General features: G+C 36.6%; 120 protein-coding genes, 1 tRNA gene, 1 riboswitch and 1 other annotated feature (1 of these 123 only partly in view). Of the genes, 81 read left to right on the forward strand and 40 right to left on the reverse strand.

Features of this window, described 5'->3' with window-relative positions; translation table 11 throughout:
• Positions 1 to 574 precede the first annotated feature (574 nt).
• The 7 genes from BMX40_RS20665 (at position 575) to BMX40_RS08190 (ending at position 7,044) form a co-directional block, all read left to right on the forward strand.
• Complete coding sequence (locus BMX40_RS20665) at positions 575 to 1,747, forward strand: hypothetical protein (protein ID WP_244513431.1); 1,173 nt, start codon at positions 575 to 577, stop codon at positions 1,745 to 1,747.
• The gene (locus BMX40_RS08165) at positions 1,747 to 2,349 is read left to right on the forward strand and encodes a P-loop NTPase family protein (RefSeq protein ID WP_090868697.1); all 603 of its coding nucleotides are present in this window, start codon (positions 1,747 to 1,749) and stop codon (positions 2,347 to 2,349) included. The genes BMX40_RS20665 and BMX40_RS08165 overlap by 1 nt, the downstream gene beginning before the upstream one ends.
• Positions 2,350 to 2,373: 24 nt before the next feature.
• Positions 2,374 to 2,769 (forward strand): hypothetical protein, encoded by a 396-nt coding sequence (locus BMX40_RS08170; RefSeq protein WP_090868699.1) that lies wholly within the window; start codon positions 2,374 to 2,376, stop codon positions 2,767 to 2,769.
• Positions 2,770 to 2,942: 173 nt separating this feature from the next.
• Positions 2,943 to 4,916, forward strand: coding sequence for an ABC transporter permease (locus BMX40_RS08175; RefSeq protein ID WP_090868701.1), 1,974 nt, complete (start codon positions 2,943 to 2,945; stop codon positions 4,914 to 4,916).
• A gap of 1 nt (position 4,917) precedes the next feature.
• Complete coding sequence (locus BMX40_RS08180; RefSeq protein WP_090868703.1) at positions 4,918 to 5,784, forward strand: ATP-binding cassette domain-containing protein; 867 nt, start codon at positions 4,918 to 4,920, stop codon at positions 5,782 to 5,784.
• Entirely contained in the window at positions 5,777 to 6,403 is a 627-nt protein-coding gene (locus tag BMX40_RS08185) for a hypothetical protein (RefSeq protein ID WP_090868705.1), read from the forward strand. Before BMX40_RS08180 ends, BMX40_RS08185 begins: the two co-directional genes overlap by 8 nt.
• Before the next feature lie 344 nt (positions 6,404 to 6,747).
• A complete protein-coding gene (locus BMX40_RS08190; RefSeq protein ID WP_170840715.1) occupies positions 6,748 to 7,044 on the forward strand; it encodes a hypothetical protein in 297 nt (98 codons plus the stop codon).
• Between the two features lie 475 nt (positions 7,045 to 7,519).
• On the opposite strand, the gene BMX40_RS20975 is transcribed toward BMX40_RS08190, so the two are convergent.
• A complete protein-coding gene (locus BMX40_RS20975) occupies positions 7,520 to 7,645 on the reverse strand; it encodes a putative holin-like toxin (protein ID WP_483143696.1) in 126 nt (41 codons plus the stop codon).
• 386 nt (positions 7,646 to 8,031) lie between these two features.
• Entirely contained in the window at positions 8,032 to 8,637 is a 606-nt protein-coding gene (locus BMX40_RS08195; RefSeq protein ID WP_244513432.1) for a nuclease-related domain-containing protein, read from the reverse strand.
• 177 nt (positions 8,638 to 8,814) lie between these two features.
• Here BMX40_RS08195 and BMX40_RS08200 point away from each other — a divergent pair, with 177 nt between their 5' ends.
• The 3 genes from BMX40_RS08200 (at position 8,815) to BMX40_RS08210 (ending at position 11,362) form a co-directional block, all read left to right on the forward strand.
• Positions 8,815 to 9,108: a hypothetical protein gene (locus BMX40_RS08200; RefSeq protein WP_090868709.1), complete on the forward strand. Its 294-nt coding sequence runs from the start codon at positions 8,815 to 8,817 to the stop codon at positions 9,106 to 9,108.
• Between the two features lie 222 nt (positions 9,109 to 9,330).
• On the forward strand, positions 9,331 to 10,557 hold the full coding sequence (locus BMX40_RS08205; RefSeq protein ID WP_090868711.1) for a putative glycoside hydrolase: 1,227 nt from the start codon (positions 9,331 to 9,333) through the stop codon (positions 10,555 to 10,557).
• Positions 10,558 to 10,765: 208 nt separating this feature from the next.
• Entirely contained in the window at positions 10,766 to 11,362 is a 597-nt protein-coding gene (locus BMX40_RS08210) for a GNAT family N-acetyltransferase (protein WP_090868713.1), read from the forward strand.
• A gap of 67 nt (positions 11,363 to 11,429) precedes the next feature.
• On the opposite strand, the gene BMX40_RS08215 is transcribed toward BMX40_RS08210, so the two are convergent.
• Complete coding sequence (locus BMX40_RS08215) at positions 11,430 to 12,797, reverse strand: ammonium transporter (protein ID WP_244513434.1); 1,368 nt, start codon at positions 12,795 to 12,797, stop codon at positions 11,430 to 11,432.
• A gap of 28 nt (positions 12,798 to 12,825) precedes the next feature.
• Positions 12,826 to 13,167, reverse strand: a complete 342-nt coding sequence (locus BMX40_RS08220) for a P-II family nitrogen regulator (protein WP_090868715.1) — start codon at positions 13,165 to 13,167, stop codon at positions 12,826 to 12,828.
• A gap of 469 nt (positions 13,168 to 13,636) precedes the next feature.
• Between BMX40_RS08220 and spxA the strand changes: the two genes are divergently transcribed.
• The 4 genes from spxA to pepF all read left to right on the forward strand — a co-directional run bounded on the left by spxA (position 13,637) and on the right by pepF (position 18,210).
• A complete protein-coding gene (gene spxA / locus BMX40_RS08225) occupies positions 13,637 to 14,032 on the forward strand; it encodes a transcriptional regulator SpxA (RefSeq protein ID WP_090868716.1) in 396 nt (131 codons plus the stop codon).
• 281 nt (positions 14,033 to 14,313) lie between these two features.
• Positions 14,314 to 15,003: an adaptor protein MecA gene (gene mecA / locus BMX40_RS08230; protein ID WP_090868718.1), complete on the forward strand. Its 690-nt coding sequence runs from the start codon at positions 14,314 to 14,316 to the stop codon at positions 15,001 to 15,003.
• A 110-nt stretch (positions 15,004 to 15,113) separates the two neighbouring features.
• Positions 15,114 to 16,283, forward strand: coding sequence for a competence protein CoiA (locus BMX40_RS08235; RefSeq protein WP_090868720.1), 1,170 nt, complete (start codon positions 15,114 to 15,116; stop codon positions 16,281 to 16,283).
• A gap of 118 nt (positions 16,284 to 16,401) precedes the next feature.
• Positions 16,402 to 18,210, forward strand: a complete 1,809-nt coding sequence (gene pepF / locus BMX40_RS08240; RefSeq protein ID WP_090868722.1) for an oligoendopeptidase F — start codon at positions 16,402 to 16,404, stop codon at positions 18,208 to 18,210.
• Between the two features lie 598 nt (positions 18,211 to 18,808).
• Here pepF and BMX40_RS08250 read toward each other — a convergent pair.
• The 3 genes from BMX40_RS08250 to BMX40_RS08260 all read right to left on the reverse strand — a co-directional run bounded on the left by BMX40_RS08250 (position 18,809) and on the right by BMX40_RS08260 (position 20,862).
• On the reverse strand, positions 18,809 to 19,696 hold the full coding sequence (locus BMX40_RS08250; RefSeq protein WP_090868724.1) for a ClpXP adapter SpxH family protein: 888 nt from the start codon (positions 19,694 to 19,696) through the stop codon (positions 18,809 to 18,811).
• Between the two features lie 70 nt (positions 19,697 to 19,766).
• Positions 19,767 to 20,147: a globin domain-containing protein gene (locus BMX40_RS08255; protein ID WP_090868726.1), complete on the reverse strand. Its 381-nt coding sequence runs from the start codon at positions 20,145 to 20,147 to the stop codon at positions 19,767 to 19,769.
• Positions 20,148 to 20,292: 145 nt separating this feature from the next.
• Entirely contained in the window at positions 20,293 to 20,862 is a 570-nt protein-coding gene (locus BMX40_RS08260; RefSeq protein ID WP_342028675.1) for a CYTH domain-containing protein, read from the reverse strand.
• A gap of 141 nt (positions 20,863 to 21,003) precedes the next feature.
• On the opposite strand from BMX40_RS08260, the gene yjbM reads away from it, so the two are divergent.
• From yjbM to BMX40_RS08275, 3 genes are read left to right on the forward strand one after another with little or no spacing between them, the layout of a single operon-like run.
• Positions 21,004 to 21,612: a GTP diphosphokinase gene (yjbM, locus tag BMX40_RS08265; RefSeq protein WP_090868728.1), complete on the forward strand. Its 609-nt coding sequence runs from the start codon at positions 21,004 to 21,006 to the stop codon at positions 21,610 to 21,612.
• Positions 21,613 to 21,657: 45 nt separating this feature from the next.
• Positions 21,658 to 22,467: an NAD kinase gene (locus BMX40_RS08270; protein WP_090868730.1), complete on the forward strand. Its 810-nt coding sequence runs from the start codon at positions 21,658 to 21,660 to the stop codon at positions 22,465 to 22,467.
• Positions 22,468 to 22,491: 24 nt separating this feature from the next.
• Positions 22,492 to 23,370, forward strand: a complete 879-nt coding sequence (locus tag BMX40_RS08275; RefSeq protein WP_090868732.1) for an RluA family pseudouridine synthase — start codon at positions 22,492 to 22,494, stop codon at positions 23,368 to 23,370.
• Positions 23,371 to 23,373: 3 nt separating this feature from the next.
• Here the strand turns inward: BMX40_RS08275 and prpE are convergent, their stop codons facing one another.
• A complete protein-coding gene (gene prpE, locus BMX40_RS08280) occupies positions 23,374 to 24,114 on the reverse strand; it encodes a bis(5'-nucleosyl)-tetraphosphatase PrpE (protein WP_090868733.1) in 741 nt (246 codons plus the stop codon).
• A 170-nt stretch (positions 24,115 to 24,284) separates the two neighbouring features.
• Here prpE and mgtE point away from each other — a divergent pair, with 170 nt between their 5' ends.
• The gene (gene mgtE / locus BMX40_RS08285; RefSeq protein ID WP_090868735.1) at positions 24,285 to 25,643 is read left to right on the forward strand and encodes a magnesium transporter; all 1,359 of its coding nucleotides are present in this window, start codon (positions 24,285 to 24,287) and stop codon (positions 25,641 to 25,643) included.
• Between the two features lie 202 nt (positions 25,644 to 25,845).
• Here mgtE and BMX40_RS08290 read toward each other — a convergent pair whose 3' ends face one another.
• Positions 25,846 to 26,253, reverse strand: a complete 408-nt coding sequence (locus BMX40_RS08290; RefSeq protein WP_090868737.1) for a hypothetical protein — start codon at positions 26,251 to 26,253, stop codon at positions 25,846 to 25,848.
• Entirely contained in the window at positions 26,237 to 26,473 is a 237-nt protein-coding gene (locus BMX40_RS08295) for a helix-turn-helix transcriptional regulator (protein WP_090868739.1), read from the reverse strand. Before BMX40_RS08295 ends, BMX40_RS08290 begins: the two co-directional genes overlap by 17 nt.
• 222 nt (positions 26,474 to 26,695) lie before the next feature.
• Between BMX40_RS08295 and BMX40_RS08300 the strand changes: the two genes are divergently transcribed.
• Positions 26,696 to 27,202, forward strand: coding sequence for a CotO family spore coat protein (locus BMX40_RS08300; RefSeq protein ID WP_090868741.1), 507 nt, complete (start codon positions 26,696 to 26,698; stop codon positions 27,200 to 27,202).
• A gap of 63 nt (positions 27,203 to 27,265) precedes the next feature.
• On the opposite strand, the gene BMX40_RS08305 is transcribed toward BMX40_RS08300, so the two are convergent.
• Entirely contained in the window at positions 27,266 to 27,748 is a 483-nt protein-coding gene (locus BMX40_RS08305) for a CotY/CotZ family spore coat protein (RefSeq protein ID WP_090868743.1), read from the reverse strand.
• A 242-nt stretch (positions 27,749 to 27,990) separates the two neighbouring features.
• Here BMX40_RS08305 and BMX40_RS08310 point away from each other — a divergent pair, with 242 nt between their 5' ends.
• The 3 genes from BMX40_RS08310 to BMX40_RS08320 all read left to right on the forward strand — a co-directional run bounded on the left by BMX40_RS08310 (position 27,991) and on the right by BMX40_RS08320 (position 28,829).
• Positions 27,991 to 28,215 carry a hypothetical protein gene (locus BMX40_RS08310; RefSeq protein ID WP_090868744.1) on the forward strand — a complete coding sequence of 75 codons (225 nt, stop codon included), beginning with the start codon at positions 27,991 to 27,993 and terminating at the stop codon, positions 28,213 to 28,215.
• Positions 28,216 to 28,290: 75 nt separating this feature from the next.
• Positions 28,291 to 28,500, forward strand: a complete 210-nt coding sequence (locus BMX40_RS08315) for a hypothetical protein (protein ID WP_090868745.1) — start codon at positions 28,291 to 28,293, stop codon at positions 28,498 to 28,500.
• Positions 28,501 to 28,598: 98 nt separating this feature from the next.
• Positions 28,599 to 28,829 carry a hypothetical protein gene (locus tag BMX40_RS08320; protein WP_090868747.1) on the forward strand — a complete coding sequence of 77 codons (231 nt, stop codon included), beginning with the start codon at positions 28,599 to 28,601 and terminating at the stop codon, positions 28,827 to 28,829.
• A gap of 32 nt (positions 28,830 to 28,861) precedes the next feature.
• On the opposite strand, the gene BMX40_RS08325 is transcribed toward BMX40_RS08320, so the two are convergent.
• The 6 genes from BMX40_RS08325 to BMX40_RS08350 all read right to left on the reverse strand — a co-directional run bounded on the left by BMX40_RS08325 (position 28,862) and on the right by BMX40_RS08350 (position 35,812).
• The gene (locus BMX40_RS08325; RefSeq protein WP_090868749.1) at positions 28,862 to 29,557 is read right to left on the reverse strand and encodes a DUF421 domain-containing protein; all 696 of its coding nucleotides are present in this window, start codon (positions 29,555 to 29,557) and stop codon (positions 28,862 to 28,864) included.
• Between the two features lie 782 nt (positions 29,558 to 30,339).
• A complete protein-coding gene (locus BMX40_RS08330) occupies positions 30,340 to 30,765 on the reverse strand; it encodes a GNAT family N-acetyltransferase (RefSeq protein ID WP_090868751.1) in 426 nt (141 codons plus the stop codon).
• Positions 30,762 to 31,280, reverse strand: coding sequence for a YjcG family protein (locus tag BMX40_RS08335; protein WP_090868754.1), 519 nt, complete (start codon positions 31,278 to 31,280; stop codon positions 30,762 to 30,764). Before BMX40_RS08335 ends, BMX40_RS08330 begins: the two co-directional genes overlap by 4 nt.
• A gap of 155 nt (positions 31,281 to 31,435) precedes the next feature.
• The gene (locus tag BMX40_RS08340) at positions 31,436 to 32,161 is read right to left on the reverse strand and encodes an alpha/beta hydrolase (protein WP_090868756.1); all 726 of its coding nucleotides are present in this window, start codon (positions 32,159 to 32,161) and stop codon (positions 31,436 to 31,438) included.
• 101 nt (positions 32,162 to 32,262) lie between these two features.
• Positions 32,263 to 34,092 carry an ABC transporter ATP-binding protein gene (locus tag BMX40_RS08345; RefSeq protein WP_090868758.1) on the reverse strand — a complete coding sequence of 610 codons (1,830 nt, stop codon included), beginning with the start codon at positions 34,090 to 34,092 and terminating at the stop codon, positions 32,263 to 32,265.
• Complete coding sequence (locus BMX40_RS08350; RefSeq protein ID WP_090868760.1) at positions 34,082 to 35,812, reverse strand: ABC transporter ATP-binding protein; 1,731 nt, start codon at positions 35,810 to 35,812, stop codon at positions 34,082 to 34,084. The genes BMX40_RS08345 and BMX40_RS08350 overlap by 11 nt, the downstream gene beginning before the upstream one ends.
• Before the next feature lie 261 nt (positions 35,813 to 36,073).
• Here BMX40_RS08350 and BMX40_RS08355 point away from each other — a divergent pair, with 261 nt between their 5' ends.
• The 4 genes from BMX40_RS08355 to BMX40_RS08370 all read left to right on the forward strand — a co-directional run bounded on the left by BMX40_RS08355 (position 36,074) and on the right by BMX40_RS08370 (position 40,033).
• Positions 36,074 to 36,700 (forward strand): hypothetical protein, encoded by a 627-nt coding sequence (locus tag BMX40_RS08355; protein ID WP_090868761.1) that lies wholly within the window; start codon positions 36,074 to 36,076, stop codon positions 36,698 to 36,700.
• 88 nt (positions 36,701 to 36,788) lie between these two features.
• A tRNA-Val gene (locus BMX40_RS08360) sits at positions 36,789 to 36,861 on the forward strand.
• Positions 36,862 to 37,156: 295 nt separating this feature from the next.
• A complete protein-coding gene (locus BMX40_RS08365; protein WP_090868763.1) occupies positions 37,157 to 37,570 on the forward strand; it encodes a hypothetical protein in 414 nt (137 codons plus the stop codon).
• Between the two features lie 675 nt (positions 37,571 to 38,245).
• On the forward strand, positions 38,246 to 40,033 hold the full coding sequence (locus tag BMX40_RS08370; RefSeq protein ID WP_090868764.1) for a methyl-accepting chemotaxis protein: 1,788 nt from the start codon (positions 38,246 to 38,248) through the stop codon (positions 40,031 to 40,033).
• Between the two features lie 89 nt (positions 40,034 to 40,122).
• Here the strand turns inward: BMX40_RS08370 and BMX40_RS08375 are convergent, their stop codons facing one another.
• Complete coding sequence (locus tag BMX40_RS08375; protein ID WP_090868766.1) at positions 40,123 to 40,554, reverse strand: cell wall hydrolase; 432 nt, start codon at positions 40,552 to 40,554, stop codon at positions 40,123 to 40,125.
• 203 nt (positions 40,555 to 40,757) lie between these two features.
• Here BMX40_RS08375 and BMX40_RS08380 point away from each other — a divergent pair, with 203 nt between their 5' ends.
• Positions 40,758 to 41,204 carry an OsmC family protein gene (locus tag BMX40_RS08380; protein WP_090868768.1) on the forward strand — a complete coding sequence of 149 codons (447 nt, stop codon included), beginning with the start codon at positions 40,758 to 40,760 and terminating at the stop codon, positions 41,202 to 41,204.
• Positions 41,205 to 41,237: 33 nt separating this feature from the next.
• Complete coding sequence (locus BMX40_RS08385; RefSeq protein ID WP_425287848.1) at positions 41,238 to 41,648, forward strand: GNAT family N-acetyltransferase; 411 nt, start codon at positions 41,238 to 41,240, stop codon at positions 41,646 to 41,648.
• 86 nt (positions 41,649 to 41,734) lie between these two features.
• Here the strand turns inward: BMX40_RS08385 and BMX40_RS08390 are convergent, their stop codons facing one another.
• Positions 41,735 to 42,574, reverse strand: a complete 840-nt coding sequence (locus BMX40_RS08390) for an STAS domain-containing protein (protein WP_170840716.1) — start codon at positions 42,572 to 42,574, stop codon at positions 41,735 to 41,737.
• Between the two features lie 150 nt (positions 42,575 to 42,724).
• On the reverse strand, positions 42,725 to 43,276 hold the full coding sequence (locus BMX40_RS08395) for a hypothetical protein (protein ID WP_090868772.1): 552 nt from the start codon (positions 43,274 to 43,276) through the stop codon (positions 42,725 to 42,727).
• A gap of 95 nt (positions 43,277 to 43,371) precedes the next feature.
• Here BMX40_RS08395 and BMX40_RS08400 point away from each other — a divergent pair, with 95 nt between their 5' ends.
• The 5 genes from BMX40_RS08400 (at position 43,372) to BMX40_RS08420 (ending at position 50,398) form a co-directional block, all read left to right on the forward strand.
• Positions 43,372 to 44,286 (forward strand): phosphatidate cytidylyltransferase, encoded by a 915-nt coding sequence (locus tag BMX40_RS08400; protein WP_090868774.1) that lies wholly within the window; start codon positions 43,372 to 43,374, stop codon positions 44,284 to 44,286.
• 350 nt (positions 44,287 to 44,636) lie between these two features.
• Positions 44,637 to 45,476: a carboxylating nicotinate-nucleotide diphosphorylase gene (gene nadC / locus BMX40_RS08405; protein WP_090868776.1), complete on the forward strand. Its 840-nt coding sequence runs from the start codon at positions 44,637 to 44,639 to the stop codon at positions 45,474 to 45,476.
• Between the two features lie 3 nt (positions 45,477 to 45,479).
• Complete coding sequence (locus tag BMX40_RS08410; protein ID WP_170840717.1) at positions 45,480 to 46,514, forward strand: TAXI family TRAP transporter solute-binding subunit; 1,035 nt, start codon at positions 45,480 to 45,482, stop codon at positions 46,512 to 46,514.
• A 40-nt stretch (positions 46,515 to 46,554) separates the two neighbouring features.
• Entirely contained in the window at positions 46,555 to 48,492 is a 1,938-nt protein-coding gene (locus BMX40_RS08415) for a TRAP transporter permease (protein WP_090868780.1), read from the forward strand.
• 436 nt (positions 48,493 to 48,928) lie between these two features.
• Positions 48,929 to 50,398: a protein adenylyltransferase SelO gene (locus BMX40_RS08420; protein ID WP_090868782.1), complete on the forward strand. Its 1,470-nt coding sequence runs from the start codon at positions 48,929 to 48,931 to the stop codon at positions 50,396 to 50,398.
• A gap of 105 nt (positions 50,399 to 50,503) precedes the next feature.
• Here the strand turns inward: BMX40_RS08420 and BMX40_RS08425 are convergent, their stop codons facing one another.
• Positions 50,504 to 51,634, reverse strand: coding sequence for a CAP domain-containing protein (locus BMX40_RS08425; RefSeq protein ID WP_090868784.1), 1,131 nt, complete (start codon positions 51,632 to 51,634; stop codon positions 50,504 to 50,506).
• A 421-nt stretch (positions 51,635 to 52,055) separates the two neighbouring features.
• Between BMX40_RS08425 and BMX40_RS08430 the strand changes: the two genes are divergently transcribed.
• The 3 genes from BMX40_RS08430 to proC all read left to right on the forward strand — a co-directional run bounded on the left by BMX40_RS08430 (position 52,056) and on the right by proC (position 54,005).
• Positions 52,056 to 52,799 (forward strand): ZIP family metal transporter, encoded by a 744-nt coding sequence (locus BMX40_RS08430; RefSeq protein ID WP_090868786.1) that lies wholly within the window; start codon positions 52,056 to 52,058, stop codon positions 52,797 to 52,799.
• A gap of 87 nt (positions 52,800 to 52,886) precedes the next feature.
• Entirely contained in the window at positions 52,887 to 53,027 is a 141-nt protein-coding gene (locus BMX40_RS08435; protein ID WP_087971477.1) for a YpzI family protein, read from the forward strand.
• 174 nt (positions 53,028 to 53,201) lie between these two features.
• Complete coding sequence (proC, locus tag BMX40_RS08440) at positions 53,202 to 54,005, forward strand: pyrroline-5-carboxylate reductase (RefSeq protein WP_090868788.1); 804 nt, start codon at positions 53,202 to 53,204, stop codon at positions 54,003 to 54,005.
• A gap of 90 nt (positions 54,006 to 54,095) precedes the next feature.
• Here the strand turns inward: proC and BMX40_RS08445 are convergent, their stop codons facing one another.
• The gene (locus BMX40_RS08445; RefSeq protein WP_170840718.1) at positions 54,096 to 55,265 is read right to left on the reverse strand and encodes a diguanylate cyclase domain-containing protein; all 1,170 of its coding nucleotides are present in this window, start codon (positions 55,263 to 55,265) and stop codon (positions 54,096 to 54,098) included.
• Positions 55,266 to 55,314: 49 nt separating this feature from the next.
• On the reverse strand, positions 55,315 to 56,160 hold the full coding sequence (locus tag BMX40_RS08450; RefSeq protein ID WP_170840719.1) for a glycine betaine ABC transporter substrate-binding protein: 846 nt from the start codon (positions 56,158 to 56,160) through the stop codon (positions 55,315 to 55,317).
• 376 nt (positions 56,161 to 56,536) lie between these two features.
• On the opposite strand from BMX40_RS08450, the gene BMX40_RS08455 reads away from it, so the two are divergent.
• A complete protein-coding gene (locus BMX40_RS08455; protein WP_090868795.1) occupies positions 56,537 to 57,835 on the forward strand; it encodes a DUF2254 domain-containing protein in 1,299 nt (432 codons plus the stop codon).
• Positions 57,836 to 57,865: 30 nt separating this feature from the next.
• On the opposite strand, the gene BMX40_RS08460 is transcribed toward BMX40_RS08455, so the two are convergent.
• The gene (locus tag BMX40_RS08460; protein ID WP_090869007.1) at positions 57,866 to 58,330 is read right to left on the reverse strand and encodes a divergent PAP2 family protein; all 465 of its coding nucleotides are present in this window, start codon (positions 58,328 to 58,330) and stop codon (positions 57,866 to 57,868) included.
• A 310-nt stretch (positions 58,331 to 58,640) separates the two neighbouring features.
• Here BMX40_RS08460 and BMX40_RS08465 point away from each other — a divergent pair, with 310 nt between their 5' ends.
• The 11 genes from BMX40_RS08465 (at position 58,641) to BMX40_RS08510 (ending at position 68,274) form a co-directional block, all read left to right on the forward strand.
• A complete protein-coding gene (locus BMX40_RS08465; RefSeq protein WP_170840720.1) occupies positions 58,641 to 58,802 on the forward strand; it encodes an aspartyl-phosphate phosphatase Spo0E family protein in 162 nt (53 codons plus the stop codon).
• Positions 58,803 to 58,858: 56 nt separating this feature from the next.
• Positions 58,859 to 59,665: a GTP-sensing pleiotropic transcriptional regulator CodY gene (gene codY / locus BMX40_RS08470; protein ID WP_090868799.1), complete on the forward strand. Its 807-nt coding sequence runs from the start codon at positions 58,859 to 58,861 to the stop codon at positions 59,663 to 59,665.
• Between the two features lie 386 nt (positions 59,666 to 60,051).
• Positions 60,052 to 61,323: a methyl-accepting chemotaxis protein gene (locus BMX40_RS08475; protein WP_090868801.1), complete on the forward strand. Its 1,272-nt coding sequence runs from the start codon at positions 60,052 to 60,054 to the stop codon at positions 61,321 to 61,323.
• A 275-nt stretch (positions 61,324 to 61,598) separates the two neighbouring features.
• Positions 61,599 to 61,763, forward strand: a complete 165-nt coding sequence (locus BMX40_RS20200) for a hypothetical protein (protein ID WP_170840721.1) — start codon at positions 61,599 to 61,601, stop codon at positions 61,761 to 61,763.
• A gap of 337 nt (positions 61,764 to 62,100) precedes the next feature.
• Positions 62,101 to 63,387, forward strand: a complete 1,287-nt coding sequence (locus BMX40_RS08480) for an APC family permease (protein ID WP_090868803.1) — start codon at positions 62,101 to 62,103, stop codon at positions 63,385 to 63,387.
• Positions 63,371 to 63,946 carry a bifunctional transcriptional activator/DNA repair enzyme AdaA gene (locus BMX40_RS08485; protein ID WP_090868805.1) on the forward strand — a complete coding sequence of 192 codons (576 nt, stop codon included), beginning with the start codon at positions 63,371 to 63,373 and terminating at the stop codon, positions 63,944 to 63,946. Before BMX40_RS08480 ends, BMX40_RS08485 begins: the two co-directional genes overlap by 17 nt.
• 59 nt (positions 63,947 to 64,005) lie before the next feature.
• Positions 64,006 to 64,521: a methylated-DNA--[protein]-cysteine S-methyltransferase gene (locus tag BMX40_RS08490; protein ID WP_090868807.1), complete on the forward strand. Its 516-nt coding sequence runs from the start codon at positions 64,006 to 64,008 to the stop codon at positions 64,519 to 64,521.
• A 474-nt stretch (positions 64,522 to 64,995) separates the two neighbouring features.
• Entirely contained in the window at positions 64,996 to 65,769 is a 774-nt protein-coding gene (locus BMX40_RS08495; protein ID WP_244513437.1) for a YkgJ family cysteine cluster protein, read from the forward strand.
• 136 nt (positions 65,770 to 65,905) lie between these two features.
• Positions 65,906 to 66,730 carry a DUF6612 family protein gene (locus BMX40_RS08500; RefSeq protein ID WP_090868811.1) on the forward strand — a complete coding sequence of 275 codons (825 nt, stop codon included), beginning with the start codon at positions 65,906 to 65,908 and terminating at the stop codon, positions 66,728 to 66,730.
• Between the two features lie 158 nt (positions 66,731 to 66,888).
• Positions 66,889 to 67,551, forward strand: a complete 663-nt coding sequence (locus BMX40_RS08505; protein ID WP_090868813.1) for a ribonuclease H family protein — start codon at positions 66,889 to 66,891, stop codon at positions 67,549 to 67,551.
• Positions 67,552 to 67,716: 165 nt separating this feature from the next.
• On the forward strand, positions 67,717 to 68,274 hold the full coding sequence (locus tag BMX40_RS08510; RefSeq protein WP_090868815.1) for a hypothetical protein: 558 nt from the start codon (positions 67,717 to 67,719) through the stop codon (positions 68,272 to 68,274).
• Between the two features lie 61 nt (positions 68,275 to 68,335).
• On the opposite strand, the gene BMX40_RS08515 is transcribed toward BMX40_RS08510, so the two are convergent.
• A complete protein-coding gene (locus BMX40_RS08515; protein ID WP_170840722.1) occupies positions 68,336 to 68,704 on the reverse strand; it encodes an SLAP domain-containing protein in 369 nt (122 codons plus the stop codon).
• 149 nt (positions 68,705 to 68,853) lie between these two features.
• Here BMX40_RS08515 and BMX40_RS08520 point away from each other — a divergent pair, with 149 nt between their 5' ends.
• From BMX40_RS08520 to BMX40_RS08530, 3 genes are read left to right on the forward strand one after another with little or no spacing between them, the layout of a single operon-like run.
• Positions 68,854 to 70,380: a spore germination protein gene (locus BMX40_RS08520; RefSeq protein ID WP_090868820.1), complete on the forward strand. Its 1,527-nt coding sequence runs from the start codon at positions 68,854 to 68,856 to the stop codon at positions 70,378 to 70,380.
• A complete protein-coding gene (locus BMX40_RS08525; protein ID WP_090868822.1) occupies positions 70,377 to 71,498 on the forward strand; it encodes a GerAB/ArcD/ProY family transporter in 1,122 nt (373 codons plus the stop codon). The genes BMX40_RS08520 and BMX40_RS08525 overlap by 4 nt, the downstream gene beginning before the upstream one ends.
• Entirely contained in the window at positions 71,485 to 72,672 is a 1,188-nt protein-coding gene (locus BMX40_RS08530) for a Ger(x)C family spore germination protein (protein ID WP_090868824.1), read from the forward strand. Before BMX40_RS08525 ends, BMX40_RS08530 begins: the two co-directional genes overlap by 14 nt.
• 195 nt (positions 72,673 to 72,867) lie before the next feature.
• Here BMX40_RS08530 and BMX40_RS08535 read toward each other — a convergent pair whose 3' ends face one another.
• A complete protein-coding gene (locus tag BMX40_RS08535) occupies positions 72,868 to 73,878 on the reverse strand; it encodes a DUF3231 family protein (RefSeq protein ID WP_090868826.1) in 1,011 nt (336 codons plus the stop codon).
• Between the two features lie 247 nt (positions 73,879 to 74,125).
• Here BMX40_RS08535 and BMX40_RS08540 point away from each other — a divergent pair, with 247 nt between their 5' ends.
• Positions 74,126 to 74,380 (forward strand): transcriptional regulator SplA domain-containing protein, encoded by a 255-nt coding sequence (locus tag BMX40_RS08540; RefSeq protein ID WP_090868828.1) that lies wholly within the window; start codon positions 74,126 to 74,128, stop codon positions 74,378 to 74,380.
• Positions 74,373 to 75,401, forward strand: a complete 1,029-nt coding sequence (gene splB, locus BMX40_RS08545; protein ID WP_090868830.1) for a spore photoproduct lyase — start codon at positions 74,373 to 74,375, stop codon at positions 75,399 to 75,401. The genes BMX40_RS08540 and splB overlap by 8 nt, the downstream gene beginning before the upstream one ends.
• Before the next feature lie 230 nt (positions 75,402 to 75,631).
• Here splB and BMX40_RS08550 read toward each other — a convergent pair whose 3' ends face one another.
• Both BMX40_RS08550 and BMX40_RS08555 read right to left on the reverse strand, forming a co-directional pair.
• Entirely contained in the window at positions 75,632 to 76,015 is a 384-nt protein-coding gene (locus BMX40_RS08550) for a TIGR02328 family protein (protein WP_090868832.1), read from the reverse strand.
• 11 nt (positions 76,016 to 76,026) lie between these two features.
• Complete coding sequence (locus BMX40_RS08555) at positions 76,027 to 76,812, reverse strand: nucleotidyltransferase domain-containing protein (RefSeq protein ID WP_090868834.1); 786 nt, start codon at positions 76,810 to 76,812, stop codon at positions 76,027 to 76,029.
• Positions 76,813 to 76,967: 155 nt separating this feature from the next.
• On the opposite strand from BMX40_RS08555, the gene BMX40_RS08560 reads away from it, so the two are divergent.
• The 4 genes from BMX40_RS08560 (at position 76,968) to BMX40_RS08575 (ending at position 80,612) form a co-directional block, all read left to right on the forward strand.
• Positions 76,968 to 77,207, forward strand: a complete 240-nt coding sequence (locus BMX40_RS08560) for a DUF378 domain-containing protein (protein WP_090868836.1) — start codon at positions 76,968 to 76,970, stop codon at positions 77,205 to 77,207.
• Between the two features lie 212 nt (positions 77,208 to 77,419).
• Positions 77,420 to 77,845: an OsmC family protein gene (locus BMX40_RS08565; RefSeq protein WP_090868840.1), complete on the forward strand. Its 426-nt coding sequence runs from the start codon at positions 77,420 to 77,422 to the stop codon at positions 77,843 to 77,845.
• A 113-nt stretch (positions 77,846 to 77,958) separates the two neighbouring features.
• Positions 77,959 to 78,282 carry a DUF4870 domain-containing protein gene (locus BMX40_RS08570; RefSeq protein ID WP_090868842.1) on the forward strand — a complete coding sequence of 108 codons (324 nt, stop codon included), beginning with the start codon at positions 77,959 to 77,961 and terminating at the stop codon, positions 78,280 to 78,282.
• A 287-nt stretch (positions 78,283 to 78,569) separates the two neighbouring features.
• Positions 78,570 to 80,612 carry a PAS domain S-box protein gene (locus BMX40_RS08575; RefSeq protein ID WP_211753618.1) on the forward strand — a complete coding sequence of 681 codons (2,043 nt, stop codon included), beginning with the start codon at positions 78,570 to 78,572 and terminating at the stop codon, positions 80,610 to 80,612.
• A 53-nt stretch (positions 80,613 to 80,665) separates the two neighbouring features.
• Here BMX40_RS08575 and BMX40_RS08580 read toward each other — a convergent pair whose 3' ends face one another.
• Both BMX40_RS08580 and BMX40_RS08585 read right to left on the reverse strand, forming a co-directional pair.
• On the reverse strand, positions 80,666 to 82,000 hold the full coding sequence (locus BMX40_RS08580; RefSeq protein ID WP_090868846.1) for a DUF5667 domain-containing protein: 1,335 nt from the start codon (positions 81,998 to 82,000) through the stop codon (positions 80,666 to 80,668).
• Between the two features lie 83 nt (positions 82,001 to 82,083).
• A riboswitch (cyclic di-GMP riboswitch) is annotated at positions 82,084 to 82,168 on the reverse strand.
• Positions 82,169 to 82,305: 137 nt separating this feature from the next.
• A complete protein-coding gene (locus BMX40_RS08585) occupies positions 82,306 to 82,896 on the reverse strand; it encodes a cell wall hydrolase (protein WP_090868847.1) in 591 nt (196 codons plus the stop codon).
• A 430-nt stretch (positions 82,897 to 83,326) separates the two neighbouring features.
• Here BMX40_RS08585 and BMX40_RS08590 point away from each other — a divergent pair, with 430 nt between their 5' ends.
• Genes BMX40_RS08590 through narI form a run of 7 tightly spaced genes read left to right on the forward strand, consistent with a single transcriptional unit; the run spans position 83,327 to position 90,903 of the window.
• Positions 83,327 to 83,755 carry a hemerythrin domain-containing protein gene (locus tag BMX40_RS08590; protein WP_244513440.1) on the forward strand — a complete coding sequence of 143 codons (429 nt, stop codon included), beginning with the start codon at positions 83,327 to 83,329 and terminating at the stop codon, positions 83,753 to 83,755.
• A gap of 35 nt (positions 83,756 to 83,790) precedes the next feature.
• Positions 83,791 to 84,105: a hypothetical protein gene (locus BMX40_RS08595; RefSeq protein WP_090868849.1), complete on the forward strand. Its 315-nt coding sequence runs from the start codon at positions 83,791 to 83,793 to the stop codon at positions 84,103 to 84,105.
• A gap of 21 nt (positions 84,106 to 84,126) precedes the next feature.
• Positions 84,127 to 84,387, forward strand: a complete 261-nt coding sequence (locus BMX40_RS08600; protein WP_090868851.1) for a hypothetical protein — start codon at positions 84,127 to 84,129, stop codon at positions 84,385 to 84,387.
• Between the two features lies 1 nt (position 84,388).
• Positions 84,389 to 88,069: a nitrate reductase subunit alpha gene (locus BMX40_RS08605; protein WP_425287849.1), complete on the forward strand. Its 3,681-nt coding sequence runs from the start codon at positions 84,389 to 84,391 to the stop codon at positions 88,067 to 88,069.
• Positions 88,059 to 89,579, forward strand: a complete 1,521-nt coding sequence (gene narH, locus BMX40_RS08610; protein ID WP_090868853.1) for a nitrate reductase subunit beta — start codon at positions 88,059 to 88,061, stop codon at positions 89,577 to 89,579. The genes BMX40_RS08605 and narH overlap by 11 nt, the downstream gene beginning before the upstream one ends.
• Positions 89,566 to 90,168 (forward strand): nitrate reductase molybdenum cofactor assembly chaperone, encoded by a 603-nt coding sequence (gene narJ, locus BMX40_RS08615; RefSeq protein WP_090868855.1) that lies wholly within the window; start codon positions 89,566 to 89,568, stop codon positions 90,166 to 90,168. Before narH ends, narJ begins: the two co-directional genes overlap by 14 nt.
• 39 nt (positions 90,169 to 90,207) lie before the next feature.
• Positions 90,208 to 90,903 carry a respiratory nitrate reductase subunit gamma gene (gene narI, locus BMX40_RS08620; protein ID WP_090868857.1) on the forward strand — a complete coding sequence of 232 codons (696 nt, stop codon included), beginning with the start codon at positions 90,208 to 90,210 and terminating at the stop codon, positions 90,901 to 90,903.
• A 215-nt stretch (positions 90,904 to 91,118) separates the two neighbouring features.
• Here the strand turns inward: narI and BMX40_RS08625 are convergent, their stop codons facing one another.
• From BMX40_RS08625 to BMX40_RS08640, 4 genes are all read right to left on the reverse strand, one after another.
• Entirely contained in the window at positions 91,119 to 92,567 is a 1,449-nt protein-coding gene (locus tag BMX40_RS08625) for a nitrate/nitrite transporter (protein WP_425287851.1), read from the reverse strand.
• A 95-nt stretch (positions 92,568 to 92,662) separates the two neighbouring features.
• Positions 92,663 to 94,048, reverse strand: a complete 1,386-nt coding sequence (locus tag BMX40_RS08630) for a class II fumarate hydratase (protein ID WP_170840723.1) — start codon at positions 94,046 to 94,048, stop codon at positions 92,663 to 92,665.
• 131 nt (positions 94,049 to 94,179) lie between these two features.
• A complete protein-coding gene (locus BMX40_RS08635; protein WP_090868861.1) occupies positions 94,180 to 94,395 on the reverse strand; it encodes a hypothetical protein in 216 nt (71 codons plus the stop codon).
• A 73-nt stretch (positions 94,396 to 94,468) separates the two neighbouring features.
• Positions 94,469 to 94,732, reverse strand: a complete 264-nt coding sequence (locus BMX40_RS08640) for an atypical membrane-integrating protein (Mistic protein) (RefSeq protein ID WP_170840724.1) — start codon at positions 94,730 to 94,732, stop codon at positions 94,469 to 94,471.
• Positions 94,733 to 95,024: 292 nt separating this feature from the next.
• On the opposite strand from BMX40_RS08640, the gene BMX40_RS08645 reads away from it, so the two are divergent.
• Positions 95,025 to 95,606: a DUF6438 domain-containing protein gene (locus BMX40_RS08645; protein WP_090868865.1), complete on the forward strand. Its 582-nt coding sequence runs from the start codon at positions 95,025 to 95,027 to the stop codon at positions 95,604 to 95,606.
• Positions 95,607 to 95,680: 74 nt separating this feature from the next.
• Here BMX40_RS08645 and BMX40_RS08650 read toward each other — a convergent pair whose 3' ends face one another.
• From BMX40_RS08650 to BMX40_RS08660, 3 genes are all read right to left on the reverse strand, one after another.
• On the reverse strand, positions 95,681 to 95,932 hold the full coding sequence (locus tag BMX40_RS08650) for a hypothetical protein (RefSeq protein ID WP_090868867.1): 252 nt from the start codon (positions 95,930 to 95,932) through the stop codon (positions 95,681 to 95,683).
• 104 nt (positions 95,933 to 96,036) lie between these two features.
• A complete protein-coding gene (locus BMX40_RS08655; RefSeq protein ID WP_244513441.1) occupies positions 96,037 to 97,011 on the reverse strand; it encodes a potassium channel family protein in 975 nt (324 codons plus the stop codon).
• 291 nt (positions 97,012 to 97,302) lie between these two features.
• Positions 97,303 to 97,485 (reverse strand): hypothetical protein, encoded by a 183-nt coding sequence (locus BMX40_RS08660; RefSeq protein ID WP_090868872.1) that lies wholly within the window; start codon positions 97,483 to 97,485, stop codon positions 97,303 to 97,305.
• Between the two features lie 313 nt (positions 97,486 to 97,798).
• On the opposite strand from BMX40_RS08660, the gene BMX40_RS08665 reads away from it, so the two are divergent.
• The 9 genes from BMX40_RS08665 (at position 97,799) to BMX40_RS08705 (ending at position 107,604) form a co-directional block, all read left to right on the forward strand.
• Entirely contained in the window at positions 97,799 to 98,341 is a 543-nt protein-coding gene (locus BMX40_RS08665) for a GNAT family N-acetyltransferase (protein ID WP_090868874.1), read from the forward strand.
• A 114-nt stretch (positions 98,342 to 98,455) separates the two neighbouring features.
• The gene (locus BMX40_RS08670; RefSeq protein WP_090868876.1) at positions 98,456 to 98,857 is read left to right on the forward strand and encodes a MarR family winged helix-turn-helix transcriptional regulator; all 402 of its coding nucleotides are present in this window, start codon (positions 98,456 to 98,458) and stop codon (positions 98,855 to 98,857) included.
• An 18-nt stretch (positions 98,858 to 98,875) separates the two neighbouring features.
• Positions 98,876 to 100,060 (forward strand): MFS transporter, encoded by a 1,185-nt coding sequence (locus BMX40_RS08675; RefSeq protein ID WP_090868878.1) that lies wholly within the window; start codon positions 98,876 to 98,878, stop codon positions 100,058 to 100,060.
• 136 nt (positions 100,061 to 100,196) lie between these two features.
• The gene (locus tag BMX40_RS08680) at positions 100,197 to 101,207 is read left to right on the forward strand and encodes a LacI family DNA-binding transcriptional regulator (protein ID WP_090868882.1); all 1,011 of its coding nucleotides are present in this window, start codon (positions 100,197 to 100,199) and stop codon (positions 101,205 to 101,207) included.
• A gap of 105 nt (positions 101,208 to 101,312) precedes the next feature.
• The gene (locus tag BMX40_RS08685; protein ID WP_244513442.1) at positions 101,313 to 102,542 is read left to right on the forward strand and encodes an ABC transporter substrate-binding protein; all 1,230 of its coding nucleotides are present in this window, start codon (positions 101,313 to 101,315) and stop codon (positions 102,540 to 102,542) included.
• 60 nt (positions 102,543 to 102,602) lie between these two features.
• A complete protein-coding gene (locus BMX40_RS08690) occupies positions 102,603 to 103,463 on the forward strand; it encodes a carbohydrate ABC transporter permease (RefSeq protein WP_170840725.1) in 861 nt (286 codons plus the stop codon).
• Positions 103,464 to 103,465: 2 nt separating this feature from the next.
• Positions 103,466 to 104,287 (forward strand): carbohydrate ABC transporter permease, encoded by an 822-nt coding sequence (locus BMX40_RS08695; protein WP_170840726.1) that lies wholly within the window; start codon positions 103,466 to 103,468, stop codon positions 104,285 to 104,287.
• A 31-nt stretch (positions 104,288 to 104,318) separates the two neighbouring features.
• On the forward strand, positions 104,319 to 106,004 hold the full coding sequence (locus tag BMX40_RS08700; RefSeq protein WP_090868886.1) for a glycoside hydrolase family 13 protein: 1,686 nt from the start codon (positions 104,319 to 104,321) through the stop codon (positions 106,002 to 106,004).
• Between the two features lie 99 nt (positions 106,005 to 106,103).
• Positions 106,104 to 106,352: a binding site (T-box leader), on the forward strand.
• Positions 106,353 to 106,380: 28 nt separating this feature from the next.
• Complete coding sequence (locus BMX40_RS08705) at positions 106,381 to 107,604, forward strand: MFS transporter (RefSeq protein ID WP_244513444.1); 1,224 nt, start codon at positions 106,381 to 106,383, stop codon at positions 107,602 to 107,604.
• Between the two features lie 541 nt (positions 107,605 to 108,145).
• Here BMX40_RS08705 and BMX40_RS08710 read toward each other — a convergent pair.
• Positions 108,146 to 108,901, reverse strand: a complete 756-nt coding sequence (locus BMX40_RS08710) for a class I SAM-dependent methyltransferase (protein WP_090868891.1) — start codon at positions 108,899 to 108,901, stop codon at positions 108,146 to 108,148.
• A 177-nt stretch (positions 108,902 to 109,078) separates the two neighbouring features.
• Here BMX40_RS08710 and trhA point away from each other — a divergent pair, with 177 nt between their 5' ends.
• The 7 genes from trhA to BMX40_RS08745 all read left to right on the forward strand — a co-directional run bounded on the left by trhA (position 109,079) and on the right by BMX40_RS08745 (position 113,732).
• A complete protein-coding gene (gene trhA / locus BMX40_RS08715; RefSeq protein WP_090868893.1) occupies positions 109,079 to 109,720 on the forward strand; it encodes a PAQR family membrane homeostasis protein TrhA in 642 nt (213 codons plus the stop codon).
• A 52-nt stretch (positions 109,721 to 109,772) separates the two neighbouring features.
• Complete coding sequence (locus BMX40_RS08720; RefSeq protein ID WP_090868895.1) at positions 109,773 to 110,246, forward strand: DinB family protein; 474 nt, start codon at positions 109,773 to 109,775, stop codon at positions 110,244 to 110,246.
• Between the two features lie 175 nt (positions 110,247 to 110,421).
• Complete coding sequence (locus BMX40_RS08725) at positions 110,422 to 110,730, forward strand: hypothetical protein (protein WP_244513446.1); 309 nt, start codon at positions 110,422 to 110,424, stop codon at positions 110,728 to 110,730.
• A gap of 231 nt (positions 110,731 to 110,961) precedes the next feature.
• Positions 110,962 to 111,159, forward strand: a complete 198-nt coding sequence (locus BMX40_RS20910; protein WP_425287850.1) for a hypothetical protein — start codon at positions 110,962 to 110,964, stop codon at positions 111,157 to 111,159.
• A gap of 220 nt (positions 111,160 to 111,379) precedes the next feature.
• Complete coding sequence (locus tag BMX40_RS08735) at positions 111,380 to 112,405, forward strand: Gfo/Idh/MocA family protein (protein WP_244513448.1); 1,026 nt, start codon at positions 111,380 to 111,382, stop codon at positions 112,403 to 112,405.
• A 27-nt stretch (positions 112,406 to 112,432) separates the two neighbouring features.
• Complete coding sequence (locus BMX40_RS08740) at positions 112,433 to 113,032, forward strand: DedA family protein (protein ID WP_090868896.1); 600 nt, start codon at positions 112,433 to 112,435, stop codon at positions 113,030 to 113,032.
• Positions 113,033 to 113,171: 139 nt separating this feature from the next.
• Positions 113,172 to 113,732 (forward strand): hypothetical protein, encoded by a 561-nt coding sequence (locus BMX40_RS08745; protein WP_090868898.1) that lies wholly within the window; start codon positions 113,172 to 113,174, stop codon positions 113,730 to 113,732.
• 30 nt (positions 113,733 to 113,762) lie between these two features.
• Here the strand turns inward: BMX40_RS08745 and BMX40_RS08750 are convergent, their stop codons facing one another.
• Together BMX40_RS08750 and BMX40_RS08755 are read right to left on the reverse strand one after the other, a co-directional pair.
• Positions 113,763 to 114,113, reverse strand: coding sequence for a hypothetical protein (locus tag BMX40_RS08750; protein WP_090868900.1), 351 nt, complete (start codon positions 114,111 to 114,113; stop codon positions 113,763 to 113,765).
• A 107-nt stretch (positions 114,114 to 114,220) separates the two neighbouring features.
• On the reverse strand, positions 114,221 to 115,343 hold the 3' portion of the coding sequence (locus BMX40_RS08755; RefSeq protein WP_090868902.1) for an ABC-F family ATP-binding cassette domain-containing protein. The gene runs 434 nt beyond the window's last position; only the last 1,123 of its 1,557 coding nucleotides appear in the window; its start codon lies beyond the right edge, outside the window; the stop codon is at positions 114,221 to 114,223.

The following is a 115,343-nucleotide window of genomic DNA, read 5'->3' on the forward strand; positions in this document are numbered from 1 at the left end:
TATAGAGTTTACATTATATACCAAATATCTTTTGCCTATTGGATTTTTTGTTTGGTTCTTGTTTAGTTCTCGTTTGAATATTTTGTTGTTAAGATCAATACCACACGAATGGCTTGTATTAAATAAATTAGTTCACAGGCCTATGGCAATTCAGCTAAGACATGTAAGCACTGCTTTCCTTTGTTTTTTAGCAATACAAATAATCCTAGGCATAGTAATAGCAACTGTGAATATGATGATTTTTTCATCAGGTTTTGATAATTTTATATTAACTTTTAAATTGTATATTATTTATTTTATGTTTCCGTTATTATGGTCATGGATTGCTGGGGGGGCTATTAGTTGTGCTCAAATACTATTTCCCCCAAAAAAAGCTATCTTGTTCTCTTTTATTCTATTAACATGGATTACACTATTATTTTGTCTAGAGTATCGACAAAACTCTTTTAATATATTCATAGATAATCGCTGGCCATATATTGATCCTATTCATAGTTTGGCATATTTAGAGCATAATCTACTATTCAAGTTAATATTTCTCACATGCTCAATCTTAGTTGTTTTTATTTTTATAATGATAAAGCATAAAATTATTGTTTCATTAATAAGTATTGCTTTTTTATTCTTCATAACTTACGGAGTATATAGTGCTGAATATAATTTGCAAATAGATAAAAAGTTATTAGCTAATGATTATCAACTATACCAACAAGTAGAGGATACAGTTAAAAACAACACTGAGATGACAGATAATTGGAGAATTACAGGTGTTGACCTGGAAGCGGAAAGTGAATATCCTATTCGAATTAGGCTTTCTATTGATAAAGGGTCAGATTTGGTACGCTTTTCTATTAACGAACAATTTTCTATCTCCCATGTGTTAAGTCAAAACAAAAATTTAGAATTCGAGCAATATAGAAATGTTGTAGAAATTGCAACAAATGGAGTTCAGTCATTAACAATCTACTACGAAGAGACATTAGGTACCAGTTTTTTTCCTATAACATCAAATGTTATTTATTTGCCTGCTGAATCAAATTGGTATCCACAGTATAAAAATTTGAAACAGTATACTGTAGACTCTATAGGAAATTTTCATAGTAATGTGGAAACCAACAGTTGTAAACGTAATGAAATTGTATTTGGACAAAGTAATTATAGTTGGCAAGGGAATAATCCAAATTGTCTATCCATTATTAAAGGCCCATATGAACGATTGGAAATACACGATACAGATCTAGTAATTTATCAACCATTTACAACTAAAAGAAGTAATTATGTGGAATTAAAGGAACACCTACTAGTAGTTCAGAACGAACTATGTCAACTATTTTATTCTAGTAAAGATAAGTTAAATTGCTCAGTCGATCCACATTCTATTGTTATTACTCCAAAAAGTATTGGAACCGATGCCTTTTCCCTATACGATAGTACAACCCATAACGGGCAATATACATTTTATGTTAATCCTTTTTTAGATGTGAACGATAGACCTGTTACTACTCATCTGATGGAATTATCAACCTTCCTAATTCCATACAGACTATTAGAAGATGAAAAACTAAGTATACTAGTAAGCCAATATTTAAATGAAAAATTGGATATTGAAACTACTGGTTATATAAATTGGGTTAGGGATAGTTCTTCGATAACATCAGAAGAATGGGATGATTTTTCAGGATTATCGATTGGAGATAAAGAAAAGATTCTAAAACATATGTTTTCTGAACCAAGGAGTGGAGGATAATGCTAAGAATAAGAGGCGTTTCTATTAAATCAAATAAACAACTAATCTTGCATAATTGCAGTTGTGATATTTCTTCTCAATCCATTATTGTTGCCCAAAATGATATTAACACTAAAATACTTTCATTATCCTTAGCAGGTCTCCAACCAGTGGTAGAAGGGGAAGTTTTTATTGATGAAAATAGTCTTGCTGTAGAACAGAAAAAAAGTAAAGATATCTTTTTCGTGATAACAGAGAACTTCCATAAGTTATGGAAAAACTACCGATTGAAGGATATCTATAAAGTAATAAAGTCAAAAAAGCAATCAACCCAATTATGTAAGAAATATAACATATCTCTGGAGGATACGATAAATTCTCTTTCAAAATTTCAGCAACTTGTATACTTAATTTCAATAGGAGAATCTTTAAATAGAACAATATATATATTCGATCAACCTACTAAACACTTAGATTATGAGGAATTAGAACTATTTCAAAAATTCTTAAAAGAGGATTTTAAGAATATGAATTACATTATATTTACAAATAGGTTTGGAGAACTATCTAGCGGTCAATCAGTTTATCAAATTGAATCTAAAAAGTTAATAGTCAAAAGTTAATAGTACTGAAAGGAGGTGAAATAAATGTTGATAAGTAAAAGATCAAGATTAAGACCAAAGTTTGCTGCTGTTGTTCTAACATTAATTTTGATGATTTCTGCTGGTGCAGTTAGCGCAGCTCAGTCAACTGCATACTTAAGTGGGTCTAGCAATAATGCTAATACAGCAACTCTAACAGCAACCAGCGGTGCAACTGGTAATATTTATGTTACAAATAGTGGCGCGAATACTACTACAAGAGGGACTGCAAAAAGATCTATCAGCTGGTGGCCTGATAGTACGGTTGCGTCTACAAGTTGGTTGAATCCTAGAACATCTCAAAGAGTATATTTCTCACAAACATCAGGACATAAATATTACGGTCAGATTGTTGGACAAACATTGTCGGCAAGAGGTGCTGTAACTTTAACAGTATATTAAAGATTACACCACACAAAAGACATTTCAGGAAGGTAAAGTTTTATTATACCTTCCTAACTTATTATTATTATAAGCATTTATATATATTTAATACAAGTTTGGATGTAGATTTTTGTAAAAAAACAAATATGTTAAACAGCAATTAGTTTTCTCTTGAGAAATGGGTGATGTACATGAGATGGAATTCACTACTTGTCTTTTATTTGAAACAAATAGGCAAGAGTAAATTATATATGGGTGCTAGTTTTTTGGTTTTTTTATTGTTGATTACTAGATTGATTATATTTTTTGCTAACGAATTCAATCCAGAAGCATACGGTCAGCTCCCGGGCGAAATAGCAATGATTGTACAAATGATTTCCCTTTTTTACATCATTTTTTTCTTTCGGTTACAATCGAATGAACTTCTTTATGGCATACAAGCGTTCTTTGTTGATGGATATCGTATTATGGTAGAAAAAATAAGTTCGATGTTTGTAGCTCATACAATCATTCAAGGAATGATGTTAGCAGTTACATATCTAATTTTTGCAGTCACTTACTTTGCTGTAGGAATAGAAATATCTTACATCTACTTATCTCTGTTTCGATTTCTTTTACTCTATATGTTTTTTCCATTTGTTCTTAGCATGATGTATGGAATAGTTGTAGCAATGCTCTTTGGTAAAAATAAAATTAGCTTCTTTCTTATTTTATTGATTTGGATTGTAACTGGTAGTATGGTATCTGAATTATTCGTTGATTTCTTTAGTTCTATCCAAGCTAATGAATGGCGCAGCCTTTTATTCATTGGATTGAATAGTGTACAGCATGTTTATCAATCCTATATCGGATTTGATATGCATTGGGGAAATGAGCTTAAACTTCTTACATGGTTCCTTGTAATTACAGGAGCAATATTAATCCTGTCTTTACGTTGGACATTAATTGTGAGAGAGAGAAATTGGGTTCTCATGATAGTTTTTTTTATTGCGTTTGTTACCATAGCTACAGCAAATGGATCTATAGAGCTAAGTACAAAGGCTTTTAGTAGAGCAGATCAGACAATCGAAGTGGAGTATTATAAAGATTTAGATAATCCTAAAACAGACCTCCGTTATGAAATAGAAGCATATACCATTTCGATGAATGATCACAATGTAACTGTTCAAATAGATTTCTCTAAAATGAATACAAAAAATCCAACTTTTCAGTTATATCATGCTTACCCAATAAAATGGATCAAAGAGGAAGACGAACTTGTGGACTTTAAAAGAAGCGGAGATATCCTTAAGGTGAATTTATTGGGGTACACTGATTCCCTTACTTTTCAGTATGAGATAATCGATACTCAGCTAATTCCATATACCAATAGCAACATCGCTTTACTCGCAGATAAAGCTTGGTACCCCAAAAAAAGAGCGTCACATATGTATGAAGAAAATGAACTTATAGATTGGATTGAGTTGACTGAAGATTTTATACCGGAAGAAAACTATGTATTCACATTACAGGTAAGAGAACCATTATTTACTAATCTTCCTAAAAAAGGTGAGGTATACCATGGAAACACACAAGCTGTAACACTAATATATGGACAAGGAAATCAGCTTACGTATGATGATTATCTAATTACATATCCAGCTGATTGGCCAAAGATGGAAGAGAGAGTACCAGAAGTGTTGTTTCAATTAGATAAGACAATAACTGGAATAAAACGGATTGCACCTACGACCGTTGATACACTACCTTCAAATATTGTTTTTTCTAACTTCGGATTATCATCTTTTATGATTAAAGACCACCTTGTTTACAATACAGGATATCTTGAAGCAGTAAATTCGGAAATTTCCATGAAGGATTTACATAATAATTTGATACGTTTTATTGTGCCCCAAAAGGGTTCTAATTTACTTTTTGATGAATGGGTAACGATGTCAGGCGAGTATATTCGGGATATAACTAATGGGGGTACAAACATGTTTGGATTAAGTCCGAACTTTGGTTTTCTTTCTGAGGCAGAACATAATGTTGTCCTTACCATTTATAATAAATATAATCAATTAAATCTTGAGCAAAAGCAACAATTTTTACGTGAATGGTATAGAAATATGAACGAAGATTGGACATGGGATCAGGTATTAGAATTAGTGGAGAGGGGGAGATAGATTGGAAGTGACAATACAAGGTTTATCCAAAGTAATCAAAAAACATCAAATATTATTCAATTTGAACCTTTCAATTTCTGGCATATATGGCTTGATTGGTCCTAATGGTGCTGGGAAAACAACATTGATGAAAATATTAGCAGGTCTAACTAACTTTAACGTTGGAAGTGTATACTTGGGCGATAAATTGATAAGCACCTCCAGCTATGTTAAGAGAACATCTCAAATTGGATATCTGCCTCAAGATTTTATGATTTACCCAGGGCTAAAAATGTATGAAGTACTAGAACACATCGCAATGTTACAAGGTAACCGTTCTGGATTCTCCTACAAAGAGGAGATTTTTAAAGTTGTGGAACAAGTGAATTTATCTGACCATCTATATAAGGAAATGAGAGAATTATCAGGAGGGATGCGCAGGCGAGTTGGTATTGCACAACTCTTACTTCGAAAGCCTGCTATACTGCTTTTTGATGAACCAACTGCAGGATTAGATATTGAGGAACGTATAAGATTTCGTAACCTTTTAAAACGGCTAGGGAAGTATCATACAGTGATTATTTCTTCCCATTTGGTAGAAGATATCGAATTTCTTTGCACCAAGATAGGTATTATTAGGAACGGTAAGGTATTATTTGAGGGAAAACCAGATGAATTGAAGAAGAAAGCTTTACATAGCATTTATGAAATGGATGTTTCCCTCCAAGAGTTAGATGATATTATTGCGACAAAAGAGGTTATACAAATACAAGAGGAATCATCAAAAATAGTGGTTAGAATATTATCCGATAAGCCAATAGGGAAACCGGCTAATCCGAGATTAATTGATGGGTACCTTGCGCTTTTAAAAGAGGTTGGTAATGAGTAAATTGATTCATTTATTCCTATTTGATATCAAATTGTTGCGTTATTTATATAGTTTGCCATTTGTGGTCCATATATTATGTATGATACTTATCATAAACTTTGGGTCAAGCTCGGACTCCCCATTTACATCTTATACAATCGTACAGGGTATTGCTGTGCCAATAGCTGGTTGGCATCTGGTGTTTTTATATGCCAGCTTATATGATAATGGTGCAAAAGAAGCTTTAATAAATTATTATCGTAAGGTAATCATTATCGATATAGTACGTTACATGCTTTTGCATGCGATATTTATCTTATTATTAATTTTCTTGACCATAAAGATTAATGGCGTTGAATTTTTTAATAGTGTCCTTAGTATCCATCTTCTTATCCTATTTGTATTTTATCAAATTGTTGGTATTGCTATTTTAAGTGCAACAAGAAGTTTAGAGATTTCACTAGGGATTATTGCGACCTACACCTTTATGGAGGTAGTTACACAGGGAACGTTTATGCCATGGCCACATCTGTTCATATTTGAAGAACCAGTCATAAACATATGGTTGATTCTAACGTTTATTTCATTAGGAGTAGGAATTTTAGTATCCATCTATCAAATATGGAGAGAATTTAAGTAAGGTGTAAGGTTATATTGCGGCTTTTAAAAATGTATTTTCTACCAACCTTTGGACTAAAAGGTATTGATTTTGATGTTGTAACAATTAATATTTTTTATTGATTTAACAAGTGTTATACGGTTTATAATCTGTTTTGTTAATATATTAACAATAAAATTTGGTTGTATTTACCCGATTTTGATAGTTAATTCTATAATAATATACTCTATATTATCTATTTTAATTTCCATGTTTGTGGTTTGGTGACACACACGCCGCGGTGCCACCTATTTATTCTGCAATTGGTGCAGAATCTCTTTAATCGTTAATTAGCTCGAAAGTCCAATTCCAATATACCTTGATGCTTGTTTTCACCAACCACAAGCTCTCTAAAAATCAGTGGGTTATTGTACTACGCCTTTGTCATTGCTAATGATACTTTAGTTTTTATTATTATATATAGGTTTGTTTTAAACAATCCAACAGGAAACTTAGATTCTGAAACGGGGAGAAAAATTATTGGTTTATTAGAGGGAATTAATGCAAATGATGGAGTTACAGTAGTGTTGATTACACATGATGAAGCCATTGCAGAAAGGACAAATCAACAGATTCAATTGTTAGATGGGAAGGTTAGGGAAGAAACATTAAGTGAAGTGTAACAATTTAAATCCTACTAAAGATGTAGTTGTTTAAGATGCCATTAAATATCTTAGGTGTGTAAGGTGAATGTGCTTTTACTTATAGACTACAAAATATCGAGAAATATCATTTTTTGTCATAATAATTTTAGGAATTAAAGTTTATAAATTAATCGCAGGCTAACTGGTTGCAAGATTTCCGCTTCAAGACTTCGTTGGAAATCTAAGAATTGTAAGTTGGGGAGGGCCTTGTATCACATTTTTGAGGTGCTAACGACCTATCGTGGAAAGAGCGAAACCCCATTGAATGAAGTTCAACTTTATTTACACTCCAGAATAAAATTTATAAATTGACAGTATAATTTAATAATTTTTTACTATAATTAGAATAAGGTACCGAGTAGCAGGGACTACCCAACAACTAACTGCATAAAGAGCAGTTGACTAGCTTAATAAGTTTTGGCATAGAAGTAATCGCTAACCAGTGAATGAGCGATTACTTCTTTTTATTGATGTAGACGACAAAATTTATAAGTAATGTTAGTGTTGCTATTAGTGATAAACTAAATTGCGCTACTAAACTTAATGCTTCAAATACCGTTATAGAACCACATCCCTTCATAAGAACAGAGCTAGCCACCGCTCACTTCACTACACCTATTTAGTTGTTAAAATTATTTTGCCATTTCAATAAATTAATAAAAGCTCAAGCAGAACAAACGATCTTTTTTGTTTCTGCTTTTAACTCTCTTTTCATTCACTAAAAGCTTAATAATAGTAATTATAAATAAATGGAGCGCTGGCACTGTTAAAAATGGTTTCATCGTGTTGATGAAGGACAGAAATAAGAGCCGGAACCACAGAAACTTCCTTCATTATAAAGATGAAGACAGTTGCATGTCCGCATTTTTGACCGATACAATTCCTTTTTCCCATTTCTACGGAAAAAGAGTGGCATTTTGGACAGATGACTCCTTTTCTTAGTTGATCATAATTGTAAGAAGGTTTTTATGAATAAGGAGAGTCTGTTATATGCAATGATACTAACTTGTCTGCTAGATGTTGATTATTTTTTGTCATTTTTGAAGATGTGGTATTAAGTTTGGCCATATAACGATTGATTTGAGTGGGAAAGATGAAAGGAATATTTAGAGGTGCCTGGTACAACATGAATTGGGGATTGATGAATACAACAGAAGCTTCGATAGGGAGCTTGTACCCGAGGTTGAGGAGTATTTGACGTAATAAGGATTCACTTCTGCTCAGTTGGTTAAGCGGATTAAGTATTTCTGTTTCTGGCTTTTTATAAAGCTTATCTGAATGGTAAAAATAATCACCTTCATAGTTCTTTACTTCGAAAAAGTAGATCTTTTCTGCAGTAATAATTAGGGAGTCAATTTGAAAGGTTGTATGGTTTGTTTCTAATAATAAGTCATTTAAAATGAAACAATCACACTGGAATTTACTTGCTAATTTATCAAATTGTATCTCTCCTTCATATCCCTTTTTTAAATTGAAATAGTGCTGCTTATCTTTACCTGATAAGTTCATTCTGTTATACAAAACTTCAAGAATTATTAATTCATTCGACTTTGTCCGAGCTTTATAAGCCATACTTCACATCCTTTATTCGAAATATTAACTCTACTATAGTCGAATTTTTTAAAAGATTAAAAATAGGTAAGATTAATGAAATGAACGATTAACTGTTAATTTCATTAAACTTGAACAATATACTAAGAGAAAGTAAACTAAAATTATCAATAATGTTCCAAAAGAAGAGGTGTGCCAATGGGTTTACATGTTAAGGAAGAAGCAGCAAATTGGTTTATAGAAGAAATGGATTTGGAGCAAGGAGATTTTGTACAGTTTTTTCTTAAGATATACGGTGGAATTCCAACAATCTATCCAAATTATTTTCTAGGAATGTCCTATGGTAAACATGGAGATATTCATGTGAAGGATGAAGTGGAAGGAATAACTTTTTACTTAAATGAAGAAGATTCCTGGATTCTAGAGGAATATGATTTAGAAGTTGTAAAATTCGAAGAAGAAGAAGTTGAATTTAAGTTTAATGAGCGTTAATAAGGAGACCGTCTGTGATGATAATTACGGGCGGTTTTTCACTTGAATAACGGCACACATCATTCTATCAATCTAACAAAATAACTAAAAAAACGACAAATTCTATCATTTTCCATTTAACTATTCTCATCTGTGCTTTATAATAGATTAAAAGAGCTTGCTGAAGGTTTGTCTAGTAACTTTTGGTATCTTATAATTCTGAGAATAGGAGATTGATAAAGTATGAAATCCAAAAAAGTAAAAATAATATCCTTCGTTAGTTTTCTCCTAATTGTTCTAACTCTCCCCTTTGTAATCCCATCCAAAAGTAGCGGGGAAGAAGAGGTTGTTGGTAAAGAGCACATCGAGCGACAAACTAGTATTCAGCCGATTGACGCTGATCAAAAACATAATCGATTTGTGTTTGATTCGGGGTATGACTTTGAATATCCAGATGCTGTAAGAGGAATTTATGTTACTGGACATTCTGCTGGTGGCAGCCGTTTTGGATCGTTATTGGACTTAGTAGAAACGACAGACTTAAATGCGATGGTAGTCGATATTAAAGATGATCATGGGTATTTAACTTTTGAACCAGAAGAAGGTTCGCCTTATGAAGAAATTGGTCAAAAATACATTCATAATCCAAAAGAAATGATGCAAGAGCTAGAAGAAAAAGAAGTGTATCCAATCGCGCGTGTTGTCGTGTTTAAAGATACAGCACTTGCGAAAAAGAGACCAGACTTATCGTTTACAGATGATGGAGAAGTATGGATTAATGGTCGTGGGGAAGCATTTGTCAGTCCCTTTCAAAAGGAAGTATGGGAATATAATGTAGAGATAGCTAAGATGGCAGCGGAAATGGGATTCCAAGAAATTCAATTTGATTATGTTCGTTTCCCAGAAGGGTTTGAGCGTAGAGATGATGAATTGGGATATTCATTAGGTGATTATGAGAATTCGGACTTAGATAACATAAAGCGCCGTGTTGAGGCAGTTACGGATTTTGTGGAATATGCAAAAAAAGAGTTAGAAGTATATGATGTTGATGTCTCTGTCGACATTTTTGGGTATGCTGCAACGTTAGAAGAAACACCGGGCATTGGTCAAAATTTCTCAAAAATATCTTCAAATGTTGACGTAATCTCATCGATGATCTATCCAAGTCACTGGACGAATAATTATTTTGGGATACCAATTCCAGATAAAGAACCTTATCGTTTAGTAGATGAATATGCTCAAGTTGAAAATGAAGTACTTGGTGCGTTAGATAACCCACCGGTTTCCCGTCCGTGGATTCAAGATTTTGAAGCCCCTTGGATATATAGTGGTACAGGGATATCTACTCAACAATATGGTAAAAAAGAGGTTGAAGCACAAATTAGAGCGCTTCAAGATAATGGAATAAATGAATACTTAATTTGGAATGCGGGTAATTCATATAGCGATAATGTTGATTATACGCCATAATTGCTGAAAAAAGCGGAACTTATTCTATGAGTTCCGTTTTTTTACGGTATCCTAAGAATACGTTTACAATACATATAAAAAGGCAATTTAACAAAAAATACGCAATGACTTATAATAAGACAGGATGATCAAAAATGAAAGCACCTAGAAACGAGGTTTGATTCAGCTCGACTGGTGCTCGCTGGATTAATAACAAAGGAGTAGATCAATGAAAAACTGGTATGAAAAATTAAATGAATATTTTCCAGTAGAAGAAATGAAATCACAAGAACACATGGAACTCCTACTAAAGGAAAAAGGTGACGTATATCATAAAGACGAAAGTCCGATGCATGTAATGATGTACGCTGAGTTCGACACGTTTATTTTTATTGATTATGTTTGGGTTTCTTCAAAAGCAAGAGGACAAGGTATAGGTCACAAACTAATTGAAAAGCTTAAAGAAAGAAAAAAACCAATCATTCTTGAAGTAGAGCCTGTTGATTATGAGGATTCCGACACGGAAAAAAGATTACATTTTTACAAAAGAGAAGGTTTTACCCACGCGCAATCCATCGGTTATAACCGCCGCTCATTAGCTACAAATGAAGAAAATCCAATGGAAATATTATATTGGTCACCGAATGATGAATCAGAAGAAATGATTTATGAACAGATGAAAAAGTTATATGAGAATATTCACACGTATAAAGATGAAGAATTATATGGTCAGTCTTATCAACCGGTTGATGAGGTTTTAACGTATGATGAAGAACGTGAATCCGATAATATATTAGAAAATTTAGGTGCAACCAAAAATATGTAAGCTATAAAAAACGAAGCCCTAGTGGCTTCGTTTTTGTTTACATATAAATGGGCGCTTTCGTTTTTGTTCACTCTGTTTTGATATGTTTATCAGTTGAGAGGTTGTTTAATCGATCTGCTAGTGCGAGCCCTGCGGTTGGTTCAGCATCATCATTTGTTAATACAGAATCTTTAAATTCATATGCGTTCGAGCCGTGTTCAGCAAAGTCTAAGCCAGCGATTTCTTCTTCTTCCGAGACGCGAATAGGAGAAATGAGGTTGAGTACATACGTAAAACCTCCAACGGTTACTGCTACCCATGCAATAACACCGACTACTCCAATCGCTTGTATTCCAAGTTGTGCCGGACCATACCCATAAAATAATCCTGTATTTGTTGAAAAGAAACCGATTGCGATTGTACCCCAAATACCGCAGATTCCATGTACCGCAATCGCACCAACAGGGTCGTCAATTTTACACTTTGCATCTAGAAATCGAATTCCTTCAACAAGTAATACACCGGAAGTAAGCCCTACAATTATAGATCCGCCAAGTGAAATTTCCGCACACCCTGCTGTAATACCGACTAGACCAGCTAATACACCGTTTAATGATAGAGAGGCATCCACTCGTTTGAAGCGTAACTTTGTATAGGCGGCTGATGATACAAGTGCCGCTGAAGTAGATAACAAGGTTGTTCCGATTACCATAGGTACTAATTCAGGGTCAGCTGCTAAGGAGCTTCCACCATTAAAACCAAACCATCCTAACCAAAGGATGAAAACGCCAAGGGCACCAAGAGGGATATTATGTCCTGGTATGACATTTACTTTTCCACCTTTGTATTTACCTAAGCGAGGGCCTAGAATAAGTACAACCATTAATGCACCAACTGCACCTGTTAAATGGACGACTGTGGATCCTGCAAAATCACTAAACCCAAGGGAAGTTAACCAGCCATCCCCTTGCCATATCCAATGGCCGACAACAGGATAAATGACAGCAGTCATTACTGCGACGATAGCGATATAACTTCCGAGCTTGATTCGTTCGGCGACGGCGCCTGACATAATGGTTGCACACGTTGCAACAAACATTGCCTGGAAGACAAAGAATCCGATATCTCCTACACCGCTTAACAAGAACCCATCAACACCAATGAATGATGCTCCGGTTGAGCCAAACATTAGGCCATAACCAACGACATAAAATAGTATTGCGGCAACACTAATTGTTATAAAATTTTTCATCAAAATGTTCAAGGAGTTTTTGGAACGGGTAAAGCCAGATTCAACCATAGCAAAACCTGCATGCATAAAGAAGACTAAAAATGCGCCTAGCATAACCCAAACTAAATTTACGGATAATTCAAGTGACTCAACGGTTGGAGCTGCATAAGTTGGGGACGCAATTAAAAATATCATGGTAAATAAAGCAAGACTTTTCTTTAACAAGATAATTCCTCCTCATTATTTTAAACTACTACTGTACTGCTTCCTTGCCACGTTCTTTTGTACGGATACGAATGATTTCTTCTATAGGGTAGATGAATATTTTTCCATCTCCTATATTTCCGGTGTAACAGTTTTCGATGACTTGATCTATAATTTGATCTACTTGGTGATCATCTACAACCATTTCAACTTTTAATTTCGGAAGTAATTGAATTTGAAAAGTATTTCCCCGAAATAATCCTTTTTGTCCTTTCTGTTTACCTGTTCCAGCTGCCTCCGTGATGGTCAGTCCACCAATACCAATAGAGGAAAGTGCATCTCGAAGGACTTGAAATTTCTCTGGGCGAATAATGGCTTCAATTTTTTTCATTTAATCATCCCTTTCCTTTGTGTTAGGTTACCTTACATAATAAGTAATATTAATTATCATAAAATTAAAACATTAAAAAATCAAGTGTTTCTATAGAGTTTTTTAATTATTAATTTCGACAATTCATAACCATGTTACTTTTCTTAACATGGTTATTGTTTATTTTTCAATTTTTTAAAGTGAGCTTCTTAGACTAGGAAGGATGAAGACTTCAGGTGGGAGGAACGGGAGTGGGGAACTTTTTTTCAAATATAAGGTTTAATTGAAAACGATTTAGGGTATGTTACAATTAAATGAAAACATTTTGTGAACATCTTGAAAATAACCAACTTTTCTTGAAAACCCTCTACCTTTTGCTTGACAATTATAGTATACTTATACATATAGGTTATTTAAACTTATTTTAATTTAATAAGTTATTAAATGTTTATGAAATGATGATAAACATTAGATTGAGGAGTGAAGTTTCATGGTAACACTTTATACCTCACCAAGTTGTACATCTTGCAGGAAAGCAAAAGCATGGTTGGAAGAGCATGATATTCCATTCAAAGAGCGAAATATATTCTCCGATCCACTAACACTGGATGAAATAAAGGAAATATTGCGTATGACTGAAGATGGAACGGATGAGATCATATCTACACGCTCAAAGGTGTTTCAAAAGTTAGACGTCAACATTGATCAATTACCTTTAAAGGAATTATTTGATTTAATCCAGCATAACCCTGGATTGTTGAGAAGACCAATTATTCTTGATGAAAAGCGTCTGCAAGTCGGGTATAACGAAGATGAGATTCGTCGATTTTTACCGAGAACGGTTCGTACATTTCAATTACGGGAAGCCCAACGTTTGGTTAACTAATGATTTGTACCAAGTAGCAACATAATTAAAAGAGAAAAGCGTAGATCACTTATGTAGAGGTCTACGCTTTTATTTGTCAAAATGTACAATCATTAATGGTGACAAATATGCAGAATTACGTTAAAATTAATCTTTAAATAGTTGATTATAGGCATATTAATTTTCAAATATCGATATGCTATCATACTATTATAGTAAGAAAAGAATCACAACGTGATTATAGGATAGATGAAGAAATTCCTCTTCACCCTAATGATAAATGAAGGGAGAGTAGTAAAGGTATGGAGATAGAGAGAATAAATGAGAATACGGTGAAATTTTATATCTCGTATGGTGATATTGAAGATCGTGGTTTCCAACGGGAAGAAATTTGGTATAATCGTGAACGTAGCGAGCAGTTGTTTTGGCAAATGATGGATGAATTAAATTATAAAGAAGATTTCCATGTTGAAGGTCCATTATGGATTCAAGTGCAGGCATTAGAAAAAGGTCTAGAAATTATTGTCACGAAAGCGCAACTATCCAAAAATGGAGATAACCTCGAATTACCAATTGAAGATGGAAATACAATTGATATACCAGTTGATGAAAAAGTGGAAAACTTGTTAGAAGAGAAATTCGGTAAAAGCATCGATGATGAATTAGAAAAAGATGAAGAAGATGATTCAAACTTATGGATCATTGTAAGCTTCCGAGATTTCGAAGATGTTATTCAGCTTAGCCACTCGTTTAACGAGGAAACAGAAAGCATTGAAGAAGCATTGTACTCATTGAATAATAAGTATTACTTGTTCATGGAATTCTCGAATGAAGACCCTGATGAAAAACAACAAGAGGATACGATAAGTAGAGTGTTGGAGTTCGCGGATGACTCTGATGTAACCATCCACTATCTCCAAGAATACGGAAAGCAAATTTTTGCATCAAATACGTTCTCACAAGTTCGTGAATACTTTCCACAGAAAGCCTAGATACCTTTTAAATGGAAGGTATCTTTTTTTTGCAAATTTCTCTCATTATTCCAGATGGATGCAGGAAAAATTTTACGAAAGTCGAATAAATAGGGTGGAGGTGATATACGTTGCTACAAGCAAAATCAAAAAAAGGAGTAGTGACAACACTGGCTACGTTACCGAAAAGTAAAATTGAGGAGCTAAGAAGTCGACCGTTTTACTGTCCATCATGCAACCAACCGGTTATTATTAAAGCTGGTACACAGATTATTCCGCATTTTGCCCATCGCCAAAATACAATTTGTCCTGCTAACGAGCAAGGGGAAAGTGCTGCTCACGAAAAAGGTAAATTATTATTATTTAACTGGTTGAAAAGTCAAGGCTATACCGTTTTATTGGAAGCATATTTGTCAGAAATTAATCAACGGCCAGATTTATTGATTATACGACACAACAAGAAAATTGCAATTGAGTACCAATGTGCACGCGTACCATTAGAACAAATCCAAAAAAGAAATCAAGGATATCGAAAGTTAGGTATTATCCCAATATGGATTCTAGGGGCGAATCACTTTCAACGTATAGGTGGTAATTTAGTGAAAATGAATCTATTTACCCTTCAATTCTTACATCAATTTACATCCCCCGAAGAGCTTACCCTTTATTATTTTGACCCCACTAATAACTACTTCATTATGGTTCAAGACCTTTATGTAATCACCACAAAAAAAGCGATTGCTAAATTGAACGTGAAAAATCTTAATGACATCCGTTTTCCTCATTTGTTTCAGTATCATAAGTTAAAAACAAGAGACATCCTCAAACAATGGCAAAAAGAGAAATACACCTATCGTATGAAAAGGCAAAAGCATTTAACTGGTCGGAAATTAGTTTGGCAACATTGGTTATACAATAAAGGAAAAACAATTGACCAATTACCCTCTGCTATCTTTCTTCCTATATCCACTCAATACGTAATGAAGACCCCTACATGGGATTGGCAAAGTAGAATTGCATTGGATATCATTGATCCGATTGCAATTGGAGAGCAATTTTCTATGCAAGATTGCATGTTCCTGTTGAAAAACCACTTTCATTCCAAAAGCCAATTCACATTGATCCATGCTTTTAAGAACCCCGTTAAACAGTACCTGAAATTTCTCTGTTATTTAAATATCATTCAGCAGACTTCCAAGCTACAATACAAAAAGGTGAACCATTTCCGTTTTTATCAGCAATTAGAAGAAGCAATAACTGGGGATAAACAATTAATTGATACATTATTGTCAAGATTATGAGCAAAATAGAAGCATGAAGGAGAAGTATTTCGTTATACTAAATAATGTAGGGTCTTAATGAATTATCTTTGTTCGTGTAGAATGAAGATAGTATAGAAAGAAAAAGGAGGAGTTACACTTGGCTAAGGCTACAAAAGAGCTACCAAAAAGAAGTGAAGTACCAGTAGAAAAAACGTGGAGATTAGAAGATATTTTTGAAACCGATGAGGCATGGGAAAAAGAATTACAAAGCCTGAAAAATGATATTCCAAAAGTGTCACAATTTCAAGGGAAATTAGCGGAATCTGCAGATACTTTATATGAAATGTTAAAATTACAAGATGAAATATCAGAACGTTTAGGAAAATTATATACATATTCCCGTATGCGTTATGATCAAGATACAACGAATTCATTTTATCAAGCATTAAATTCAAAAGCAGAGAATGTATTAACGTTGGCATCTAGTTCGATGAGTTTTCTTGTACCAGAGATTTTAGCAATTGATGAAGGAAAACTGAAACGTTTCTTAGATGAAAAAGAAGAGCTGAAATTATATGAACATACACTAAATGAAATTACAAGACAGCGTGATCATGTCTTAAGTGAACGTGAAGAGGAATTGTTAGCAGAAGCTTCTGAGCCAATGTCAACAGCTTCTAAGACATTTAGTATGTTAAATAATGCAGATTTAACATTTCCATCTGTGAAAAATGAAGATGGGGAGGAAGTTGATCTAACACACGGACGTTATATTGGGTTCTTAGAATCGAAGGATCGTAGTGTACGTGAAGAAGCATTCAAAGCAATGTATTCCAAATACGGAGAGTTCAAGAATACATTTGCTTCCACATTAAGTGGTGTCGTAAAAACACATAACTTTAATGCGAAGGTACGTAATTATGACTCAGCTAGACAGTCCGCATTAGATAATAATAATATTCCTGAACAAGTTTATGATAATTTAGTAGAAGCAGTAAATGAGAAGCTGCCACTTCTTCATCGTTATGCTAAATTACGTAAAAAAGTATTAGGTGTAGATGAGTTACACATGTATGATATGTATACGCCATTGGTGCAGGATGTGGATATGAAGATTCCATATGAAAAAGCACAAGAATATACATTAGAAGCTTTGAAACCATTAGGTGATGAGTATGTAAACATCGTGAAGGAAGGCTTTGAAAATCGTTGGATTGATGTAGAAGAAAACAAAGGAAAGCGCAGTGGGGCATACTCCTCTGGTGCATATGGAACCAATCCATATATTCTAATGAACTGGCAAGACAACGTAAATAACTTATTTACATTGGTTCATGAATTAGGCCACTCGGTTCATAGCTACCATACAAGAAAAAATCAACCGCATCGTTATGGTAATTATTCAATTTTCGTGGCGGAGGTTGCATCAACAAGTAATGAAGCCATTTTAAATGATTACTTACTAAAAAATATTGATGATGAAAAGAAAAAATTATATATCTTAAACCACTTCTTGGAAGGCTTCCGTGGAACGGTATTCCGTCAAACCATGTTTGCTGAATTTGAACATGAGATCCATAAACGTGCTCAAGATGGAGAAGCATTAACGGCAGACACATTAACAGAAATTTACTATAACCTAAACAAGAAATACTTTGGGGATGATGTTGTTTCTGATGAAGAAATCGGTCTTGAGTGGGCTCGTATTCCTCACTTTTACATGAATTATTATGTATATCAGTATGCAACAGGATATTCTGCAGCAACTGCACTAGCAAGTAAAATTTTGGATGGGGAAGAAGGAGCAGTTGATCGTTACCTTGAATTCCTGAAAGCTGGTAGCAGCGACTATCCAATTGAAGTATTGAAAAAAGCTGGAGTAGATATGACATCCAAGCAGCCTATTTTAGATGCACTTGCTGTATTCGAAGAAAAACTTGAAGAAATGGAAAAATTACTAGGTTAAGTGAAGAAACCCACCAACTATCTACCGTTGGTGGGTTTTCTATTCAGAAATAGTTTTGTACTTAGTACCGCTTGTAAAAGTCATCTCATTCTTCCTCGATATACGTCCTTGTGTGTGAATGAGAAGATTGTAAAATAGATGGAAAAGAAGAGAAGAGGTAACGTGAAGTAGAGTGGGATAAGCTGCATTAATCCGAAAATATTTAAGAAAAAAGCAAAAATCGTTAACACAAGGAATAAATAAGGTAGAATTTCTTTCAATACAATCTCCCCCTATCTAGAATTAAATTCTCTCAAACGAGTAGTATAACTCCACTGAAAGCTATATCCGTATGCTACTAATACAATATGTATCAAAAATTGAAATTAGAAGTGACGATTTTGTGAATCTATGAACAAAATTATTGCGAAATATGGAGAAGCTTGTTATATTATAAATGTGAGATGACTCACAAACAAAACCCCTTTGTTTGATCATGAAACTTTCTCCCATCCCCCTTTGTTTTTATACAAAGAAGTGAGAAAATAAAAAGATATACGCTGCCCCGTATATCTTTTTTTTTACATATTATTTACTTGTTAAAGTCTCCATACCAATCCTAATCTAATCTCTTCCAAAACGTTCCATACTTAGCTGGTATTTTTTCTACTTCCTGCCTTAATTGGAGCTTTTTCATTTCGCGTTCTGCTTTATTTAACGACCAATTGTAAACCACGGCGATTTCTTTACTTCCCACTACATCATAATCGGCAATAAACGATTCTAATGGTGGTTGCTCCGAAGGGATTGGGTTACTTTGCAACATTTCACTGAGAACGCGGACATAAATGTCATACGGATAGAGGCCAGAAATTTTAATGCCTTGGTCCTCTGTGTTTTGGTTGAAAAAAACAATAGTCGGTGTATAATCGACTTCCATTTCTTTTGTCAATTTAAGGTCACATTGCAAGGCTTTCTTTGCAGAAGCGGAGTGGAGATCATTTTTGAATTCATTTAAATCAAGACCTGCATCCTGCGCACATTGCAATAGTACTTGTTCCTTGGAAACATCTTGTTTATATAGAAAAACACTCTCCTGGATTTTGCGTAAAAATACTCTTCCAGCACGTTTGCCTTGAAGCTCTGCTGCTTTAATCGCTAAAAAGGCTGCTTTCGGAGAGTTGATTGGATTCTCAATCCACAGATCACCATCACAGCTCATACCTGTTCGTTTCGCTGTTTTTTCCCATATATCTTTTAATTTCTTTGGTTGATCAAATTTATCTTTTGTGAGCGGATTTAAATAGCCGCCTACAATCGGATAGATGGTAAAAAAACGTCCAAACTCGATAGAGAGTTTTTTTAGATTAGGCTCTAATGACCAGCATTCAGGGCATAACGGATCTATGAAAACGTATATCTCAATCGGTTTATTAACAACGTAGCTATATTTAGGCGATGTGTTTGTCTGATTGGAGCTCTCTAGCTCTGCGTAATTCCAGCTCACATCGATTCTCCTTTCAAAAGAGGTAAGAAAGTATTATTTTGTGTCAACTCGTTCTACGATAAGGGTATTCCTAATCTGGTGTGTTCATCATATGATGTGCGGTCATCGTTAATCTTTCAAATATAGCTGTACGATATGGTTCTTCGATTTTTGCTTCATCTAGTGCTGCATCCATGCAAGCTATCCATGCGTCTCTTCTATCGGGTGTAATCTCAAATGGCAAGTGCCGACGACGTAGCATTGGATGGCCAAATTCTTCAGAATATAATTTAGGTCCACCAAAGAATTGCGTAAGAAATAAACTCTGTTTTCTAGCTGTTTCTGTTAAGTCTTCTGGAAAAATAGGAGTTAGTTTTGGATGATTTCCAACTCGACTGTAAAAAGCGGTTACTAATCGTTCGACGGTTTCAAAACCACCGATCGCTTCATATATTGTTCCGTGCTCTGACATATCTGTTCTCCTTCAAAAACGGGATGGGATAAACCCAAAATAATATTTTCTATTAAATAAATATTTTTGTAATTATTTGTGTATACATTGTAGCAACGAAACTATTTTTGAGCAAATTATCTGATTTAAACTAACAAAATATTCATTATAATTTCAATGTTTCAAAAAAACGTTGAATCTTATTTGGTGTTTCCCGCTTTGGAATTTTAAATTCTCTTAATAATGACTGAAAAGCAGTTGAGCCATTGGTTTCATCTTTAGCCTCTAATTCTAATTCATAGTCTTCATGGTTATTATAAGTACAATAATCAAGAACATACAGAAGATCATCTTTTTTGTACTCGTATCGTTCCGTTGTTAATTGTCCATAGTAGATTAGCTTGCTCGGTTCAATGTTTAAGTTATTCAGTTGTTTCGCCGTATACTTTTTAGGGATGCAATTGCCGCTAATCCATGCTTTTGCTTCTTCATTCGTTAAAATATCATGTGTTTCAAGTAAACCCTGTGGATGGGGTTCTTTTAACGTCAAACGGTAAGCTCCGTCTTTTTTCCGAATTCGAAGGGCAGATTTCTGTTTTCTTAAGGCAAAATCTTTTGTTTCGAAGTAAAAGTTCGTTTGAATCTTTCCTTTGTTGGGAAAAGGAAAGTGATTTAGAAGCTTATGGTATTCTGCTCTTGTAAGTATATTTTTAAATTCAATTTCGATTTCTTGCATGATAGAATCCCCTTTATCGGAAATAATAAATATTTTAATATTGATTATGGCGAATGAAAGACATTTATGCAAAGAATATCCATTCGGAATATGGTAAAATAAGGACGTTGAATGTATTGAAATTCAGGTGGTGTTTAGACAATGAATTGGGAAGCAATACTTGCACCTTATTCACAAGTAGTAGAAGAGTTAAAAGTAAAATTAAAAGGAATGCGAGCACAATATGAATATGAGTCGCGCCATTCTCCGATCGAATTTGTAACAGCGAGAGTGAAACCAGTATCAAGCATCATGGAGAAAGCGGAAAAGAAAGGTATTCCACTGGATGAGATAGAACAGAATTTGCAGGATATTGCTGGAGTAAGAGTTGTTTGTCAGTTCGTTGATGATATATATACAGTGGTTGAAATGATTCGTTCCCGTAATGATTTAACGATTGTTGAAGAAAAAGATTATATTGCTAGGGAAAAAAGAAGTGGATATCGCTCCTATCATATGATTATTGAATATCCAGTTGAAACAATTCGAGGAATGAAAATAGTCTTAGCAGAAGTGCAGATAAGAACGTTAGCAATGAATTTCTGGGCAATTAATGAGCATTCGCTTAACTACAAATACGAAGGCGCTATTCCAGATGATATCAAAATACGATTACAGCGTGCTGCAGAGGCTGCCTTTAAATTGGATGAAGAAATGTCTAAAATAAAAAGTGAAGTTCGAGAAGCACAACGAGTATTTCATCGTAAATAGCTATATTAATTACATATTTATTCTCGTCTAAGGGGGACGATTAAATTGAAATTCAAAATCGTATCAAAAGGTGATGACCGCTCTGAGAAAATTAAGGCAACCATGAGAAATTATTTAACCGAATTTGACTTGGAATATTGTCGAGAGGAACCAGACCTAGTCATATCGGTTGGGGGAGATGGAACATTCTTAGAAGCATTTCATCGCTATAATCATCGCTTAGAGAAAACAGCATTTATTGGTGTTCATACAGGACATTTGGGGTTTTACGCGGATTGGGTTCCAGAAGAACTCGAAAAATTAATTATTGAAATCGCTAAAACACCTTATCAAGTTGTAGAATATCCATTATTAGAAGTGATTATCCGGCCACAATCAGGTGGTAATGAAGACCGTTTTCTGGCATTAAATGAGGCAACTATAAAAACCCCAGATGGATCGGTAGTATTCGACGTCGACATTAAAGGAGAACATTTTGAGACATTCCGTGGTGATGGACTGTGTATTTCTACGCCATCTGGAAGTACGGCATATAATAAAGCACTTGGAGGAGGGATTATCCACCCGACATTAGAAGCCATACAGCTAACTGAAATGGCATCTATTAATAACCGAGTTTTCCGTACAATTGGATCTCCATTGATATTGCCGAAGCATCATACGTGTTTATTAAAACCGATTGTAGATCGTAGTTTTTTGATTACAATTGATCATTTTACGAAAAACTATGCCAATGTTAAATCGATTCAGTGTCGTGTGGCAAAAGAAAAAATCCGATTTGCACGATTCCGACCATTCCCGTTCTGGAATCGGGTACGAGATTCATTTGTTAGCGACAACGATCATTCAAAATAAGTTGTTGTATAAAGGGGAAGGGCTATGGAGTGGACGATCTCATCCGAATTTGATGGAGTCTTGATTCGCGATTTTTTACTGAGAGAACAAGAATTTTCAAGAAGAATAGTAAAAGCAATTATTCATGATGGTGGAAGTATTCGTGTTAACGGACATACGAAAACGGTGCGATTTCCATTAAGGAAAGGAGACCGGCTACGTATTGATTTTCCACCAGAAACTATTGGCACGAATTTACATCCAGAACCACTTCCCTTGAATATCCGATATGAAGATGAGGCAGTAATTGTCCTGGAAAAGGAAGCAGGAATGGCTACAATGCCTTCTATTAACCATAAAACCCGAACACTTGCTAATGGTATCATTGCGCATTACCAAAAAAATAATGTCCCTTACACCGTTCATGTTGTGACAAGGCTTGACCGAGATACATCAGGACTATTATTAGTTGCCAAGCATCGGTATAGCCATTCGATTTTATCGACTCAACAAAAAGCAGGATTGATTAAAAGGCGTTATGTTGCAGTCGTGGAAGGAAAAATGCACCCTAAATCTGGAGTGATAGATGCTCCCATTGGAAGGAAAGCAGGCTCCATTATTGAACGAACCGTTGTAGAAAATGGTCAGCGAGCGGTGACACATTATTCTGAGCTTCAAAGCAATTATTCCCACTCATTACTCGATATCGAATTAGAAACGGGAAGGACGCATCAAATACGCGTTCATTTTTCTCATATTGGTCATCCGTTAGCAGGGGATGATTTATACGGAGGATGTAAAGATCGAATACAACGGCAAGCCCTGCATTGCCATCGATTAACTTTCCTGCATCCAATTACAAAAGAAAAGATGACGTTCTCCTCATCCATTCCAAAGGATATGCGCAACATAATCAAGAATTAATTCTTAGGAAAACGAACGGAATTTTTCTTCTAAATAGGGCTGTGTTGATGGTACAGATACAGTGGATTCTTCGGGTAAACGAAATGCTGTAAGAGCGTTGCCGAATACACAGCCTGTATCAATATTGATGGTTTTATTAATTATCCGTGGTGATTTGACTGGGGTATGCCCATAGACAATCCAATGGTCCCCATTATAATGCTGTGCCCAGTCGCGGCGAATTGGTTTTCCATTTTCATCGAACTTTCCTGTAATATCCCCGTACAATACAAATGTTTCAACTTTTTTATCAGATCTCCCAATATAAGATTCCTTTATTCCCGCATGTGCAACGATAACGTTTGCATCTGGCAGGGTGATATAAAGATCGGCATTTTCATATAAATTCATGAATTGATTTCGAACCGATTCCTGCAACTGCTTATCCAACGCCTTATATTCAGCGACAGTTGTTTCTAACCCGTGCTTTTGCTGCACTTTATTCCCAAGAAAGAATCGATAGAGCTTATTGCAATGATTTCCAGGTACATATTTTGCTATTTTCTGATTGACCACCATTTCGTATACGAGCTGGATTGTTTGGATCGAAGCAGGTCCTCGGTCGGTAATATCCCCAACAAATATAGGGATTCTACCATCTTGGTGAACAAAGACCTCTCCCTGACGATGATAGCCTAATTCCATAAAAAGATTACATAATTCATCATAGCACCCGTGAACATCACCAATTATATCTACTTTCATTATTGAACACTCCTTTATACCAGGTGCCAGGCACCTATCAATAGATAGTTTACTCGATTTAGGTACTTTTAGTAATGCTGATGTGTATAATTATTTTTAGGATTATGTTATAAAGAGAAGGGTATTTGTATTGATATAATGTTTCTGTTTTACATAGAGGGGGATGACTTATGGATAATGATAACATACAAGATACACTCGTAAAGAAACTCCAGTTCGCTCTTAGAAATGAAAATATGGATGAATTTCGAGAGGCATTTTTAGAGTTGCATCCTTATGATCAAGCAGATTTTTTTATTGAGATTGATTCGGAAGATCGATTAAAGATATATGCGTATTTGTCACCAAAAGAAATCTCAGACCTTATGGAGCACATTGACTTGGATAATACGGAACCACTTTTTACAGAAATGGACCCAACTTTTGCTGCCATGGTTTTTGCAGAAATGGCAACAGATGATGCTGTAGATATCTTGAATGAATTGGAAAAGGATAAGGTTGCTAGCTTCTTGACTATCATGGAAAAAAACGCATCGGATGAAATTAAGCAGCTTCTTCATTATGAAGAGAAAACGGCCGGTAGTATTATGACAACGGAGTTTGTTTCGGTTTACAAAACGCAAACCGTTAAACAAACAATGGAGCAATTAAAAAAGGAAGGGCCAGACGCCGAAACCATCTATTATATGTACGTTGTGGATGAGGACAAGCGATTAGTAGGTGTTGTTTCATTAAGAGATTTAATCATTTCAGATGAGATTACCTTAATTGAAGAAATCATGAGCGAGAAAATCGTTTATGTATCGGTTGCAGATGACCAGGAGGATATTGCAAAAACAATCCGTGACTATGACTTCCTTGCTGTTCCAGTTGTGGACTTTCAAAAGCATTTATTAGGGATTATTACTGTTGATGACATTTTAGATGTAATTGATGAGGAAGCAAGTGATGACTACTCCAAACTAGCTGGTATCTCTGATGTTGATCGTCCAGAAGATGGAGCAATTGCAGCGGCTAAAAAAAGGCTTCCATGGCTTATTGTGCTTTCATTTTTAGGAATGCTAACAGCTAGTTTAATCGGACAGTTTGAGGCTACGTTAAATGAGCAAGCAATATTAGCTATATTCATTCCTTTAATAGCCGGCATGGCAGGAAACACGGGAACACAGGCGCTCGCTGTAGCGGTAAGGGGCTTAGCAACAGGTGAATATGGTAGTGATGGGAAATTGAAATTAATTTTACGGGAGGCCAGTACTGGAATGATTACCGGTACGGTGTGTGGAATTGTCATTACAATTATTATTTCCTTGTGGCAGCAGAATTTTTACTTAGGATTATTAGTAGGATTGACAATTATGGCTGCGCTAGTGGTTGCTACACTTGCGGGGTCACTTGTACCGCTAATTATGGACAGAATAAAAATAGACCCAGCAGTTGCTTCAGGCCCTTTTATCACAACGATAAATGATATTATTTCAATATTAATTTATTTTGCAATTGCAACTGCCTTTATGGGGGTACTTCTTTAACGAAAGTGTATACTTGTAAGAAGAAGTTTCTAGAAATTAGTTGACTTTATATACGTGTACTCCTTCGAACAGTTAGCCGGCTGACAGTTGAGCCCATCATGTTTTTGAATTAGGGCTCAACCATGCCTATTGTAACGAACACTATGCTTTAGTTTTAGGATATGTATAATGTTGGTGTTTGGTAGAAATACCTTTATCAACATCAGAGACGTTTTACAACAACTGCACCAATCCCGATTAACATGTACAAAATCATCATGTAGACAATTAGCATTCCTACTTCAATCGTTTGAATACCAATCGCATATAAAACAAGTAAGATCGCACCACTTCCAATTAGGATGAAATAGAGAACAATTAATAAATACCTTTTAATTAGTAACAGACTTCTTTCGTCCACTTCTGGTACATTCCCATTTCGTTTTTTTCGCCATGTTGAATACAGAGAAAAAATGACAAATCCACCTACTGACCCTACGATTACTGCAAGAGCTAGTTCAAAGTTGTATTCTCCTTCTTCTTTACCAATAAAATATACACCTAATAATCCCCCAACAATAATCATCCCGATTACAAATAAATAAATCATTATTTCATAGCGTTTTTTCATGCTTATTCCTCCTTGTCACTTCTTCTTCCAAATAAAATATCTCCTCAATTGGTACATCAAAATAGGCAATCAGCTTTAACGCAAGTTCTAAACTTGGGTTATATTTATTTTTTTCAATGGCGTTTATTGTCTGTCTTGTAATTTGTAGGTCTTCGGCCATTTTTACTTGGGTAATCCCTCGTTTCTGTCTAATTTCTTTTATATGGTTAATCACTCTCAAGCTTATTCACCTCTTTAATAAGTAAAGATATCTTTACAATTAGTTTAAGGCAATCAGACAGATATGTAAAGATATATTTACATATATTGCGTTCAATTTTAGATTAATTCCCGTTTAAGGATAAGACAAGATGAAGGTGTTATTGTTTTCTAAAATTACACGTTTCTTTTTATGGGTTCATATAATGAGTTGAATAACTGTATATGAAGGGGAGAGTGCCTAATGGGAAAAAAGAAATATGCTAGTGACCCATTAATGTATATTCATCAGCCAAGGATGAAGCGATCGGGAGCGCAAATGCAGCATCAATATACAACAGCTAAAAAGAAGGAAGAAAGACCTTCCGATAAACAGGATATAAAAGATCAGTCCATCCCGAAACGGCCAGTTCGGATTAAGAGATCACAACAAGTTCAAGAGCCACAATCAAAAGTAGAGGAGCGAAATGAACCAAAGAGTGAAATTGAAAATGAAACAGAAGAAGAGTCCGCTGAGAAAGAAGAGCGACCAAAAAAATTTAAGGATATGACATTGAGACAGAAAATATCTTATTTTGCTGAGACACCAAAGCATATACCAAAAATGAAATGCGAAATTAAAACAAATGAACGTTCCTATCGTGGGGTTGTCTTGAGTTTTGAGGACGATACGATAAGGATGGTAGCTGGAAGAAGAAATGTTACGATTTCATTTGAAGATGTCATAGAAGTTAGGATGTTAGGTCTTTAAACAAAGAACACCATTGGAAGTGAACTTCCAATGGTGTTCGTTAATTATTACTCAATTACTCAATTAGTCAATTACAGATATTGCTGGCAAGCATGTTACATGGCAGAAGCAATCTAGATCAACTGTGATGCAGATTCCAGTGTTATCTAAATTACTCAAGTCTTGGTCACATGGATCTTTCAAGTGATCACAGTGAGTTGGGTCATTTGTAGATCTTAGTAGTTCTAGTACTGCACAGCAATCATCGTCTACATCTTTTACTCGGAATACAAAGCTTGATACACATTCGCCGATTTCACCTAGTGTGCTTCCGCGATAAGCTCCGAAACCTTTGAATGGTTTACAACCATCTTTACAGTATAAGATTACTGGTACAGTATCCAAGCCATTACCTGGATCTGTTTCTCCTAATAAATCATTGATTGATTGTTCACAACTAGTATCACAGCAATTCTCCACAACATCACTTTGAGCATCTAAAATCTCGCGCAAGATATCGCATACGCAATTACCAGTTGCACCTTCTTTTTTACATCCACAACCCATGAATTATTACTCCTTTCTTTATCTTTATTGACTCATTTGTCCCTAATAGAATATGTGGAAATGGCGTTATGGTGTGGGCAGGCGTTGAGATTGACTAAAATTTACGATTTAGGTACTTCTCCTCCATTTCTATCTGGAAAACTTTATAAATTCGAGATGAATAAGGGCACCTGTCTATACCGGATGTCAATTCGGGCATAGACTAATATCGACTAAATTTCTATAGGGAGAGTGACCATTAAATGTCTGATAATAAAAGAGTAATTCGTGTAAAAGACCTTGTGATCAAAGCAGACAATGTTTATTTCGAACCACCTAGACGTCGTGACCCGTTCTTTGGTGGTATGGTTCGTGATCGTAGAGAAGATACAGATGAATCCAGCAGTCTTAAATTCGAATCAAGTAGTGAACTAGTTGACGATGAACGTGAAGATAAAGATGAAAGAAGGCCTTTTTCCTGGATTTAATGAATGGAATTATGTGAATGAAGTGTGCAGCTTTTTTAGCTGCATTCTTTTTTTATCGGAGAGAGGGAGTGTATTATGGCAAATGAACCAGATTCTTATTGGATAAAGCAGCTTGATGCAATCATAAAACATTTAGATAAAAACGAAAAATGGTTGGAATACCCGGACGAGAAGATTCAAGAATTTGAAAAAGATTTTGATGAATGGAATAGTCCTATTTTAGAAGATGTCGAGAAGTTGGAAAAATGGCTAGAGGATCTTGACAAAAAAATGGAAGATTTTTAGGTTTGACTTTTCAGAAAATAGGGTAAACTAATGATAAGGACAGACATAAAATGATAATAGTATACGAATGATATAAAAAATGGGAGGAGTTGGTTCAAGTGGGCTATATTTTACCTATCCAACACCATGAGTATCATGACTACCAAAAACGTATTATAAAGGAAAAGCGTAATCCGTATGTTATTGAGAAACCATTTAAAACAATTTTAGAGTCTCAGTATGAGGAGTTGAAAAAGGACAACTACAGCTCACAGGCTTCAACAAAAGAAAGCAGAATAATATATGCAGATCTGACCGGTACAGGTGAAAATGTAAATGTAAAAGTATAAATAATAAAAACGAGGTTCATTTACCTCGTTTTTTATTTTTCCTTCTTATTGACATAAGGGAGAATTAGCAATTTTTTCCCTTTTGTATATTCGGCATAAAAGATATCCTGAACTCGTGTATAGCCTTGTTTTACGATCTCATCTAATAACCATTCTTCCGTAAGCTTGCTTTCCTCAAGGTTATCATATAAAATCTCGCCATCATTGATTAAAGTGGTTGATAATAATACTTCCTGCGGTGCTAAGTTCATATCTTTCCGTGTAAGTGTTTGGTAATCAGACTTTCGTAATACCGAAACCGTACCATCTGTCTCTAAGATCGCAAACTGTACCTCTTCAACTGTAAATACCTCTTTTTGACGTAGTAAATGCTGAAGTTGATTCACGTCAAGTCTGTTTTTTTTCATAACATCCCGGATTAACTGTCCATTATGTATAACAATGGCTGGTTTTCCTTCTAAAAAACCCCGTGTTCCTTTATATTTCTGCGTAATGATTTCAAGAACTAAAAGTAAGCCACCCCATAAAATGATCACAAAACCTATATCAAGTACGCCTGCTTTTTTATCGAACAATGCATTTCCTACTAATTCTCCTAATATTAATGCTGAAATAAAATCAAAAGGAGTGATCTGGGAAATGGATGTTTTTCCAAGTACTTTTGTTAGTGCAAATAGGGCTACAAACCCAAATAACGTTTCGTATAACATTGGCAAATAATGATTCATACAAAAGTCCCCCTATCTTTATATCTCGTTCTTCTTAATATGTCCGAGAAAGATAAAGACATGCAAAAATTGAATGGGAAGAGGAAAATATGGAGTGATAGTTGAAAAGTTGGGGGCGATGGTTGAAAAGTTGGTGCCGAACGTTGATAAGTAGAGGTCGACCGTTGATAACTCGGAGTAAAGGTTGATAAGTTGGGGAAGAACGTCGATAATTCGGATAAAGGTTGAAAAGTTGAGGTCGAACGTTGATAAATCGGAATAAAGGTTGAAAAGTTGAGGTCGAACGTTGATAAATCGGAATAAAGGTTGATAAGTTGGGGAAGAACGTTGATAAATCGGAATAAAGGTTGATAAGTTGGGGAAGAACGTAGATAACTCGGAGTAAACGTCGATAAGAGTAGTCCGAACGTTGATAAATCAGAATGAACGTCGATAAGTGCGCCTAAACGTTGATAACATGAATGAAGGTTGATAACTCGAGTCCAAACGTCGATAACACGCGTCCGAACGTTGAAAAATCGGAATAAAGGTCGATAATTCGCGTCTGAACGTTGATAAGCCGGAATAAACGTCGATAATTCGCGTCTGAACGTTGATAAGCCGGAATAAACGTCGATAACACGCGATCGAACGTTGATAAGCCGGAATAAACGTCGAAAACCCGCAGTCGAACGTCGATAACATGTAACCAAAGAGACGATAACTCGTAACTCAGTGAAGAGACAGATGATCTTACACAGTAAAAAAGATCGCTAAAACAAGCGATCTTTCCTTCATACATCTTATTTTAATTCTTTAACCATTGTAACATGTGGGATGCCTGCGTCCATGAACTCACCAGATATGGTTTTATATCCAAGACGTTTATAAAAATCCTCGGCATGGGTTTGGGCGTTCAATTTTGATTTGGAATAACCTTTATCTGCGATTACTGCTTCCATCGCTTCTATAATTTGTTTTCCGTTTGATTTACCTCGCTGGTCTTTAACGACACATATCCGTTCTAATTTGCCGTACTCATCTACAAAACGGAGCCGGCTTGCTGCAATTGGTTCTTCATCTTCGTATCCGATAAAATGAATGGCTTCTGCATCATGTTCGTCCAGTTCTTCTTCCGGTGGTACGTTTTGTTCCTCAACAAATACTTCGGTTCTAACTTGAAATGCATGCTTTTTTTCTTGATTGGTTTCTACTACTTTTATATTCACAGTGATTCCTTCCCAAATACAAACGAGTCGTGCACTGTCCAAGATCCATTATCCAACTGGTAAAGAAGCTGGAATCGATCAATGGTGTCTTCGATCTGGAAGTCCTTCATTTTTAAGCTCCCAAATACATCAGAGTATTCGTCGTCAAGTAGTTTTTGACCGATGGTAATGTGTGGAACAAAATTGTACTGTTTATTGTCTGGAAACTTACCGGAATGCATTTTTTCATACAATTCATTTAATGTATCATGTGGCTCTACTTTCAAATAAATTGTATTTGTAACTGGTACGAATGAGCTTACTTTATTAATTTGAATAGTAAATGGTTCTGTTTCGTTCGCGATGTATTTTAATTCCGTTACTAACTCATCAATCATATCATCATCAGCTTCAAATGCTTCTTTAATTGTGATATGTGGTGGTATTAGTGCATAATGTGGATCATAGCGTTTGCGATAAGAATTGGCTTCATCTTGTACTTTCTTTGATGGGAAAATCGCAATACCATATTTCATCATAAAACCTCCTATTCCATTTATTAGTAGATAGACTCCTGCATAATGATTCTCCGAATGCAGGTTTCTAAGATGCGAAAATTTAGTCTTCTTTTTATTATAACAAAAATTACCTTATAGAAAGAAGATATATATCGAGAAAAATTTAAAAAACGCTAATTAAACATCGTTGTTAACACAGTTTGCATATCTTTTTGCCAATATTTCCAGGTGTGTTCACCATCCGGAATTTCTTTGTAATAATAGGTGGAGCCTTTTTGCTCGATTAATTCCTTTAGTTTACGATTCGGTGTAACGAAATCTACATCCGGGTCAACGGTTGTTTTCACATTGGTCTCGTTTGTACCAATTGTATGGTAGATATCAATCCCTTGAAGGTTCTGAGCATTTTCTACAATTTCAAGTACCTTCTCATCAACAAGAGGGGATTGCATCACTACTTTGCCAAACGTGTTCGGATATTTACTTGCAACCACAATGGCAAGCGTGCCTGCTAGAGAATCACCCATTAAAGCGCGTGATCCCCCCATGTGGTAGGTTGGTAACTGCTCATCTAAATACGGAACAACCTCATGGACTAAAAATTTCACATAAGCGTCATGTTGCTCGCCGTCTGGATGATACTTTTTAAGCCGATCCTGACGATCTTGATAATGGATCCCAACAAATATTGTATTTTCAATTTCGTATTCGTCGTGAAGCCGATCACTCAGTGTGGCTACGCGACCTAATTGAAAGTAATCATTACCATCCTGCATGATGCAAATATGGTATTTATACAATGGTGTAAATGACTCCGGTTGATATATTTTTAGCGTCATTTTTTCTCGTAAGTAACTACTATCAATTTCATGCTCAATCATTTTTCCTTTACGTCCCAAGGTAAACCCTCACTTTCAAAATCTCTCTGATCATAGTGTATCATTTTACGGAACCCGTAACTAGCAGGATGAACTTCAGTTGATTAGGATAAAGTGAGTAATTAACTACCTACTTCTTGTAATTGGCCTTTGTAAAGGTCAAAGTAGTTCCTTCGTAGTTCAAGTAGTTCCTCGTGGCTACCTTGTTCCATAATTTCCCCATGCTCGAGCATAATGATTTTGTCTGCTTCCTGAATCGTATTTAAACGGTGGGCTATAATGAAGCTTGTTCTTCCTTTCATTAGTTTTTTCAATGCTTCTTGAATCTTCATTTCTGTGATTGTGTCGATATTACTTGTTGCTTCATCCAGTACAAGGATAGAGGGTTCGGCAATAAACGCACGTGCAATGGTCAATAGTTGCTTTTGCCCTTGGCTAATTCCACTACCTTCTTGATCAAGTACGGTATCATATCCGTCGGGTAATTGTTTGATAAAATCATGTGCATTGGCTTTTTTCGCAGCGTTAACTACTTCTTCATCCGATGCATCCAATCTACCATAACGAATGTTTTCACGAATTGTATCATGGAATAAGAAGGAATCCTGTAAAACAAAAGCCATATGGGAGCGAAGGCTAGAGCGTTTTATGTCTTTTAATTCTATCCCGTCTAACGTAATATTCCCGCCATCATAATTGTAAAAACGTGAGATTAAATTGATAATGGTTGTTTTCCCGGCACCAGTGTGTCCAACAAAAGCAATCGATTCACCAGGCGCTGCTTCAAAGCTAATATCATTTATGATTGTTTCATCTTCATAACCAAACGTCACATGGGTAAATTTAAAATGTCCTTCTGTTTCTGGTAGTTTAACAGCTGCACGTTCATCTTCTTCCTCTTTCTCTTCATCGATAACGTTAAATACACGTTCTGCACCAGCTACAGCTGCTAGGAGAACATTGAATTGGTTGGATAATTCATTTAACGGTCTCGTGAATTGTCTTGCGTACTCGGTGAAGATCACGATAACACCAACCGTTACCAAACCAGTTCCATTTACAACTAATATACCTCCAACTAGAGCAATCAAACCAAAGCTTAGGAAGTTTAGCATATTCATGACTTTTGGGATAAATCCAGCAATCGTTAATGCCCAAAAACCAGATCGATTTAATTTCTTGTTCTTTTCTTCAAATTCCGAAATGACACGTTCTTCTTGAGAGAACGTTTTGACGACATGTTGACCAGAAACAATTTCTTCTACATATCCATTTAATTCTCCTAAATCATTTTGCTGTAATTTATAAAGGGGGCCGGTTCGTCTAGTGATCCAACGTGTCGCAAAAAACATTACCGGAACAATCGTCATCGTAACTAGTGTTAAAACTGGACTTAGATAGATCATGACAATTAATGTACCTAGTAAAGTAAGTACACTAGTAAAGATCTGAATGACAGATTGGTTTAATGTGTTGTTAATATTATCAATGTCATTTGTAATCCGGCTCATTAATTCCCCGTGCTGGCGCTTGTCAAAATAAGAGATTGGTAAGCGATGAAACTGGTGGAATAGATCGGAACGCAAGTCATATACCGTGTTTTGTGCAATCCCAACCATCCAAAAATTCTGCATAAAAATCGACAGGGAATGAAAGAGGTATACAAATAATAAACCGATAACGAGATTACCTAGTCCAGAAACCTCTTGCTTAACAATATAATCATCAATTGCCATTCCAACCATAAAAGGTCCCAAGAGACTAAGACCAGAGCTCAGGATTACCATTAATACAACGAGCCAAAGCTTCCCTTTCTCTCGTGCAAGATAGGACCAAATTCGCTTTAATGTCCCAACTGTATTTTTGGCACGTTTCTGCTTTATTTCATCTGAGATATTTTCGATCGGTATTTTCTTATATTGAAAAGGCTCTTTCAGCTGCTTAATCGACATAAGGATGCTCCTTTCCAAATTGCGATTCAACAATCTTGCGGTACAGTTGTGATTCTTGAACAAGCTCATCATGGGTTCCGATTGCTAAAATTCCTCCGTTATCCATTAACATAATCCGATCTGCCCGCATTGCTGTTGATATTTTTTGGGTGATAATCAGCATTGTATTGACGTCATCCTCAATGGCTTCAAGGAGACGTGCTTCTGTTGCTAAGTCAAGTGCGCTTGTACTGTCATCTAACATCAAAATTTTAGGTTTGCGAATTAATGCACGCGCGATGGAAATCCGTTGTTTTTGTCCACCAGATAGGTTAACTCCTTTTTGGCCAACTTTTGTATGATACTGATCAGGTAGCTCCATAATCGTATCGTGAATTTGTGCATCCCGTGCAGCTTGAAGGATTTCTTCATTGGTTGCATTGTCTTTTCCCCAAGCAATATTATCAATAATTGGACCACTGAAAAGTAGCGGGCTTTGTGGAACATAGCCAATACTCCTTCGTAAGGTATCCAATGTAAAGGAAGATATTGGTTTATCATCAAGGAAAACTTCTCCTTTTGTCGTATCGTATAAACGCGGGATCAATTGGAAAAGTGACGTTTTTCCAGCTCCGGTAGCGCCAATTATTGCCAGCTTTTCTCCTCCATTTACTGTAAAAGAGATATTGTTAAGAACAGGCTCTTCCGCAGTGGGGTAGGTGAAGGATATATTACGAAATTCGATTTTTCCTTCCAAAACCTTTTGCTGTTTCTCTGCATCATCTTGATCAGCTAAATCTACCTCTTCGTCAAGCACAGCACTTAAACGGTCGGCAGAAGCTTTCGTACGTGAGAATGCCATGATAATGAAGGAGAACATGGAAATAGCCATTGCTACTCGCATTGCATAGTTAACAATAGCAACAACATCCCCAACCTCTGCTGTTCCAGCGATCGATTGGGCATTTCCAAACCAAATAATGGCAATAATACTAACGTTCATAATGAAGAGTAGTACTGGCATTGATGCTTCTACAAACCGGAATGTCTTTCTTGTATTTGTCTTTAGTCGTGTATTTGCTGTTGTAAAACGATCTTCCTCATAATCACGACGAAAGAATGCTTTGATTAATCGCATACCTGCAAGGTTTTCCTGCATCACACGGTTTACGTTATCAACACTTCGTTGTACACGGTCGAACATCTTTGTTGCCTTTTTTAGCACCCATACAAGGAAGCCAATCAATAGTGGCACCGTAATAACAAAAATAACCGCTAATCTTGGATTGACAACGAATGCCATAATGACTCCCCCTAAAACAAGAAGGGGTGCTTTTACCATAATTCGCAATCCCATGAAAATGGTATTTTGAACTTGGCGAACATCATTTGTAAAGCGAGTCATCAAACCTGATGTAGGGTATTTATTTAAATTGGCGAATGAAAATTCCTGTACTTTACGGAATAATCTGTCCCGCATATCGTATGCAAATCCCCAGCTCACATGAGAAGCGAAAAAAGAGTTAATAATCCCTGAAATAAAGGAGAAAAATGCAAGACCAATCATAATGCTTCCCCATGTAACAATGTTGTTTAAGTCTTTTGTTAAAACTCCATTATCAATCATTTTTCCAAGAAAAAATGGGAGGAGCAGCTCTACTGCCAGCTCAACAAGCATAAGACTTAAGGCAACAAAAGCAGGTAGTTTGAAATTCTTAAGAGATGAAAAAACTGTTTTCACTAGTAAACCCCCGTTGTCAAAATTCTTTGTCTAGATAAATTATTTAAAATAATTTTCTCTTTATTATAAGGTAAAAGTAGGATTTTTTCCAAGAATTTATTTCGAGTATAGAAATAAAATGGAAGGTACAATTTAACGTATTAGTCCCACCTTCTTATAAATGGAGATGGCATTAGATATGCATAAATGGGTATGAATAGGTGTCAACTGATTGGTTAAACTATTCCTCCTGTATTTAACTAATAGGGAGGAGCTAGTTAAATGGGTAAGGCAAAGAAACCTTTTTATAAAAGATGGTGGGTATGGTTGATTGCAATCGTGCTACTATGGATCATTTTTGCTGGTGCAGATGAAACGGAAGAAGAAGATGTAGAAACAGCTGATCAAGAGATGGTGGAAGATGGGGAGGGGCAAGATGTTGAGGATGACAAATCTGTGAAGGAAGATGAGGAAAAAGAGGAAGACTCGATAAATGAAGAGGATGGAGCAAGCGCTGTACCAAATATGAATAATATTATGGATAAAAGTGAACAGGAAGTAGAAGGAGTGTTAGGAGAAGCGAATAGTAGAGAGGAAACAGAATTCCGGTTATCAGGTACTGAAGATAGAGTTCCTGCTATAACTTCTACCTACCAAGATGGTACTGTGGAAGTGATGTTTGTCGAAGGTACTGCACAGAGGGTAACCTATACTCCACCACAATCAATTGACTATAATGAGAATGAGATTGATCAATTATTAACCGATTTACACATTGATGCAACAATTACGTTTGAGAATGACTTTGTAACAAGAGGAGAATCAGAAAACGCTCATGAAGTATCAATTAATAATAATGATGGTAATATCGGTTTTGTTTATATAGTAGTTGATGAAAAGTATCAATAAATAGAAGGGCAGTTTTCATACTGCTCTCTTTTAATATTGACAGAAAATGCTAGACTTCTTATACTTAAGAAAGTAAAGTAAATAATTTGATTCCGTAGCTCAGCTGGGAGAGCGCCACCTTGACAGGGTGGAGGTCGTTGGTTCGAGCCCAATCGGAATCATCTTAACAATAAACGCTTAATCCTTGATTTATCAATGGTTAGGCGTTTTGTTTTATTAGTAAGATGAATCATAAATTATAGGGTCTTGATTAAAAATCACAATGAAACGTGATTTTATTATATACGACAGAATTATAAAATATCAAAAAGTAGTAACAGTAAAAACTTCTATTATCAGTTGAAAGTAGTGTATGCCCATATGTTTTTCTATTTAAAATATTATGAATAAAGATTTTAATTTTACTAGAAAGAATTTCATGCTTGCTTATTTTGTATATCTAGATTGAGATAAATTATGAAAAATATATTTATTATCTTAGGTTTGATAGTTAGTTTGCTTTTGGGAGGATGTACATCAAACACAGAACCTATTTTAAAAGGTACTTACCAGAGTGATATACAAGGATCTGAATATGTTGTTCAAATGTCTTTTCAACCAGAGGATAACAGCTATGTTGAATACATTGAAAATAGGGAAGTGGATAAGGGAACCTACGAAAAAGAAAATGATGTATATATAATAAATAGTGAAAACCAGCAAAATTTTCAAATAAGATTAGGTAAAGAAGACACATTTGAAATAATTGATAGAATTAATAATGGAGAACCAATAAAACTAATAAAAATAAATGATACTCCAATATATATTTCAACGGAATTTAATGATGTCGAAAATTATAAAGCTTTATTAAATAAAAAAAGAAAGTAATTTAGTCATTGCTTGGAATGTCATTGGAAGAAGTCTCTTCTAGTTCAACACAAATCAATCAATCATATGAGAATTTAAATCAATTTCAGACGGATCCGTTGAGATGTTTGAAGAGTTAATGGGAATTAGTGATGATCAATTAAACACGATGCAATTACTTGTTCAGTAAGCTAAAAGTCTAGCAGAAGTAAAAGGCGAAGCAGATCAATTGCTTTTATCAAACCAAGATGTTGAATAGATTCATTCACGGAAAAAAATGAACAATGAGAAAATGTGGCTGTGTAATCAATCAGTGGTTTTCTTAAACAAGCGTTTACCCTTTGAGAAGGGGGGAGCGCTTTTTTTTAGTAATTTGTATCCTCGTGAATATGTAAGTGAATTTTAAGTAATATTTAGAACTACGTTTTTTTAAAGTCATTCTTCACCTCAATATCTAACACAACACCGAGCCTAACTTTCATGATTGAAATAACAGGGATAAAAAAATGAATCAACCGCAAATATATTAAATATTTAAAATATGGAGAACAATGTTGAATTTTGCGAACAAACATTATACAATAGATGAAAATATAAATAGGAAATTAGACCCAATTAACTAATGAAAGGGTTTAAATTTCTGGATATCTAAAGTTTAGGGGATTGAAAGAAACTAGTCATAAGGGGGAAATTAAGATGAAATGGAAACACACAATCAAATTTAAGTTAAGTATCATGATGGCAGTGCTATTAATAATTCCACCAGTAATCGTTGGATATTTTTCCTATCAGAAATCAGAAGCATTGGAATATGCCGTCATTCAAAAGGATGATATGGAAGAACTTTCAAGTGATTTTGAAGCCATCTTCAATGATTATGAACGCGCCTTGGAAGATATTAGTGAGTTGCCAGAAATGCAATATGATACATATAATTTTGAGAACCAAACAGAACAGAGTATAACAAATATGCCTAATGTAAATGATCCGGTTAAGACCGAATTTTACGCAGATTACTTAAGTGAAGTTTCAGAAGAATATGAATATACATTGAATTTATACTTTGCAACAAATGAGGGTGAATTTTATTTATCGAATATTCCTCCTGAAGAGGTAAATTTAAATGAGTATAATCCTACAGAAACAGATTGGTATAGTCAAGCTAGCGAAAATAGTGGGCAAATTATTTGGACAGATCCATACTTAGATACTGGAACAGGAAAATCAACGATTACTTTAGCGAAAACAATGGAGAATAGTAATGGAGAAACAGTAGGAGTCATTGGTCTTGATTTTGATATGCATAAACTAGCGGTTCTGCTGAGACAAGATGTATGGCAAACATCGCTAATTACCGTATTGATATTTGTATTAATTGGTTCTACTGCGATTTATGTTTTTGTGAAGCGGTTTAGCGGTAATTTATCACTCATACAAAATAGACTTGGAAAAATTGCAAATGGCGAATTAAATAACGAAAAAGTAATTGTAAAGAGTAAAGATGAAATTTATGAGCTTGCTAGTACAATGAATGTGATGCAGGATAACTTGAAAGAGACGGTTCAAAAAGTAGAAACGGCCTCCAAACACGTTACGGAGCAAAGTGAAGCACTAACGAGATCGGCAGAAGAAGTAAAGGCAGGTTCGGAACAAGTTGCTACCACGATGCAAGAATTGGCGTCTGGTTCAGAGTCGCAAGCAGACAGTACTAGTGAGCTGTCGTCAACCATGCAGTCCTTCAGTAAAGAAGTAGAAAACGCGAATGAAATCGGATCAAGCATCCATGAATCTTCCAGTAAAGTCTTAAGTATTACAAATGAGGGTAGCCAATTAATGAATTCCTCGAAGGAACAAATGGAGAAAATAGACCATATTGTTCAAGATGCCGTTGAAAAAGTACAGGGACTTGACGTGCAATCGCAAGAAATATCGAAATTGGTATCTGTAATCAAGGACATTGCGGAACAAACGAACCTTCTCGCATTGAATGCTGCAATTGAAGCAGCAAGAGCTGGTGAACATGGAAAAGGCTTCGCAGTAGTTGCTGATGAAGTAAGAAAGTTAGCAGAGCAAGTATCAGACTCTGTTACGGATATTACAGACATCGTAACAAATATCCAAACGGAATCAAGCGTCGTAACAGAATCGCTACAAGGTGGATATAAAGAAGTGGAACAAGGAACTAGTCAAATAGAAGCTACAGGAGAGAAGTTCGAGGGGATTAATGGTGCTGTAACAGACATGGTTGACAAGGTTAAGTTAGTATCAGAAAATCTAGCTAGTATAGCAGTAGGAAGCCAACAAATGAATCGGTCTATTGAGGATATTGCAGCCATTTCTGAAGAATCTGCTGCAGGTGTAGAACAAACATCTGCCTCTTCGCAACAAACAAGTGCTTCCATGGAAGAAATGGTGGATCGATCGAAGGAGCTTGCAGGTCTTGCTGATGAATTGAATGTATTAGTAGGGCAGTTTAAACTATAACAGCAACGAAAGATTAATTATATGCCTGAATTCCAGTTTCGATGGGATTCAGGCATTTGTTTGTCATCTTAGTAAGATTGAAGCAATTGTTAAAAGGTCTGAAAAACGCTAGGACATTCGGATTCCGTTGGATTATAAAAACAATGACTTTTAAATCTTCCCGAGTTCCATTGTCCAAACCACTGAGCAGGACAAGCACCTTCTGGCCTGAAAAACCAAAGGGAATAACTTGCAGGATGAAACCTTTCTCCGTTAATAACCTTTCGAGCAAGATTGATATCCAGTTCACGTGCTCGTTGATAAAAATATCCTTTCGTAGTTGCTTCAAATCCCCCTGGGGTTTGGTACACCATTCTGTTTATTGTATTAATATCTTTAAAATCCAAACAACGAGCTCTTGTACGGTTTACCCCAACATTTCCAACCATTAACATACCTAGCTTGCCATCACCTTCAGCTTCTGCTCGCATTAATCGTGCTAGTAGCTTTACATCTTGTTCGTTCGCTTTTATAACAGCCATGTAAATCCTCCTAAAATGCTATTGGTTTATCTTATTCGTGAGAACCACTAAATGAAATTGTCCACAAAATCTATGGGGAATAATTTAGTATACAGGGAATAAGGGGAGGTCATAGATTATTTCACAGCAATTCGAATACATTTACATTCAATTCTAATAGATATAAAATCTCTTTGTACCAAGTACAGAGAGGAGACTATCTTTTGTCACAATTATCTACTTTAAGTGTTAGCGGTAATTTAAAATCGGGATTGAAAAATGAAGTAAATGTTAGAGACTTATCACCTTTTTTTGTTGATGAACCAGAAAGGCTTGGAGGAACAAATGCTGGTCCGAACCCATTGGAATATTTTTTAGGTGCATTATCAGCATGTACATCAATTATGGTTGCTTATGTAGCCAAGGAGCAAAACTTTTCTTATCAAGGATTAGATTATGTAACAGATGGAACCATTGATCCAAGGGGGTTTAAAGGTGAAGAAGGAATTCAAACTTATTTCCAAACAGTAAAGCTAGAGGTTGTTATCGAGACGGAGGAGAGTGAAGGTGCGTTAGAATTATTAAAAGAAACGGTAGAAAAAAGATGTCCATTATATAATCTATTGAGAGACGCGGGCGTTGAAGTTAATAGTACCTGGTCTAGGAAATAATGAAGCGTTTGGTATGAGTGAAGGAGGAGCCTAATGTCTATCCAAATTAAACGTATAGAAAAAGAGTTAGTATGGGAAATTCGACATCAAGTAATGTGGCCAGATAAAGCGTTTAACTATATAAAATTGGCGGAAGATGATTTGGGTATCCATTTTGGTTTGTTTACAAAGGGGAGACTCGTTTCCGTTGTCTCGCTATTCATAGCTGAAGAAGAATGTCAATTTCGAAAATTTGCTACTTTACAAGATGAACAGGGAAATGGATACGGAACAACATTACTGGAATTTGCTATAAAAGAAGCGAAGAAACATGGAATAGCTAGAATTTGGTGCAATGCCAGAGAAAACAAAACCGATTTTTATAAAAAATTTGGTCTACAAGAAACAAACAACCGATTTGAAAAAGGTGGAAAATCCTACCTCATAATGGAAAAACGAATATAAAGTGGTGCCAAAGTGGTGCCAGGCACCTGTCGGATGTTATTCAGGTGCCTGGCACCGGTTTAAGCAGACCGTAACTTTTAATGCTATTACTTTGACAACGAATCTAATGCTTGTTTTAATGTGCTGAATGTCTGAACGTCCTTACCGCTAATTTGTAACTCCGCAAATGTGTGTGCCACCTCTGGTCGAATACCTGAGAGGGCAGGTGTAATACCTAGCATGCTTAGAAGGTTTATGACTTGTATAATTTGTTGAGCTACGAATATATCTATGGCAGGTATACCAGATAAGTCAATATATAAGTATTGTACTTTGGCATCTACTACCTTCATGGGAATAGATTCATAGATTTCTTTCATTCGATAGGTATCTATATTTCCGACTAATGGTAAAATAGCTACACGATTTGAAATAGGGATGATTGGAGTGCTTAATTCACCGATTAGTACCTGTTGACTCGATAAACGTTCCCTAGTAATCGCATAATACCTCCTAGAAAACTTGGTGTTTAACTCATGAAACGCAGAATTGAACGTAGCATACCACCGAGTCACATCTTGTTTGGAAATGTGATGATTATGATCTTTGATAAATTCCATCACAAATTCCATAAATGTGTCTTGTGCAACATTAATGGCATGAATAACTTCAAATATTGGTGTATCGGAATTCACTCTACTTTCTGCAACAATGCTTGCCCATTGCTCTACATGGTTATGAAAAACTTCCTTATCGTCTAGCAGAGCACATATCACCGTTTTATTAGTGAGGGTGTTCTGTGATCTTAACATACTTTCGATCGACATAACTGTATCAGCAGAATAAATAGATCCCGATGCTGCTATTCGTTTATTTAACCATGCTTCCGTAATCTTCGGAGTCTTTTCTGTTAAGAAATCATATAATAACTTATCTAAATTATTCATCTTCATCCTCATTTTCTACATGAATTCGGTTGATTAATTAATCAATATCTTAGCATATAATTGGAAGCAATTGGAGTAGATTGTACTTGGGAAAGTAATATTTAATACTATCCTTTTATCCCAAAATGCTTCTTGAAATAACCTTTGTCATTAAAGTTGTTTTTTAATAGGTTCAAAGTTAAATAATTTTCCCTCGTAAATTAATTGTAGGCGTTCATTTTTCCGGAAATCATCCGGTGTAACCATAACAGGGAGTTTATCCCATAAGTGGATCCCTGAACGTCGAAGAATCTCAGCAACAAATTGAGAGCAAAAATAGGAATTGCTGAATTCAACAGGCTCCTTCAACGATACCCCAATAACACCGAGGATATTATATAAAAATTTATCATCATTACGTATAAAAACATCTATGATTCGTTTCATTTTTTCAACTTCCCGTTCGGTTACTTCCAGTTTATAAATAACGCAGGTCGTATCTTTAAATTTACTATAGGTTCCAGTATGGATGTCCTCTTTCACAAAACCACCGTGAAGGGGATTTTTCGGATTCTTTCGTCCGAAACTGTACATTTCTTTTAGTTCTGGATCAAATGAAAGGGAGGCGTGATTATATGGTGCTTTCGTATATTTCTTAATTAAATTGGTAAATAAAGTGCCAGTATCGGACAGCATTATGTAGACATAGCGCTCACCACTCATCCCTATCCCTCCTCTAAATATCTTCTACACCTTTTCATTATACAATATATCCTATAAAATGAATGAGTCATCAAACAAAAGAATGGGTGTGACCTATGACGCAAACAATTTGGACGTTATCAATTATCTTATTCACGTTATTACTTGCGACAATAGTGTTTTACGTAGCCAAAAGGATACAACCAGATAAAGATTTTTCAAGGATTCACCTTCGTGTGAAAACATGGTGGGGAATGTTTGCCGTTTTTTGTTTTGCAACATTATTTAACCCCGTTGTTTCCTTACTCTCTATTATGATACTATGTTTCTTTTCATTACGGGAATATTTTTCGATGATGAAAACGAGAAAATCAGATCGGCGCTTATTCCTATGGTCTTATTTAATGATCCCAATTCAATTTTATTGGATATATATAGGATGGTACGGGATGTTTATTGTATTTATTCCTGTTTATGTATTCTTATTTTTACCGTTACCACGGATCATTGGGAAGGGGACACTGGGCTTTCTTCGGTCGGTTAGTTTTACGCAATGGGGCTTAATGTTAATGGTGTTTGGACTAAGTCATTTAGCTTATTATCAAATAGCTACCCCAGAATATGGAGCGAACTTACTGCTATTTTTAATGGTCTTAACGCAGGTAAATGATGTCATACAATACTTAATATCAATATACATAGGAAAAAGAAAGGTTACACCATCTGCTAATCCGAATATAACGTGGGAAGGTTTTATTGGTTCGTTCCTAATAACAACCTGTATCTCTTATATTCTTTATCCACATTTAACACCTTTCGATTTAACATTTGGAATTCTATCGGGTGTTATTATTAGTGTTGCAGGGTATTGTGGAGGTTTAACAATTTCGGTTTTAAAGCGAGATTTGTTAATTGGTGACCGTGAGAAATATGAGTTGCTCAAGGATCGCTATTTGAACAAAGTAGATAGCTTAACCTATACTTCTCCAGTATTTTTTCATATCATTCGTTACTTTTTTGATTTTATGTGATTAGATCCGTTCCCTTTTGAGGGGCGGATTTTTTTGTGATCTAAGAAAGTCTACTCATAGGAAAAGTAAAGGTGCTGTAAATGGTAACTCATGTTGTATTCATGACTGTGGAGAACTTTTTTAAACGTTTTATTCAATCGGAACTTCACTAGAAATCTCCGTTAATATCCTTTTATCGTTACATAAACCATAAAAAGTTCTTGCCATAATGCATCACTTATGTAAATATATGTGTAAAGACATATGTATATATTTATTGGTTGTGGGATGTATATTATGCAAATAAGAGTAACGCAGGTGCTTTATGTGAATTAATTCACAATATTAATTAATAGATAAGGAGTCATGTTATGAACAAATTAAAGTTACGAACGATGCTTGAATCATTTTTAGTAGAGGATATTGGAGACGAAGATCTGACGAGTCAATCTATTTTTCCTAAAGATAAAGTGGGGACAGGAGTATTTATTTCGAAAGAGGATGGTATAATTTCCGGCATCCAATTGGTAAAAGAAGTTTACCATTTACTCGATGAAACAATTGATGTTGAGTTTCAAGTGACAGATGGAGAACACATAGTTTCTGGACAAACGCTTGCAAAGGTAGAAGGACCGATTACTCATTTACTGACGGGGGAGCGGTTAATCTTAAATTGCTTGCAACGGATGAGTGGAATTGCAACCTTAACACATAAAAGCATCAAAGCTTTAAATGACCCTTCCATTCAAATTTGTGATACAAGGAAAACTGTCCCGGGGATGCGGATGCTAGATAAGTATGCCGTTGTAACTGGCGGTGGTAAGAACCACCGTCGTGGTTTATTTGATGGAGTTATGATAAAAGATAATCACATTGCGTATTGTGGTTCGATCACACAAGCGATTCATCAGGTTCGAGAAAAGGTGGGCCATATGGTGAAAATAGAGGTAGAGACAGAGACTCGTAAAGAAGTAATGGAAGCGATAGATGCAAAAGCAGACGTTATTATGTTTGATAATCGTAGTCCAGAAGAAGTGAGAGAATTTGCTAAGCTTGTACCAAAAGAGATCCGAACAGAAGCCTCAGGTGGTATCAATCTAAAGAACCTACCATCCTACTCTGGAACTGGAGTTGACTTTATATCGTTAGGTTTTTTAACACATTCTGTAAATGCGTTAGATATAAGTCTGCAGGTTGATGAGGGGGAGTAAATGATGAGACTAGCAGATTATAATACATATATTATTTTATTTTGTGTAGTAATCGGGTTAGGTATGTTGGCGGGGTGTGTAAGTCTTGATAGTAGTGAATCAGAATCTAGTACACTAGCATCTGAGCAGAACAATCCAATATCATCGACAATTATAGGAGGTAGAACTGGTGGGGCATGGTCTGTGTTTACAGAGGGTGTAGCCGAATCAATTCGAAGAGAAAATGAGGATGCCGTTATTACAGTAGAGCCAGGTGGTATTGTAGAAAATCCACCTACTGTTGGTACAAATAAAATTCCTTATGGCTTATCTTATTCCATGACGGCTTATGCTGCTTATATAGGGCAGGAACCCTATGATAAAGCCTATAAGGATATTCGGGCAGTAAGTGTCGTTATTCCTGCAAATTATTATCAATTTGTCGTCAGAGATACATTTGAATATGATTCATTGGATGACGTTATTGAAAAACAAATACCCATCCGTATTGCTGTTGATCAAAAAGGATCTGCTGGTGAGATAATTACCCGGAGTATACTTCGCTCATATGGGATTACCTATGATGACATTATCTCGTGGGGAGGATCGGTGGACCATTTAGGTGGTTCGAAATCGTTTGAATTGATGGCTGATAAGCGGATCGACATAGCGGGAGATGCAGTTTCCGTTCCTTCTAATGACATATTAGAAGCATCAACGAAAATGAAACTAAAAATGCTTTCCTTGAGTAAGGAGACGATCGATTTTGTTTCAGAGGACTTAGGGTTAGTACCTGGTACGATTGAGGCAGGGGGATATGACTTTTTAGAAAAAAATGTTGCTACGGTTAATACACCGGCTCTTTTATTAGTAAATAAAGAGGTTTCAGACCGAGAAGTTTATCAGGTTACGAAGGCTATTTATAATAATCTTGAATATTTACGGACAGTGCATAAGGAGTTTAACAATTTAAAGGGGGAAAATATTATTGATGTCGGAGAGGTTCCTCTCCACCCTGGTGCAGAAAAGTTTTACAGAGAGAAAGGATTGATAAAGTAAAATGGTTATCTTTTCACCGTAGAAGGAGGGGGGAGAGAATGTGCGTTATTTAACTAAATTTTCTGGTTGTTTTCATGCTGGGTATAGACGTGACCTACCTAGACGGTCGCATTATCTATTTTCCGTGCTAGGGATTGGTTTATGTTTATTTCAAGTTTGGTCTGTTATGTGGGGGAAAATTGATCCAATGAATCAAATGGCGATTCATTTATCTTTTATTTTGTCCTTAACTTTTGTGCTATATGGATATTCAACTAAAACGACTTCATCTATCCCATCAAAGGTTGATATCGTTTTCGTCTTATTATCATTAGGTTTAGGCTTCTACTTTACGATTCATGCAGAGCGCTTGGCCGTTCGTATCCCAATAATGGATTCGCTTTCAGGTGTGGATGTAGTTTTTGGTTTGATTTTTGTTTGTTTAAGTATGGAAGCTGCACGTCGTACAATCGGTGTTCCGATAATTATTATCGTTCTCATTGGTATTGGATATGCTCTCTTTGGACATCATTTGAATGGTTTATTCTACCATCGTGAAATGAGCCCAATAGAAATTTTGGATGAGTTAGCCTATAGCTTTAATGGACTGTGGGGTTCTCCAATATCTGTAGCAGCTTCGTTTGTGTTTATGTTTTTACTATTTGGTTCGTTTTTACAAAAGGCAGGAGCTGGTGAGTTCTTTTTTAAACTATCGACAGCGCTTGCTGGAAGATCAAAGGGGGGAGCTGCTAAAGTTACGATTTTAGCTAGTGCGTTGTTTGGATCTATTTCAGGAAGTCCAACAGCTAACGTTGTAACAACAGGTGCTTTTACCATTCCTGTAAGTAAAAAGAGTGGGTATAAAGCATCCTTTGCTGCAGCTATAGAGGCAGCTGCTTCAACTGGTGGAAGTATCTTGCCGCCGATTATGGGTTCCTCTGCCTTTTTAATGGCGGCAGTTACGCAACTTTCGTATGGCTCGATCGTTGTAGCAGCAATTATCCCTTCGATCCTCTATTATATTTCGTTATTAACAATGGTTCATTTTGAGGCGTTGCGATTGGATTTACCACAACCAGATAAAAAGGATCTCCCTTGCTTTTGGGATGTGTTAAAGGAAGGTTGGTACTATTTTATTCCATTAATTCTCTTGATCTTCTTCTTAATACAAGGATATAGCCCAACACGCACGGCCTTTTTTGCAATATTATCAGTTGTTATCGTCAGTTGGTTTCGGAAACGTTCGCGCATGGGGATTAAAGAAATTGGTGCTGCAATGGTAAGTGGTGCCAAGTCCTCTGTTCCTGTAACAACAGCATGTGCTGCTGCGGGCTTAGTTATTGCTGGAATTATGTCCACTGGGCTCGGAGGAAAATTAACAAGTATTGTGCTCGGTATCACTCAAGGGATGTTCGTTCCAACTTTATTATTAGTAATGGTTATTTGTGTTGTTTTAGGGATGGGGATGCCCGTAGCTGCAGCCTATATTCTGACTGCCATGTTAGCTGCACCAGCTCTAATAGAGTTAGGCGTATCAACCATGTCTGCCCACCTATTTATCGTCTATTTTTCGATTTTTTCTGCAATTACTCCACCAGTTGCTGTAGCTGCATTTGCAGCTGCTGGAATAGCAGGAGCAAAACCGAACCGAGTCGGCTTGGATGCAGTGCGAATCGGTGTGGTCGGTTTTGTTGTTCCATTTCTATTTGTATTTGAGCCTTCATTACTTTTGATAGGTCCTACGAGTACCGTAATTGGTACTATTTTTACGGCAGTATTCGGTGTTGTTTCATTGGCTGCTGGATTAATCGGATGGTTGTTGAAAAGGGCTGTGTTTGTTGAACGGGTTATTCTAATTGTGTGCGGAATATTGGCAATGTATCCAGGGGCGATTACGGATGGGCTTGGGATTGTTGGTTTTCTACTAGTTGCTATATATCAGAGAAATCCGAGTTGGATAATGTTTCCATTAGCATTTACAAAAAAACATTCTCAATAGTAGTCGTGAATGATTGAAGTATATAATTTTGACAAATAATAGGGCTATCAAGTACAGTCTCTCTTGCTAAGTGGGAGACTGTTTTTTTACATTTAACGCAATAACTCCTTTAATCGTTGCTACTTCAATCTATTAAAAACCAAAAACAATAAATTGGGGTAGTGTTTTAAAGTAAACTATACTAGAGTAGGTATTAGAAATACATAATGGGAAAATAAATAATGAATTAGCTAAGACTTATTTACTTAGACAATGCAAAAAGCAGCATTAGCTATTGGTAAGATGTTAGAAATACAGCAAGGGAGTAAAAAATGTTTTAATGAAGGCTGATAACGATATCTTCAAACTCACAAAAGAAACGGTATCGCATAATAAATGAATCGAAGTAGAAAATAAACTAAATTTAAAAATATACAAAAATGAAAGGTTAGATATCATGAATCATGAAAATAGGGACATAGGTTGGAACTTTGATAACAGTTTTTCAACGTTGCCAGAACTTTTACATGCTAGGCAAGATCCAACACCTGTCCGTTCTCCAAAGTTACGTATATTAAATAAATCGTTAGCAAATTCCTTGGATCTTGATGTGCATGCACTTCAAGGGGATGAAGGAATATCGGTATTGGCAGGGAACAAGATTCCGAATAGCTCTATTCCAATTTCTCAAGCATATGCCGGTCATCAGTTTGGTAATTTTACGATGTTAGGAGATGGAAGAGCAGTCTTATTAGGTGAACAAATTACTTCCTCTCAAAAGCGGTATGACATTCAGTTAAAGGGCTCTGGAAGAACACCCTACTCTCGAGGTGGGGATGGTCGGGCAACATTTGGTCCAATGTTGAGGGAATATATTATAAGTGAAGCGATGCACGGCCTTGGAATTCCTACTACACGTAGCTTGGCTGTAGTAACTACAGGAGAAGCTGTAAAGAGGGAAACGGAGCTTCTAGGTGCCATATTGACGCGTGTTGCTGCCAGTCACTTACGAGTTGGTACGTTTGAATATGCTGCCAATTGGGGAACAACGAAAGAACTTCAAGAGCTGGCAGACTACGCGATAGAGCGACATTTTCCGAATATAGAAGCAAATGAAGATCGGTATCTTTCATTCCTTCATGAAGTCATTAAACAGCAAGCAGAATTAATAGCGAAATGGCAGCTAGTTGGTTTTATCCATGGAGTAATGAATACAGATAATATGACAATTAGTGGAGAAACGATTGATTATGGTCCGTGTGCTTTTATGGACACATACGACCCAGCGACGGTGTTTAGTTCCATTGATAGGGAAGGGCGGTACGCATATGGAAATCAGCCAGCTATTGGTCAATGGAACTTGGCTCGATTTGCTGAAACGCTAGTCCCATTAATTCATGAAAATCAAGATCGAGCTATCGAACTAGCCAAGGAGGAATTATCGACTTACGCCCGACTATTTCAAACATACTGGCTAGACGGTATGCGATCAAAGCTAGGACTATTTCATAAGGAAGAAAACGATGAAGCGCTCGTGAAAGATCTGTTAATGTTAATGAAGAAATATCAGGCAGATTATACGAATACGTTTCGTGGATTAACATTCGATAAGGATGAAGCCCCTGAATTGTATGCTAGTAGTGAGTTTCAAGCGTGGCGTAAACAGTGGCATGATCGATTAGAAAAACAATCCAAATCAAAAACAGAAGTACAAGAGCTTATGCGGAAAAATAACCCTGCTGTAATTCCTCGCAACCACCGGGTTGAAGAAGCGCTTGATGCAGCGGTTAACAATGAGGATCTTGATCGGATGGAGAAACTATTAGAAGTACTGAAGGATCCTTATTCCTATACCTCGGATCAAGAAATATATGCGCAACTACCAGAACCATCCGATCGTGTGTATCAAACATTTTGTGGCACGTGATAAATTATCAGAATTTCTTAACTTAAATGCCCCCTGCCAAGTTGGTAGAGGGCATTTTAAATAAGTGTAAGCTAGAAAGAATGGTAGAGGTGGCTAATTCTCCTTCTATTTTGTTCGAAAGTTCTCCGTATAATATGGTTTGTTTTCTTCATTAAATGATACCCCAACTGCTAAGAATTGGAAGTCTGGATTTAATATATTTTCCCGATGACCAATCGAATTCATTAAGCCTTCATGGGCAAAAATACTACTTGATTGTCCGGATGCTAGATTTTCTCCAGCAGTACGAAAGGCAATTTCATCTTCTTTCAATCGATCAAAAGGAGACAACCCCTCCAAATTCGTATGGCTGAAATAGTTGTTGTCAGCCATATCTGTACTATGATTCCTGGCAGTAGCTCGGACTGCTTCATCCCATTCTAATACAGGCAGGCCATGTTTAACTCTTGTAGCATTTGTTAAATCGAATAGTTGGTATTCCAACCCTTCTCGTAATTGCTTGCTAGCCTCTGAGAAATATCCGGTCTTTTGTTGTTCCAGATCTTTACTTACTATTTGAATAGCAGTCACCGTATCGTTTTCATGTTTATCATAGAAAATCGTTACATAATTATTATCCTGAAGAAATAGATGATATTCGTCATTATGATTCGTTTGATAGGTGACGAAACCTTTTTGTATTCCTTGAAGTGGTTCACCTAAATTGTTTAAAACATCGGATTTTGTTCGGTCAAAATGAATATCGAAAGTAGAAGATAATAAGTCTTGGTTGGTGTATAAACCAACAACTTTATCATTTTGATCATATGCAACCATAAAAAAGTTTTGATAATTTTCATGATACGTATTCCAATGGACACCATATTCATTGAAAGATGATCGTTTTGGCTCACCTGCCTGTTGTTCCACGTCTGATTGAGTATCACCGATTTCAATATTATGAATGGAGAAGGATTGTTCAGATGGTGCATGTAACTCGGGTTTTTCTGGGGCAGAATCTCCTTTTTGATCCAGTTCATTTTGATTGTTAGAAAACCGATCAAATAGGAGTTGGATTTCTGTATTGATCGACTCTATTGTATGAATAATTGCTGGATTGTTTTTAATTTGGACTACATCGGTTCGTACTTCCTCGATGACGCCCTGTACACCTGAGCGTTCGTACGCATCACTATAAAAATGCCAAAGTATACCAACAATGATGACCAAAAAGATAATATTTCGTAGTTTTTGCAAAATCCACACTCCCGTCCATGTGTTTCATCCCTAAATAACTGATAGGCCGACATAAACGTGAGGTTGTCTCGTATTGTCGGCACTAGCACGTCCTGTGCGTCCTAAGACCTCCCTTTCAAACCTTCAAGGTAAAACTAAGTAGGTTAGTAGAGGGATTAACTGAAAGTGAAATGTCCGATTCGTTGATCTAACAAACAGGAGGGATGAAGAAAACCTCGCTGATTGAAGAATTTACTCTATTTCCAGTTTAGACAATTTTCGCTTTTATCATAACTATTATAGGACGGGACCATGGGATATGAAAGTGATTTCCTTGTTTAACTTGAAAAAAACATCTTCATCATTAGGTCGTGAAGTATATCTTATTAGGATTTAGAAAAAAATGATTAGTAATGTTTACTTTGATTAAGGGGGACTTATTTTGTGGTATGCGATTATGTGGGGAACGATTGCTGCGTCAGCGACAATGTTAGGTGCATTAATTGTTCTAAAGTTCTCCATTCCTAAACGGGTGATTGCATTTATTATGGCGCTAGGTACAGGTGCATTGATAGGTGCAACAACATTTGAATTATTAGAAGATGCCGTAAAAATGAGTGGGTTTCTAGAGATTGCGTTTGGCTTTCTTGGTGGGGCACTCATTTTTACCATTTTAGATGTCATTATTTCTCGGCGTGGCGGTCAAAAACGAAAACATTCAGACCGAGGTGAATCGGATTCTGGAAGTAGTTCGAAGGGGTCTGGGTTAGGAATTTTCATTGGTACAATAATGGACACCCTTCCAGAATCTGCAATGATTGGAATGAGCCTCATTGGAGGTGGGTCGGTTAGTTTTGCACTAGTTATTTCGATATTTATTAGTAATTTGCCAGAAGGTATTTCCAGTACAGTTGGGCTACAACAGAATGGGTACTCTAAGAAAAAGATACTATTTTTATGGGCTCTTGTTGTGTTTTTTTCCGCACTAAGCTCCTGGGGAGGGGCATTGTTGGATTCGGCCCCTGATAGTATCAAAGCAATCATGAGTGCATTTGCTGGTGGAGCAATTATATCCATGATTGCATCAACGATGATGCCAGAGGCATTTAAGGAGGGGGGACCATTTGTAGGTTTTGTAACTGCGATTGGTTTGTTTTTATCCTTAATGTTACATCACTTGTCATAATCTTATATCTTGGATGGTTTAGTCCATATTAATCAATGAATAAAATACTAGTTTTCAACTTATCTTAACAGAGTAGGAGGTGCTGAAATGGGTAGAGATCGTCAAGAAAAGAAACTTCGAGAAAGTGGTCGTGTTGAATCTGATCGTGATGTAGGATTACGATATAAAGGATCTACAAAAATGTCTAGTCCTGAAGAAGCTAGACGTCTAAATGATGGGAAAAAATAATCCCATTCTGTGATGGAGGGCTGTCTATTGTACTGGGCAGCTTTTCTATCCTTCATACTATATTGTTTTCTAATAAGATTAACAACTTTCCTAATATACAGTTAGTTGAGTAAATCCTTGACCTATACTAGAATAGTTAGTTGGACTGACTTACATATTGAAAGGATTTTTTATATGAACAAAAAAATAGGCTTTATTGGTAGTGGACATATGGCAGAGGCGATAATAGGTGGTATTGTCCAATCAGGTTTTGCTCGTCCTGAGGATGTGCTCGCTTCCAATCGTACCATGCCAAAATTAATGGATGTAAGGGAAAACTATGGCATCCAGATTGCTGAAAACAATATAGATGTTGCACATAGCTGTGAGATCGTATTCCTCTCTGTTACTCCTGATAAATATCCTACTGTGATCGACGAAATTAAAGATGCCATCCGGGAAGATGCAATCATAATTCTTATAGCAGCTGGGGAAGGTTTAGCTGAAAATGAAGAGCGTTTCGAACGGAAGCTAAAGGTGGTAAAAGCTATGCCAAATACCCCTGTTCTAATTGGGGAAGGTATGACAAGTATTAGCTTCAACGAATTCGTAACAGAGCAAGAAAAAGAAGAAGTCCAGGCATTGTTTGAAAGCTTCGGCAAAGTGGAGTGCATTGATGAAAAACTAATGGATACGGCAAGTGCTGTGGCAGGCTCCTCTCCTGCTTTTATCTATATGTATATTGAAGCACTAGCTGACGCTGCTGTGTTATATGGAATGCCAAGAGAGACAGCATATACGTTGGCTGCTCAAACAGTATATGGGGCGTCAAAAATGGTGTTAGAGACTGGTACACACCCTGCTCAATTAAAGGATGAAGTCTGTTCACCTGGTGGATCTACGATTCAATCGGTAGCTCGTTTGGAGGAGAGTGGATTCCGCTCAGCTATTATAAATGCTGTTAAAGCGAATGTGGAAAAATTAAGTAAGAATGATTAGAAATAGAAAAGCCTAAATCGATGAAATGTCGTTTTAGGCTTTTTGATAGAAATTCTTCTATACTGAGGGACACGATTACGGTGCTGAATCTTAATGTCGTTTTTTATATCTAGTCTTCCCATTTCTAAGGCTGTTCTTTTTCTTATACATTCTAGTTTCGGCCAATGTAAAGGTGCGATTAATATCTTGATGCAATTGAGTTTTTACCGCAAAACCAATTGAGATGCTTGGTGTTTCTGGTTCAAAATTTGATTGTTTACATTTATTGTTTATGTCTGTAATCATCGATTTGGCTGCTGTGGAGTCTGTATATGGCAAAATGATTCCAAATTCATCTCCACCCCAACGAGATACGATCCCCTTTTTCCCGACTACTTCTTTTAGGATAGAGGCTATTTCGATTAATAATCCATCTCCAACATGATGACCTAGCGTATCATTCAGTTCTTTCAGTCGATTAGCATCACATATAATGATCGTGATTGGAATTTGTTTTTCTTTATCTAAGCGACGTAGTTCCGAATCAAAGTATCTACGATTATAAATTCCAGTTAATGAATCATGGTAACTGAGGTAGGTAATCTCATCTTCTTTTTCTCGTATTTTCATGAAGTTATTTTTCCAATGTTTAATAGATACTAGCCAGGACAGGATTAATAAGATAAGGAGAACAAACACACTGGATAAGAGGTATGAAGTTAGCTTCTCTTCAAAAGCAATTTGATTACTAATATAGTCATTCGTAAAGTGGGTTAATTCTTCGGTAGCCTCTGTTAAGGCAATCTGATTTTTTGTATATTCCCAACCTGATACTAGTTTTACGGCATCTTCAACTTCACCACGGCTTATTAGGTTGAAGGCTTTTTGTTCTAATGCATTTATTTCTTCTAAATAGGTGTTTATTTCCTCGGTTTTCTGTGAGGCTTCTTCGAGATTTATGAGTTTCGATATACGGCCTAGAACAGCTTTTACTTCTGGCTTGGTCTGATTGTATGATTCCTGCCATGCAAGGTCACCTGTCGCTGCTGCCATTTGTACTGCCATTTCTAGTTCCTTCGTACTTAATAATAATTCACCCGAAGCTTTCTCGATCGCCAAGCCATTTTCTTCAAAGCTTTCTAATGTGCGACTTGAATGACTTAATCCCCAAACAAGAAGGATGATAAGCGAAATTGTAGTAACGACCGATACGATAAACCACTTATTGGATAGGTTTTTTCTAACCATCGTAGTAGTCGTATTTTTTATTCGATCATTCATGGTGCACATCCACTCCTTGTTTATTTATTCTTGGCTTGCTGGAACTAGATTAATTGAACCATTGATCAACTGTATCTTGATTTTCTTGAATCCAACGCTGGGCAGCTTCTTCAGGTGTTAAACCATCTTCCTCTTGCCAATACATTACTTGTTCCATGTCACTTGGTTCCCAGTAGAAATTATCGAGAAAGCGATAAACATCTGGTTTATCCTCCTGTAAATTGTCACGTACCATGGTACTTATGTATTCTTCACTACCATAAATGTTTTTTGGGTCTTGTAGATATTTTAGGTCCCATTTGGCAAATTTCCAATGCGGTGTCCATCCTGTTACAACAATCCAACGATTGTCGTTTATCGCGTTTTTCAACGTTTTCGTCATGGTAGAATCACTACCGGTAATTAGGTTGAACTGATCAAGGTTATAACCACTTAGTACATCTTCTGTTTTTTCCATGATCCCTGATCCTGGATCAATTCCAATAATTTTCCCATCAAACTCATTGGCATATTCTTCAAGTTCTTCAATGGAATCAATTGGAACATAGTCGGGTACAGCAAGTCCCATTACGGCTCCTTCTAGGTTAGGTCCTAGATTTTCGATATGTTCTTTATGTTCATTATAGTAGTTCTCATGTAGGGAAGGCATCCATGCTGCCACCATACCATCTTGATCTCCAGTAGCGATCGATTCCCACATCGCGATTGTAGATACTGGAAGGATCTCGGTTTCGTAGCCTAATCTTTCCTCGATAGCAGCTTTTACAACGTATGTACTAGCTATCTCGGAGGCCCACTCCACGTAAACGAGTTTGACTGTATCTTCTTCTTTATCGTCTTTTGGTTCGTTGTTTTCACTATTACTGCTCATTGCTGAACAAGCAATTAAATTCATTATAAGTAAAATACTTATTACTAGTAAAAAGCTTCTAGATAATGAAGTATTATTCAATAATTTTTTTAGGTAACAAATAAAAAACATCTCCCTAGTTCAACTTTCATGCGACTAAAGTCACGAGTAGACTTTAACAGTATAGTAAAATAGAAATCGAATCGTCAAATGATGAGGTGGTATGTAATATGGAGCATTTGCTCTCATAACAGGGGAAATGATTGTAAGACAAGCTCATAAAGCAATTATTTCGGAAATTTTAGTGTAATTGAAGATTGTCAAAAAAAGTACGCGACTTGTGACTCGAGTGAATAACGATTGCTTTCCAAACCAATACTCATAATATTGTAACCATTTGAGTTTGTTAGGGGGCATTTACTTGTTTAAGGGGTTTAAAGTTTGGATTAAAATGAGGGATAGCTTTTGGTTCGTTCCTACAGTTTATAGCGTTGTATCATTGGTACTGGTTGTCCTTTTACATCAAGTGGACGAGTGGCTGCTTCGATATCAAAAGGAAGAATTACCAAACCTGTTAATTATAGATGATAATATTGCGAGGGGGTTATATACATCGTTAGTTACTGCGATCTTGACAATGACTACAATTAGCTTCTCGGTAATTATGGTCGTCTTAACTACGTATTCTTCACAATTTTCGCAAAGGACATTACAAGACTTTATGCAAAGTCGGATTACGCACCACATTTTAGGTGTTTTTTGTTTTGGGTTTATATTTGCGCTAGTAAATTTAATCGTATTGGGAGCTCATGATACAGTGAGTGGACCGGTATTGATGGTTATCATAGCTGTCGTTTCCTTAGGGTTTTTTATTTATTTTATTCATCATGCTTCCCGGTGGCTACAAGTTAGTCGATTGGTTGATTTTATTCATGTAGATAGTACACGGGTTATAGAAAATCTGAAACAGAAAAAGAAATATGGAGAGCATGAGGCGTGGGATGATAAAGAGATTGAGGAAATTAAAACTGTCGTTTATGATGTACATGCTACAGCATCTGGGTATATACAGAAAATTGATTGGTTGTTTTTAGTGAATTGGGCCAAGAAGAATGGTTGCATTATTGAAATTCCATATCATATAGGCGCGTATGTTACGAAACATTTACCAATGCTGAAAATTTATCAGTTGAAATCACAAGAACAATGTGAGGGGCTGGATAGCATCCACGAGTGTATTATTATTGGCAACGAAAGAACAGATCTAGAGGATATCGAATTTAATATACAGAAGTTAGTTGAAATAGCGATTAAAGCAGTCTCACCTTCAGTAAATGACCCGGACACTGCTATTTCGTGTATTAATAGAATAGGCTCTATATTAGGTGAATTAGGTCGGGATTTCAAAGAAGTAAGATATTTAACAGACGAGAATGAACAGTTGAGAGTTATCAAACAAGCGCATTCTTATGAGGAATATTTATATAAAAGTTTCCAGCAAATTATATTTTATGGGAGAGAGGATGTTTCAGTTGGCTATAGTATTCTTGATGTCCTGTATAAAATTACATTAATTATCGAAAATTGGACGATCATTCGAAAAATATGGGCCTTTCATTATCATATTATAAACGTGTTTGATATGGAGTCGATGAATGAACTGGATCGAAAACATATGGAGGCCATCTATAGAAAGTTGAGAGAAGCATGTGGAAAGTGATGTTGAGGTGTGGGGGCTAGTCCAACATGGTTAGCCCCTGTTTTGTTCTGTTAAGTAGCTGAGTGAACCGATCGCAACTCCTAGCGCTGCTCCACCAACTACTTCGATAGGCATATGTCCAAGCATTTCTTTCAGTTCTTTCTCACGTTTTTTATAGGAAAAACCAGGGTGGTCATCAGCGAGCTTCTCTAACTGTTCGTACATATCGTTAACAGCAATGGCAGTTTGTCCAGCTTGCCACCGAATTCCCATTGCATCATACATTACAATTAAGCTGAAAATGCTACTCACACCGAAGTCAATCGATGGTACTCCCTTTTTAAGTGCGATGTAAGTAGTTAAAGATGTTACTGCAGAAGAATGAGAACTAGGCATGTCTCCAGAACCAAATGCCTTCTTCCAGTCCCATGTGCCGGTTTCTAAATAATGCAATGGCACCTTCAGAAACTGTGCAGCACCAATCCCAATCAAAGCTGTCGTTATTGCTCGATTCAACATATATTCACCTCAAACTTAAGATGATACAGAACAAAGCAATTTATACACTCCGATTAAAAAGGTGCCAGGCACCGATAATGAGAAGAAAGTACTATATAGAACGAGAAGGACTTCTTATTCACAATAGTGAATTCGTAATTTATTATAAATTTATAATACTTCTATAGTTATTGGATATATTTCATTTATGTAGGTAAAGCATGGTTACTATGTTATTAAGCTTAACTACTTCTTGATTTTTACATCATACATAAAGGAATTTTCCCATTGCAGCATGACCTATTATTATCCGAAGGAGATGTCGACTTTGCAAAAGGAAAATTTATTAAAAAAGATCAATCAAAAAAGAGAAATGATGCTAAAAACTGCCAAACTTACTGGGTTTGGGAGCAAACATACATTAGAAAGTAGTAGAGAAGTTGATCTGTTAATCATTCAATATCAACGTTTAACAGTGAGTGAAGGATAAAAATAGTAATTTTACCGGAGTGAAGAAAAACGAATAGGAAATTAGGAGGATACATTATGAATTTATTAACGAAAACGAGAAGCATGAACTCCATGTTACAAAAATCAACTGGAAAGTCTGTAAATTATAATGACATGGCGGTTACATTAACAGAAATCATTAAAGGGAATGTTTTCATTCTTAATCGTGAAGGTGAATTGCTTGGATTCGCAATTAACCAGGAAATTGACAATGAGCGGATGAGAAGCATGTTAGAAGAGAGACAATTTCCTGAAGAGTATACAAAGGGATTGTTTGAAATTCGTGAAACTACTGCAAATATTACTGTGGAAAGTAATTATACAGTTTTCCCTATTGAAAATCGTGAATTTTTCAAAGATGGGTTAACTACAATCGTACCAATTATTGGTGGTGGAGACCGTCTTGGAACATTAGTAATAGGCAGAATATCTGAGAGCTTTAACGATGATGATTTGTTACTTGCTGAATATGGTGCAACGGTTGTTGGATTAGAGATTCTACATGAAAATACAGAACAAGTTAAGGTAGAGGCAAGAACAAAAGCGATTGCTCAAATGGCAATTAGTTCCCTATCCTTTAGTGAATTAGAAGCTATTGAATACATTCTCGAGGAACTTAATGGCATAGAAGGCTTGCTTGTCGCTTCTAAAGTAGCTGATCGAGTAGGAATTACGCGTTCCGTAATTGTTAATGCACTGAGAAAACTTGAAAGTGCTGGTGTTATTGATTCTCGTTCGTTGGGGATGAAAGGTACGTATATTAAAGTCTTAAATGAACGTTTTCTTGAAGAACTTGAAGAAGTAGGAAACCCAAGTATTAGTAAGATTCGTTTAAATGGTTAGTATGATTTAAACAACAAAATCATGTGAATGTAACATTAAAAATGGCAGGAGGAGCTAAAAGACTGTTCACGTCTAATGCCCCTCCTATATTATTTTATAAAGTCACGATCAACATAAATTCCGGTGATTTTCCTTAACGTATTCAATTATTTGGAACGGAGGTGGTAAATACAATTCACTCCTTCATCTAGTTAAATACTTATCAGAATTATCAACCTCCAAGAACAAACATTACCCTCAACACGATGTTCACAAATATTCCATAAATAACCCATAATTTACAACTATCTTCTAAAAATGCAATTGATATAATAATATTATAGGAATGGCAAAATTCTACAAAAACTGACAGGTGCCAGGCACTTGTATAAACTGGAGTGTATTATATGAAAAAGGTTCGTTTTGGTTTGCAGATTAAGTTAACAGCTTTTATTGTTGTTTTATTATTTTTATTAATAACGCTTCGTACTACAGTGCTAGGCTTTGCACAGCAATACTTAGAAAATACACTGATGCTAAATGTAGTATCTGCATTGGTTAGTATTTTGCTAGGTGCATTGGGGGCTTATTTAATCATAAAATTATTGATCAAAAAACCATTAAATCAACTTACTCAGTTAGCAGAGCGACTATCTGAAAATGATTTTACGACACGTAGTAAAATAAAAACGAAGGATGAGTTTGAGCAGCTAAGTGAAACATTCAATGGTATGGCAGATCGTATCCAAGGATTGATTCAGGAAATACAGCATTCTAGTGAGCAAATGAAAACGCAATCAAATGAAGTGCAGAAGGCTTCCAAAGAAACACAAGCAGCTTCTGAACAAATCGCTTCAAATGTTGAAGAGATATCTAATGGAAGTGAAGTAATGGAAGGGGAAATAAATACAATTGTGGAAACTGCAAATGTTATTTCTGCTTCAAGCCAGCGCGTAGCTAGTAATGTTGATTACGCGAGTAAAGATGCTGGGAAAGTAACAGAATTGGTACAGTCCGGGGAAAAGGCTGTATCAACATCAATTGACAAGTCGAAGGTAGTACAGTTAAATGCAGATGAAACGATTGCAAATGTTACTAATTTAACAAAGCATTCGGATGAAATTGGGGAGATTATTCACGTTATCAGTAGTATAGCAGAACAAACGAATCTCCTAGCGTTAAATGCTGCAATAGAAGCGGCAAGAGCTGGCGAATCCGGTAAAGGGTTTGCTGTGGTTGCTGATGAAGTTAGGAAGCTTGCGACACAATCCAGTAACTCAACCGACACAATACAAAGTTTAATTGTAGCTGTACAAGATGGTATTAAACAAATTGCTGCGGATATGGGTGTAAGTAAGAATGAAATAAATGAAATGGTAATTTCGATTAATGATATGGAAGGAATTATGAAAGATATTAATCATGCAACAACGAGTATTAAGAAGCAGATCGAGCAAATTAATACTGAAATGCAAGAATTAACCGCTAAAAACGAACAAATAGTGGAGGCTACAACTAATACAGCAGGTGCAGTAGAGCAAGCGAAATCAGGTACACAAGAGGTTGCTTCATCCGCACAGCAGCAGAGTGCAACCATGGAAGAGTTAACGGGCATGTGTGATTCACTCGACTCACTCTCTAACCAACTTGATCAACTCATAAAAACATTTAAAGTGTAATGGATTGGTGCCAGGCACTTGTCGAATATCGACAAGTGCCTGGCACCTAATATATTATTGGCGATTTTTAGGGAATCTTTTTTTGCCTTTCATTTCATTTAGTTCTTCTTTGCTTTTATGTTTTTTCTTCTTGTCTTTTGCCATAATGAATCTCCTCCTTTAGGGTTTAGTTTGACGATTTGTAATAAAAAAATGTACGAATTACTTCAAATAAAATAAGATTTTTTACCCATGGACATACTAAACCAGATGGGATTTTTAAAGGAGGTTATTACATGTCAGAGCAAAATAAGAATCGCAATAAGGATAAAGGAAAGCAGCGAAACGTAATTAAATATAACACAGAGCCGGAGCGTAACCGTAAGGATGATGTAGAGTTTTCGAGCGATAGTGAATTTTTAAACATTAATGGAAAGAAAAATAAAAGAAAGCGCGATTAAGAAAGGGACAGATATCTTAGCGGAGTCCGTTTAGAGGTACACACAATTTCATTCAAAGCTAAATCGCACGGTGAGTTATATATAAATTCACCGTGCGATTTTCTTGTTATGAGAAGAGTCTTGTTGATTTAAAAAGTAAATTCACATATTGGAACTATCAGATTAGTATGAGGGGATATTGTGAATGGATATACTTAAATTAATGAATTAGGTTTGTGAAATAAGATCTTTTATAATAATTGAATTGGAGATTTTATTAATCGAATTAAACCGCAAAAAACAGGAAGAATTCCCCCCTTTTTATTAATACACTAAATGTTATATAAGGGGGGAGATCATGAACAATAAATCCATTGGGTTATATCAAGGAATTGCCTTATACATTGCAGCTATCCTAGGGTCAGGTGTCCTTTTTTTAACGGGAGTAACGGCATCAATAGCAGGTCCTGCATCCATTTTATCTTGGTTTATTGTTATTTTAATTTGCTTTCCGCTTGCTTATTCCTTTGCTAGTTTGGCACAAGAATATCCGGATGCTGGTGGAGCAGCAACCTTTGTAAGAAGTTCTTTCGGATATCATCTTGGCAATATCATTGGGTGGTTTTACTTCGTAACAGCAGCAGTCGGTCAAACAATTGTATCCTTAACCGGTGCTTTTTACGTCAGTCAGGCATTTGGATATTCACATCTTGAAACAACTGTAACTGCCATCTTTATTTTGGTAATTGCAGGTGTTTCCAATTATTACGGCGTAAATGTCAGTGGCAAAGTTGCGTTGATTTTAAGTTCTTTATTACTGATTCTTTTATTGGCAACTATATTTGTGTCAATCCCAAGAGTACAATGGGGCAATTTTTCTCCCTTTGTTCCAAATGGATGGTTTTCTGTCGGAAGTGCGGTAACGTTTATCTTTTGGTCTTTTTTCGGTTGGGAGGCGATCTGTAATCTCGCTTTGTACTTTAAAAGGCCAGAAAAAGATATCGTCAAAGGAGCTGTTGTTAGTGCAGTTGTCATTGGCTTATTATTTTTATCGTTAAGCCTGGTTACTATAGGAACGGCTACTTATGGAAGTAAAGAAAGTAACCTATCCCCTATTGGTGTTATAATGGGGGATACAGTAGGCTTGGGAGCAAAAGTCGTCACGGCATGTTTAGCGTTAATTATTTGTACAGGGACAGCGAATGCATTTGTAGCCAGTCTTACGCAATTGGGATATTCATTAAGTAGGAATGGGGCCTTTCCAAGATTTTTTTCAAGACTGCATGCAACTACTCAAATTCCAAGAAAGATGGTTATATTTGTTATCAGTTTTTCGATAACAGGTGTTTTGGTAACAAATGCTTTGTCACTAACGTTTGATGATATATTGTTTATACCGACTTCACTTGGAATTATAGTTTACGTTCTAACTATGGCAGCAGGCATTAAATTACTTAGAAAAAACACAATGTCATGGTGGGCATCACTTGTGTCCTTCGTTATGTGTTTATTCGTTATTCCTTTTTTTCAGTTATATATTGTTGTTCCTTTGATTGTGGCAGTCTTATATTCAAGTTATATGATTTTAAGTAAGAAGATTTTATCTTACAAGGAAGGATTGAAATTTCATGAGGGGCCAAAATAATTTGTCTCAAATTGTCATGTGGAATGCCACAATTTCATGTAGTTCTGCATATGATGGATTATTTTTTTATGCAGTCAAGACAACGGGTGTTTTTTGTCGACCTTCTTGTAAGTCTAGGATCCCTAAACGTGAAAATGTTTCCTTTTTTTCAAATGCAGCTGAGGCTTGTAAAATGGGATATCGCCCCTGTAAGAGATGTCGGCCAGACTTGAAATCAATAATAACTTATGACCCAATCGAATCTGTTATAGAAGATACGATGCAAGCTATCGAAAATAATTATAGTCAAAAAATGACTTTGGATGAAATGGCAGCCATGGTAGGAGTCAGTCCTTTTCATTTAAACCGGCTCTTCAAAGATAGAACTGGAAATACTCCTCGTATGTATTTGGAAAAGGTCAGGATTACGAAAGCAAAAGAACTTCTTGTAACAACCACCTTAAATAGCACGGAAATTGGTTATCAAGTTGGGTATCAAAGTATTTCCAGTTTTTATCATGCATTTAAACGGGGTACCGGGCTTTCTCCAAGTCAATTTCAGGCTCGATATCAGGATTGATTGGATTTGTTTGATTAAGCGAATAGGCTTAAATTCGACATCCGAAAGGAGATTCAAATATGTTCCTTTATGATGAGTGCCTTACAAATATCGGTTATCTGCGATTTGTATTCAAGGAAGACGGCCGACTTGTTCGCATCTCGTTAACAGAAGACTTTTGGCATGCTTTTACTGCCAAGTACAAGGTGAAAATGAGTCATGAAATTGGAAGACCTATCCGTCAACAATTTCATGAGTATCTTCATGGAGATAGAAGGCAATTCAACTTGCTGTTTGAATTGGAAGGGACTTTATTTCAAAAGGAAACGTGGCTAGCCTTACGAAATATTCCTTATGGGGAGGTACGATCCTATTCTGAAATAGCCACTTCTATCAGAAAGCCCAACGCGAATCGTGCGGTTGGATATGCTAATGCTGTCAATCCTTTGCCGATTCTCATTCCCTGCCATCGTGTAATTGGTAAAAATTGTAATTTGGCCGGCTATGCTGGTGGGAGTGGTATGAAGAAACAGTTGTTAGGGATTGAGTGTTTTGAAATATCAGGTGAACAACTGTTAACCCGTAAAATGAAGTAGAAACAGGGAAGAGAATTGCTAATGAATTGTTTGCATTGTTTCCTCGTGATTGGAAAATCACTCAAGTAGAAAATAACCGAACCTGCTTATGTTTTTTGGCAGGGATTGATAAATGAGATTACTAATGAAAAAATCATAAAGCGTTTTCAAGATGGACAGTACACTCAAGAGTTTAATACAGATACATTTTTAGGATAAAAAGAAAATGACCTTTTGCAATATAATGTGGCGTTAGTTGAAGAGGCCCCCATGCTAAAGGGACTTAGAATTTGTTAAGTCCCTTTTTGATGTGAGATATCTAATGTGAATTTTGTTTGAATTCCTTAGTGAATCGCATTTTGATTTTAAGTGAGAATTAACGTTTTGCACCTCACAACTGAACCCGTTAAGATGTTATGGTAATGATTCGGTTACCCCAATGTTCTCCTATTTACTTTTTATACGAATTAGTTGACAATAGATAATGTTATTGAAATGGAAAGGGAGAATGAACGGATGGAAACCCACCTTACTTTTGAAGAGATTCAAAATAAAATAGAACATATACAGCGGAACTATGAAATCGATGAGGATAAATTTTATCAAATTGTTGAGAAGTGGTCTGACCAAGATCTTGAAACAGAAGACAAATTGCTAGCTAGCTTCTCGGAGCTATTGGAGCAAGTAAGTTATGAGATTAATAGGATGGAAGAGACTGCAGAAATGAAAGCAACGTGCAGAATGGGGTGTGCTTTTTGTTGTTATTTTCCAATTATTATTAATGAGATGGAAGCAAAATTAATGAAAAAGGCTATTGAAAAATTCCCCACAGATCGTAAATTAGCAATCCAGTCGCACTTATCAGCTTACTATGCTACCTATGGTGAGAAAATTAAGCAGCTTACTTCAGTTGACTTTGAATCTAGTGAAGCAGTTAAATACAATTACCGGAAGAGTCTTTTACCATGTCCAATGCTCAACACGGAAACAAACCAGTGTATGGCCTATGAGATTCGACCGATACCGTGCCGGACATATATGAATTATACGGATCCTAAGGTGTGTGAAGAAAATTTGATGCCGAAAGAGACAATTAGCTTTGAATTTTTGTATGAGCAATATATGGGAGCGTTGAATGAATTCCTGCAATTTCTATATGAAGAAGAAGGTACTGCTTTTATTGAATATCCAAATGATGTCTATGCACATGATTATTTAGCGAATTGGTTTCAAGAAGACAGCAACTCTGCGGGACTAACTGAAATCTAGTAGAATTTTGCAGCTATCATTATTTCATTCGAGTTAATCCGAAATCATTTTTATAAAATTTCATAATTATGGAACCTTTTCTCGACTTTTTGCGTAAGTATTGTTGTATTGATAAAAAAAGGGGATGAATTTTTTTATGAAGAAATGGATCATATCTTTCGCACTAATGACTTTAGCAATAGGCCTTGTTGCATGTGGTAGCGAAAGCGCAGAGGAAGTTTATACAAATGCAATGGAAGCTGCGGAAGAGATGGAAAGTGCTGAATTTGTTATGGAAATGAACCAGCAGATGGGCCTACCAGAGGATGGGGAGATGTCCATTGAGAGTGAAATGGAAGGTTCTATGATTGTGGATCCAATTGCGATGCACCAAAAAGGTACTATATCCATGACGATGGAGGGAGAAGGCTTGGGAAGCATGCCTCCAATGGATATGGAAACCGAGACATACCTTGTCGGTGAGGAATTTTACATGTATGAGTCAACAATGGGGCAGTGGATGAAGCTTGACAACTCAACATTGCCTTTGGATGCTTTAATGGCTGAACAACCTGATACAAAAGAGCAGCTGGAAATGTTAGAGGAATATGTAGAAGAGCTTGAGTTTGAGGAAAAGGATCAGGAATACGTCTTTCATCTATCTGCTGATGGAGAAGGATTTAAAGAATTAACAGAAGAAATGCTTGAGGAATACATGCCAGAAGAATTAACAGCAGAATTAGGGGCAGTTAGCGAAGTCTTAGATAATATGGACATCGACAACCTTAACATTGAGATCGTCATTGACAAAGAGACGTATGAGTTAATCCAATATAATTTAGATATGTCTATGGTTATGACTATTGAGGGAGAAGAGGTAAGTATAACTCAGCAAGTGAATTCGGAGTATAAAGGCATTAACACAGTGGATACGATTGAAGTACCACAAGACGTAAAAGATTCTGCTGTTGACGGAATGTAGTACGCGGAAACCACATTTACTGCTTAGTAGATGTGGTTTTTTCTTTAAAAATTGTTTAGTTAAGGAATGGTTAAGAAAAAAGAATGCTGTTTAATCCAACTAAACTTGGTCAAAATGAAAGTATATTTGATTAAACTATACTGAAGGGTGTATTTTTCATGAATGTTCGAATGGAAATTACTTATCGTACGCCAAAAGGAACGGAAACGTTGTTTAATACAGAAGAAATGCGCGCAAAAAAGGCATTATTGCTAGCAGAGGATTTAGAGAAAACAGGTCGCCTCAAGCATATCGTTTTCATTGATAGCCAAGATAATGCATGGTCCTTGAAAGAGTTAAGAAAGCAAATGGAAGACATAAAAACGGAACCTCATGATGTAACGGTTTATTTCGATGGTGGATTTGATTTGAAAACAAAAAGATCCGGCCTTGGATGTGCGATTTACTATGAGCAAAATGGAAAGTCACTTCGTCTACGAAAAAATGCATTAGTGGATGAATTGGATACAAATAATGAATCTGAATATGCTGCTTTTCATTTAGGAGTCCAGGAGATTGAATTGTTGGGTGTTCATCACTTACCAGTAACATTTGTCGGCGACTCGCAGGTTGTAATCAATCAGTTAAGTGGGGAGTGGCCGGTATATGAAGAAGAATTAGCTAGATGGGCCGATCGAATTGAGGCCAAGCTACGGGAACTAGGAATTCACCCAGAATATCAACTTGTTTCGAGAAAGAAAAATCGAGAAGCAGATCACTTAGCTTCCCAAGCTTTACAGGAAATAGAAATATCGAGTTTAATTGAATTAAAAGAAGATTGAAAAAGGTGCCATTGCAATGTACAATGGCACCTTTCTAGTGTATAACGAAAAGAGCGCTAAACGGGCATCTATGTATGTTTTTATCATTTTTTTTAATGATGAAACTTTTTGCTATAAATCATACGTTATATATAGTGAAAGGCATAATGTGGGGGGATTTAAGAGATGGGAGTTCATTATGAAACACGTCATTTATTTATGGCAGTAGCAATTGCTATTTTGTTTCTTTCACCAGTGTTATTGTTGTTGCTACCTTCATTTGTTGCAAATAGCTTGCACAACACAGACGGTAGTTGGTTTGTGTTTGTACCTGGGGGAAGTTATGCTGTCTATGGTGTAGGGGCATTATTTTTAATTTTTGCTGCATTATTACCGTTTTTATTAAGAATTAAGAAATCGTCGCTTCTATTAGCTTTTATTTGCGCCATTTTGAGTGTTATATGTTTCCATATTGCATCTCAGGCATATACGTCTATATCAGATCAATCCATTTCATACCGTTATCTATTTACGAGTGAAGAACATCAATATTCTTGGGATGAGATCGATCGAGTTGTTTATAATCGAATTCCAAAAGAAGAAGGATTTTCAGATTATGAATTTTACTTTTCAGATGGTGCCAAGCTGCAACTAAAAGAAAATGGACAATTAGCAGAACTTAAATCAACTATATATAAACGACTAAGAAAAGAAGAAATTCGTGTGGAAGAGGTAAATCATTAAAATTTATCCTAAAAAAGGCTTCGCTATCCAAATTGGCGAAGCCTATCTTTATGTAACGAAATCACTCGACAAAAATGGACAAAACCCGAGAGGTGCCAGGCACCTCCTGAGGAAAGATGAATGTCCAGGGGGTGCTAGTTTTGGGTGGGATGGTTAGGGTTGGGTATGTGAATGAATGCTTGATGATGTTTTGTTCATCCGTTTTATATCCGATGGTTTGGTTATTTAAGGTGAAGTTTTGGTTGGTAGTATTATGTATTAGGGTAATTAGTAACAGTTCCCCCTTATGATTTACTGCTTGACTTAGTAACGTGAATTCGATTGTATCCTCAGCTTCAATACACGTATTTTTAAATACCTCTTCAATTGACTGACGGTCTTTTTCGGCAATCGTCTTTTCCCATTTAGAATGAAATTGTAATGTTTGCAATGTAACTCCTCCTTGAGCCCCATATCCCTCAATAGCGAACTTAATTGTATCGTACCTCTAAAAAACAATTATAACATTCATCAACTTGAATAAAAATACCAAGAAATGGGAATCAAAAGAATGAACAAATAACTTTTCGAGGAGATGCAATGTCCAAGCGATCACGATTTCGAACTCGTTCCCAAAAAACAAGTGAATATACAGTTGAAATTACTACTAACTTAGATGAAAACCTTCAAAGTGTCAAAAAAATGCTCGGTGATCCAGATGATTTAGTAATCCGTGAAATCCCAGTTGGGAAGACCCAAATAAAATGTGCGGTTGTGTTTATTAGCGGGCTAGTCGATCAAGATCTGGTTGAAAACAATATTATAAAACCAATCCAATACAATCGCAAAACGTTTGAAATGGGCTTACTAGAATCGGTAAATCAGGAAGTAATTCCATTATCCGATGTTCAGCAAGTAAAAGCATTAGATGATGTGTCATACGGAATTTTACAAGGCAATACTGCAGTTTACATAGATGATTTTGATCAAGTATTAGTTATAGGAACTGCAGGTGGGAAAAGTAGACAAATTGAGGAACCCCCATCTGAAAGGCTAGTACGTGGGCCTCGAGCTGGTTTTGTAGAGCAAATACAAACCAATATGTCCTTGCTTAGACAAGATTTAAAAGATCCCAATCTTCGTTTTGAGACACATGAGGTTGGCAGAAGAACAAAGCAAAAACTCGTTGTTACTTATATGGAGGGAATCGTAAACCCTGACTTAATCAAGGAAATTAATCACAGGTTAAAAACAATTGATACCGATAAATCACTGGACTCTGGTCAAGTTGAACAGTGGATTGAGGATAGTTTCTTGTCTCCATTCCCACAGCTAATGGATACCGAGCGTCCGGATCGAGTTTCATCTGCATTAATGCAAGGAAAATTTGCCATTTTGGTAGATGGTACACCTTTTGTTCTTATAGCTCCAGTTACACTTGTTGATTCCCTTCAATCTCTTGAGGACTATAATCAGCGCTGGTTAACGTCTTCCTTGTTTCGTATTTTGCGTTTTATTTCTGCTTTTATTGCTATGTTTTTACCAGCTTTATATATTGCGCTTGTTTCCTATCATCCAGATTTATTGCCTACTCAATTGGTCATTTCGATTGCAGCCTCCAGAGAAGGCGTTCCTTTTCCTGCTGTCATTGAGGCTGTTGCCATGGCAATAACGTTTGAGATCTTACATGAAGCAGGGATTCGTTTGCCGAAATTAATTGGATCTACCATTGGAATTGTTGGAGGGCTAGTAATCGGAGAGTCGGCGGTTAGTGCAGGAATTGTAAGTCCGATTATGGTTATTATTACGGCGCTTACAGCGATTGCCTCGTTTACAACACCGCAATATAGTGTGGCAATCGCATTTCGGGCTATGCGGTTTGGTTTTATGATCGCTGCTGCCATCTTTGGCCTGTATGGTATTATTTTAATTTATATTATGGTAAACATTCATTTGGTGAATTTAAAAAGTATTGGAATTCCATACTCAACGCCATTTGCACCGAGTTTTATTAAAGATTGGAAAGACTTAGTTTTTAGGGCTCCATTATTAATGCTGACTGGTCGTCCAAAGTATTTAATGACCCAAGATAAAAAATCGAGCAATAAGGGAAGGAGCAGGACATGACGGATTTCAAATACGCTGATGAACATATTGGTGACAGGGAAATAATGATTGCTGTTCCTTCTACTGTTGTGGCAGTAAGTGTTCTAACTCTACCCAGGTATTTAGCTGAATCAACAATTGCAGCCGATGCATGGGTGTCTTTACTTTTTGGTGGGGGAATAGCTATTGTATTAGTTTGGTTAGCGACTAAATTAGCGGTGAAATTTCCGCGCCAATCGTTCCTGACTTATACATCGCGTTTAGCTACCAAACCAGTAGCCTATCTATTCTCGTCCCTATATATTATTTTAGGTGTCATGCTTACTTCTTTTGAAATTAGGGCGATCTCGGAAATATCCCATCAATATTTATTTGATAAAACACCAATGGAAGTAGTAAGTTTAGCTTTTTTATTCGTTGTCACTTATGCTGTAGCCGGTTCAAGAGCGGGGTTATTTCGTCTGCATTCTCTGTTCTTTCCAATTGCATACGGAATAACCTTGTTTGTTATCTTTCTATCTTTTGCATTTCTAAATGTAGAAAATTGGATGCCAAGATTTCAAACCGATTTCGTAGGATACAGAAAAGCAATGCAAAGTAGTGCACTCTCTATATCAGGATTTGGCATGGTTGGTATGGTTCTTTTCTATATCTCTCTAATAAAAAGTCCACAAAAAACGCCAAAGAAAGTTTCTGCAAGTATGCTTTGGGTTCTCATTTTGTATGTAATCATTTTTATCACTTGTATATCTGTATTTGGGAATGTAACAACTGCTAACTTATTGTTTCCAACAATTGAATTATCAAGAGCCATCGAATTGCCCGGCGGTTTTTTTAATCGATTTGAAACATTATTTTTTGTAGTTTGGACAATGGCTATCTTTAATACAGCGACCATGACCTTTGATATAGCTGTTTTGGGATTGCAAAACTTATTTCCTAAAGTAAAGAAAATTAGATTTGTCATTCTATTGGTTCCATTCATTTACTTGATAAATGCAATTCCAAGAAATTTTACTGAGGTAACGAAACTAGGGGAGTTTATAAGTATTTATGGTTTTACCTTAACAGCAACTGTAACCGTACTTTTATTACTATTAGCAAAGGTTAGGGGCGTGAAAAAAAGTGAAAAATCGTAAACGGAGGTATCCAATAATTCCACTGTTTTGTTTACTGATTTGCTCTGGTTGTTGGGACAGTCAGGATCTAGAAAGCCGCGCATTTAATTATGTTGTAGCTATTGATTTAGCTGATAAAAGTAGAAGCGATCACTTTCAAATAACCGTTACCAATCAGTTTGTTGTACCTGCCGGTGTTGGTACGTCAACAGTTGAGAGCGCTGGACAACGCCAGGCTTTTCGCAATGTTTCCAGTTCGGGTGAAAGTCTAGTGGATATTAATCGGGAAATTTCTACGATGCTAAGCAGAACGATTTCTTCCCAACATTTAAAAGTGATTCTAATCTCATCGGAAGTCGCTAAACAACCAGAGCTATTTGGAAAAATCATGGATTTTTTTCTGCGTGATCGCGAAATGCGTCGTGGAATGAAAGTAGCTTTTGTGGAGGGGAATGCTGCACAGTTACTTCAAGTGAAACCAGAACATATAAATATTCCAGGCGAATATATGGAACAATTATTGGAAAATCACTCCAATGCCGGGACGATTGAGCCACTGAAGGTAGGCGACGTTCAGGAGGGGCTCTTGAGTGATTTGAATTTCATTGCGCCACGGTTAAAAGCTACGGAGGATATGAACATAGAATTCGATGGGATTTCCGTATACAATAGTCGGTTAAATCAGTTAACGGGCTCCCTAGACCGTGAAGAGACAAAGGGATTAAATTTTTTATTGGGCAAGGTGAAAGATGGAACAATTAAGGTGAACCTAAGGGAAAATATAGCAGTAATTGAAAACTTAGATTTAAGTCACCAAGTTAGTGCGGATGTCAAGGATGAAACGAATATTAGGTTTACGATCGATCTTTTTGTTAGTGGATCAATTGCAGAGGTATTTGGACAAGAAGATGTGACGAACGACACCATTTTGAAGGAATTGGAAACAGCCTATCAAAAGGCAGTGGAAAAGAAAGCAAAAGAAACTATTCAAATTGTTCAAGAGGAACTACAAACAGATGCGCTTCGATTAGATCGGTACCTCATGCAACACCATTATCAGTTGTGGAAGAAGATACGAAAAAATTGGGATACACGTGAGAACTACTTTTCTAATAGTGAGATCAAAGTGAATGTAGAAACGAATATTGAGCATCCAGGAACATCCAATAAAACAAAGGAAGGGGACGGAGATTAAACATGTGGCAATTCCTAGTAGAATTATGGCCGGGAAAATTATATATCTTTTGTACGTTTTTAGCCTTTGCGATTCCTTATTTAACGTATAAAACAAACCAGTTACTACATAAACATGGCGATCCCCCCTGGAAGAAGACAAATGAATAGCTGGTGCCAGGCACTTGTCGCAATGCGACAAGTGCCTGGCACCAGGTTATCTCTTATGTTTAATTAGTTCTCCGCGGTCAGAGGCGTGTGGGGGCCGTTCTAACCAACCGTTATCAATCATTAAATTCATTCCATCCTCCGCATATAAACCAACTTCTGCAGTTAATCTCGTATAGCTTGTTATTAAGTCTCTGCGTTGACTCATCGAAATTGCAGATCCGTAGTTGCCTATTCCAGATCCATTTAACAAACTAATATGGTACATCATTAATTTATCAGAAAATGGTGACTCAGTGGATTCTAATACTTCGTGATCCCATGTCATTGGTACTGGAAGGTCATAATCCCGTAAATAGTTAGCGAAGATATCTGTATGTTTATTCGCTATTTCCTTTCCACGCTGCATGAATGAACGAACTTTTTTTAATTTAGCTACTTGAGCAAAACCTAAAGAAAGTGCTTCTCCGAGTTTATTGGTTTGGACATTTGCATAAAGGTGCATTACTTCTTGACCAGTATAGGGCCGTTGTTCCCCAAACCATCCCGCAAGAAAATTCTGTTTTTCTACAAAGCTAACATCTTTTTGATAAGGAATATAGGGTGGACGTATGTCAATACCTTTTGATAATAAGAGAGACGTTGATTCATTATATAATTCAGTAGTTGAAGCGAGACAGTTTGAAAAGAATTCACGAATATCTTCTCGTATGATATTTGGGAGAATGATTCCATACATAGCCATTCCGCCTTTGGCCATATGTTTTATATAGTGTAAGAAAAGAGTGTCCAAGAATAATTGAGGGGCTTCCGTATTCACATCCTCCTCCGTAAATCCAATTGGAATAGCAATTCCTTCGTCAGCAAATATTTGTTCAATTGTATCAATATGTTCGATTGATATGTTCATTGCTTGTTGTATAATGGGCTGAATATCTTCATCTTTTACTTTTTCTAAGAAATAAGTAAAGACACAAATGGACATAGAATCAAACATATAGTTGGACCATAGACTAGAAAGCTCAGCAGAAGTTAATCGAATAGGGTGTTCTGTCTCCATTGGTAATCTCCTTTTATCGTTTATGGATATTTTCCCCAGTTCAGTTGGAGTTATTCAAAAGAGTGTTTGTCAATTCAGTGAAGGTGAATGGCTACCACACTTAATCCATTAAAAAATTCTTTTCATTAGTACTACCCTAACATTAATGCCAAAAAGTGCTAAACAGTACTACATCTGTTACAAGAGTTTACATAATTTAACTGCAGTGAGGGATAATGAAACTAATTTGAATAAAGGTAAGGTGAATATGTTGAATCAAGATTTTAGACCAGGTGAAGTAGTATATATTATTATCCGTAATCCACATGCACAGGATGTGGCTCAAGTACAACAAGCAGCAGTCGTTGAAAATCCTGAAAAACCAAATGAATTAGCATTATTTGCTCATGAAAATTACTATCCATTCTCTGAGGAATTTGCCGTGTTTAAAACAGAAGAGGAAGCAGAATCCGCCTACAAAGAAGCCTTTGGTACTGTAGAAATTGAGGAATTCTATGGTTAAACCATTTGTTCCACAGCTTGTCTATGTAGAACCACGTGCAATGGAATATCCTTTAGGGAAAGAATTAGTTGAGAAATTCGAGAATCAAGGTATCGAAATTCGGGAAACGACATCACACAATCAGATTCGTAATCTACCAGGAGAAAATCATTTCCAAAAATATCGGATAGCCAAATCAACATTAGTTGTAGGGGTTCGAAAGACGTTAAAATTTGATACGTCAAAACCTTCCGCAGAATATGCGATTCCGTTTGCAACTGGTTGTATGGGGCATTGCCATTATTGTTATTTACAGACGACAATGGGGAGTAAGCCATACATTCGAACCTACGTGAATGTAGATGAGATTTTTGATAAAGCGGAAGAATACATGAAAGAACGCGCACCAGAGCCAACTCGATTTGAAGCTTCTTGTACTTCCGATATAGTAGGTGTAGACCATTTAACACATACATTAAAAAAAGCAATAGAATATTTCGGTGAGTCTGAGCATGGGAGGCTGCGCTTTGTAACAAAGTTTGCTCATGTAGATCATCTATTAGATGCAAAGCATAATGGTAGGACAAGGTTTCGTTTTAGTATAAATGATGACTATATTATTAAATACTTCGAACCGGGAACCTCACGTTTACATGAACGAATTGAAGCTGCTGTAAAAATTGCTGAAGCAGGGTATCCGCTAGGCTTTATCGTAGCTCCTATTTATTTGCATGAAGGTTGGAAAGAAGGATACTTGGAAATGTTTGAAAAACTTGAAGCAGCTCTGCCTAGTCATGCACGAAAGGATTTAACGTTTGAGATGATCCAGCATCGCTTTACGAAGCCAGCAAAGAGAGTGATACAGGAAAATTATCCGATGACAAAGCTTGAGCTTGATGAGTCGAAGCGGAAGTGGAAATGGGGAAGGTATGGGATTGGAAAGTATGTTTATACGAGTGAGGAGCAGGAGGATATTAAAGACACATTAGGTGGCTATATGCAACGCCTTTTTCCTGAAGCAAAGCTTGAATATTTTACGTAGGAAATGCGAATTGGACAAGGGTTAGTTTTAAGTGGGTGATTCATAAATGACTTCTCCCCTTAAGGTAGACGGATGGTAAAAGGGTAAAAGTCCTGTTTACCATAAGGGGAGTTTTGGACTTTGTATAATGAAGGGGCGTTAATGGTGGAGACAATGAAGAAAATCGTAAAACGGGTCAGCGAGTGAAGGCGGCTCGAGATCACCTGAAAAATATCATAAAATCTAGTTTTCTAATTGAGCAAAATTCCTTTTGCATTGAGGTTGTCCACACATTCTCTGTAATAGGTATCATCATGTTCTGGATAGATCGGAGCTTGAATTGGGAACCGATCATCACCTAACCTCAATGTATCCTGATCATGAGGTGGACAATTTTTCCCGCGATAGCTTGGAATTTTCCACATTTGATCTACTTGATAGCCTCTTTGTTCCATTTCATTCATTACTTTTTCATGATATAGAAAAAGTCGGTAAGGCGAATAATTGAAAACATAGTTTACTGTAGCATGTGGCTTTCTCCAACCATTTCCCCGGAGCGCACAGCATTCTCGATGCTGCCCCAGAAGCTGCTGGCGTGGTAATTTGCTAAGTAATAGTTCATGCCATAAACGCATAAGGCACCTCCTTATTTGAATACTTGTTCTAAAGTGGAGCGAAAGAGTTTATCTAATTGGTCCGAATTAGAGAAGGGTTTCTTAGGTAAAGTTTTTATATACGCATTTATTTGTTGGAGCTCCTGCTGAATATACTGATGAAAATGTTCCATTTCGTTACGGTCCAATGTTTGATATCCAGCGAGCTTTGTTTTTAACATGCTTTCTATCTCATCTTTCGCTGTTCCTTCTGGCACAATCTGATGGATTAGCTCGGAATAATTGGTTGGAGGAAATGAATGATTTGTTTTTATCCAACGAGCCATTAGGATGGGACGCAACACATTGAGATAGCCTTTAACAAATCCTGATTCCATTTGTGACTTTTGAAGGTTACCTTTTGCCATATTTACATAATGTAACAAGCATGCCCTTGGACGAAAGTACGGTGGCAGCAATTCATGTATTTTATTGATTACGTCATTATTTTGGTAATATACAATTCCTGAATGTAACCATTCCAACAAGGAAGGATTGGATTTACGAAACAGACGAAGTGTTTTCGTTAGTTCCCAGCCAGCTAAATCTATACGATGCTCTGATACGATTTGTTCTATTACATCGCGCTTATGACCAATACCGATAGGATCAATGCTTAAGTAGTAGGAAGGAGGATGAACATAGATAAAACGAACATCGTAATCACTTTCATTTGATGCACCCCCCCAATTTCTACTGCCTGACTCGCAAGCATAAAGAATTTTGATACCATTTACCTTTTCCATGTTGTTTAATATGTGGAGGATTTTCTCCTTCATGATTTCACCCCTATCTTTCAACTTCTATAGAAGCTCATTTTACCATAGTTTACTACACTAACTGAGATACAGTATTTCCAAATATTTTCAGTCGGTGTATGTTTAGGGAAAGATCGGGAAAAATATTTTTAAATGTAGTAAAGGAGGTTTAGTAAATGAATGGAATCCAACGTCTTGCATTAGCACTAGTCATTATTGGAGCAATAAACTGGGGACTAATTGGGTTATTTCAATTTGATTTAGTTGCTGCCGTATTTGGAGGTGGTGAACAAAGTGCATTTTTAGCTCGGATCATCTATTCCTTAGTTGGTATTAGTGGTTTGGTTTGCCTTTCCTTATTGTTTAAAACAGACGAAGCATATTCGAAACAACGTACGACTAGACTGGATACCTAAGTGTATTGAGCGTGTTTTAGGTGGGATGTTGAATGTCTTTTCCTAAACGCGCTTATAAATATTTTTCTTATCCCTAAGATGGTTTTTTCGTCAAAAATTGATTTTCTCTTTAAAAACTCACTAAGCATGTGGTGAGTTTTTTTCTTGTCATAATTAGTAAATAAAGGGAAAATATAAATAGGATTTATAATTTGTAGGGAGTTGATGAGGGAATGAATTTAACGATTAAATGGGATGACAAAATGGCTTTTTCCAGTACAACACCTTCAGGGCATGAAATAAAAATGGATGCAGCGGAACAAGTTGGTGGAGAAAATACCGGAGCAAGACCTACAGAACTGCTGTTGAATGCTGTTGCAGGCTGTACGGGTATTGACATCATTTCAATATTGAAAAAGATGCGATTAGAACCAACTGCTTTTCAAATGGATGTGAAAGGAACACGAGCTGAAGATCATCCAAAAAAATTTACCACCATTCATATTCATTATGCTCTAGATGGTGAATTACCTGAAGATAAAGTCGTACGAGCAATTGCGCTTTCTAAAGATAAATATTGCTCCGTTTCTCATTCGTTAAGTGCTGAGATTGAGGTGACTTATTCGATTAACGGACAAGAAGGAGAAAAGAGTATTTAAAATGGGTGTTACACCCATTTTTTTATTCAAAAAATAGAATTTTGTTCTTCTTAAAGACGATAATCCTGTATAATATAATGTGGAAACATATTAAAAGTAAGGTGGTGAAAATAATGCCAAGTAGTGATGAGAGACTATTAGCCATGTTAATTTATTTAGTTAGTTTTTTTGTACCTATTTTAGGGCCCTTACTTATTTGGTTATTAAAACGAGATGAATCTGACTTTATTGATTATCATGGGAAAGAGTATTTTAACTTTTTCATTTCTTTTACAATCTATTCGATTATCAGTGGTATTTTAGTCTTGGTGTTGATCGGATTCGTACTGTTATTTGTTGTTGGTATCTTGCTGTTTATATTTACAATTATCGCACTATTTAAAGCGTATCAAGGGGAAAGATATCGAATTCCATTGGTTATTCACATGATTAAATAAGTTTGGAAAGGACTGCCTGACTGATAGGTAGTCTTTTTTAGTTTAATCGGAGTAAAGAATGCCTAAAATAATAGTAGTAGTTTGAAATTATCTCGCATGAAACGGGAAGTAATATCCCACTTCAAACCTCGAGTTAAATGCTGGTCGAACCCATAAATGTCGGATTTTGTTACAACTAACAGTGGGGAAAAGGAAAAAGGAGCTTCCCCTATTGAATGAAGTATTGCTTTGGGTTATCAGAGAGTTTTTACGAAGAAGGCAAAATAGAGAGGAGTTACTTATCTGCGATGAAAAAGTTTTTAAATAAAATTGCTACAGATATGCATGCATTTATAAGTATGTTTGACTCAATAGAAGACTTGGTGTTTTTATTACATGCAGACGGAGATTCCTTTCGTTATGAGTACGTAAATAAAACTGGATTAAAGATATTGGGGTATCCAGATAAGATTATTGGGAAAAAAATTGAAGAAGTAGTAACTCCTGCAAGAGCGAGTAAATTAATTAAAAAATATCGTGAAGCTGTTGTGACGAAAGAAACAATCTATTTTGAAGAAAAAATCCAGGGATATAATGATGCGTTCGTAATGGGAGAAACTTCTTTGAATCCTATTGTTACAGAGGATGGTATATGTGAACATATTTTAGCCATTGTAAGAGATGTTACAGACCGTAAGCAAAACGAACTTGAATTAAAATCGATTCAAAAGCGATTAGAGAAAAATCAAAAGCGAATGGAATCTTTAGTGCGACATAATCAAGATGCCGTATTTGAACTCGATAAAGAGGGAAACTTTGTCAGTATCAATGAAGCAGGAGTACAGATTATTGGATATCGTAAAGATGAAATTATTGGTACTTCTTCGTTTCAGCTAATTCATGAAAATGATTTACGGAATGTACTTGATATGTTTTCCAATGCATTAACTGGAAAGACAGGCTTTTATGAGACTTGGATTAGGCATAAAAATGGAACGCTTATTTTGGTAGATGTTAAAAACATCCCGATAACTGTAGATGGTGAAGTAGAAGGGATTTATGGAATAGCTGCTGACATTACAAAGAAACGAGAAATGGAAACAGAAATGGAACGAATAAAAAATGAGCTGCAGCTAGTTTGGGATAATACGTCAGATGGAATTTTCTTATTATCACAAGAGGGAGAACTTTTATCTACCAATCCAAGGTTTGAAAAAATGCTTGGGTACCGTAATGATGAACTAAAAAGTCATTCGGCTAGTATAATTCCAGAGGATGACATTACCGGAGACGAATCGTTTTTGGACATGCTACGGGAGAGTAACGATATCATTAACCTAGAGGTAAAGCGGTATACCAAAGGAGGAAGTGTGCTTGATGTGTTAGCTTCTTATCGACCAATCAACAAGGGAGATATTCTAGCAGTTGGTATGTATAAGGATATTACCGATCGGGTTATGATGCAAAAACAATTGGAAGAAAGTGAACAACGATATCGAAAAATAGTGGAGCTATCTCCAGAAGCGATTATCATTTTTCGAGAAGGAGTTATGGAGTACATAAATAAAACTGGAGTAGAGTTACTAGGTGTTAGGAAATCAGAGGGAGACAGGAATGAAGCTATATTCGATTATATTCATGTTGAAGACCACCAATTGTTTAAGGATTTTATTTCCAAGGTAGAATCGAGGCCAGATGAAGATCTATCCATTCAATTACGACTCATTCGGAATCACGGAGAAACGATTTATACTGAAGTGACAGCAGCCCCTGTCGATCACCATGGTAAAAAAGCAGTTCAAGCGATATTTCGGAATATCACGGATCGTGTAAAACAGGAAGAACAGTTAACATTTATGGCATTCCACGATCCACTTACGGGTTTAATGAATCGACGAGCATTCAATGAGGCGATTGAGGAAGCAATAAAAGATGCAAAACAAAAGGATCAATTGATTGCCGTGCTTTATATGGATATGGACAATTTCAAGGATATTAACGATACGTTAGGTCATGATGTTGGAGATAAACTTTTAAAGCAATTTGCGAATCGGCTAAAACAAAATGTAAGGGGAGAGGATGTGCTTTGTCGGGTAGGTGGGGATGAGTTTCTTGTCTTATTGAAAAATATCACAGATAGAGATTATATCGTTGAAATCTCAGACCGCATTTACGATGCAATGCAAGAAAAATACTTGATAAAAGGAAATGAATTACAAGTTACATCTAGCTTCGGAATAGCTCTTTATCCAGAAGATGGCTTGACTGCAAGAAGGCTCATTCATCATGCTGACGTCGCATTATACACCGCAAAAGAACAACGAAATAACTACGCATTCTTCTCCAAATAAAGGTGCCAGGCACTTGTCTATTTTTGACAAGTGCCTGGCACCTATTTTAGTAACTATTCTTCATTTTTGCCGTTATTTTTGTTGTTGTTGTTTTCAGGTTTATCTTTATTCTGCTTACCTTGATTTTTATTATTTTTTTCTTCAGCTTTTTTTGTAGCCTCTTCTTGCTTTTTAGCAGCTTTTTGGTTTATTTCTTCCTGCTTTTTATCTTGTTCACGTTGCTTCTCTTCAGCCTTTTTCTCAGCTTCTTTTTGTTTTTCAGCATCTTTTTTGCTTTGCTCTTGTTGCTTTGTCTCTTGCTGTTTTTGTTTTCCCTCAGTCTTCTTTTCCGCTGCTTTCTGTTTTGCTTTTTGTTGCTTATCCTCAGCTTTATTCTTTGCTTTTTCTTCTTTGTTTTGGCTTGTGTTCACAACTTTTTCAGTTTCCTTATTCATTTCTTCAGCATCTTCTGTTAGCTCTTCTTTTATCTCTGTTTCTTCTTCTGAATATTCTTTGTTAATTTCGGCTAGTTCTGCTTCATATTCTTCTTGATCAATTTTTCCTGCTTGCAATTGCTCTTCAATTCTTGACATCTTTTCATCGGCCATTTGAGCTTTTTCTTCCAGTTTAGCCAATTTTTTGTTGAGCTTTTTTTCCATTCTTTCCTGAGCTTTTGCTATATTTTTTTGAAGTGCTTCTTTTGCTGTAGGGTTGGTGACTTTTTCCATGGCTGCAGTTAATGCAACGATATTGGCAGAGAATTTGTTTTCTAGTTCTGTTCGAATTTGGTCCAGTTCATTGGAGTCTTCGGATTCATCCTCATTTGACTCATTTTCTGACTCGGTTGATGAATTACTTTGTTGCGTATTTTCTTCTGATTCAGAATCAGTTTCCTCTGTTGAATCAGCTCCTTCATACTTAGCAAGAGCGGCTTCTTGTTGTTCTAAAGCTATTTCAAGAGCTTCTTGTGCAAGTTTTTCTTCTCCGTTTGCAAATAAATATTCAGCTTCTTTAATACGTAATTCAGCAAATTCGGCTAGTAATTCAGCCTCCTTAACATCATCAAAGGTTAAAGCAAGTTGAACGTTTTCCTTTAACTTTTGAACGAAGTAAAAGAAATCTCCAGGTAAAAGGGAAAGCTCCTCCTCTAAATCTGTGTCAGAGTCCTGAGAAGATGTTTCAGAATCATTCTCTTGATCTTCTTGTGATCCTTCTTCTGGATTATCAGTACCATCGTTGTCTTTATTTTCTTGTGATCCTTCTTCCGAGACTGTCTCATCAGCTGATTCCTCGGTTTGCGAATCCTCTAATTCTTCATGTTCATCGGCAGAAATAGAAGTAGAGCTTAGTATTAGTGCGAAAATGGTAGTAAATATACCTACGATTAGTTTGTTACTCGTCTTTGACATAAAAAAACCTCCTAAATCAAATAGTTAATTTGAATCAGAAGAATTTTGAACCAACTCGATAGGTTTTGAGTTATTCTCCATTCTTCAGCAGTCCAGCCACCATAGTTCAAACACCGTAGGCCTGTGACTTTGCGTCTCTATTTTTCAATAGATTTGCCTTTTTCAAATGAGGAACAATTCATTTCCTTGTCCATCATTATGATTGAATCTATCATATGATAAACCCAATATAGTTGTATATAGGAAATATGTACTATGGTGCCAGGCACCTGTCAAACTTCGACAGGTGCCTGGCACCGACTTTTTTATTTTGCAAATACGTGATTTCCGATTGTTTTTGTTGTTTCTCTTGTTTTGATCCAACTGCTTTGTGCAGTTTCTGGATTGTAGAAGTACAGGGAACCATTTCCTTGGCCTTGGAATGCAATTGCTTCGTTAACTGCTTTCATGTCTTCATTTGAAAATCCATCATTTATGGCACCATTTTGAACCGGTGAAAAGGCATAGTGTCCATTTGAGCGTTCGTAGATTACTTCTTTAATTGTATTCGGGAATTCATTATGATCAACTCGGTTTAGAACTACCGTTGCCACGGCAACTTTACCAGCATAGGGCTCACCTTTTGCCTCAGCATTTACTAGTTTAGCCATCAATTCCTTTTCCGCTTGACTAACCGGTGCATGTGGAATGTTGATTGTCTCACCGGCATACAAAAGACTACCTGTACGGTTATTTTCATTTAATAGACTTAGAACGGGAACTCCGTATTCATTAGCGATTGACCAGAATGAATCGCCTTTTTGTACTTTATATGAAGCTGCATCAGCACTAACTGGTAGTGAGATTACGCTAATAGATAATGTTGTTATTAATAAAAGTTGTTTTATTTTGTTCATGTGATAACCTCCTCGTTATTTTCACGCTCAACTAAGAGATTACTAGATGTAACATAGTTTTTCAGCACCAATAAATGCCAATTAGTCTATGAATCTCTGGATACTAGAAGTAGCAAGAAGCGACAACAAAACTGGGAAAAATATCCTTATCTCATTTTTTTACAATTATTGGATTGCTTGGTACGGATAGGATGCAGTATGACATACATTTCGTAAATGTTACGTAGCGCAGCTAAAGACAAATAACTGTAATAAAAGGATAATTTGGTGCCTGGCACCTATTGGGCACCTTTCGTGGAGGAGTTGTCGAATTTTGGTGGTTGATAGGTCTGAGTTGATAACTAGGGAAGTATATTTTTGGTAATTGTGCATCATAATGGGTAATGTGTATTTTTGTACTAGTACTAGGCTTGTGTTAGGAGGTGAAGGGATGTCCATTAGGGTGTCAGGTCCAGGGTTGAAAAGTGTGGATAGTCATGCAGCGATTCACGAAGCTGCATTGAATGAAGCGAAGGAATTAAACCATATACTTGGACGCTTATTAAAGGATAATCAGAAGGAAAAAGCGTTAGAAACAGCTTATATTGCTGTTGAACATTGGGAAACTCGTACGTTAAGACATGCAGAAGCAGAGGAAAACGGATTGTATAAAGAAATGATCGAGGAAAACCCGGATTTAAAGGATGAAATAGTTGCTTTAACTCGCGATCATGATACGATGCGTTATTTAGTGAAAGAAATTAAGCATTCTTTAGAAATGGATGGATTCGATGAAGAGGTATTACAGCAGTTTCATGCTCTGGTACATGTTGATATGTACCATAATCTAGAGGAGGAAAGAATATTGCCACATCATTAATACCGGGAATAATAAACGATTGGAGGAATTTGCTGATGTCCAGTAAACATGATGCGGAAATAAAATCGTTATTGTCGATTTCACCGAAAGCATACCGATTTATCGTGAATGAATTAGAAGCGAATTATCATATCCACTCCTATGATATTCAAGCGAGTGGCATTAAGAAAAAGGATGGGATTCACATTATCTTGCGTTTTGGTGAACAGTTCACAAATAAGGAAGAGCGTTTTTTCCTAAATAAGCAAGTTGAATCATTAGGAGATGAATTACGGGAGTTTGTAGAGTCAACTGGAGAAACGTGCAAACAAGTTTTAATTGATGACTACTTTAAGACGATGGCTCCATAGCACAATAAAGGAGGAGAAAAGTTGTTTCTATTTGAAAATGAAGCAGATTTTGTCCAGGATCGAGAAGATTTATTACATGTGTTACGAATGAGATTCGGTGATATCGCTCCAGGTATCGTGGAAAAAATTTATGAGATTGATGATCTAGAAGCTTTAGAACGTTTAATATTAGTAGCTGCGAATGCACCAACATTGCGTATCTTTTTAGAAGAATTGGAAGCCGGTAACAATAGCTTTAAATTAGTAGGTGAACGATTTAATCCGATTGAAGGGGGGCAATAATGTGGTGAAGAGAAGTAATAAATTACTGGAATCCTTTAAATACCTTAAACGTGGTAAGGAAATTAATGATGGTTGGACAGAAGAAAGCCCTCGCCCGCGTGATTCGGAAGATATTTATCGCAGGAGATGGCAGCACGATAAAATTGTTCGTTCTACTCATGGAGTCAATTGTACTGGTTCTTGTAGTTGGAAGATCTACGTAAAAGATGGAATCATCACATCGGAAACGCAGCAAACAGATTATCCCTCTACTGGTGATGACTTTCCAGAATACGAACCACGTGGGTGTCCCCGAGGTGCAAGCTTTTCATGGTATACATATAGCCCAGCAAGGGTTAAGTATCCTTATATCCGAGGCGATTTATATAATTTTTGGAAAGCAGAAAGAGAGCAAGGACATCACCCGATTCAAGCTTGGGAAAACATTCAAAACGACCCTAATAAAAGAGAGCAGATCGTAAAGGCTCGTGGTAAGGGTGGATTTGTACGAGCAGATTGGAAAGAAATTTGTGAGATTATCGCAAGCTCCTTAATTTACACAATCAAAAAATATGGACCAGATCGTATCGTTGGGTTTAGCCCAATTCCTGCTATGTCAATGGTAAGCTATGCAGGGGGTGCCCGTTTTCTATCCTTGTTAGGTGGTACATTGCTTAGTTTTTATGATTGGTATGCAGACCTTCCACCAGCTTCTCCGCAGGTTTGGGGTGACCAAACAGACGTACCTGAAAGTGCTGATTGGTACAATACAAAATATTTCATTATATGGGGGACAAATCTTCCGCAAACCCGAACTCCTGATGCACATTTTATGGTAGAAGCGAGGTATAACGGTACAAAGGTTGTAGGCGTAAGCCCAGATTATGCAGAATATGAAAAGTTTGCAGATGTTTGGTTGCCAGCTCGAGCAGGAACAGATGGTGCACTTGCGATGGCGATGACCCAAGTAATCTTAACTGAATTTTATGTAAAACAACATACAGCCTATTTCACGGATTACGTGAAACGATATACGGATCTACCTTTCCTTGTTATTTTACGGGAGCATGGGGACGAATACCGAACAGATCGATTCTTACGCGCATCTGATGTAACGCAGTCTCATAAGCTTGGCGAATGGAAAACAGTTGTTTGGGATGAAACGACCAATAAGATCGAGGTACCAAATGGTAGTCAAGGATATCGTTGGGATGACGGGGACAAATGGAATCTCGAAATGAAGAATATGGATGGATCTCCGATTGATCCAAGATTAAGTTTTATTGAAGAATCGGATGACATCGTACAGGTTACGTTCCCATATTTTGCTGAAGAAGAAGGTGGAGCCGTAACTCGAGGTGTTCCGATTAAACGGATCAAAGACAATATAGGAAATGACTTAGTCATAACAACGGTATACGATTTAATGATGGCTCATGTTGGAGTGAATCGAAATCTCCCTGGTGATTATCCAACAGACTACAATGATGAAAAGCCATATACTCCAGCGTGGCAAGAAAGTATAACTGGCGTAAATCGTAACCATGTCATCAAAATAGCAAAAGAATTTGCTGATAATGCCGCCCGAACAAAAGGTAAATCAATGATTGCCATGGGAGGGGGAACAAACCACTGGTACCATAGTGATCAAATTTATCGTTCCATTCTAAACCTCATTTTGCTAACAGGATCTCAAGGAGTAAATGGGGGAGGATGGGCTCACTATGTCGGTCAGGAAAAAGTACGCCCTGTTGAGGGGTGGAATCTAGTTTCTTTTGCAAGTGACTGGGGAAATATACCGCGATTACAAAATGGTACTTCTTTTTTCTATTTCGCAACCGAGCAATTCCGTTATGAAACCGAGATTAATAAAGAGAACACAACATGGAGCGGGAAATATAATCATATGCACCCTGCAGATGTAAATGCTCTATCAGCTAGATTAGGCTGGTTACCATCATTTCCACAGTTCTCACAAAATTCGATTGATATTGTGAAGGAAAGTCATGCACAAGGAGCTGAAACCGAAAAAGAAATCATTGAAGATGTCGTACGAAAAATTAAATCAGGTGACATTGAATGGGCAATCGAAAATCCAGATGACCCACAGAATTTTCCAAGGGTGTTCTTTAATTGGCGTTCTAACCTATTAGGAGATAGTGGAAAAGGACACGAGTATTTTGCCAAACATTTAATTGGTGGAGAGCATCAAGTAATGACAAACACGGAGAGCTCGTGGCAGCCAGAACATGTAAATGTCTCAGAAGTGCCGCCAGAAGGGAAGACCGATTTATTTGTCAGCATTGATTTTCGAATGACAAGTTCAGGGTTATTCTCGGATATTGTTCTTCCAACAGCAACATGGTATGAAAAATTTGATATTAGTAGCACGGACATGCATCCATTTATCCATCCATTTAATGCTGCAATCTCCCCACCATGGGAAGCAAAAAGCGATTGGGATATTTTTCGTGAAATAGCAAAAGTATTTTCCAAACTGGCTGAAGAACATTTGCCAGCTACAGAGGAATTACTAATGCGTCCGCTTGGTCATGATTCTCCTGGTGAAATTGCACAAGTATATGGAAAAATAAAAGATTGGCGAGATGGCGAAGTGGAAGCGATTCCAGGAAAAACCATGCCCAATTTACAAGTTGTGCCTCGAGATTATCCGAATATCTATCAAAAAATGACTACTATTGGTCCGGAAATGAAGAAGGGGTATGGTGGTAAAGGTGTTTCCTTGCCTGGTGATAAAGTATTTGATGAATTAAAGGATCGTCTTGGGGTGTCAAAACGGGAAGGAATCGGAAAAGGAAATCCAGATCTGTTAACAGATAAAAAAGCAATTAATGCCATATTGCTCATGTCTGGAGCAACGAATGGAAAGCGTGCGGTTGAAGGCTGGAAGTCTATGGAGGCCAAAACCGGTCAGAAGTTAACGGAGATTGCCGAAAATCGGGAAGAAGAGGATTTCACACTTCAGTCCTTAACCGTTCAACCGAGAACATCGATTTCCACGCCGATGTGGAGTGGGATGGAAAAAGACGGCAGAAGGTACTCCCCGTTTACGGTCAATAAAGAATATAACATTCCATGGCGTACGCTAACTGGGAGACAAAGCTTTTACCTAGACCATGAAATGATGTTGGACTTTGGGGAAGGGTTACCGCTTTATTTACCACCATTAACAAAAGGTCCATTTATGAAAAATGAAAAAGGTGTAGAGGATTCTGGACAATCGTTAACGGTTCGTTACCTAACTCCACATCAAAAATGGGGAATCCATACGATGTTTACCGAATCAACTCCAATGGTTCAGCTATTTCGGGGCTGGCAAGTAGTGTGGATGAACGAAGATGACGCTAAATCAGTAGGGATCAAGGACAATGATTTCATTGAAATCTACAATAGAAATGGTGTTATTGCAGCTAGAGCAGTATTAACCTACCGAATCCCTAAAGGAATGGTTTATATGTACCACGCCCAGGACAGAACGATGGGAGTGCCAGGCACCTCGATAAACAAACAACGTGGTGGTACCCATAATAGTGTTACAAGGATTACGTTAAAACCTACTCATATGATTGGTGGGTATTCTCAGTTAAGCTATGGCTTTAATTATTATGGACCAACCGGTCATCAGCGCGATACGATGGCAATTATCAGAAAGCTGAAGGAGGTTGATTGGCTTGAGAATTAAAGCACAAGTTGCGATGGTTATGCATTTGGATAAGTGCATAGGCTGTCATACATGTTCGGTTACTTGTAAGAACACATGGACAAACCGTCCAGGAACGGAATACATGTGGTTTAATAATGTAGAAACCCGTCCTGGTCCAGGCTACCCAAAGCGATGGGAGGATACCGATCGCTATAAAGGGGGATGGGAGCTACGAGGTGGAAAACTAAAACTCCGAGCAGGAGGCCCAATTTCCAAGCTAGCTAACATCTTCTACAACCCAAATATGGCTGAGATGGAGGATTTCTATGAGCCGTGGACATATGAATACGACAATTTGATTCATCGTCCAAAAGGAGATAACCTTCCTGTTGCTCGACCAAAATCTCAAATAACTGGGAAGTATATTGATAAACCAGAATGGGGTTCTAACTGGGATGACGATCTAGCAGGCGGTAGTGAGGTTGTTCCATTAGATCCCAATGTAGAGAAAATGCAGGAACATATTAAAATGGAATACGAAAAAACGTTCATGATGTATTTGCCACGTATTTGTGAGCATTGTTTAAATCCATCTTGTGTAGCCTCATGTCCTACAGGCGCTTTGTATAAGCGTGATGAAGATGGAATTGTGCTGGTTGATCATGATGCTTGTCGTGGATGGCGTTTTTGTCAGAATGGTTGCCCTTATCACAAGGTTTACTATAACTGGAATACCCATAAAGCGGAAAAATGTAACTTTTGCTATCCAAGAACAGAGGCTGGTCTCCCAACGATTTGCTCTGAAACGTGTGTTGGGCGTATTCGTTATATTGGTGTTGTTTTATATGATGCGGATAAAGTAAAGGAAGCGGCTTCCGTAGAGGATCCGCAAGACCTATATGAAGCGCAACTTTCCTGTTTTTTAGATCCATTTGATGAAGAAGTACAGGCAAAGGCTAAAGAAGCAGGAATAACAGATGCCTGGTTAGAGGCTGCTCAAGAATCTCCAGTTTATAAAATGGCAATGAAATGGAAGATTGCTCTTCCTTTACATCCTGAATATCGTACAATGCCAATGGTTTGGTATGTACCACCATTAAGTCCAATTATGAACCATATTACGAATGAAGATGATTTGGATACAGATGGCTATATTCCAGCTGTTGACCAGATGCGAATCCCTGTTGAATATTTAGCATCTATACTTGCTGCAGATGATAAAGAGGTTGTTCGAAAAGTGTTACTTAAACTTTCGGCAATGCGCGTGTATATGCGTGGAAAAACAGTGGGAGGAATTGACGAATTCAAACAAAGTGAATTAGTCAAACAAGCGAATACAAGTCCAGAAGAAATTGAGGAAATGGCACGGTTGTTAGGTGTTGCTAAGTATGACGAAAGATATGTGATTCCAACAGGAAGAAGGGAAATGGACGATGACCTTCATTATAAGCAGGGAACATGTAGTCTAGAAGACTTAGCACCGCCAGAGGGAGTTAACCCTACATTTGGTTACCTGAAAGCGAGAGAGAAAAATTATGAATCAGGATAAACGTGTTTTGCTAATTGGTGCTTCACGATTATTAAGTTATCCTACAAATGGATTTAAAGAGGACCTTAAGGAATTGGACGAATTAATCGTTGAATCGATCGAATCCGAAGAAATTAAAACCACTTGGAAAAAAGCTTTTCTCGCATTTACCTTACTTTCACAGCAAGAAATTCAGGAGCTTTATGTAAGTACATTTGATTTACGCGTGAAATCAGGTCTGTATTTAACTGCTCATGAACTTGGAGATAGTAACAGACGAGGAGCAGCGTTAATCAGGTTGCAAAACATAATTAAAGAAGCAGGTTTTGAAAGAGAAGATAAGGAGCTCGTAGATTATATACCGATGCTTCTAGAATTTCTTGTAGTTGCTCCTGCATCTGAGGAAAAAGAGAGACTTGAATTTCGTCTCGGCGTTGCTGTTAAACGGATAATCAATCATCTTGACCTAGGTAACCCATATATGGAAATCCTCCATTTGTTAATGGATTATGTATTTCCGGAACCAACACAAGAAGCGATTGAACAATTGGAAAACAACCGAGAAGAGGCAGACTTAGAAGAACTACCTTATCCCATTATGTATCAATAGGGATAAGGTATCCAATTAAACTCAAGAGGAGGGATGTATATGGCCGAACTATTTTGGTGGGTCATATTCCCGTATATAACATTGACGATTATGATAGTAGGTTTATTGTATCGATATGCATTTAGACAGTTAACATGGGCTGCGCCGTCAACGGAATTTTTTGAAAAGAAGTGGTTACGCATTGGTTCCCCCTTATTCCATTATGGAATAATATTCGCTTTTTTTGGACATGTAATGGGGATGTTAATTCCCATAGAGTTTTATCAAGCACTTGGAATTTCTGATCATGCCTATCATTTTGGAGCCATTTACGGAGGAGGGCTTGTCGGTCTAATGGTTGTTGCAGGACTAATTATTTTACTAATTCGTAAAATAACCATCGATCCTGTTCGTATAAAAGCAAGTTTTGCTGATTTTTTCACGGTACTAGCTGTTCTTTTTGTTGCAGCTACAGGAACCTATATGACCATTATTTATAATACTACCGTGATTGAATATGAATACCGTTTAACTATTGGTCCTTGGTTTCGAAGTTTATTCCTACTTCAGCCCGACTATGTATTAATGCAAAGCGTACCGATGATATTTAAGGTTCATGTAATATCTGCTTTTGCGTTGTTTGCAGCCATACCATTTACCAAACTGATTCACATATTTAGTATCCCGGTAAAATACCCAACTAGACCACCACAACAATATCGATCGAGGTCTAACTATCGCCGCCAAGGTTTATAAGAAAACAAGAGCAGCATCCTGGTGAAATCCCTTCGGATGTTGCTCTTGTTTTCTATTTTGCATAAAACTGGCAGGTTGACATATACCCGACATCCTGTACGTAGTCAGACCCCTAATTGAAACCCAGGTTGTTAATTGGGGGCATACGGAAAGTGAATTATCAGATTTGTTAACCTAACAATCCATGGGGAATGAAGAAAACCTCCACGGAATCTTTAGGAGTTATTTCGGTTTTCCGAGATGTCATTAAATATCCCTACAAAATATTTGGTAACCCCAACATTATTTTTTAAAGGACTAATTGTTAATAGTTCCGAATAGATCTCTCCGTTTTTCCGTTTGTTTTGAATTTCGCCTTCCCAGAATCCATTCTCTTTGACTGATTGCCACATGTTATGATAAAAATCTGAGTCATGCTTTCCAGATTGTAATAGCTTTGGTGTGTTTCCAACCGCTTCTTCCTTACTATATCCCGTTATGCGAGTGAAGGCAGGATTAACATTTTTAATAATCCCATCTTTATCTGTAATCATAATTCCTTCTGCTGTGCCCTCGATAACCTTTCTCTCGATGCTTACTTGATCTTGGTAATACATGAAGATGACAATTACAAAGCTGACTAACGCGAACTCCGATAATAACATAAAAGCAATCGCATGATGTCCGGTTATATTACTGACTGCCGTTAGTAACAGTGGTGGGAAAAATCCTCCCAATCCTCCCATTGCAGAAACGATTCCATTAACGATCCCAGCTTGCTTGGAGAAATAAAGTGGAACAAGCTTAAATACGGTACCGTTTCCGATCCCAACTGCAATTCCTACAGCAAGAGAGCCAACTGTATACCAAACTATGTCTGGTGAGAATGATAGCAGTACACCTGAAAGAGCAACTCCTATAAAAACGAACATTAATATGATATAGGCATTAAATTTATCTGCCAAGAGTCCGCCGATTGGACGAAGTAAGGTGGCGATAATGATAAAAATTCCTGTCCTTATCCCAGCGTCTACTGGGTCTAATTGAAAGTTTTCCACGAGAAAGCTAGGTAGAAACATTGTAAATGCAACAAACGAACCAAACGTTATAAAATAAAACAAACAAAGAAACCAGAGCGTTGCATTTTGATATACTCCTTTAATTTGATCGGTCATTGACTTTTTGGCAAGCTGCTCTTTTCTGTCTCCCAATAGGAATGTGAGGACAGCAAATAGTATTAATAGGAATAAGAATATACGTACCGCGTTTTGCCAGCCGAAAGCCTCAGCAATTATTGGTGAGCCAAAGGTAGTAATGGCTGTACCAATGTTACCTACAGCATAAATACCATTAATAAATCCATGTTTTTCTTTTGGGTAATACTTTGGTAAGGAAGTTACACCAATTGAAAAGGTTGCCCCACCAATACCTAAAACTAAGCCACCAATTATTAAATCCAGAAATGAACTAGCTATACTAATATAAAAAACAGGAAATATGAGAATTAGGAGGCTAATAATAAACATTTTTCTAGCACCTAAACGGTCCGTATAAAAACCAATTGGAATACGGGCAAATGAACCTAGTATAACTGGAACAGCAGTAACGAGAGATGCTTGTCCGGAACTCAATGTAATGTCATCCCTGATATATGGCATTAAGGAAGAAATCAAGACCCAAACCATAAAACCTATGACGAGATTAGAGGTTTGAAGTGTTAATTGTAATCCTGGTTTATTCACGAACATCCCATCCTTCTTTGGTTATTTCACTAAGAAAGTTAAATTAATCCCTTTGGTTCCATAGCTTTTTCAATTTCTGGAGTTAGCAAACCTTTTTGTTTAAGAACTTCTTTTACCGTAATATTTTTTTCATCAGCTTCTTTTCCAATTTGAGAAGCTCGATCATACCCCATTATTGGACTCATGGCCGTAACAAGTGCAAGGCTGGAGTTCATCCAATGCTTGCATATTTCTTCATTTCCCTGTATGCCGCTGATGCATTTAGTAGTAAGTGTTGAAACGGCATTATACATGATTTCAATCGATTCCATCATTGTATGGGCAATTAAAGGCATCATTACATTGATTTCTAATTGGCTAGCTGTTCCTGCGTTGGCAATAGCAGCTTCATAACCAATAACTTGAAGGCAAACCATATGGGTCATTTCTAAAATGGCCGGGTTTACTTTTCCAGGCATAATTGTCGATCCGGGCTGGACTGATGGAAGTGTTATTTCGGCCAAACCTGTCCGAGGGCCGGAAGCGAGTAAGCGCAAATCACTCGTGATTTTTATGAGATGAATGGACAGTTCCTTCATTGTTGTCATAACACGGATTGGTGCACCGGTATTTTGCATAAACTCAAATATATTTTCTGGTTGACGAAAGGGAAGTTTTGTCATTCGATTCACTTCTTGAATGACTAGAGTCGGATAGTCAGGATGCGAGTTTACTTTTGTTCCGATCGCATTTCCACCTAAACCAATTTCATATAGTTTATCGGCCGATAATTTGAGTTGGTTGGTGACCGACCGAATTGTATTTGCATATCCTGCGAATTCCTGCCCTAACCTCATTGGAACAGCATCATGCAAATGGGTGCGACCTGTTTTTTCAATTGCCATAAATTCAATAGATTTTTTATCAAATTCCTGGTATAAATCTTCTAATGCAGGTAAAAGTTTGTCATTTATCTTTTCGATGGCAGCAATTTGCATGGATGCGTGAAAGGTATCGTTCGTTGATTGGTTTTTATTAACATGGTCATTCGGGTGAATACGTCCATATCCTAAAGACGGGTCGATTAGCTCAGTTGCTCGATTAGCGATGACTTCATTTGCGTTCATATTTTGTGAGGTTCCTGCACCTGCTTGATAAACGTCAACGACAAAATGATCATCCCATTTTCCGTGGATTACTTCCTCAGCGGCTTGCATAATGGCACTTCCAATTGATTTTGGTAATAACTCTAAATCCATGTTTGTTTTTGCAGCAGAAGCTTTCACAATACCTTGCGCTCGAATGATCGAACGTGGCATCCGTTTACTACTAATTTGAAAATTTTCCACAGCCCGTTGTGTTTGGGCACCATAATATGCGTACTTTGGAACTTTAATGGTTCCTAGTGAATCTCTTTCCATACGAAAGTTTTCGGAAAGTGTCATTTTCTCCTCCTAAATTGTGTAGATCTAATATTAGTGTTTCCTAAGTGGCTGGGAATAATCGGACAATATGGGCTGGGCTGATTTGGTGGTAGTTTGTAGAGAGTTAGAAGGCATTAAATGGGAATGAGAAATTATGTTCCAGTATCTTTTTGTAACGGACCAGCTGAGAGGATGTTATCTGTTCTAAACGTTCGGACCTTTTTTCGATAATAGCAAAATGCTACCACATGATCTTCCTTTAGTTCCACAACTCGAATAATTCGTTGCGTTATTTTTTGATTGCGATCCATATAGAAAATCATAATTTTCTTTTTGAGTTCTTTAGATTGCAAAAACCAATTATTCATCATCTGACCACCCTGGATAGAATGTATGTTCTGTTTTTTATTATATTATCATGAGTATGTATCTAAATCAATATTACGTTTCCTCTTCCTGTTCCTCTTTTTCCTCTTCGCTTTCTGCATCCTCTAAGTCAAGCCATGACAGCATTTCTCGGACTAGTGTATTTATTTTCTCGTCTACGGTTTCATCCCCGTATTTTTTCTTAGCAAACTCAATGTTCTCCATAACATCATCAGCAAATTTAATAATCGGTTCATCATCTTCTAAGTTATTAAATAAATCAAGAATGTCATCTAAAGCATTATCGAATTTTTTTCTTTCTAAGTCATTTGCTTTCATTTCCATCACCTAATTTTAGAATGCCCAAAAGTAGGTGAAAATAAAGGTATAAACTAATTTTGGATGAAAAAGTAAAAATGGGAGAATCGAAAGAAATTATCTAGCTAATGAACATGACATGGGATAAGTTGTTACTTCTGCTTTGCCGAGGTAAACCTTATCAGGTCCTGAGCTTGGATGAGGAGCAAAAAGGATTTCCAGGTGTTCCAGTCGAAATAGATATAAAGAACCAAGGTGCCAGGCACCCGTCGAAATTCGACGAGTGCCTGGCACCTTAAAAGGGGGAATGGAATTGTTTAAGAAGATTTATTTGGAACGTTCTGGTTGTTACGGGGCATGTCCTATTTATTCGGTTGAAGTTAATCGAGATGGAAGGCTTAAATGGATTGGTGAAATGTTTGTGTCCTATGTGGGTGAAACTTCTTATCAAGTTTCTAATAAGAAATTACAAAAGCTAGAAAGGTTATTGAAGGAATTCGATTATCGTAATTATAAAAAGGAGTGTGGAGGATTATTTGCAACCGACCAATCAAACTGTATTACCAGAGTAGAATTTGTAGATGGTTTTGTTAAGGAAATTGATCATTATTTAGGAGAGATGGATGAAACTCCAAACGATGCCAAATACTCGATGAAAAATCTAGAGAAATTTGAGCAAAAGCTAGAAAGCATTATGGGGGTTCGTCAATTGGTAAGACAGACACTATATTTGTATCATTTATTTGCTGTAAAAGATGGATTGGAAGCGATTGTATCCGCTCCGAATCAGAAGTCAGCAAAGCGTTTAATAGATGGGAAACAGACTTTCGAAATAAAGAAAATCGGTAAGGATACTACAGAAGCATTACATCCATATGTAGTTTTGAAAAAGTGACGTCGTTATGAATTTGGGTGGTTTGTAAGTATTATAAATGGGAGAAAGTACATGGAAGAAAATAGGAATGCGTTTTAGTACCAATTGGATAAGTACGATAGGAATGACTTGCAATTTTTAACAAATAAATCAATAAAAAAAGAATCGTTTTCCCATTTTTGAGGATGACGATTCTTGTGTTTTGTACGGTATAAATGATCTTTTTTATTTTTTGTTTTTCTAGTGCGTAAGTCTAGCTTTGCATACGGACTTCGATTGATTTCGGGAGTTAATCTACCCTCTCGAATTAATTTTCTACGCTTTTTGTGCGCCTCGGATCTTCCCATTCTATTCACTCTCCTAAAATATATTTCTTCTACAGTATACAATATCGTACAAAAAGGTGCCAGGCACCTGTCGAAAGTCGACAAGTGCCTGGCACCTCATTAATTTAGCCTTCGATTTTTTCGTATGTTTCTTTGTCGCAAATGATGTAGAGTTCAGCGTCGGTTGGAATTTTCTCTTCTAATCTTCTATTGATGTCTAAACGATCTCCATCGGCAATTAGCGTTGCCCCTTTTTCTAATAAATCATTAAATGCTTCTTTATATGTTGTCCAGTTTTTGTTTTTGACTTTAAAGAGGTCATCGCCATGCTGTCTACTAATTAGTTGCGAATATACTTTGCTCACTCCTTGATACATGGCAGACCGAACAGCTAAGCTAGAAATTGTTTCTTGAGATAAAATGAATTCATCTACATTGACGTGTGAAAAATTCGAAATGTGATCTTCGTTTAATATTTCAACTGTTGTATGTACAGCGGGTGCTAATCGCTCAACGACAATTGCAACTGTTAACGTTTTTGCATCACGTAGGGAAGGTTCTTGGATCGTGTCATCAGAAAAAATAATTACTGATTTCGCCATAGAGATATTTGCTTTTTCAAATGTCTGCTCTTCAGTTGAGTTGCCTTGGATATAATGAACACGATTATTGGAAACATCCACCGGAGATTTAGGTAAAGAGTCGATGAGTACTATTTCAACTGTTTGATTTGATTTTAAAAGCTCTGTAATTGCTGATTCTGATTTCTTTCCCCAACCAATAATAATGATATGATTCTCATTTGTGTAGTTCATTTTTCCTTCCTCCCTTTTTCTCCTAAAGATTGTAAAGACATCAATGATTTTTCCGATGATGATACCTAATAAGCCAATTCCAACTAAATACATGATGATTGAAAATAACTTTCCAGCCATTGTTATTGGTGAATAATCTCCGTAACCTACTGTCGTAAAGGTTGTCATAACAAAATAAAATGAATTCAATAGGCTCTCAAAGTTATCCGGCTCTAGAAAATAAATAATAAATGTACTTAGAATCGTAAAAAGTGCTGTGGAGATAAATAATGTTAAATTTCTCATTCGAATCAAATTTAATCCTAGTTTTAAAAAGAAATGCAATCGTATTTCCCCCAATCTCTATCCATGAATATGTAAAACCTATTTCATTTTAACATAATATTTCCACTATAATCGTTGTTTTTGAGAGAAATGTTCGGTCTGTAGTTGGAGTTTCTCAACAATAAAAGAAGAAGGGTTTTTTTTATTGTCAAAGTTCAGTCGGGCCGAAGACAATATTGAATGGAAAGGGTTAGTTAGAAAAAAGGTGCCAGGCACTTGTCGAAATCCGACAAGTGCCTGGCACCTTTTCTGTTATTTCAGTTTATCCATTTGGGGGTCTTTTTTTAATTTGACGTTGTATGGGTTTTTATTTTTGGGATCCTCTTTTGTATCTACTTGTAGTCCCATTTGTTTTCCTAATGGGTCGTTTATTATACTTTCCTGAATCCCGTCAAAGTGCTGTTCTGATTCCTTGTAATCTTGATTGTTATTCACTTTTTCACCTCCTACTCCTATGTTGCAACGGATATGGGGAGAAAATGTATACATGATTTATGTAATTTTATGAAAATAACTAATTTAGCTAGTAATTTATGCTAAAATTAATAGGATACATTAATTGGAAATGAAATTTAAATATAAGTATGGATAAAATGAGTCACTGTCGGCTTGTTATTTTCTTATGCTAGATAATCAGTTGGAAATCAATCGTATAAACTATATTGATATTGCTCCTCTTTTTAGGAGATCTTACAAACTACATATTCAATTGAACCTGTGCAAAAGTCATCAAATAGGGGGAAGCATTATGATTGAATTACAATACTTTACTCGATCTGATTTTAACCAACTTATACATTGGGTTAATTCGCCAGATCTATTACTGCAATGGGCTGGATCTAGCTTTACATGGCCATTGGATATCAATCAGTTAGAAAAATATATAAAAGATGCAAATGCTAAAAACACAAAAAGTTTGGTGTATAAAGTCGTGCTTAAAGAGACAGGCGATGCTATCGGCCATATTTCAATGACTGGAATTGATTTAAAAAATTGTTCCGCAAGAATAGGTAGAGTTTTAATCGGTGATAAAAATATTAGAGGAAACGGAATCGGTCAATTAATGATGAAAGAAATATTAGAAATTGCTTTTGCAGAGCTTGGTTTACATAGGGTTAGTCTAGGTGTATTTGAGTTTAATAGATCTGCTATTTCTTGCTATGAAAAGGTAGGCTTCAAAAAAGAAGGGGTTCTAAGAGATTACTTGAAGGTTGATGATGATGAATATTGGGACTTAAGGGAAATGAGCATATTGGAACGGGAATGGTTAGATACGTTCCGTTTGAATTAGTGAGTTTGTTAAGTGTAGTATCATTCCCATTTTAATTAAAACACAAGGAATGACAGGATTCCAAAAATATGCGATACTTACCTAGGTAAGTAATTATGTATTGGGGGTTTCAATTTGTCTGATCAGGATTTCTTTCATTTATTAAATCAGAAGGTTCGTTTCATTAACAAGCAGTTGAATGATTGTCTAAGTCAGTATGGACTATATAAATCACAATGGTCTGTACTTTTTTTATTGAATAAAGAAGGTGCCATGACTCAAACCGAGATCACCCACTATTTTCATGTAGAAGCACCAACGGTTACACGGACATTGAAAAGAATGGAAGCAAACAACTGGGTTAAGCGAGTCCAAGGAAACGATAAGCGTGAACGGCTCATCGATTTAACAGAAATGGCAAAGCAAAGATATGGAGAGATAGAAAAAGCAATTTCTGAGCAAGAACGAAAAATGGTCGCTAACCTATCCAATACAGAAAAACAAAAGCTTTATAATCTATTACAGAAGTTAGGGTGAGAGGAGAGCAATAACATCATGAATAAACAACGGCGTCCGATTTGGACAAAAAGTTTTATAAACATTTCATTAACCAACTTTATCGTTTTTGTTGCGTTTTATACATTATTAACGACTTTACCTATTTATGTGATCCAGGAACTAGATGGAACCGAGGCCCAAGCTGGCTTAGTAGTCACAAGCATGTTAATTGCTGCAATCATAATCCGTCCATTTTCCGGTAGTATATTAGATAAATTAGGGAAAGGAAAAGGACTGATATGGTCAGTTGCTGCATTTACCGTGACCATGTTGCTATATATGGGAGTAGATAGTTTTATAACCTTAATGATTACAAGATTTATTCATGGTTTATCATTTGGAGTGTTAACAACCGCAACGAGTGCAATTGCAGCTGATGTTGTTCCAGAGGAGAGAAGGGGGGAGGGGTTAGGGTACTTCGCTATGTCCATGAATATCGCTATGGTAATTGGCCCATTCCTAGGACTTACGCTTCTACAATTTTTATCATTTCACTTCTTATTTATCATTTTGAGTTTTATTATGATTGTCGGATTTATATGTTCCTTTTTCGTAAACGCTCCAGAGCATGTTCAAAATACACTTAGTAAAGTGAAGCACAAATTATCCATCCATGATTTGGTAGAAGTAAAAGCATTTCCAATTGCAATGATTAGTAGTTTAGTAGGAATAGCTTACGCCAGTATTTTATCTTACATCAGTGTTTATGCTGGGGAGATAGGTCTTTCTCATGTTGCTAGTTATTTCTTTGTGGTATTTGCACTGGTAATGATCCTTTCTCGTCCATCGCTTGGCCAGTTATTCGATCTCAAGGGGCCAAAATACGTGATTATACCTTGCTTAATCATATTTAGTCTCGGTTTATTTGTCCTTAGCAATGCAACTTCTGCTTGGATGTTCCTGCTCGCTGCGGCTATTATTGGGTTAGGTAGTGGTTCTTTATTACCAAGTTTTCAAACAATGTGCATTCAAGCTGCCGAAAGAAATCGAAGCGGACACGCAACAGCAACGTTCTTTATTTTTTGGGATATAGGCATTGCATTTGGAGCATATATTTTGGGGACCATTGTAACGCTATTTAATTTTCAAATATTGTATATGATCTGTGCCGCATTCGTAATTTTAATATTAGGATTATTCATTCTGCATCAAAGACTAACTAGAAAATTGGCTTCGCGGTAATTTAATGGCGCCAGGCACTTGTCAATATTTGACAAGTGCCTGGCACCATTTTTAATAAAAAGATTGCAAACGATTTCAGTTTGTGCTACTATAATTTACGTAAACGTTTACGCTTTCTTTCAAAGGGGCATATGAAATGACTATTACAATTAAAGACGTTGCAAAGAAAGCAAATGTTTCGATTGCAACGGTCTCTCGAATCGTAAATAATAAACCAGGCTATTCCAAGGAAACGGAAAAGAAAGTACTGGAAGTAATAGAAGAATTGGGCTATCATCCGAATGCTATTGCAAGAGGTTTGATAAGTAAGCGTAGTCATACCATCGGTGTTTTAGTACCAAAATTATCGAGTATGCTAATGTCAGAGTTTATTAGTGGAATCGAAAATATTGCACATCAATTCGGTTCAAGTGTAATCATTTGTCATACCGAATCTAATGGGAAGAAGACAATGCAATATTTAGAATTATTAAGGGAAAAACAAATCGATGGAATTATTTTCTCAAGTGAAGTTCTAACAGAAGAATACTATCAATTCATGAAGAAAATGGATGTACCAATTGTATTGCTATCGACTGTCTCTTTCGATTATCCTGTTCCATATGTAAGGGTGGATGACCAACATGCAGCATATACTGCTACGGAATACTTGATCAAAAAAGGACATCGTAACATTGGAATGATTAGTGGTACTAAAGAAGATGTAGTAGCAGGCCAACCAAGAATTGATGGTTTTACACAGGCGATGGATCGAAACAAACTGCCAGTTACAAATAACATCGTTGCTGCTCCGGGGTTTGGATATGAGGATGGGAAAGAGGCTTTTAAACAGCTTATTACACAAAATCCTGACGTCACCGCTGTATTTGCCGCAAGTGATGAACTGGCATTGGGAGTTATATCGACGGCTTATCAAATGGACATTAAAATCCCAGATGATCTATCTGTGATTGGATACGATAATGTTAGTTTAGCCGAAATGAGTATACCTCCTCTAACTTCTGTAGGACAACCACTTAGTACGATGGGGGAGAAAGCAACAGAAATGATTTTTGAAATGATAAATACAAATCAATCTGTTGAAAGTCGGATATTTCCGCATGAAATTGTAGAAAGACAAAGTGTAAAAGAATTGAAAAAAGAGTAAATCTCTTTTTTGAGTTTTACGTAAACGTTTACGTAAAATGGGTATGAATAAGCGTTGATCATTTTATAAATATTACTATTAGAACATCATAATGGAGGAATTATCATGAAATTTTCAAAAGGTTTAGCAGCAATCACATTAGGTACATCATTATTACTTGCTGGCTGTGGTGGTGACGGAGGTGCAGATGGTGAAGTAACGCTAGAGCTGTTCTCCAATAAGTCTGAAAGTGTTGATACGTATAAAGGATTAATAGCAGAATTTGAGGAACAAAATCCTGATATTAACATTAAATTAGAAGCACCACCAGAGGCGGAGACAGTTTTAAAGACACGTTTAACGAAAAATGATTTACCAGATATTATGTCTATTGGTGGAAATGCAACGTATGGTGAATTAGCACGAGAAGGAGTGTTTCATGACTTTTCGGATGATGAAGTATTAACGAATGTTCAATCATCCTATGTGGACATGCTAGGTCAATTGGTTGGACCAGAACATGATGGCGTTTATGGCCTTCCGTATGCAACCAATGCAAATCATGTCATCTATAATAAAGAAAAAGTTGAAGAATTAGGAATTGAAATTCCAACGAATTGGGACGAATTTGTTACAGCGTTAGAAGCTGCTAAAGAAGCTGGGGAAATCCCAATTTACTTCACATTACAAGAAGCGTGGACTGGAATGTCCGTTTGGAATGGTGTAGCAGGAAACTTAGTGGCAGATGACTTTGCAGAAAGAAAAAATAATGGAGAAGCATCATTTGTTGAAGAGTATGACGAAGTAGCAGATAAAATGTTAACGCTACTAGATTATGGCCATAGTGATAATTTTGGTGTAGGTTATGGTGATGGGAATAATGCTTTTGCTACTGGAAACGGTGTTTTCTATATCCAAGGTAACTGGGCAATTCCAGAGATTGTAAAAGCAAATCCCGATATTGAATTAGGCACATTTGCATTACCTTCAAATGATAATGCGGAAGAAAACGATCTCGTTTCAGGAGTAGACGTTGCATTAGCAGTAAGTGACTCAACAGATCACAAAGAAGAAGCGATGAAATTTATTGAATTCATGATTAGTCAAGAGACCGCTCAAACTTATATTGAAGAGCAAAAAGCATTTTCAGGTGTAGAAGGTGTTTTCCAAGAAGACCCGGTATTTGAAGGAATTCGTGTGAACTTTGAAGAAGGTCGATTAACGAGCTTCCCTGACCACTATTACCCAGCAGGAATGGGGACAGAGAACTTAGTTCAAGACTTCCTTATCGAAAAAAATAAAGATGCTGCTTTACAAACATTAGATTCGGAATGGGATAAAGTTCAAAACCGCTAAATTCTTTAGGGGCCTCTATTATAGAAGCCCCTATTTCATTCTAAAGGAGAGATTATCATCATGGTGAAAAAGAAGCATGCTTTTCTACTAATGGTTATTCCTGCTTTTGTTCTATTTTTCACCTTTCATACTTATCCAGCTTTGCAGGGGATATTTTATAGTTTTACCGACTATAAGGGGTATGGAAATTGGGATTTCGTAGGATTTAAAAACTATTTTAATGTCTTTCAAGATGGCCGTGCTTTAAGTGCATATGGCTTTACTTTTCAGTTTGCTATTGTAGCCACGATTCTTGTTAACATTATTAGTGTCTTAATTGCAATTGGACTAAATTCTAACATAAAGTTACGTAAGACACTTCGAGCAACATACTTTTTACCGTATATTTTAAGTGTTCTTATCGTTGGTTATATTTTCAAATTTATGTTTACCCATCTGCTTCCACAAATCGGACAGGCGTTAAATATTGAATTTCTATCAACCAATATTTTGGGAAATCCAGATTTGGCATGGCTAGGTATTGTATTAGTAGCAGTATGGCAATCAGCGGCATTTAATACATTATTATACTTGGCTGGGCTTTCTACGATTGATGATCAAGTGTATGAGGCTGCGAGTATTGATGGAGCAAAGCCGTGGGCAAGATTTTGGAAAATTACCTTCCCGTTAATTGCACCATTCTTTACGATTAATATGGTTGTGGCAATGAAAAACTTCCTAATGGCCTTTGATCAAATCGTCGCATTAACTGGTGGGGGACCAGGTCAAGCTACTGAATCCATCTCTTTACTTATTTACCGTGGCGGATTCCAAGGCGGAGAATTTGCGTATCAATCAGCTAACGCGGTTATTTACTTTATCGTTATTGTTGCAATTTCTATTATCCAACTACGCGTTCTTGAACGAAGAGAGGTGAAATAACTATGATAGGAAATCGAGCGAATTGGAAAGTGACAATTTTATTAATACTTGGAGCACTATTTATTTTACTCCCACTGTATTTAACCATTACAATAGCGTTTAAAACACCGCGGGAAATGACGGGAAATCTACTCGCTCTACCACAATCGTGGTCGATACAGAACTTCCTGGATGCCATTGAAATGACTAATTTCTTCCAAGCATTGGGGAACAGTGCTTTTGTTACGATCTTAACGGTTGCTGTGGTAATTTTAACGCACTCTCTAGTTGCATATGCGATTGCTAGAAATTTGCATAAAAAATTCTACAAATTCCTATATTTTTATTTTATTAGTGCCATGTTTATTCCATTTCCTATCATTATGTTACCACTTGTTAAGCAAACTGCGATGTGGGGAATGGACAACCTTATTGGATTAGTAATTCTAAATGGGGTTATGCAACTAGCGTTTAATGTATTTATTTATGTAGGGTTTGTTAAAACAGTTCCAAAAGAACTGGAGGAAGCAGCTATTATTGATGGTGCTAGTACATGGCAAGTATTTTGGAAAGTTATATTTCCATTAATGAAACCGATGCATGCTACCGTAGCTATTTTAACGGCTTTGGCTGCGTGGAATGACTTTATGCTTCCACTTGTTATTTTAAGTGATTCAAATCAATACACATTGCCACTCGTACAGTATGCGTTCCAAGGACAGTTTAGTACAGACTATAACCTTGCCTTTGCATCTTACTTAATGGCAATGTTACCAATGATTATTGTTTATATCTTTGCACAAAAATGGATTATCGGCGGTGTTATGAGAGGATCGATTAAGTAATATTACCAAAGGAATACGGAGGAGATTAGTTATGACTCATAAAGCATGGTGGAAAGAAAGTGTTGTTTATCAAATTTATCCAAGAAGTTTTAATGACAGTAATGGGGATGGAATTGGTGATATTAAAGGGATTACGGAAAAGTTAGATTATCTTAAAAATCTTGGTATCGAAGTTATTTGGTTATCGCCAGTGTATAAATCCCCAAATGATGATAATGGTTATGATATTGCGGATTATAAAGCAATCATGGATGAATTTGGAACGATGGAAGATTGGGAAGAACTTTTAGAAGAAATGCATAATCGTGATTTGAAGCTAATTATGGATTTAGTTGTGAACCATTCGTCTGATGAACACGAGTGGTTCCAAGAGTCGAGAAAGTCAAAGGATAATCCATTTCGAGATTATTACATTTGGCGTACTAGTAAGGATGGAAAAGAACCAAATAATTGGGAGTCGGCTTTTAGTGGTCCAGCTTGGGATTATGATGAGCAAACAGACGAATATTATTTACATTTATTTAGTAAAAAGCAACCGGATTTAAATTGGGAAAATCCTAAACTTCGTCAAGAGATATATGACATGATGAAATGGTGGTTGAATAAAGGTGTAGATGGTTTCCGTATGGACGTTATTAACTTTATATCCAAGGTACCTGGGTTACCTGATGCACCAAATCCAGAAGGGAAGAAATATGTTGGTGGCGGACAGTACTTTATGAACGGACCACGCATCCATGATTATTTAAAGGAAATGAATGATGAAGTACTATCGAAATACGACATCATGACGGTTGGTGAAATGCCAGGAGTCGATGTGGAAGAGGCGAAGAAATATACAGATCCAGATCGTAAGGAGCTGCAAATGGTATTCCAGTTCGAACATATGGATCTAGATTCTGGTCCGAATGGAAAATGGGATTTAAAGCCGCTAGATCTTAAGGATCTCAAACAAAGCATTACAAGATGGCAAAAGGGTCTGCAAGGAATTGGTTGGAACAGCTTGTATTTGAATAATCATGATCAACCAAGAATTGTATCTCGTTTCGGCAATGACAAAGAATATCGACTTGAATCAGCAAAAATGTTAGGAACCTTTTTACACATGCTACAAGGAACACCGTTTATTTATCAAGGAGAAGAAATAGGGATGACGAATATCCATTTTGATTCTATTGATGATTATAAGGATATTGAGATCTTGAACATGTACCAGGAAAAAGTAGTGGAAGGAAACGAGGATCCAGATAAGGTGATGGAGTCTATTTATGTCAAAGGTCGTGACAATGCCCGTACACCGATTCAGTGGGATACATCAGAAAATGCCGGGTTTACGACTGGTGAGCCTTGGATAAAGGTCAATCCAAATTATAAAGAAATCAATGCTGAACAAGCTATAAACGATGAAAATTCCGTGTATCATTATTACCGCCAACTAATTCAATTACGTAAAAAACATGAGATTATTGTTTACGGTGAATACGATCTAATTTTAGAAAGTCATGATCAGATATACGCATACACACGTACGTTTGAAGGGGAAAAAGTACTAGTAGTTACGAACTTTAGTGAACAAGAAGTTCCATTTGAACTTCCTACTGGTGTTTCTTTTGAAGCAAAGGAACTACTCATCAGCAACTATCCAAACGAAGGAATACAAGATTACCATTCCTTCACCCTAAAACCATACGAAGCAAGAGTCTACAAAGGCGTTTAATATTAGGTGCCAGGCACCTGTCGACTAGTCGACAAGTGCCTGGCACCTAATTCTTATTTACAAATAATTCATTCCATGATAAGATAGGAAAAATTTATCTTACATGCGATGAAGAGAAGAGTAGGTAGGGCTAATCATTATAGAGAACTCCGGTTGCTGGAAAGGGGTATGAAAGGTCTTATTGAAGCAAGTCTCAGAGTATTACATTGGAACCAATAAATGGGGATGGTGTAACGGGAGCTCCCGTTATTGAGCTAGAGTATAGAACGATTGTACTTGAAGAGGTTAATATGGTGACATATTAATGAACTGGGGTGGCACCGCGGATAGCCGGATCTCGTCCCCAAGACCGAAATGGCTTGGGAGGCGGGATTTTTTGATTAAGCATACAGTTAATTGGAAGTATCCGACTATTTTATTGGTAGGTATTGGTGTTTCGCATATTGGAGAATGGGTTTATTTTATTGCGTTAAATTTAATTGTTTTAGACAGTACTGGATCACCATTGGCTGTTAGCCTTTTATATCTCATGCGGCCGATTGCAACCTTACTAACAAATGCATGGGCAGGTGGGGTTATTGACCGGTTAAATAATCGAAATGTCATGATATTCCTTGATCTGTTTCGATCCTTTTTTATATTTTTACTTCCTTTTATATCATCTATGGTATTCATTTACCTCATTGTCCTTATCATCAATATGGCAAGTGCTATGTTTGGTCCTACATCTATGACGTATATTACCAAACTGATTCCCCGTCAGCTAAGACCGAGATTTAATTCGTTGTATAGTTTAATTACTTCTGGAGCATTTTTAGTGGGGCCTGCCATTGCGGGGATTCTATTTATGTTTGGCACACCTGAGATTGCTATCGTTACGAATGGAGTAGCGTTACTTCTGTCTGGCATGATAACTTGTTTGATGCCAAAATTAGACGAGGAAAAGAAGAGATTACCTACAAACAGTTCTATAACATTTGTTGGTTTACAAAAGGATTGGTCCATCGTTCTTCAGTTTAGTGTTCATTCCCGTTATATCTTGATTATATATTTTTTATTCAATTGTATTATGGCAGTGTTGGCTAGTGCGGTAGATTCCTTAGAAGCTGCTTTTGCAAAAGGGGCACTGGAATTATCGAATATGGAATATGGCTTTTTAGTTTCCATTGCTGGAGCAGGAATTGGAATAGGAGCTTTATGCATCAATGCTTTCATTCATAAAATATCGGTAACAACGTTGATAGGTTTTGGAACGGTATTTGTATCGCTAGGTTATGTTTTATATGCATCTTCTCATTCATTTCTTGTAGCAAGTATTGGATTTTTTGTCCTTGCGTATTTTACAGCTTTTGCAAACACAGGCTTTTTAACATTTTTTCAAAATAATATTCCTGTGGAAAAAATGGGGAGGATTAGCAGTGTTTATCAATTTGTAGATGCTGTGCTCATCATTCTAACGACAGTAGGAATTGGTATGTATGCTCACTTCAGTTCGGTGAAAGTAGCAGTTTTTTCTGGTACGTCTATCATGCTCTTTCTAGCTCTGTTGTTATGTGTGTATTGTTTACAGTCTCATGAAAAGAAATATTCCTCTGATTAAAATTTTGAATAATATAATATTGATACGTGATGTATGTTATTCTTGAAATAGTATATATGTAATAGAGTTTTATTGTAGAAGGATAGGTGGGGCGACCGACTAAATATGGTGATTTAACGTATTTTGGGCTAAGCCATACGATAGGTGCAGTACCGTGCAAAAAATGTTGAATTATTTCCTAGGAAATTCATCTACTTGAAGGAGGAAGGATAATGGCTGCAATTGTAACATTAATTGGTGATATGTTTTCTGCAATAGCGACTGTATTTTTGAAGAAGGATCAAAAGAAGAAAAACTAGATTGGAGTAAAAAGGGGAATTAGGTTGAGACTAATCATTGGAATAATAAGCTGTTTCGTTTTATTCATAATAGGTAGCTACAATATACTTACAAATGACGTGCGATTCTTTTTTGTCCTCATTGCAATAAGTGGTTTTATCGGATTATTGGGTGGGATATTTGAGTTAACAAAAAAGCAAAAAAACAAAGGATAATCCTCGCTTAAAGGGTTATCCTTTGTTTTTGATTACGAGTATAATAGTTAATCTAATTTTAACTTAGCCATATATGACATTGCTTGTCCCAACGGCACCTTTGTTTGGTATTTCCATTTTTCGTAGTCCATTGCTCCACTCGGTTCACAATGCTGCAGTTGTAAGGGGAGTTCGTTAATCAGTAAATTTAAATCGGCTGGGGAATAACACCGTAATGATTGTGATACTTTCGTTGTTGGTTCGTCCGTTTTCCACCATGTATCTAGCATCCTGCATTCGATAGCATCAAAGTCATACTTTCTGCTGATGCCTTCAATCGTCATTTCTTCTCCAGCTGTCTTTGCCCAATACCATGGGGTATATATATCAATAAGTGTTGTTCCATTTGGCTTTAACCACTCCTCCGAAATACGCTGCAATAGTACCTTTTGATCACCATCTGTTCCAACTCCAAATCCATCCCAATAGCAAATGACATCGAACTTTTCCTTTAGTTCTACCTCAAAAAAATCTCCTTGAATGGCACGGAGGTTCGATTCAACATGATGCTTCTTTGCTAGCTTCGTCGTATGCTCTACACATTCCGAAATTAGTTCAATTACAGTAACATCATAACCGTGTTTAGCTGCTGTAACGGCGAATTGACCATTTCCTCCACCGAGTTCAAGAATTTTTTTACTAGGTTGATCCATAAATTGTTCCATTTTCTCTACTAACTCATCTTGTAGCTCTTCTGTATTTTTACTAGTTAAAGTATTCCACCATTCATATTGTTTTTGATAGAAGTTACTGATCCATTTCATTTGATAGCCTCCTAGGTTCTTTATTTAAGTACAACAAGGGTCAGCTATGTATTATAAGTTACGTATCCCCATTTTTAAATCTTACTATAGGTGCCTGGCACCTGTCGAACATGCATTAAGTGACAGGCGCCTCATTCCACATTATAATAGTTAGATAAGAGGTTAGGAGGGATGATGATGGCCGATACGCATACGTTCTCTAAGGGGGAGGAAATTGCAAACGCAATAACACATGGTATTGGCGCTGTTTTAAGTCTTGCTGGATTAGTTATATTAATCGTTTTTTCTTCCATACATGGATCCCCTTGGCATATCATAAGTTTTACGATATTTGGTGCAACGATGTTCATTCTATATATGTCTTCAACACTGGTACACGCACTGCCACCTGGCAAAGTAAAGGATTTATTTGAGATATTTGATCATTCTTCCATCTATTTTTTTATTGCTGGTACATATACACCATTTACCTTTATCGTCATTCAGGGGGCACTTGGATGGACTATGTTTGGAATTGTTTGGGGCCTAGCAATAGCTGGAACAGTGTTTAAATCATTTTTTGTAAAAAAATATTTATTTACCTCAACTATTTTATATGTCGTTATGGGCTGGATGATTGTGATCGGATGGTATCGAATTATTGATAATCTAAGCTTCAATGGGGTGGTTTTACTCGTAGTTGGTGGTTTATGTTATACGATTGGCGCTGTTTTCTATGTTTGGAGAGGATTTAAATATCATCACATGGTGTGGCATCTTTTTGTCATTGCAGGGTCAACGGCACATTTTTTCTGTGTGCTATTTTATTTGTTACCATAATAAGGAAGGGTTACAATAGGGATATAATAGATGAATGAAGGAGTTGTACAGGTTGTATCGAACAAAAGAGGATTTCTTAAACGATTGGACAAATGCTTCTCGTGGTACGCTTCAAGTACTTGAGGTACTCACAGATGATACCTTAAATCAAGCTATCGTGGAAGATCATAGTACATTAGGTTGGCTAGGATGGCATTTAGCTACAAGTCCAGTATTTTTTGCGGGACAAGTTGGGCTTTCTGTAACACCAGCAAAAGGTGAAAGTGTACCAACAAAAGCAACAGAAATTGTGGAAGCTTATCAAAAAATTTCAGATGAGTTAAAACGAGAAGTAGAAAAAACGCTAACAGATGAGAAAATGATTGAGACTGTAGAGAGTTTCGGTAAGCAAACACCAAGGGGAGCGTTATTAAGAGTATTAATTGACCATCAAACACACCATCGTGGTCAGATGACCGTTCTACTTCGACAAGCAGGTCTACCTGTCCCAGGGGTTATGGGACCAACGAAAGAGGATCAAAAATAAATATCGATTTCAAAAGCACATGTTTTTTTATCAAATGACAAGAATCATGTGCTTTTTATATTATCCAAAAATAACTAAATGAAGTCCGAGGGGAGTGTAGAGGCTTTCGTTTCAGCTTTCAGCTGTCGCAAATGAAATCTATCAAAAGATATTTTTAAACGAAAGGAGGATCAGAATGCCGTTAGAGCAAGGAGTAATCGAATTAATAATTGTTGGAGTTTCTATTTTTATAGGTATTTCAGTAGTATTCACCCTCTATCTATGGATAAAGAACCGAAATCTTAGGACTGGATATTTGTTTGTATTACTCCATTTTGTTATTTTCTCTTTTTCGATATATTTTCTCATAAAAGCAATTTCGTTTGATTACATGCATCCGATGGCTTCAGAGGAGATTTCATTGGAAATAGGGATCTCTGGAGTGCTTTGGGCAGGCAGTATTGTTTGTTTAATTTATGGGATAATGCAGCTGTCGAAAAGGTAGATCCATAAGGGACAATCACTTTGTATGTTATTGCTATTTTTCTATTGATCAATTGACATGGTTATGGGTTCCTTTGGGCTAAAAGTAAATTGAAGAACTTTTAATTTTTCAAGCAACATTTCCTGCGAAGTTCTTAGATCCGTTTCCATTTAATACGTTCGTAGTAGGGGGCAATTGTGTATTCAACGCAAATCACCCGAATATATACGTGGAGAGGGAGTGGATTTGTACGTGCTACAAGATGCTTTTCTTTTTGTAACTTTCATTGTCATCGGTGCCATTGTGCTTGTGGTGGGACTTATTACCCTAATTATTTTCAGGTTCCGATACAAAACTGCTAGTTCGAATGAAGCGCTTATTGTTACAGGACCGAATTTAGGTGATCCAGAGAAAGAGAAAAATGTTTTCCAAGATGACAATGGCCGATAAGTTAAGATTATTCGTGGTGGTGGCTATCGCTTACGAATGTTTCAAACATCAACCCCAATCGATTTAACATCTTTCCAGTTACAAGTTGACTCGGATAAAGCATATATGAAGGAAGGGATTCATTTCCTTTTGTATGCTGTAAAGTAGTAATTCAATTCCATACTAGTACTTTGCAACAAAATGTTATAGTAGAGGAAAGCGATTTAGGGAGGAAATTGAAATGATAAAAGTTGGCATTATTGGTGGAGGATTTGGATTGAAAGTCCAAGCACCTATTATTGATTCACACCCAGATATGACTGTTACTGCGGTTAGTACAGTAAATCGTCATCAACTACCTGAAGAAATGGATTGTTTAAAGCATACACCTATTCATTATAAAAATTGGCAGGAAATGGTTACCCGTGAAAAAGTTGAATTACTGTTTGTTAGTTCCATGCCAATTCACCATTTTAAGATGGTAAAATACGCCATTGAAAATGGAGTGAAACATATTGTCTGTGAAAAGCCTTTTACAACAACTAGTGATGAATCGAGAGAATTACTTCATTTAGCTGAAACGTATGATGCAAAGGTATTTTTAGATTTTGAATGGCGTTATGTACCTGGACGACAAAAGATGAAAAAATTGCTTTTGGACCAATACGTTGGGGATATATTACATATGGAGTACCATGTATCAAATGCCCAGTACCAAAAAATGCTATCTAATCAGAGAGGTTGGTTAGGGGAGAAAGAAAAATTTGGTGGCATGCTAGGTGCTTTAGGATCTCATATGATTGACTGCTTACGATGGTTGTCAGGTGAGGTTAAAGTGGTAAATGGAATGGTCCATACGCATGTTCCAGAAGGTGCAGGAGAAGTAAGAGATGCTGATGATTCGTTTTTTATACACGGAGTAACAATAGACAATGCTACCTTTTCGCTACAGCTTGTTACAGGGGTTAATCATGGTTTTGGATCAAGCTTAAAAGTATTCGGCACACAAGGTACGGTAGCCTTAATCAATGATAAACAGCTGGCAGCAGGAAAAGCGAATGAGAAAATGATGGAAAGCATTGAAGAATATGAAAAGGAAATCCCTAGTCATTTATCGGAACGAACAAAATCCTATTTTCCAGCATTTTATACATATGTAACAAGGCTATATGATTATCTAGTAAATGGAAATGAAGACCCTGATCTAGCTACAATCGAAGATGGACACAGAAGTCAAGAAATTATTGATACGATACTAGAATCATAGAATATTTCTCTGTAAAGGGGGAGGGCAATGGAGAATTGGCTTACTGATATTATGAATGAATTTGGGTACATCGGAATTACGGCTCTCATTGCGTTTGAAAATATATTCCCTCCCATTCCTTCTGAAGTTATATTGACATTCGGTGGGTTTTTAACCACTAGTACGAGCTTAAGTATTTTTGGAGTGATTGCAGCGTCTACTGCTGGTTCTGTTGTTGGTGCGATCGTTTTATATATAATTGGCCTGCAATTGGATGTAAGCCGGTTAGAAAAAGTTATTGATCGATGGGGACGTTACTTACGAATTACGAAAGATGATCTTTACCGTGCAGATGCATGGTTTGATAAATATGGGGTCTGGACCGTTTTCTTTTGCCGATTTGTTCCATTGATTCGTAGCCTGATTTCGGTACCAGCTGGAATGTCTAATATGAATGTTGGTTTATTTCTTCTCTTTACTTCATTGGGGACAATTATTTGGAATAGTGTTCTGGTTATATTGGGTGCTTCTGTAGGGGAATCTTGGGAAGTTATTATAGAATACATGGAAGTTTATTCCAAAGTGATTTACGTGGGATTGATCGTTCTAACAGTTTTCTTACTTTATATCTTGTTGAAACGCAAGTGAAGGGAAGGAATCATCTCATTGATTGAAAATTAATTTAATCCAATTTTGCTGTAAGGGGCGATTGGTTAAATTTAGATATAAAAAAGAAAGGTATTGATTATTAGATTCAAATAAAGCAATGAAGAAATGAGGGGTTACATTGAAGCGGAGTTTCTTAGATCAATTTTACACCGTGGATCCAGTTTCTGGTGACTATATCATTGAAATTGCCTTGAAGGAGTACGATGATATTTTTAACACTTGGGATTCCTCTATCTATAATATTCGAGATTTAGATGGGAGTCTTAAGTCATTTTTGGAGGATTGTTCATACGATATTGCACCTAGAAAAAATATTGTTTTACGATTCAATATGCAGAATCAAACCAGAAATCCATTGATGGAAAAAAAGATTGAGACAGGAATTCGCAATTATTTTAATTATTGCCTACATTTGACGAGGAACAAGTTTTCAATCAAGCGAAAGAAAACGGCGCTTTATATACTGGTTTCCTTCTTATTCACAGTACCTTCCGTTTATTTTCAAGCAATAAATGATCACGACGTCGTATCTGAACTAGTATTACTAAGCTTAACTGTTGGTGGATGGGTATTTCTTTGGGAAGCATTTTATCAACTGTTCATTCAAAGTAGTGATTTGTCTAAGAAAAAGAAGCAATATAGACGGATAGTAAATTCACCAATTCTATTTCATTATTAATTAAAGGCTTCCAGCACTTTGTTGGAAGCCTTAGTCATTGTATTCAAATTCTGTAACTTGATCTTCTTCTCCGGTACTATAGCTTAGGTAATTATAATTAGAGGTCGGAACTCGTTTCACAACTATTCCATTTTCATCTTCGTAAATCTCATATTCTCGATAAGTTTCTATAATTTCCCTATTTTTTTCAATCGTTTCTTCTAAGACATATTGTGTAGAAGAGGGGAGTGTTGGTTCTTCCATCGTAACACTAACACTTTCTGTTTCATCATTTAGTATATAATGATTGGATTTACGGTCATCCATAACCGTTTGCGCTTCTAAGAAACCAACTAGAACAAATACCCCCAGTAATCCGAGGATTGAAAAAATTACCCGCATGTAAATAACCCCTTTCTCATACTCGCATAGTAATATATATGCATGTACACCTAAAAAAAGAAGGTGCCAGGCACTTGTCGAGTTTCGACAAGTGCCTGGCACCGGTTTTAAAATGCTTTGGTAGTCCAGTTTTCGCAGTTCCATTTGTTTGTAATAATTTCTTCGTAAAATTCCGGTTCGTGAGAGATGAGGAGTAAGCTTCCTTTGTATTCCTTAAGAGCTTGTTTCAGTTCGTCTTTTGCGTCTTGGTCCAAATGATTTGTTGGTTCATCGAGTACCAGTAAATTTGTCTCTTTATTTATAAGCTTGCATAAGCGAACCTTTGCCTTTTCCCCACCGCTTAGCACCTGTACTTTACTTTCAATGTGTTTGGTGGTTAGTCCACATTTTGCCAAAGAAGCTCGAACCTCATATTGTGTGATATGCGGGAATTCGTCCCAAACTTCTTCTATACAGGTGTTTTGGTTATCAACCTTAATCTCTTGTTCAAAATAACCGATATGCAAATGTTCACCACGTTCAACTTGGCCAGAAATAGCAGGAATTTCTCCTAGAATACTCCGAAGTAATGTTGTCTTACCAATTCCATTAGCACCATAAAGAGCTATTTTTTGCCCGCGTTCCATTGTTAGATTTAATGGCTTTGAAAGAGGTTCATCATATCCGATAACAAGGTCCCTTGTTTCGAATAAATATTTACTAGGAGTTCGGGCAGGTTGGAAACGAAATTCCGGCTTTGGTTTTTCAGCATCGAGCTCAATGATGTCCATTTTATCCAGCTTTTTTTGGCGAGACATGGCCATTTTGCTAGTTGCAGCATTCGCTTTATTTCGTGCAACAAAGTCCTTTAAGTTGGCAATTTCTTTTTGTTGTTTCTTATAGGCTGCCTCTAATTGTTGTTTTTTCATCTCATATACCCTTACAAACTCATCATAATCACCTGGATAGCGTGTTAGTTCTTGATTTTCCATATGATAAATTAAATTTACAACACTGTTTAAAAATGGAATATCATGTGAAATTAAAATAAAGGCATGCTCGTATTCCAGTAAATAATTTCGTAACCATTCAATATGCTCGACATCTAGATAATTCGTTGGCTCATCCAATAGCAATATATCCGGCTTTTCTAACAATAGTTTTGCGAGTAATACTTTCGTCCGCTGACCACCACTTAAATCATTGACATCTTTTTCCAAACCAAAGTCATCTAACCCAAGTCCGTTGGCG

The organism is Oceanobacillus limi, assembly GCF_900111445.1.
GTDB lineage: Bacteria > Bacillota > Bacilli > Bacillales > Amphibacillaceae > Ornithinibacillus > Ornithinibacillus limi.

Coding starts and splice junctions, on each gene's coding strand:
- BMX40_RS20665 (WP_244513431.1), top strand. CDS start 575: ATGATAAAGCATAAAATTATTGTTTCATTAATAAGTATTGCTTTTTTA.
- BMX40_RS08165 (WP_090868697.1), top strand. CDS start 1,747: ATGCTAAGAATAAGAGGCGTTTCTATTAAATCAAATAAACAACTAATC.
- BMX40_RS08170 (WP_090868699.1), top strand. CDS start 2,374: ATGTTGATAAGTAAAAGATCAAGATTAAGACCAAAGTTTGCTGCTGTT.
- BMX40_RS08175 (WP_090868701.1), top strand. CDS start 2,943: ATGAGATGGAATTCACTACTTGTCTTTTATTTGAAACAAATAGGCAAG.
- BMX40_RS08185 (WP_090868705.1), top strand. CDS start 5,777: ATGAGTAAATTGATTCATTTATTCCTATTTGATATCAAATTGTTGCGT.
- BMX40_RS20975 (WP_483143696.1), bottom strand. CDS start 7,645: ATGAAGGGATGTGGTTCTATAACGGTATTTGAAGCATTAAGTTTAGTA.
- BMX40_RS08195 (WP_244513432.1), bottom strand. CDS start 8,637: ATGGCTTATAAAGCTCGGACAAAGTCGAATGAATTAATAATTCTTGAA.
- BMX40_RS08200 (WP_090868709.1), top strand. CDS start 8,815: ATGGGTTTACATGTTAAGGAAGAAGCAGCAAATTGGTTTATAGAAGAA.
- BMX40_RS08205 (WP_090868711.1), top strand. CDS start 9,331: ATGAAATCCAAAAAAGTAAAAATAATATCCTTCGTTAGTTTTCTCCTA.
- BMX40_RS08210 (WP_090868713.1), top strand. CDS start 10,766: ATGAAAAACTGGTATGAAAAATTAAATGAATATTTTCCAGTAGAAGAA.
- BMX40_RS08220 (WP_090868715.1), bottom strand. CDS start 13,167: ATGAAAAAAATTGAAGCCATTATTCGCCCAGAGAAATTTCAAGTCCTT.
- spxA (WP_090868716.1), top strand. CDS start 13,637: ATGGTAACACTTTATACCTCACCAAGTTGTACATCTTGCAGGAAAGCA.
- mecA (WP_090868718.1), top strand. CDS start 14,314: ATGGAGATAGAGAGAATAAATGAGAATACGGTGAAATTTTATATCTCG.
- BMX40_RS08255 (WP_090868726.1), bottom strand. CDS start 20,147: ATGTCAGAGCACGGAACAATATATGAAGCGATCGGTGGTTTTGAAACC.
- BMX40_RS08260 (WP_342028675.1), bottom strand. CDS start 20,862: ATGCAAGAAATCGAAATTGAATTTAAAAATATACTTACAAGAGCAGAA.
- yjbM (WP_090868728.1), top strand. CDS start 21,004: ATGAATTGGGAAGCAATACTTGCACCTTATTCACAAGTAGTAGAAGAG.
- BMX40_RS08275 (WP_090868732.1), top strand. CDS start 22,492: ATGGAGTGGACGATCTCATCCGAATTTGATGGAGTCTTGATTCGCGAT.
- prpE (WP_090868733.1), bottom strand. CDS start 24,114: ATGAAAGTAGATATAATTGGTGATGTTCACGGGTGCTATGATGAATTA.
- mgtE (WP_090868735.1), top strand. CDS start 24,285: ATGGATAATGATAACATACAAGATACACTCGTAAAGAAACTCCAGTTC.
- BMX40_RS08290 (WP_090868737.1), bottom strand. CDS start 26,253: ATGAAAAAACGCTATGAAATAATGATTTATTTATTTGTAATCGGGATG.
- BMX40_RS08300 (WP_090868741.1), top strand. CDS start 26,696: ATGGGAAAAAAGAAATATGCTAGTGACCCATTAATGTATATTCATCAG.
- BMX40_RS08305 (WP_090868743.1), bottom strand. CDS start 27,748: ATGGGTTGTGGATGTAAAAAAGAAGGTGCAACTGGTAATTGCGTATGC.
- BMX40_RS08310 (WP_090868744.1), top strand. CDS start 27,991: ATGTCTGATAATAAAAGAGTAATTCGTGTAAAAGACCTTGTGATCAAA.
- BMX40_RS08315 (WP_090868745.1), top strand. CDS start 28,291: ATGGCAAATGAACCAGATTCTTATTGGATAAAGCAGCTTGATGCAATC.
- BMX40_RS08325 (WP_090868749.1), bottom strand. CDS start 29,557: ATGAATCATTATTTGCCAATGTTATACGAAACGTTATTTGGGTTTGTA.
- BMX40_RS08335 (WP_090868754.1), bottom strand. CDS start 31,280: ATGAAATATGGTATTGCGATTTTCCCATCAAAGAAAGTACAAGATGAA.
- BMX40_RS08345 (WP_090868758.1), bottom strand. CDS start 34,092: ATGTCGATTAAGCAGCTGAAAGAGCCTTTTCAATATAAGAAAATACCG.
- BMX40_RS08355 (WP_090868761.1), top strand. CDS start 36,074: ATGGGTAAGGCAAAGAAACCTTTTTATAAAAGATGGTGGGTATGGTTG.
- BMX40_RS08365 (WP_090868763.1), top strand. CDS start 37,157: ATGAAAAATATATTTATTATCTTAGGTTTGATAGTTAGTTTGCTTTTG.
- BMX40_RS08370 (WP_090868764.1), top strand. CDS start 38,246: ATGAAATGGAAACACACAATCAAATTTAAGTTAAGTATCATGATGGCA.
- BMX40_RS08375 (WP_090868766.1), bottom strand. CDS start 40,554: ATGGCTGTTATAAAAGCGAACGAACAAGATGTAAAGCTACTAGCACGA.
- BMX40_RS08385 (WP_425287848.1), top strand. CDS start 41,238: ATGTCTATCCAAATTAAACGTATAGAAAAAGAGTTAGTATGGGAAATT.
- BMX40_RS08390 (WP_170840716.1), bottom strand. CDS start 42,574: ATGAATAATTTAGATAAGTTATTATATGATTTCTTAACAGAAAAGACT.
- BMX40_RS08395 (WP_090868772.1), bottom strand. CDS start 43,276: ATGAGTGGTGAGCGCTATGTCTACATAATGCTGTCCGATACTGGCACT.
- BMX40_RS08400 (WP_090868774.1), top strand. CDS start 43,372: ATGACGCAAACAATTTGGACGTTATCAATTATCTTATTCACGTTATTA.
- nadC (WP_090868776.1), top strand. CDS start 44,637: ATGAACAAATTAAAGTTACGAACGATGCTTGAATCATTTTTAGTAGAG.
- BMX40_RS08410 (WP_170840717.1), top strand. CDS start 45,480: ATGAGACTAGCAGATTATAATACATATATTATTTTATTTTGTGTAGTA.
- BMX40_RS08420 (WP_090868782.1), top strand. CDS start 48,929: ATGAATCATGAAAATAGGGACATAGGTTGGAACTTTGATAACAGTTTT.
- BMX40_RS08435 (WP_087971477.1), top strand. CDS start 52,887: ATGGGTAGAGATCGTCAAGAAAAGAAACTTCGAGAAAGTGGTCGTGTT.
- proC (WP_090868788.1), top strand. CDS start 53,202: ATGAACAAAAAAATAGGCTTTATTGGTAGTGGACATATGGCAGAGGCG.
- BMX40_RS08445 (WP_170840718.1), bottom strand. CDS start 55,265: ATGAATGATCGAATAAAAAATACGACTACTACGATGGTTAGAAAAAAC.
- BMX40_RS08450 (WP_170840719.1), bottom strand. CDS start 56,160: ATGAATTTAATTGCTTGTTCAGCAATGAGCAGTAATAGTGAAAACAAC.
- codY (WP_090868799.1), top strand. CDS start 58,859: ATGAATTTATTAACGAAAACGAGAAGCATGAACTCCATGTTACAAAAA.
- BMX40_RS08475 (WP_090868801.1), top strand. CDS start 60,052: ATGAAAAAGGTTCGTTTTGGTTTGCAGATTAAGTTAACAGCTTTTATT.
- BMX40_RS20200 (WP_170840721.1), top strand. CDS start 61,599: ATGTCAGAGCAAAATAAGAATCGCAATAAGGATAAAGGAAAGCAGCGA.
- BMX40_RS08480 (WP_090868803.1), top strand. CDS start 62,101: ATGAACAATAAATCCATTGGGTTATATCAAGGAATTGCCTTATACATT.
- BMX40_RS08485 (WP_090868805.1), top strand. CDS start 63,371: ATGAGGGGCCAAAATAATTTGTCTCAAATTGTCATGTGGAATGCCACA.
- BMX40_RS08490 (WP_090868807.1), top strand. CDS start 64,006: ATGTTCCTTTATGATGAGTGCCTTACAAATATCGGTTATCTGCGATTT.
- BMX40_RS08495 (WP_244513437.1), top strand. CDS start 64,996: ATGGAAAGGGAGAATGAACGGATGGAAACCCACCTTACTTTTGAAGAG.
- BMX40_RS08500 (WP_090868811.1), top strand. CDS start 65,906: ATGAAGAAATGGATCATATCTTTCGCACTAATGACTTTAGCAATAGGC.
- BMX40_RS08505 (WP_090868813.1), top strand. CDS start 66,889: ATGAATGTTCGAATGGAAATTACTTATCGTACGCCAAAAGGAACGGAA.
- BMX40_RS08510 (WP_090868815.1), top strand. CDS start 67,717: ATGGGAGTTCATTATGAAACACGTCATTTATTTATGGCAGTAGCAATT.
- BMX40_RS08520 (WP_090868820.1), top strand. CDS start 68,854: ATGTCCAAGCGATCACGATTTCGAACTCGTTCCCAAAAAACAAGTGAA.
- BMX40_RS08525 (WP_090868822.1), top strand. CDS start 70,377: ATGACGGATTTCAAATACGCTGATGAACATATTGGTGACAGGGAAATA.
- BMX40_RS08535 (WP_090868826.1), bottom strand. CDS start 73,878: ATGGAGACAGAACACCCTATTCGATTAACTTCTGCTGAGCTTTCTAGT.
- BMX40_RS08540 (WP_090868828.1), top strand. CDS start 74,126: ATGTTGAATCAAGATTTTAGACCAGGTGAAGTAGTATATATTATTATC.
- splB (WP_090868830.1), top strand. CDS start 74,373: ATGGTTAAACCATTTGTTCCACAGCTTGTCTATGTAGAACCACGTGCA.
- BMX40_RS08550 (WP_090868832.1), bottom strand. CDS start 76,015: ATGCGTTTATGGCATGAACTATTACTTAGCAAATTACCACGCCAGCAG.
- BMX40_RS08555 (WP_090868834.1), bottom strand. CDS start 76,812: ATGAAGGAGAAAATCCTCCACATATTAAACAACATGGAAAAGGTAAAT.
- BMX40_RS08560 (WP_090868836.1), top strand. CDS start 76,968: ATGAATGGAATCCAACGTCTTGCATTAGCACTAGTCATTATTGGAGCA.
- BMX40_RS08565 (WP_090868840.1), top strand. CDS start 77,420: ATGAATTTAACGATTAAATGGGATGACAAAATGGCTTTTTCCAGTACA.
- BMX40_RS08570 (WP_090868842.1), top strand. CDS start 77,959: ATGCCAAGTAGTGATGAGAGACTATTAGCCATGTTAATTTATTTAGTT.
- BMX40_RS08575 (WP_211753618.1), top strand. CDS start 78,570: ATGAAAAAGTTTTTAAATAAAATTGCTACAGATATGCATGCATTTATA.
- BMX40_RS08580 (WP_090868846.1), bottom strand. CDS start 82,000: ATGTCAAAGACGAGTAACAAACTAATCGTAGGTATATTTACTACCATT.
- BMX40_RS08585 (WP_090868847.1), bottom strand. CDS start 82,896: ATGAACAAAATAAAACAACTTTTATTAATAACAACATTATCTATTAGC.
- BMX40_RS08590 (WP_244513440.1), top strand. CDS start 83,327: ATGTCCATTAGGGTGTCAGGTCCAGGGTTGAAAAGTGTGGATAGTCAT.
- BMX40_RS08595 (WP_090868849.1), top strand. CDS start 83,791: ATGTCCAGTAAACATGATGCGGAAATAAAATCGTTATTGTCGATTTCA.
- narJ (WP_090868855.1), top strand. CDS start 89,566: ATGAATCAGGATAAACGTGTTTTGCTAATTGGTGCTTCACGATTATTA.
- narI (WP_090868857.1), top strand. CDS start 90,208: ATGGCCGAACTATTTTGGTGGGTCATATTCCCGTATATAACATTGACG.
- BMX40_RS08625 (WP_425287851.1), bottom strand. CDS start 92,567: ATGGTTTGGGTCTTGATTTCTTCCTTAATGCCATATATCAGGGATGAC.
- BMX40_RS08630 (WP_170840723.1), bottom strand. CDS start 94,048: ATGACACTTTCCGAAAACTTTCGTATGGAAAGAGATTCACTAGGAACC.
- BMX40_RS08635 (WP_090868861.1), bottom strand. CDS start 94,395: ATGAATAATTGGTTTTTGCAATCTAAAGAACTCAAAAAGAAAATTATG.
- BMX40_RS08640 (WP_170840724.1), bottom strand. CDS start 94,732: ATGAAAGCAAATGACTTAGAAAGAAAAAAATTCGATAATGCTTTAGAT.
- BMX40_RS08650 (WP_090868867.1), bottom strand. CDS start 95,932: ATGGGAAGATCCGAGGCGCACAAAAAGCGTAGAAAATTAATTCGAGAG.
- BMX40_RS08655 (WP_244513441.1), bottom strand. CDS start 97,011: ATGAGAAATTTAACATTATTTATCTCCACAGCACTTTTTACGATTCTA.
- BMX40_RS08665 (WP_090868874.1), top strand. CDS start 97,799: ATGATTGAATTACAATACTTTACTCGATCTGATTTTAACCAACTTATA.
- BMX40_RS08675 (WP_090868878.1), top strand. CDS start 98,876: ATGAATAAACAACGGCGTCCGATTTGGACAAAAAGTTTTATAAACATT.
- BMX40_RS08680 (WP_090868882.1), top strand. CDS start 100,197: ATGACTATTACAATTAAAGACGTTGCAAAGAAAGCAAATGTTTCGATT.
- BMX40_RS08685 (WP_244513442.1), top strand. CDS start 101,313: ATGAAATTTTCAAAAGGTTTAGCAGCAATCACATTAGGTACATCATTA.
- BMX40_RS08690 (WP_170840725.1), top strand. CDS start 102,603: ATGGTGAAAAAGAAGCATGCTTTTCTACTAATGGTTATTCCTGCTTTT.
- BMX40_RS08695 (WP_170840726.1), top strand. CDS start 103,466: ATGATAGGAAATCGAGCGAATTGGAAAGTGACAATTTTATTAATACTT.
- BMX40_RS08700 (WP_090868886.1), top strand. CDS start 104,319: ATGACTCATAAAGCATGGTGGAAAGAAAGTGTTGTTTATCAAATTTAT.
- BMX40_RS08710 (WP_090868891.1), bottom strand. CDS start 108,901: ATGAAATGGATCAGTAACTTCTATCAAAAACAATATGAATGGTGGAAT.
- trhA (WP_090868893.1), top strand. CDS start 109,079: ATGGCCGATACGCATACGTTCTCTAAGGGGGAGGAAATTGCAAACGCA.
- BMX40_RS08725 (WP_244513446.1), top strand. CDS start 110,422: ATGCCGTTAGAGCAAGGAGTAATCGAATTAATAATTGTTGGAGTTTCT.
- BMX40_RS08735 (WP_244513448.1), top strand. CDS start 111,380: ATGATAAAAGTTGGCATTATTGGTGGAGGATTTGGATTGAAAGTCCAA.
- BMX40_RS08740 (WP_090868896.1), top strand. CDS start 112,433: ATGGAGAATTGGCTTACTGATATTATGAATGAATTTGGGTACATCGGA.
- BMX40_RS08750 (WP_090868900.1), bottom strand. CDS start 114,113: ATGCGGGTAATTTTTTCAATCCTCGGATTACTGGGGGTATTTGTTCTA.